At 62.9% G+C, this 114,014-nt stretch carries 101 protein-coding genes, 1 other RNA gene and 1 riboswitch (2 of these 103 only partly in view); of the genes, 36 read left to right on the forward strand and 66 right to left on the reverse strand.

The window, feature by feature from the left end:
- Both ACRTG1_RS11270 and ACRTG1_RS11275 read right to left on the reverse strand, forming a co-directional pair.
- Window positions 1-1,075: the 5' portion of a GGDEF domain-containing protein gene (locus tag ACRTG1_RS11270; RefSeq protein ID WP_283799670.1), read on the reverse strand. 104 nt of this gene lie to the left of the window's left edge; 1,075 of the gene's 1,179 nt are visible here — the first part of the coding sequence; it begins with the start codon at window positions 1,073-1,075; its stop codon lies beyond the left edge, outside the window.
- A 192-nt stretch (window positions 1,076-1,267) separates the two neighbouring features.
- Complete coding sequence (locus ACRTG1_RS11275; RefSeq protein WP_113155628.1) at window positions 1,268-1,447, reverse strand: hypothetical protein; 180 nt, start codon at window positions 1,445-1,447, stop codon at window positions 1,268-1,270.
- Window positions 1,448-1,672: 225 nt separating this feature from the next.
- Between ACRTG1_RS11275 and ACRTG1_RS11280 the strand changes: the two genes are divergently transcribed.
- Entirely contained in the window at window positions 1,673-3,502 is a 1,830-nt protein-coding gene (locus ACRTG1_RS11280) for an aminopeptidase P family protein (RefSeq protein WP_432516291.1), read from the forward strand.
- A 19-nt stretch (window positions 3,503-3,521) separates the two neighbouring features.
- Here ACRTG1_RS11280 and ACRTG1_RS11285 read toward each other — a convergent pair whose 3' ends face one another.
- From ACRTG1_RS11285 to mraZ, 22 genes are all read right to left on the reverse strand, one after another.
- Window positions 3,522-3,821 carry an AzlD family protein gene (locus ACRTG1_RS11285; protein WP_113155630.1) on the reverse strand — a complete coding sequence of 100 codons (300 nt, stop codon included), beginning with the start codon at window positions 3,819-3,821 and terminating at the stop codon, window positions 3,522-3,524.
- The gene (locus ACRTG1_RS11290; protein WP_206548131.1) at window positions 3,818-4,546 is read right to left on the reverse strand and encodes an AzlC family ABC transporter permease; all 729 of its coding nucleotides are present in this window, start codon (window positions 4,544-4,546) and stop codon (window positions 3,818-3,820) included. Before ACRTG1_RS11290 ends, ACRTG1_RS11285 begins: the two co-directional genes overlap by 4 nt.
- A gap of 1,223 nt (window positions 4,547-5,769) precedes the next feature.
- Entirely contained in the window at window positions 5,770-7,881 is a 2,112-nt protein-coding gene (gene ligA / locus ACRTG1_RS11295) for an NAD-dependent DNA ligase LigA (RefSeq protein WP_432516292.1), read from the reverse strand.
- A 129-nt stretch (window positions 7,882-8,010) separates the two neighbouring features.
- Window positions 8,011-9,684, reverse strand: coding sequence for a DNA repair protein RecN (gene recN / locus ACRTG1_RS11300; protein ID WP_206548133.1), 1,674 nt, complete (start codon window positions 9,682-9,684; stop codon window positions 8,011-8,013).
- 8 nt (window positions 9,685-9,692) lie between these two features.
- Window positions 9,693-10,535, reverse strand: a complete 843-nt coding sequence (locus ACRTG1_RS11305) for an outer membrane protein assembly factor BamD (RefSeq protein ID WP_222474089.1) — start codon at window positions 10,533-10,535, stop codon at window positions 9,693-9,695.
- 171 nt (window positions 10,536-10,706) lie between these two features.
- Window positions 10,707-11,645 carry a UDP-3-O-acyl-N-acetylglucosamine deacetylase gene (lpxC, locus tag ACRTG1_RS11310; RefSeq protein ID WP_113155635.1) on the reverse strand — a complete coding sequence of 313 codons (939 nt, stop codon included), beginning with the start codon at window positions 11,643-11,645 and terminating at the stop codon, window positions 10,707-10,709.
- Window positions 11,646-12,026: 381 nt separating this feature from the next.
- On the reverse strand, window positions 12,027-13,739 hold the full coding sequence (gene ftsZ, locus ACRTG1_RS11315; protein ID WP_206548134.1) for a cell division protein FtsZ: 1,713 nt from the start codon (window positions 13,737-13,739) through the stop codon (window positions 12,027-12,029).
- 69 nt (window positions 13,740-13,808) lie between these two features.
- Window positions 13,809-15,125, reverse strand: a complete 1,317-nt coding sequence (gene ftsA, locus ACRTG1_RS11320) for a cell division protein FtsA (RefSeq protein WP_113155637.1) — start codon at window positions 15,123-15,125, stop codon at window positions 13,809-13,811.
- On the reverse strand, window positions 15,122-16,000 hold the full coding sequence (locus tag ACRTG1_RS11325; RefSeq protein ID WP_113155638.1) for a cell division protein FtsQ/DivIB: 879 nt from the start codon (window positions 15,998-16,000) through the stop codon (window positions 15,122-15,124). Before ACRTG1_RS11325 ends, ftsA begins: the two co-directional genes overlap by 4 nt.
- A 29-nt stretch (window positions 16,001-16,029) precedes the next feature.
- Window positions 16,030-16,956, reverse strand: coding sequence for a D-alanine--D-alanine ligase (locus tag ACRTG1_RS11330; protein ID WP_113155639.1), 927 nt, complete (start codon window positions 16,954-16,956; stop codon window positions 16,030-16,032).
- Window positions 16,957-17,298: 342 nt separating this feature from the next.
- Window positions 17,299-18,261, reverse strand: coding sequence for a UDP-N-acetylmuramate dehydrogenase (gene murB / locus ACRTG1_RS11335; RefSeq protein ID WP_432516293.1), 963 nt, complete (start codon window positions 18,259-18,261; stop codon window positions 17,299-17,301).
- A complete protein-coding gene (gene murC / locus ACRTG1_RS11340; protein ID WP_113155641.1) occupies window positions 18,258-19,661 on the reverse strand; it encodes a UDP-N-acetylmuramate--L-alanine ligase in 1,404 nt (467 codons plus the stop codon). Before murC ends, murB begins: the two co-directional genes overlap by 4 nt.
- Entirely contained in the window at window positions 19,658-20,782 is a 1,125-nt protein-coding gene (gene murG / locus ACRTG1_RS11345; RefSeq protein WP_299934924.1) for an undecaprenyldiphospho-muramoylpentapeptide beta-N-acetylglucosaminyltransferase, read from the reverse strand. The genes murC and murG overlap by 4 nt, the downstream gene beginning before the upstream one ends.
- Before the next feature lies 1 nt (window position 20,783).
- Window positions 20,784-21,938, reverse strand: a complete 1,155-nt coding sequence (ftsW, locus tag ACRTG1_RS11350; RefSeq protein WP_113155643.1) for a putative lipid II flippase FtsW — start codon at window positions 21,936-21,938, stop codon at window positions 20,784-20,786.
- Between the two features lies 1 nt (window position 21,939).
- On the reverse strand, window positions 21,940-23,337 hold the full coding sequence (murD, locus tag ACRTG1_RS11355) for a UDP-N-acetylmuramoyl-L-alanine--D-glutamate ligase (protein WP_432516294.1): 1,398 nt from the start codon (window positions 23,335-23,337) through the stop codon (window positions 21,940-21,942).
- Between the two features lie 10 nt (window positions 23,338-23,347).
- Window positions 23,348-24,430 carry a phospho-N-acetylmuramoyl-pentapeptide-transferase gene (gene mraY / locus ACRTG1_RS11360; protein ID WP_113155645.1) on the reverse strand — a complete coding sequence of 361 codons (1,083 nt, stop codon included), beginning with the start codon at window positions 24,428-24,430 and terminating at the stop codon, window positions 23,348-23,350.
- Between the two features lie 3 nt (window positions 24,431-24,433).
- Window positions 24,434-25,858 carry a UDP-N-acetylmuramoylalanyl-D-glutamyl-2,6-diaminopimelate--D-alanyl-D-alanine ligase gene (locus tag ACRTG1_RS11365; RefSeq protein WP_432516295.1) on the reverse strand — a complete coding sequence of 475 codons (1,425 nt, stop codon included), beginning with the start codon at window positions 25,856-25,858 and terminating at the stop codon, window positions 24,434-24,436.
- A complete protein-coding gene (locus tag ACRTG1_RS11370; RefSeq protein ID WP_432516296.1) occupies window positions 25,855-27,309 on the reverse strand; it encodes a UDP-N-acetylmuramoyl-L-alanyl-D-glutamate--2,6-diaminopimelate ligase in 1,455 nt (484 codons plus the stop codon). The genes ACRTG1_RS11365 and ACRTG1_RS11370 overlap by 4 nt, the downstream gene beginning before the upstream one ends.
- A gap of 49 nt (window positions 27,310-27,358) precedes the next feature.
- A complete protein-coding gene (locus tag ACRTG1_RS11375; protein WP_206543894.1) occupies window positions 27,359-29,083 on the reverse strand; it encodes a peptidoglycan D,D-transpeptidase FtsI family protein in 1,725 nt (574 codons plus the stop codon).
- Window positions 29,080-29,448 (reverse strand): cell division protein FtsL, encoded by a 369-nt coding sequence (ftsL, locus tag ACRTG1_RS11380; protein WP_206554164.1) that lies wholly within the window; start codon window positions 29,446-29,448, stop codon window positions 29,080-29,082. The genes ACRTG1_RS11375 and ftsL overlap by 4 nt, the downstream gene beginning before the upstream one ends.
- A 6-nt stretch (window positions 29,449-29,454) precedes the next feature.
- Window positions 29,455-30,474 carry a 16S rRNA (cytosine(1402)-N(4))-methyltransferase RsmH gene (gene rsmH / locus ACRTG1_RS11385; protein ID WP_206543895.1) on the reverse strand — a complete coding sequence of 340 codons (1,020 nt, stop codon included), beginning with the start codon at window positions 30,472-30,474 and terminating at the stop codon, window positions 29,455-29,457.
- Window positions 30,471-30,938 carry a division/cell wall cluster transcriptional repressor MraZ gene (gene mraZ, locus ACRTG1_RS11390; RefSeq protein ID WP_113155651.1) on the reverse strand — a complete coding sequence of 156 codons (468 nt, stop codon included), beginning with the start codon at window positions 30,936-30,938 and terminating at the stop codon, window positions 30,471-30,473. The genes rsmH and mraZ overlap by 4 nt, the downstream gene beginning before the upstream one ends.
- A gap of 373 nt (window positions 30,939-31,311) precedes the next feature.
- Between mraZ and ACRTG1_RS11395 the strand changes: the two genes are divergently transcribed.
- Window positions 31,312-32,421 carry a cystathionine gamma-lyase gene (locus ACRTG1_RS11395; protein ID WP_432516297.1) on the forward strand — a complete coding sequence of 370 codons (1,110 nt, stop codon included), beginning with the start codon at window positions 31,312-31,314 and terminating at the stop codon, window positions 32,419-32,421.
- Between the two features lie 62 nt (window positions 32,422-32,483).
- Here the strand turns inward: ACRTG1_RS11395 and rnpB are convergent.
- From rnpB to ACRTG1_RS11440, 9 genes are all read right to left on the reverse strand, one after another.
- Window positions 32,484-32,884, reverse strand: an RNA gene (gene rnpB / locus ACRTG1_RS11400) — RNase P RNA component class A.
- 178 nt (window positions 32,885-33,062) lie between these two features.
- A complete protein-coding gene (locus ACRTG1_RS11405) occupies window positions 33,063-33,791 on the reverse strand; it encodes a lytic transglycosylase domain-containing protein (RefSeq protein WP_432516299.1) in 729 nt (242 codons plus the stop codon).
- Between the two features lie 211 nt (window positions 33,792-34,002).
- Window positions 34,003-34,746, reverse strand: a complete 744-nt coding sequence (locus ACRTG1_RS11410; protein WP_420506239.1) for an N-acetylmuramoyl-L-alanine amidase — start codon at window positions 34,744-34,746, stop codon at window positions 34,003-34,005.
- Between the two features lie 20 nt (window positions 34,747-34,766).
- The gene (locus ACRTG1_RS11415; RefSeq protein ID WP_113155655.1) at window positions 34,767-35,477 is read right to left on the reverse strand and encodes a J domain-containing protein; all 711 of its coding nucleotides are present in this window, start codon (window positions 35,475-35,477) and stop codon (window positions 34,767-34,769) included.
- A 154-nt stretch (window positions 35,478-35,631) separates the two neighbouring features.
- Window positions 35,632-35,820, reverse strand: a complete 189-nt coding sequence (locus ACRTG1_RS11420; RefSeq protein ID WP_113155656.1) for a hypothetical protein — start codon at window positions 35,818-35,820, stop codon at window positions 35,632-35,634.
- Window positions 35,821-35,991: 171 nt separating this feature from the next.
- On the reverse strand, window positions 35,992-36,513 hold the full coding sequence (locus tag ACRTG1_RS11425; RefSeq protein WP_222474093.1) for a winged helix DNA-binding protein: 522 nt from the start codon (window positions 36,511-36,513) through the stop codon (window positions 35,992-35,994).
- Window positions 36,514-36,515: 2 nt separating this feature from the next.
- Window positions 36,516-37,820: a TRAP transporter large permease gene (locus ACRTG1_RS11430; RefSeq protein WP_297560211.1), complete on the reverse strand. Its 1,305-nt coding sequence runs from the start codon at window positions 37,818-37,820 to the stop codon at window positions 36,516-36,518.
- Window positions 37,820-38,371 (reverse strand): TRAP transporter small permease, encoded by a 552-nt coding sequence (locus ACRTG1_RS11435; RefSeq protein ID WP_206543901.1) that lies wholly within the window; start codon window positions 38,369-38,371, stop codon window positions 37,820-37,822. The genes ACRTG1_RS11430 and ACRTG1_RS11435 overlap by 1 nt, the downstream gene beginning before the upstream one ends.
- Window positions 38,372-38,469: 98 nt before the next feature.
- Window positions 38,470-39,441, reverse strand: a complete 972-nt coding sequence (locus ACRTG1_RS11440; protein ID WP_113155660.1) for a TRAP transporter substrate-binding protein — start codon at window positions 39,439-39,441, stop codon at window positions 38,470-38,472.
- A 161-nt stretch (window positions 39,442-39,602) separates the two neighbouring features.
- Between ACRTG1_RS11440 and ACRTG1_RS11445 the strand changes: the two genes are divergently transcribed.
- From ACRTG1_RS11445 to ACRTG1_RS11455, 3 genes are all read left to right on the forward strand, one after another.
- Window positions 39,603-43,229, forward strand: a complete 3,627-nt coding sequence (locus ACRTG1_RS11445; RefSeq protein ID WP_432516301.1) for a hydantoinase B/oxoprolinase family protein — start codon at window positions 39,603-39,605, stop codon at window positions 43,227-43,229.
- A gap of 211 nt (window positions 43,230-43,440) precedes the next feature.
- Window positions 43,441-44,685: a DUF3419 family protein gene (locus ACRTG1_RS11450; protein ID WP_206543903.1), complete on the forward strand. Its 1,245-nt coding sequence runs from the start codon at window positions 43,441-43,443 to the stop codon at window positions 44,683-44,685.
- A 2-nt stretch (window positions 44,686-44,687) separates the two neighbouring features.
- A complete protein-coding gene (locus ACRTG1_RS11455) occupies window positions 44,688-45,356 on the forward strand; it encodes a class I SAM-dependent methyltransferase (protein WP_432516302.1) in 669 nt (222 codons plus the stop codon).
- A gap of 176 nt (window positions 45,357-45,532) precedes the next feature.
- Here the strand turns inward: ACRTG1_RS11455 and ACRTG1_RS11460 are convergent, their stop codons facing one another.
- On the reverse strand, window positions 45,533-46,930 hold the full coding sequence (locus tag ACRTG1_RS11460; protein WP_206994165.1) for a serine hydrolase domain-containing protein: 1,398 nt from the start codon (window positions 46,928-46,930) through the stop codon (window positions 45,533-45,535).
- A 129-nt stretch (window positions 46,931-47,059) separates the two neighbouring features.
- Here ACRTG1_RS11460 and ACRTG1_RS11465 point away from each other — a divergent pair, with 129 nt between their 5' ends.
- Window positions 47,060-47,863 carry a glycoside hydrolase family 25 protein gene (locus tag ACRTG1_RS11465; RefSeq protein ID WP_025029643.1) on the forward strand — a complete coding sequence of 268 codons (804 nt, stop codon included), beginning with the start codon at window positions 47,060-47,062 and terminating at the stop codon, window positions 47,861-47,863.
- 43 nt (window positions 47,864-47,906) lie between these two features.
- Window positions 47,907-49,085: a lytic murein transglycosylase gene (locus ACRTG1_RS11470; RefSeq protein WP_113155666.1), complete on the forward strand. Its 1,179-nt coding sequence runs from the start codon at window positions 47,907-47,909 to the stop codon at window positions 49,083-49,085.
- Here the strand turns inward: ACRTG1_RS11470 and ACRTG1_RS11475 are convergent.
- Both ACRTG1_RS11475 and ACRTG1_RS11480 read right to left on the reverse strand, forming a co-directional pair.
- Window positions 49,082-50,539, reverse strand: coding sequence for a cation:proton antiporter (locus tag ACRTG1_RS11475; protein WP_297563902.1), 1,458 nt, complete (start codon window positions 50,537-50,539; stop codon window positions 49,082-49,084). The genes ACRTG1_RS11470 and ACRTG1_RS11475 overlap by 4 nt on opposite strands.
- Before the next feature lie 30 nt (window positions 50,540-50,569).
- Window positions 50,570-51,790, reverse strand: coding sequence for an alanine racemase (locus ACRTG1_RS11480; protein ID WP_113155668.1), 1,221 nt, complete (start codon window positions 51,788-51,790; stop codon window positions 50,570-50,572).
- 200 nt (window positions 51,791-51,990) lie between these two features.
- Here ACRTG1_RS11480 and ACRTG1_RS11485 point away from each other — a divergent pair, with 200 nt between their 5' ends.
- The gene (locus ACRTG1_RS11485; protein WP_432516304.1) at window positions 51,991-52,914 is read left to right on the forward strand and encodes a DMT family transporter; all 924 of its coding nucleotides are present in this window, start codon (window positions 51,991-51,993) and stop codon (window positions 52,912-52,914) included.
- A gap of 398 nt (window positions 52,915-53,312) precedes the next feature.
- Here the strand turns inward: ACRTG1_RS11485 and metF are convergent, their stop codons facing one another.
- Together metF and ACRTG1_RS11495 are read right to left on the reverse strand one after the other, a co-directional pair.
- Complete coding sequence (gene metF, locus ACRTG1_RS11490) at window positions 53,313-54,233, reverse strand: methylenetetrahydrofolate reductase [NAD(P)H] (RefSeq protein WP_206543909.1); 921 nt, start codon at window positions 54,231-54,233, stop codon at window positions 53,313-53,315.
- Window positions 54,233-55,252: an ArsR/SmtB family transcription factor gene (locus ACRTG1_RS11495; RefSeq protein WP_206554171.1), complete on the reverse strand. Its 1,020-nt coding sequence runs from the start codon at window positions 55,250-55,252 to the stop codon at window positions 54,233-54,235. Before ACRTG1_RS11495 ends, metF begins: the two co-directional genes overlap by 1 nt.
- A 172-nt stretch (window positions 55,253-55,424) precedes the next feature.
- Between ACRTG1_RS11495 and ACRTG1_RS11500 the strand changes: the two genes are divergently transcribed.
- Window positions 55,425-55,760 carry a DUF2293 domain-containing protein gene (locus tag ACRTG1_RS11500; RefSeq protein ID WP_113155671.1) on the forward strand — a complete coding sequence of 112 codons (336 nt, stop codon included), beginning with the start codon at window positions 55,425-55,427 and terminating at the stop codon, window positions 55,758-55,760.
- A gap of 28 nt (window positions 55,761-55,788) precedes the next feature.
- On the opposite strand, the gene ACRTG1_RS11505 is transcribed toward ACRTG1_RS11500, so the two are convergent.
- On the reverse strand, window positions 55,789-56,910 hold the full coding sequence (locus tag ACRTG1_RS11505; RefSeq protein WP_432516335.1) for a beta-ketoacyl-ACP synthase III: 1,122 nt from the start codon (window positions 56,908-56,910) through the stop codon (window positions 55,789-55,791).
- A gap of 336 nt (window positions 56,911-57,246) precedes the next feature.
- Window positions 57,247-58,896, reverse strand: coding sequence for an energy-dependent translational throttle protein EttA (gene ettA / locus ACRTG1_RS11510; RefSeq protein ID WP_206543910.1), 1,650 nt, complete (start codon window positions 58,894-58,896; stop codon window positions 57,247-57,249).
- Between the two features lie 101 nt (window positions 58,897-58,997).
- Between ettA and ACRTG1_RS11515 the strand changes: the two genes are divergently transcribed.
- From ACRTG1_RS11515 to ACRTG1_RS11525, 3 genes are all read left to right on the forward strand, one after another.
- Complete coding sequence (locus ACRTG1_RS11515; RefSeq protein ID WP_432516305.1) at window positions 58,998-59,927, forward strand: alpha/beta fold hydrolase; 930 nt, start codon at window positions 58,998-59,000, stop codon at window positions 59,925-59,927.
- Window positions 59,928-60,017: 90 nt separating this feature from the next.
- Entirely contained in the window at window positions 60,018-61,193 is a 1,176-nt protein-coding gene (locus ACRTG1_RS11520) for a CaiB/BaiF CoA transferase family protein (RefSeq protein WP_297563912.1), read from the forward strand.
- Window positions 61,190-62,848, forward strand: coding sequence for a thiamine pyrophosphate-binding protein (locus ACRTG1_RS11525; RefSeq protein ID WP_432516306.1), 1,659 nt, complete (start codon window positions 61,190-61,192; stop codon window positions 62,846-62,848). The genes ACRTG1_RS11520 and ACRTG1_RS11525 overlap by 4 nt, the downstream gene beginning before the upstream one ends.
- 346 nt (window positions 62,849-63,194) lie before the next feature.
- Here the strand turns inward: ACRTG1_RS11525 and paaE are convergent, their stop codons facing one another.
- From paaE to paaA, 5 genes are all read right to left on the reverse strand, one after another.
- On the reverse strand, window positions 63,195-64,274 hold the full coding sequence (gene paaE, locus ACRTG1_RS11530; protein WP_317087719.1) for a 1,2-phenylacetyl-CoA epoxidase subunit PaaE: 1,080 nt from the start codon (window positions 64,272-64,274) through the stop codon (window positions 63,195-63,197).
- A gap of 22 nt (window positions 64,275-64,296) precedes the next feature.
- Entirely contained in the window at window positions 64,297-64,824 is a 528-nt protein-coding gene (gene paaD / locus ACRTG1_RS11535; RefSeq protein WP_206543914.1) for a 1,2-phenylacetyl-CoA epoxidase subunit PaaD, read from the reverse strand.
- Between the two features lie 98 nt (window positions 64,825-64,922).
- Window positions 64,923-65,708 carry a 1,2-phenylacetyl-CoA epoxidase subunit PaaC gene (gene paaC, locus ACRTG1_RS11540; RefSeq protein ID WP_432516307.1) on the reverse strand — a complete coding sequence of 262 codons (786 nt, stop codon included), beginning with the start codon at window positions 65,706-65,708 and terminating at the stop codon, window positions 64,923-64,925.
- A complete protein-coding gene (paaB, locus tag ACRTG1_RS11545) occupies window positions 65,708-65,995 on the reverse strand; it encodes a 1,2-phenylacetyl-CoA epoxidase subunit PaaB (protein ID WP_065814923.1) in 288 nt (95 codons plus the stop codon). Before paaB ends, paaC begins: the two co-directional genes overlap by 1 nt.
- A gap of 13 nt (window positions 65,996-66,008) precedes the next feature.
- A complete protein-coding gene (paaA, locus tag ACRTG1_RS11550) occupies window positions 66,009-67,004 on the reverse strand; it encodes a 1,2-phenylacetyl-CoA epoxidase subunit PaaA (RefSeq protein WP_113155679.1) in 996 nt (331 codons plus the stop codon).
- A 120-nt stretch (window positions 67,005-67,124) separates the two neighbouring features.
- On the opposite strand from paaA, the gene ACRTG1_RS11555 reads away from it, so the two are divergent.
- Complete coding sequence (locus tag ACRTG1_RS11555; RefSeq protein ID WP_206543916.1) at window positions 67,125-67,559, forward strand: PaaI family thioesterase; 435 nt, start codon at window positions 67,125-67,127, stop codon at window positions 67,557-67,559.
- A gap of 100 nt (window positions 67,560-67,659) precedes the next feature.
- Window positions 67,660-67,986, forward strand: coding sequence for a hypothetical protein (locus ACRTG1_RS11560; RefSeq protein ID WP_113155680.1), 327 nt, complete (start codon window positions 67,660-67,662; stop codon window positions 67,984-67,986).
- Between the two features lie 64 nt (window positions 67,987-68,050).
- Here ACRTG1_RS11560 and ACRTG1_RS11565 read toward each other — a convergent pair whose 3' ends face one another.
- The 4 genes from ACRTG1_RS11565 to ACRTG1_RS11580 form a co-directional block, all read right to left on the reverse strand.
- A complete protein-coding gene (locus tag ACRTG1_RS11565) occupies window positions 68,051-68,539 on the reverse strand; it encodes a CreA family protein (protein ID WP_206554176.1) in 489 nt (162 codons plus the stop codon).
- A gap of 101 nt (window positions 68,540-68,640) precedes the next feature.
- Entirely contained in the window at window positions 68,641-68,859 is a 219-nt protein-coding gene (locus tag ACRTG1_RS11570; protein WP_206994158.1) for a DUF6500 family protein, read from the reverse strand.
- Between the two features lie 126 nt (window positions 68,860-68,985).
- The gene (locus tag ACRTG1_RS11575) at window positions 68,986-69,747 is read right to left on the reverse strand and encodes a hypothetical protein (RefSeq protein WP_432516308.1); all 762 of its coding nucleotides are present in this window, start codon (window positions 69,745-69,747) and stop codon (window positions 68,986-68,988) included.
- A gap of 27 nt (window positions 69,748-69,774) precedes the next feature.
- Window positions 69,775-70,392, reverse strand: a complete 618-nt coding sequence (locus ACRTG1_RS11580) for a TetR family transcriptional regulator C-terminal domain-containing protein (RefSeq protein ID WP_283799628.1) — start codon at window positions 70,390-70,392, stop codon at window positions 69,775-69,777.
- Window positions 70,393-70,662: 270 nt separating this feature from the next.
- On the opposite strand from ACRTG1_RS11580, the gene ACRTG1_RS11585 reads away from it, so the two are divergent.
- The 8 genes from ACRTG1_RS11585 (at window position 70,663) to ACRTG1_RS11620 (ending at window position 78,863) form a co-directional block, all read left to right on the forward strand.
- Complete coding sequence (locus ACRTG1_RS11585; protein ID WP_113155683.1) at window positions 70,663-71,991, forward strand: aspartate aminotransferase family protein; 1,329 nt, start codon at window positions 70,663-70,665, stop codon at window positions 71,989-71,991.
- Window position 71,992: 1 nt separating this feature from the next.
- On the forward strand, window positions 71,993-72,286 hold the full coding sequence (locus tag ACRTG1_RS11590) for a cupin domain-containing protein (protein ID WP_090327048.1): 294 nt from the start codon (window positions 71,993-71,995) through the stop codon (window positions 72,284-72,286).
- Between the two features lie 13 nt (window positions 72,287-72,299).
- Entirely contained in the window at window positions 72,300-73,550 is a 1,251-nt protein-coding gene (locus tag ACRTG1_RS11595) for a Zn-dependent hydrolase (protein ID WP_113155684.1), read from the forward strand.
- A 51-nt stretch (window positions 73,551-73,601) separates the two neighbouring features.
- The gene (hydA, locus tag ACRTG1_RS11600) at window positions 73,602-75,053 is read left to right on the forward strand and encodes a dihydropyrimidinase (RefSeq protein ID WP_432516309.1); all 1,452 of its coding nucleotides are present in this window, start codon (window positions 73,602-73,604) and stop codon (window positions 75,051-75,053) included.
- Between the two features lie 15 nt (window positions 75,054-75,068).
- Window positions 75,069-75,893, forward strand: coding sequence for an ABC transporter ATP-binding protein (locus ACRTG1_RS11605; protein WP_113155686.1), 825 nt, complete (start codon window positions 75,069-75,071; stop codon window positions 75,891-75,893).
- Between the two features lie 159 nt (window positions 75,894-76,052).
- Window positions 76,053-76,979 carry an ABC transporter permease gene (locus tag ACRTG1_RS11610; protein WP_206548159.1) on the forward strand — a complete coding sequence of 309 codons (927 nt, stop codon included), beginning with the start codon at window positions 76,053-76,055 and terminating at the stop codon, window positions 76,977-76,979.
- Window positions 76,976-77,836 (forward strand): ABC transporter permease, encoded by an 861-nt coding sequence (locus ACRTG1_RS11615; protein ID WP_432516310.1) that lies wholly within the window; start codon window positions 76,976-76,978, stop codon window positions 77,834-77,836. The genes ACRTG1_RS11610 and ACRTG1_RS11615 overlap by 4 nt, the downstream gene beginning before the upstream one ends.
- Window positions 77,837-77,879: 43 nt before the next feature.
- The gene (locus ACRTG1_RS11620; protein WP_206543924.1) at window positions 77,880-78,863 is read left to right on the forward strand and encodes an ABC transporter substrate-binding protein; all 984 of its coding nucleotides are present in this window, start codon (window positions 77,880-77,882) and stop codon (window positions 78,861-78,863) included.
- 110 nt (window positions 78,864-78,973) lie between these two features.
- Here ACRTG1_RS11620 and ACRTG1_RS11625 read toward each other — a convergent pair whose 3' ends face one another.
- Window positions 78,974-79,879 (reverse strand): helix-turn-helix domain-containing protein, encoded by a 906-nt coding sequence (locus ACRTG1_RS11625; protein ID WP_206548160.1) that lies wholly within the window; start codon window positions 79,877-79,879, stop codon window positions 78,974-78,976.
- A gap of 111 nt (window positions 79,880-79,990) precedes the next feature.
- On the opposite strand from ACRTG1_RS11625, the gene pobA reads away from it, so the two are divergent.
- The 5 genes from pobA (at window position 79,991) to ACRTG1_RS11650 (ending at window position 84,145) form a co-directional block, all read left to right on the forward strand.
- On the forward strand, window positions 79,991-81,163 hold the full coding sequence (gene pobA / locus ACRTG1_RS11630) for a 4-hydroxybenzoate 3-monooxygenase (protein WP_432516311.1): 1,173 nt from the start codon (window positions 79,991-79,993) through the stop codon (window positions 81,161-81,163).
- A gap of 60 nt (window positions 81,164-81,223) precedes the next feature.
- Window positions 81,224-81,622 carry a 4-carboxymuconolactone decarboxylase gene (pcaC, locus tag ACRTG1_RS11635; RefSeq protein WP_113155690.1) on the forward strand — a complete coding sequence of 133 codons (399 nt, stop codon included), beginning with the start codon at window positions 81,224-81,226 and terminating at the stop codon, window positions 81,620-81,622.
- Window positions 81,619-82,359 (forward strand): protocatechuate 3,4-dioxygenase subunit beta, encoded by a 741-nt coding sequence (gene pcaH / locus ACRTG1_RS11640; protein ID WP_432516312.1) that lies wholly within the window; start codon window positions 81,619-81,621, stop codon window positions 82,357-82,359. The genes pcaC and pcaH overlap by 4 nt, the downstream gene beginning before the upstream one ends.
- Window positions 82,359-82,973, forward strand: a complete 615-nt coding sequence (gene pcaG / locus ACRTG1_RS11645; protein ID WP_432516313.1) for a protocatechuate 3,4-dioxygenase subunit alpha — start codon at window positions 82,359-82,361, stop codon at window positions 82,971-82,973. Before pcaH ends, pcaG begins: the two co-directional genes overlap by 1 nt.
- Window positions 82,974-83,080: 107 nt before the next feature.
- Window positions 83,081-84,145: a 3-carboxy-cis,cis-muconate cycloisomerase gene (locus ACRTG1_RS11650; RefSeq protein WP_432516314.1), complete on the forward strand. Its 1,065-nt coding sequence runs from the start codon at window positions 83,081-83,083 to the stop codon at window positions 84,143-84,145.
- A gap of 183 nt (window positions 84,146-84,328) precedes the next feature.
- Here the strand turns inward: ACRTG1_RS11650 and ACRTG1_RS11655 are convergent, their stop codons facing one another.
- The 3 genes from ACRTG1_RS11655 to ACRTG1_RS11665 form a co-directional block, all read right to left on the reverse strand.
- Window positions 84,329-84,931 (reverse strand): hypothetical protein, encoded by a 603-nt coding sequence (locus ACRTG1_RS11655; protein WP_432516315.1) that lies wholly within the window; start codon window positions 84,929-84,931, stop codon window positions 84,329-84,331.
- A gap of 192 nt (window positions 84,932-85,123) precedes the next feature.
- Window positions 85,124-87,154 carry a phenylacetic acid degradation bifunctional protein PaaZ gene (gene paaZ / locus ACRTG1_RS11660; RefSeq protein WP_432516316.1) on the reverse strand — a complete coding sequence of 677 codons (2,031 nt, stop codon included), beginning with the start codon at window positions 87,152-87,154 and terminating at the stop codon, window positions 85,124-85,126.
- Window positions 87,155-87,172: 18 nt separating this feature from the next.
- Window positions 87,173-88,411 (reverse strand): cytochrome P450, encoded by a 1,239-nt coding sequence (locus ACRTG1_RS11665; protein WP_432516317.1) that lies wholly within the window; start codon window positions 88,409-88,411, stop codon window positions 87,173-87,175.
- Window positions 88,412-88,526: 115 nt separating this feature from the next.
- Between ACRTG1_RS11665 and paaI the strand changes: the two genes are divergently transcribed.
- The 4 genes from paaI to ACRTG1_RS11685 all read left to right on the forward strand — a co-directional run bounded on the left by paaI (window position 88,527) and on the right by ACRTG1_RS11685 (window position 91,921).
- Window positions 88,527-88,964 carry a hydroxyphenylacetyl-CoA thioesterase PaaI gene (paaI, locus tag ACRTG1_RS11670; RefSeq protein ID WP_113155696.1) on the forward strand — a complete coding sequence of 146 codons (438 nt, stop codon included), beginning with the start codon at window positions 88,527-88,529 and terminating at the stop codon, window positions 88,962-88,964.
- A 27-nt stretch (window positions 88,965-88,991) separates the two neighbouring features.
- Complete coding sequence (gene paaK, locus ACRTG1_RS11675; RefSeq protein ID WP_432516318.1) at window positions 88,992-90,302, forward strand: phenylacetate--CoA ligase PaaK; 1,311 nt, start codon at window positions 88,992-88,994, stop codon at window positions 90,300-90,302.
- A 106-nt stretch (window positions 90,303-90,408) separates the two neighbouring features.
- Window positions 90,409-91,005: a TetR/AcrR family transcriptional regulator gene (locus ACRTG1_RS11680; protein ID WP_432516319.1), complete on the forward strand. Its 597-nt coding sequence runs from the start codon at window positions 90,409-90,411 to the stop codon at window positions 91,003-91,005.
- Window positions 91,006-91,045: 40 nt separating this feature from the next.
- Window positions 91,046-91,921, forward strand: a complete 876-nt coding sequence (locus ACRTG1_RS11685; protein ID WP_283799610.1) for a PaaX family transcriptional regulator — start codon at window positions 91,046-91,048, stop codon at window positions 91,919-91,921.
- Window positions 91,922-91,923: 2 nt separating this feature from the next.
- Here ACRTG1_RS11685 and ACRTG1_RS11690 read toward each other — a convergent pair whose 3' ends face one another.
- From ACRTG1_RS11690 to ACRTG1_RS11735, 10 genes are all read right to left on the reverse strand, one after another.
- The gene (locus ACRTG1_RS11690) at window positions 91,924-92,868 is read right to left on the reverse strand and encodes a DMT family transporter (protein ID WP_236042182.1); all 945 of its coding nucleotides are present in this window, start codon (window positions 92,866-92,868) and stop codon (window positions 91,924-91,926) included.
- Between the two features lie 101 nt (window positions 92,869-92,969).
- Window positions 92,970-93,437: a carboxymuconolactone decarboxylase family protein gene (locus tag ACRTG1_RS11695; protein ID WP_206543933.1), complete on the reverse strand. Its 468-nt coding sequence runs from the start codon at window positions 93,435-93,437 to the stop codon at window positions 92,970-92,972.
- A gap of 30 nt (window positions 93,438-93,467) precedes the next feature.
- Window positions 93,468-93,965, reverse strand: coding sequence for an RrF2 family transcriptional regulator (locus ACRTG1_RS11700; RefSeq protein ID WP_113155701.1), 498 nt, complete (start codon window positions 93,963-93,965; stop codon window positions 93,468-93,470).
- Window positions 93,966-94,095: 130 nt separating this feature from the next.
- Window positions 94,096-95,406 (reverse strand): NAD-dependent dihydropyrimidine dehydrogenase subunit PreA, encoded by a 1,311-nt coding sequence (gene preA, locus ACRTG1_RS11705; RefSeq protein WP_432516320.1) that lies wholly within the window; start codon window positions 95,404-95,406, stop codon window positions 94,096-94,098.
- Window positions 95,407-95,420: 14 nt separating this feature from the next.
- Window positions 95,421-96,773 (reverse strand): NAD(P)-dependent oxidoreductase, encoded by a 1,353-nt coding sequence (locus ACRTG1_RS11710; RefSeq protein WP_432516321.1) that lies wholly within the window; start codon window positions 96,771-96,773, stop codon window positions 95,421-95,423.
- 199 nt (window positions 96,774-96,972) lie between these two features.
- Complete coding sequence (locus tag ACRTG1_RS11715; protein WP_297563949.1) at window positions 96,973-97,935, reverse strand: peptidase inhibitor family I36 protein; 963 nt, start codon at window positions 97,933-97,935, stop codon at window positions 96,973-96,975.
- 156 nt (window positions 97,936-98,091) lie between these two features.
- Window positions 98,092-100,206 carry a dipeptide ABC transporter ATP-binding protein gene (locus ACRTG1_RS11720; protein WP_432516336.1) on the reverse strand — a complete coding sequence of 705 codons (2,115 nt, stop codon included), beginning with the start codon at window positions 100,204-100,206 and terminating at the stop codon, window positions 98,092-98,094.
- Between the two features lie 25 nt (window positions 100,207-100,231).
- Window positions 100,232-101,389: an ABC transporter permease gene (locus tag ACRTG1_RS11725; protein ID WP_113155705.1), complete on the reverse strand. Its 1,158-nt coding sequence runs from the start codon at window positions 101,387-101,389 to the stop codon at window positions 100,232-100,234.
- A gap of 12 nt (window positions 101,390-101,401) precedes the next feature.
- Window positions 101,402-102,439, reverse strand: a complete 1,038-nt coding sequence (locus ACRTG1_RS11730; protein WP_206543936.1) for an ABC transporter permease — start codon at window positions 102,437-102,439, stop codon at window positions 101,402-101,404.
- Window positions 102,440-102,520: 81 nt separating this feature from the next.
- A complete protein-coding gene (locus tag ACRTG1_RS11735; RefSeq protein ID WP_113155707.1) occupies window positions 102,521-104,173 on the reverse strand; it encodes an ABC transporter substrate-binding protein in 1,653 nt (550 codons plus the stop codon).
- 276 nt (window positions 104,174-104,449) lie between these two features.
- Window positions 104,450-104,661: riboswitch (cobalamin riboswitch) on the forward strand.
- A gap of 125 nt (window positions 104,662-104,786) precedes the next feature.
- On the opposite strand from ACRTG1_RS11735, the gene ACRTG1_RS11740 reads away from it, so the two are divergent.
- From ACRTG1_RS11740 to ACRTG1_RS11755, 4 genes are read left to right on the forward strand one after another with little or no spacing between them, the layout of a single operon-like run.
- Window positions 104,787-106,649 carry a TonB-dependent receptor plug domain-containing protein gene (locus tag ACRTG1_RS11740; RefSeq protein WP_432516322.1) on the forward strand — a complete coding sequence of 621 codons (1,863 nt, stop codon included), beginning with the start codon at window positions 104,787-104,789 and terminating at the stop codon, window positions 106,647-106,649.
- Window positions 106,649-107,518, forward strand: a complete 870-nt coding sequence (locus tag ACRTG1_RS11745) for an ABC transporter substrate-binding protein (protein WP_432516323.1) — start codon at window positions 106,649-106,651, stop codon at window positions 107,516-107,518. Before ACRTG1_RS11740 ends, ACRTG1_RS11745 begins: the two co-directional genes overlap by 1 nt.
- Window positions 107,515-108,495, forward strand: coding sequence for a FecCD family ABC transporter permease (locus tag ACRTG1_RS11750; protein ID WP_206543940.1), 981 nt, complete (start codon window positions 107,515-107,517; stop codon window positions 108,493-108,495). The genes ACRTG1_RS11745 and ACRTG1_RS11750 overlap by 4 nt, the downstream gene beginning before the upstream one ends.
- A complete protein-coding gene (locus tag ACRTG1_RS11755) occupies window positions 108,495-109,283 on the forward strand; it encodes an ABC transporter ATP-binding protein (protein ID WP_432516324.1) in 789 nt (262 codons plus the stop codon). The genes ACRTG1_RS11750 and ACRTG1_RS11755 overlap by 1 nt, the downstream gene beginning before the upstream one ends.
- On the opposite strand, the gene ACRTG1_RS11760 is transcribed toward ACRTG1_RS11755, so the two are convergent.
- Genes ACRTG1_RS11760 through ACRTG1_RS11770 form a run of 3 tightly spaced genes read right to left on the reverse strand, consistent with a single transcriptional unit; the run spans window position 109,280 to window position 111,859 of the window.
- Window positions 109,280-110,641 carry a S8 family serine peptidase gene (locus ACRTG1_RS11760; RefSeq protein ID WP_432516325.1) on the reverse strand — a complete coding sequence of 454 codons (1,362 nt, stop codon included), beginning with the start codon at window positions 110,639-110,641 and terminating at the stop codon, window positions 109,280-109,282. The genes ACRTG1_RS11755 and ACRTG1_RS11760 overlap by 4 nt on opposite strands.
- The gene (locus ACRTG1_RS11765; protein ID WP_432516326.1) at window positions 110,634-111,290 is read right to left on the reverse strand and encodes a hypothetical protein; all 657 of its coding nucleotides are present in this window, start codon (window positions 111,288-111,290) and stop codon (window positions 110,634-110,636) included. The genes ACRTG1_RS11760 and ACRTG1_RS11765 overlap by 8 nt, the downstream gene beginning before the upstream one ends.
- On the reverse strand, window positions 111,287-111,859 hold the full coding sequence (locus ACRTG1_RS11770) for a sigma-70 family RNA polymerase sigma factor (protein ID WP_206548176.1): 573 nt from the start codon (window positions 111,857-111,859) through the stop codon (window positions 111,287-111,289). Before ACRTG1_RS11770 ends, ACRTG1_RS11765 begins: the two co-directional genes overlap by 4 nt.
- Before the next feature lie 445 nt (window positions 111,860-112,304).
- Here ACRTG1_RS11770 and ACRTG1_RS11775 point away from each other — a divergent pair, with 445 nt between their 5' ends.
- Window positions 112,305-114,014 carry the 5' portion of a hypothetical protein gene (locus tag ACRTG1_RS11775; protein WP_432516327.1) on the forward strand. It continues 282 nt past the right edge of the window, so only the first 1,710 of its 1,992 coding nucleotides appear in the window; its start codon is at window positions 112,305-112,307; its stop codon lies off the right edge, out of view.

Raw genomic sequence — 114,014 nt, forward strand, 5'->3', positions numbered from 1 at the left:
GCGCTTCAAAAAGCCCCTCGCTTCCCACCGGACTCCACTCGGCAATGCCGATGCTGACCGACAGAGGAATGCGGCTCTTGCCGGCAATGAACGGTGTCGTGGAGATCTGCTTCACCAGCATATCGGCAATCTGCGCTGCATCACGCATATCCGTCGCCGGCAGTATGGCGCAGAACTCATCACCGCTCACACGGGCCAGAATGTCCTTGCGGTGCAGACCATTGCTCAGAATGCCGGCGATATGCACGAGGCAGGCATCCCCGGCATGATGGCCGAATGTGTCGTTGATCTGCTTGAAGGAATCGACGTCCAGCATCATCACCGAAACGCACTCCCCCTGCTCACGCCCCCTTCTCTCGACCCGCCGTGCGCGGTTGCGCAGCCCACGGCGGTTGGGCAAATCCGTCAGGTCATCGCGGCTGGCGAGATCAGCAAGTGCGGAGCTCAACCGGTCGATGGTCATCAGCAGGAAACCGAGATTGAGAACACTCGTTCCCAGAATGTTTGCCACCAGCAGCCATGGCGCAAACGCGTAGTACCCCGCATCGGACAGAGAACCGGAAATCCGGGCAAGATTGGACGCAATCTCCAGAACCTGACCGGAAAGCGCAATGCCGGCAGCAAAGGTCGCCACCGTAGCGCCGAGCCGGACGGGCCGTCTTGTCGCGAGCACGAGCAACAGCAGTGATGTCGGCAGCGCCTGAAGCAGCGCAAAAACGACATTCTGCACGGCCCGGTCAGGCCCCGCCATTTCCGCCAGAACCGCGCAGACGACCGCATAGGCGGCTAAAAGTCTCCAGCGCGCGCGGCCGTCATAGAACACAGCCACGCCCTGAAGGATCGTCGCGAAGCCGCATCCGATGAAGACCATGCCGGCCACTGTGGCAACACCGACCGCTCCATTCGCATCAACTGTGAGAAGAAGCCCGCCAATGCTGGTTCCGACCAGCGCTGCCAGCCAGTACCGCGCGGCAGCGATCTCCCGGTAAACGAAGGCAACGGAGGTCCAGACCACGATCAGCCCGAGGGAGTTCAGCAGAATGATGATGTAGAGGGTCTGGAAATCAAGTTGCATGGTTCAGGCCAACGATGGTCATGAAGCTTCGCGCCGGCAAACAATAAAACCCGGCAGACTTCCGTCTTCCTTACATGGAAGCGGAAAGAACACTTTTAATATGCCGGCGAAATTCTCAAGGATGCTTAACAAAAAACAAAAACCCCGAAAGCAGAGCTTCCGGGGTTTCGGTCAAACGCTGTTACCAGCGGATCAGAACATGTGCGACACGCTACGGCTGCGCTTCAGCTCTTCACGGTTGTAGCCGTGAGCACGCAGGGTCTCGTCGTCAAGCATCAGAAGCGCGCCGTTGACATAGCTCCGGACCTGCTTCTGACGAGCTTCGATCAGCGCGTCGAATGCGCCGCGGAAAAAGCCACGCTTATTGGCCATCTGAGTTCTCCTAAAAATCCTGCGAAGGATGTTCCCTCGCCCGTGGCCCTGTAGATAGGCCTGTCTTTCCGGCACAACCAGCGCAGTTTGCGCATGGCTACCATCTCATTTTGCATTGCACACTTGAAATTGTGCAGCGCAACATACCGCCTCGCGTGAAACCCGTTCCGCTTTCTTCGGCCATGCTGTAGGTTCGGGCCGATTTCGAAGAAGCGACAGGGTTCCATGTTTCAGTCTTTTGATGTCACCGCCGATCCCAGCCAGGGCATATCCCGCGTTGGACGGCTCCGCGAAGCGCTCCTGAAGGCCAATCTGGACGGCTACCTCATTCCCAGGGCGGACGAGCACCAGGGCGAGTATGTCGCCCCCTCCTCGGAGCGGCTTGCCTGGCTCACCGGCTTCACCGGCTCTGCCGGCGCTGCCCTTGTCATGAAGGACCGCGCCATTCTCTTTGTCGATGGCCGCTACACGCTTCAGGCAGCGGAACAGACCGATCCATCCACCTTCACCGTGGAAAGCCTGATCGACAATCCGCCAAAGGACTGGATCGGCCAGAACGCGCCGAAGGGCGCGCGCATCGGCTTCGATCCCTGGCTGCACACGATTGCCGAACTGCGCGCACTGCGAAAAGCGGCTGCGGCGCGCGGCGTCGAGATGGTGCCGGTCGATGACAATCTGGTGGACAGTATCTGGGATGATCGCCCCGCCCCGCCGCTTGGACCGGCGCGCATCCAGCCGAAGGAATACGCAGGCGAACTGGCGAGCGCCAAGCTCGAAAGGATGGCCGAGACCGTGCGCGAAGGCGGCGCGGACTGCACCGTTCTGACGGATCCGTCATCACTCGCCTGGGCGTTCAACATTCGCGGTCAGGACGTGCCGCACACCCCGCTCGCGCTCGGCTTCGCGCTGATCCCCGGCGAAGGGCGTCCGATCCTGTTCATCGACAAACGAAAGCTTGACCGGGAGACCGAAGCCTATCTGACGCAGCTTGCCGATCTGAAAGCGCCCTCCACGCTCGACGACGTGCTGGCCGAGCGCGCCGAGGGCGGCAACGCAATCGGCCTCGACCCGGTGCTGGTCGCCGAGCGGTTGCGGCAGGTTGCCGAACAGGCCGGCGGAAGCATTGTCGATCTGGGCGATCCCGCCCGCCTGCCCCGCGCCATCAAGAACGCGACGGAGCTTGAGGGCACGCGCGCGGCGCATCGCCGCGATGGCGTCGCCATGGTGCGTTTCCTGAGCTGGCTGGACCGGCAGAACCCCGGCACGGTCGACGAGATCAGCGCCGTGCGCAAGCTGGAAGAAAGCCGGGCGGATACCGGGCAGGACCTGCAGATGCCGCTGCGCGACATCTCGTTCGACACGATTTCCGGCGCCGGCCCCAATGGCGCGATCATCCATTATCGTGTGACCACGAAAACCAATCGCACGCTTGGCCAGAACGAGCTCTATCTGGTCGATTCCGGCGCGCAATATGAAGACGGCACCACCGACATTACCCGCACGGTGATTTCCGGCACGCCAAATGATGAAATGCGCGAGCGCTACACGCGGGTTCTCAAGGGGCTGATCGCGCTCACCACCGCGCGCTTTCCCAAAGGCACGCGCGGCATGGATCTCGATCCCTTCGCGCGTCACGCCCTCTGGCAGGCCGGGCTCGACTATGCCCATGGCACCGGCCACGGCGTCGGCTCCTATCTTGCCGTTCACGAAGGGCCGCAACGGGTCGCCAAAACCGGTACGCAGGCGCTGGAAGCCGGCATGATCCTCTCCAACGAGCCCGGCTATTACAAACCGGGCGGCTATGGCATTCGTCTGGAGAATTTGATCGTCGTCGAGCCTGCCACCGCAATCGAAGGCGGCGAGATCGACATGCACGGTTTCGAAACACTCACCCTGTGCCCGTTCGACCGCCGTTTGATCGACACCGCCCTGCTCTCAACGCAGGAGCGCGCCTGGCTCGATGCATATCATGCGCGGGTGCGGGACATGCTCTCGCCCCTGCTCGATGGAGAAGCGCTTGGCTGGCTGGAGAAAGTGACCGCCCCGCTCGATTGAGCGGGTTCGGTTCGGGCATCTAACCAAGCAGGTGGCGGAGCAGAATCAGCACCGCCGCCGATGACAGAAACATCGGCATCATGCCGCCCGTCACCAGCGAAACGGCGATGCCGGTCACAAGGGCCGCCGTTTCGGCCACGCCGCCATTCATCGCCGCCGGTGCGACCAGTGTGGTCAAAACCGCTGCGGGAACCGCATTGAGGCCCGCCTCCACACGCGGATGAATGCGCTCGAAGCGCGACAGCACCACATGGCCGCCAACGCGTGTCAGAAAGGTCAGGAGTGCGCCTGCCAGAATGATCCAGACTGTCGTGCTCATGACTTCTCCTTCCCTGCCCGCGTGCCCGGCGCCACGGCAGCGGCAAGCGCCACACCGGCGATGGCTCCGATCGAAACATGCCAGGGCGAGCCGACCGTGCGATACGCGATCACCGATACAACGGCGCTCATCAGCACCACCGGCAGCCAGAAAGACCGCTTGCGAAAACTCATGACGAGGCCGAGGAAATAGATCGGCAGAAGGAAGTCGATGCCCAGCGCCTGCGGATCGGGCACCAGATTTCCAAACAGCGCGCCAACCCAGCCTTCCGCCACCCAGCACAGATAGAGCGGCAGTGCGGAGCCCATATACCAGCCGAAGGTGATCTTGCCATGTGTCTCGCCACGGCGCTCGGCTTCCGCAAAGACCGGATCGGCCAGCAGGAAGAACCCCATCAGACGCTGCACCGGCCCCCAATGCGCAATGCGCCTGCCCGTGGTGGCCGAATAGAGCACATGCCGGAAATTGACGGCGAAGATGGACAGGACGATGAGCCATGGCGCGACCTTCTGGCCGAACAGGTCGATGCCGACCATCTGGCTCGCGCCCGCAAAGATCGTCGCGCTCATCAGCACGACTTCGAACGTGGTGAAACCGTTTTCGACGGCCAGCGCCCCGAACAGGAGGCCGAACGGCATCGCCGCGACGACCACAGGCACGCTGTCGCGCAACCCGTCCATAAATTCGCGCGGAGGCGCATCTTCTCTGGCAATTTCGACTGACATCAAACCCTCAAAAGCGCGACCCTAGGTCAGCAGTGCTGACCAGTCACGTGAATTCCTTTGAACCACGGACCAGTGAATACCGAAGCTGACCTGACGCATCGAGCTTCCAAGGGTTTAGAGCGTTGCTGGCGCTGCCCGGATGCCCGGGCATGGATCCTCGGGTCAAGCCCGAGGATGACGAGCGTGTTTTGACGCTTGCACGCAATCGCATTCAAACTGGACTGGACACTATCCCCCTTCGTCATCCTCGGGCTTGACCCGGGGATCCATGCCAGAACGCCACGACCGCATAATCACCCAGCCAAAGACTGCCAGCGGCACCGTGCGCCTCAAACAGTGCACCAGCGACGACGCGCTGTTTGAAGCGCATCGTTCTTTCAAGGGGGGAGAGCGAATGCTCAGGCATGGATCCTCGGGTCAAGCCCGAGGATGACGACGGGGGATGGTGCCCAGTCCATTTCGAATACGGTTGCGTACAAGCGTCAAAACACACTCGCCATCCTCGGGCCTGACCCGGGGATCCATGCCAGAACGCCACGACCGCATAATCACCCAGCCAAAGACGGCCAGCGGCACGGTGCGCTTCAAACAGTGCACCACCGACGGCGCGCTGTTTGAGGCACATCGTGCTTTCAGGAGGTTAGAGCGTTTCTGGAGCTGTCCGGATGCCCGGGCATGGATCCTCGGGTCAAGCCCGAGGATGACGACGGGGGATGGTGCCCAGTCCAGTTCGAATACGGTTGCGTACAAGCGTCATAACACACTCGTCATCCTCGGGCTTGACCCGGGGATCCATGCCAGAACGCCACGACCGCATCATCACCCAGCCAAAGAAGGCCAGCGGCACGGTGCGCCTCAAACAGTGCACCACCGACGGCGCGCTGTTTGAGGTGCATCCTGCTTTCAAGGGGGGAGAGCGTTTCTGGAGCTGTCCGGGATGCCCGGGCATGGATCCTCGGGTCAGGCCCGAGGATGACGACGGGGGATGGTGCCCAGTCCATTTCGAATACGGTTGCGTACAAGCGTCAAAACACACTCGTCATCCTCGGGCTTGACCCGGGGATCCATGCCAGAACGCCACGACCGCATAATCACCGAGCCAAAGACGGCCAGCCGCACGGTGCGCTTCAAACAGTGCACCAGCGACGGCGCGCTTTTTGAGGTGCATAGTGCTTTCAAGGGGTTAGAGCGTCCGTTGTGCATCCTAATAGACGCACGGCGCTCTAGCCTCCGACACGCTCGAACCACGCGTCTTCGTCGATCACCTCGATGTCGAACTCCGCCGCCTTCTTGAGCTTGGAGCCTGCGCCGGGGCCGGCCACCACCAGATCCGTCTTCTTGGAAACGGAGCCGGCAACCTTCGCGCCCAGCCGTTCGGCCATGGCCTTCGCCTCATCGCGCGACATGCGTTCCAGACTGCCGGTAAAGACGATGGTTTTACCGGCCACGGGCGAATCGGCTGCCGGGCGCTCGGCTTCCTTCACGGTCACTTCGCCTGCCAGACGCTCGACCAGTTCCCGGTTGTGCGCCTCGCCGAAATACTGCGCGATGGAAGCGATCACCGCATCGCCGATATCATCAAGCGCGTCCATTTCCTCACGCGCCTGCGCGTCGCCATTGGCCACCGCCAGCGCGGCGTCGTGGAACTCCTGCCAACTGCCATAGGCGCGCGCCAGGGTCTTGGCCGTCTGCTCGCCCACATGGCGAATGCCAAGCGCATAGACCATGCGCTCCAGCGTGATCGTGCGGCGCTGCTCGATGGCCTCGAACAGCTTGACGGCGGAGGTCGCACCCCAGCCTTCCTTGTCCTTCAGCTTCTTGAAGCTTTCGGCGTCGCGCGCAGCCAGCGTGAAGATGTCGCCCGGCGCTTTCACCGGCAGGTCGGGATCGTTGAAGAAGAATTCGATCTGCTTCTCGCCAAGCCCGTCAATGTCGAAGGCCCGGCGCGAAACGAAGTGCCGCAGATGCTCCACGCGCTGGAACGGGCAGGCAAATTCGCCCGAACAGCGGCGCACCACACCCTCAACGCCAGAGCCGATGCCCTCCCGCACCACCGGCGTCTTCAGATCGCAGGGGCAGACCGTGGGAAACGCGAAGGGCACGGCGTCTTTGGGACGCTTCTCCTCGATGAAGCCGAGGATCTGCGGGATCACATCGCCGGCGCGCTGAACCGTCACCGTGTCGCCGACCATCACGCCCAGCCGCTCGATCTCCTCGGCATTGTGGAGCGTCGCATTGGTCACCACCACACCGCCGACCGTGACCGGCTCCAGCCGCGCAACCGGTGTCAGCGCGCCCGTGCGCCCCACCTGAATGTCGATGCCATGCAGGATCGTCGTCGCCTTCTCGGCCGGGAATTTGTGGGCAATCGCCCAGCGCGGGCTGCGCGAGACGAAGCCGAGCCGCCGTTGCAGTTCAAGATCGTCCACCTTGTAGACCACGCCGTCGATGTCATAGGGCAGCATCGCGCGCTCTTCCTCGATCTTGCGATACTGCGCGATAAGCGCTTCGGCACTCTCGCAGCGCTTCATCAGATCGTTGACGCGGAACCCGTATTCCTCGAGCGCTTCCACCATGCCCGTCTGCGTGTCAGACGGCATTTCCGACACCTCGCCCCATGCATAGGCAAAGAATTTCAGCGGCCGGGCGGCGGTGACGGAGGAATCGAGCTGGCGCAGCGAACCGGCAGCCGTGTTGCGCGGGTTCACATAGGTCTGCTTGCCCGCCTCTTCCTGGCGCTTGTTCAGCGCGAAGAAGTCGGCATGGGTCATATAGACCTCGCCGCGCACCTCGATCACCTCGGGCGGATTGCCCGCAAGCACGCTCGGGATGTCAGCAACCGCACGCGCATTGGCCGTCACGTTCTCGCCCTCCTGCCCGTCGCCACGGGTGGCGGCGGAGATCAGGCGACCGTTTTCATAGCGCAGAGAAAGCGACAGGCCGTCGATCTTGGGTTCGGCGGTCATCACCACCGGCGCATCGGCGGCAAGCTTCAGATAGCGGCGGATGCGCGCCACGAAGTCGATCACGTCCTCGTCGGAAAAGGCATTGTCGAGCGACAGCATCGGCACTTTGTGCCGGACCTTCTCGAACTTCCCGGATACAGGCGCACCAACCCGCCGCGAAGGCGAATCGTCCCGCACCAGAGCCGGAAAATGCTGCTCGATGGCCAGGTTGCGCCGCCGCAGCGCGTCATAGTCGGCATCCGAAATCGCCGGAGCGTCTTCAGCGTGATAGAGCCGGTCATGCTTGGCGATCTCAAGGGCGAGCGCCTCGAGTTCTTCACTGGCTTGGGCTTCCGTCAGCGTGTCAACGGCGGGCTTGGCTTTGGGCATGACAATGGATCCGACTGTGTGAAACGGCGCGCAGTGTAAAACATTCGCGCCCGATAGGGGCAGCGGTCTTTTTAAGCGCCTGAAGCCTGCTGACAAGGGTCGCCGGCAAACCCCGAACAGAAGAATGGATCAGGAGGCGACTGCGTTGCCCTGAAGCAGTTTGTGCGCGGCTGCGCGCGCCTCGTCGGTCACCGTGGCGCCAGCCAGCATGCGGGCAATCTCTTCGCGCCGTGCGTCGGTGTTCATCACCGAAACGCCGGTCGCGACGCGGTCCGTATCGCCGCTCTTGGCGATCAGGTAATGCGTGCCCGCGCGCGCCGCCACCTGCGGCGCATGGGTCACTGAAAGCACCTGAATGCGGTCGGAAAGGCGCGCAAGGCGCTGACCGATGGCATCTGCCACCGCACCGCCCACGCCCGTGTCGATCTCATCGAAAACGAGCGTCGGCGCAGAACCGCGATCCGCCAGCACCACCTTGAGGGCCAGCAGGAAGCGCGAAAGCTCGCCGCCCGAAGCGACCTTCATCATCGGGCCTGCGCGGGTGCCCGGATTGGTCCGCACCCAGAACTCCACATGGTCGATGCCATCCTCGCCCCGGTCGTCGGCCTCGGTGGCAATCTCCACGATAAACTCGGCGCGCTCCAGCTTGAGGGCCGGCAATTCTTCCATGACGGCCTTGCTCAGCGTCAGAGCCGTCTCACGGCGTCGCTGAGAGAGTTCTTCCGCCGCGGCGCTGTAGATGCCGATCGCGGCCTTCGCCCGCTCCTCCAGCGCGCCAAGGCGCTCCTCACCGGCGTCGAGATCATCCAGATCGCCCACCATGCGGGCGCACAGCTCGGCCAGATCATCCACCTGGACATTGTGCTTGCGCGCAACGGCGCGCAGCGCAAAGAGGCGCTCTTCCGTGTCTTCCAGACGCTTCGGATCGAACTCGGTTGCGCGCATCGCCTCATCCACGCCGGACTGGGCGACATCAAGCGACAGAAGCGCTGAATCGAGCGGTTCGATGATGCCGTCAAGAAGGCCCGGCGCCTCTTCCGCCTTGCGCTGCAAGCGGCGCAGCAGGCTGGAGAGCTGTGACACGGGCGACGCATGGCCAGACAGCACTTCCTGCGCATCGGAGATGTCGGACGCGATCTTCTCCGCACGCATCATGTCCGCGCGTTCGCCGGCGAGCACCGCTTCCTCGTCCGGACGCGGATCGATCTTGGTCAACTCCTCCACCGAGGCGCGCAGAAAGTCGGCCTCGCGGGCTGCAGCCTCAACACGCGCACGGTGCCGCGCAAGCTCCTGCTCACACTGGCGCAGATCGCGCCATGCGGTGCGCACACGCTCAACGTCAGGCCCATGCCCGCCAAATGCGTCAAGCAGGTCGCGGTGCATCGCGGCATCGACAAGCGCGCGCTCGTCATGCTGGCCGTGGATCTCGACAAGCTGTCGCCCCACCTGCCGCATCAGCGCAACGCTGGATGGCTGGTCGTTGATGAAAACACGGGTGCGGCCATCGGCGCTCTGCACACGGCGCAGAATGACGTCGCCCTCATCGTCAATGGCGTTCTCGGCCAGCACGGCGCGCACGGGGTGTGCCGCCGGCAGATCGAACACGGCGATCACCTGCCCCTGATTTGCGCCATGGCGCACAAGTGAGGCGTCGCCACGGCCACCAAGAGCCAGTGAGAGTGAATCGAGCAGGATGGATTTTCCCGCACCGGTCTCACCGGTCAGAACCGAGAGCCCCGAGGAAAAATCCATGTCGAGGCGTTCAATCAGGACGATATCGCGGATCGACAGATGAGACAGCATGGTTAGGGTCAGCCGCCCAGAATTGCCGCTCCAGCCTTGGAAATCCAGGAACCGCTGTTTTCACGCGGCTCCAGCCCGCCAGACTGCAGCAATGCGTAGGAATCCTTGTACCACTGGCTGTCCGGGTAGTTGTGACCCAGAACGGCAGCAGCCGTCTGCGCTTCCGACACCAGGCCCATCGCGTAATAGGCTTCGGTCAGGCGCGCGAGCGCTTCCTCGACATGGCGTGTGTTGGGATAACTCTCCACCACACCACGGAAGCGGCGCACGGCGGCAACATATTCACGACGCTCGAGATAGTAGCGGCCGATCTGCATTTCCTTGCCGGCGAGCTGGTCGCGGGCAATGCGGATCTTGGCTTCGGCATCCGGCACATATTCCGAATCCGGCCAGCGCTGCACAACCTCTTCCATCGCTTCGACGGTGCGGCGCGCCTCGCGCTGGTCCTGCGTCACATCGCGGATCTGGCGGAAATAGCTCAGGCCAACGAGATACTGCGCATAGGCTGCATCTTCCGTGGTCGGATAGAGCGCCACATAGCGCTTGCCGCTGTTGATGGCCTCGTCATACTTGCCCTGCCGGTAGTTGGCGAAGGTGTTCATCACCATCGCCTTGCGGGCGTATTCCGAATAGGGGTGCTGACGGTCGATGGACTCGAACTTCGCGCTCGCCTCCTTCAGCCGTCCGGCATTCATGTTGGCCAGCGCCTGATTGTAGAGCACGTCAGCCGGATCGGTCTGCTCGACATAGGTCGACAGATCAAGGTCCTTCTCCGCATTACAGGCGGAAAGAAGAAGCGAAACGCCAAGCACGGAAGCTGTCGTGATGGCAGCTCTGCCTGTCCTGGTCATGCCGGCAACAAAAGTTGAACGCATTTCGCCTCTCGCAAACGGAAAATCGATATCGGAACGCAGTCATAGAGCAAATGACCGCCACGCGGCAACGCTATTGCCCGCCAATCGTACAATTTTGTGGCACGAGGAAGGAAGCGCAGGCCCTGAACTGGCGCATAAAGCGCAGAACTAAAGCGTCCAGGGCGCGTAAACGGGTGCGCTGACGGCAACCATTTCCGCACGACGTCCCTGCTCACGACGCGTCGTTTCGACGATCTCGTAGGCAGAATGGTCGGTCAGAAGGTGGCGCAGTGCAGCCGCATTGAGTCGGTGTCCGCCACGGTAGGAGCGGAAGCAACCAATGAAACGCGCACCGGCCAGAGCCAGATCACCCACGGCGTCGAGCATTTTGTGACGCACGAACTCGTCAGGGTAGCGCAGGCCTTCCATGTTGATGACCTTGTGGTCCTCACCGATGACGACCGAGTTCTCCAGCGAAGAACCCAGCGCATAGCCGGCAGCCCACAGCCGCTCAACATCCTTGATGAAACCGAAGGTACGGGCGCGCGCAACCTCTTTGCGGAAGTTCCCGGCATTCAGGTCCAGCGCAAGCGCCTGCCGGCCGATGGCCGGAGTGTCGAAATCGATATCGACCTCGAAACGCGTACCGTCATAGGGGCGGAACTCCGCCCAGGAACCACCATTGTCGACGCGAACCGGTTTGACGACGCGGATATAGCGGCGCTTGACGGCAAGCGTTGCAATGCCGGCCTGCTCGAACGCATCCATGAAACCGATGGCGCTGCCATCGAGAACCGGCACTTCGGTTCCGTCGATCTCGATCACGACATTGTCGATGCCGACAGCCAGAAGCGCTGCCATGAGATGCTCGACCGTGGCGACATATTCGCCGCGGGCATCGCCCAGCGCCGTGCAGAGATCCGTCTGGCAGACTTCAGAGGCGAGCGCGCGAATCACGCGACCGGTGCCGGCCTCGTCGATCCGCTGAAACACGATGCCCGTGTCAGGCTCAGCCGGAGAAAAGTGAATGGAAACGGGCTTACCGCTGTGAACGCCGATACCCGAGAGAGAACAGCGCGATTTGAGTGTCGTCTGATATTCGAGCAAAATGGTCCCCGTAAGCTCTCAAAGGCCTGCGCTCAGTCAAGCGCCAGCACGTCCATGGTTTTCAGGACAACACCCCCAAAATGCGTCCCACGCCCCGCCTTTAGTTGCGACGGAAGATAATGTCGCCAAATACAGACTCCAAATCACGCTTTCTTACTTCTTGTTACGGCATCACAAAAATCAGATTCAGCCATAACGACATGATTTGTTTAGGAATTTTTAACAAAAAGGGGGATGCGCCGCATCCCCCTCCCTGACATTTCGTTACAGGCGTTACCGCCGGAGCATCGGACCGAAAAGCGGAATCCGGTTTTCGGTTGATTCCGATGCTCTTCAAAAACCTGGCTCGTCCTTTGTGCATCCAATTGGATGCACGGCGATCTAGTTGGCCTGCCGGCGAAGGAAAGCGGGAATCTCCAGCTGATCCTCTTCCTGCACATTGCGCTGCTGCGTGGTCAGGCGGCCATGCTCGTCGAGACGGCCCTGACGCGGCGCATAGAGCTGACCGTCGCTTTCGGGTGCACGGCGCGCCTGCGGGGCTGCCTGACGCAGCTTCGGCTCGCGCGGCTGCTCCGAATAACCCTGCTCGGGGTCACGGCGCGAAAGACCATGCGTGAGGCGCTTGATCAGGCCCATCGGACCACGATCCTCATGCTCCTGCGCCTGGGCTTCCATCTCGGCCTTCACGACCGGCGGGAAATCCTCGACGCGCGGCATGCGCGGTGCGGCGGCCTGCGGCTGCGGCTGAACCTGTTCGGCGCGCGGCTGCATCGGAGCCGGCTGCGGCTGCTGCGGAGCCTGTGCGGCGACCGGAGCCGGTGCGGGCTGCTGCTGTACCGGCTTGGGAGCCGGCGCAGGCGCTGCGGCCTTCGGAGCCGGCTGAACCGGCTGTGCGCCACGGAAGAGCGAGCTCTGCGGCTGGAAACCACCATTGCTGACGGCAGGACGCGGCGTCGGCGCACGGGCGGCTACCGGAGCAGGTTCGGCGCGCTCGGCCTCACGGATTGCTTCGGCCACCGGATCGGCAACAACCTGCGGCTTGGCTTCAACGGCTGCCGGGCGCTGCATTTCCACCGTGCGCGGCTGAGCCGGACGCGAAGCGGATGCAGGTGCGGAAATCTCCGCTGCCGACTTGTCGATGCCGGTCGCGACGACCGAAACGCGGATGACGCCTTCCAGGTCTTCGTCGAAGGTCGCGCCGAGAATGATGTTCGCGTCCGGGTCCACTTCCTCGCGAATGCGGGTCGCAGCTTCGTCCACCTCGAACAGGGTCAGGTCGCGACCGCCGGTGATCGAGATCAGAAGGCCGCGTGCGCCCTTCATGGAGCTCTCGTCCAGCAGCGGGTTGGCGATTGCAGCCTCGGCGGCAGCCATTGCACGGCCCTCGCCGGATGCTTCGCCGGTGCCCATCATGGCCTTGCCCATCTCGCGCATCACCGAGCGAACGTCGGCGAAGTCGAGGTTGATCAGGCCTTCCTTGACCATCAGGTCGGTGATGCAGGCGACACCCGAGTAGAGCACCTGGTCGGCCATCGCAAAGGCGTCGGCGAAGGTGGTCTTGTCGTTGGCGATGCGGAAGAGGTTCTGGTTCGGGATGACGATCAGCGTGTCAACGCACTTCTGCAGCTCCTCGATGCCGGCTTCCGCCGTCTTCATGCGGCGCTGGCCTTCGAAGTGGAACGGCTTGGTGACGACGCCAACGGTCAGGATGCCCTTCTCGCGGGCGGCGCGGGCCACAACGGGCGCAGCACCGGTGCCGGTGCCGCCGCCCATGCCGGCGGTCACGAAGCACATGTGGGTGGAGGACAGGTGATCGACCAGTTCGTCGATGCATTCTTCGGCGGCGGCCTTACCAACTTCCGGCTGCGAACCGGCGCCAAGCCCCTCGGTCACGGCAGCGCCGAGCTGGATCAGGCGCTCGGCCTTGGACTGGGTCAGAGCCTGCGCATCGGTGTTTGCGACGACGAACTCGACGCCACGCAGGCCGGCATTGATCATGTTGTTGACGGCGTTGCCGCCCCCGCCCCCGACACCGAAAACGGTGATGCGTGGCTTCAGCTCGGTAATGTCCGGCTTCTGCAGATTGATAGTCATTGTCCTCGTCCTTTCCGCCTTTGCCGCCGCCTGGTCGCCGCCGCGGTCGTCAATTTGGGGCCGCCCCCGCTAGAAGTTGCTTCTCAGCCACTGGCTGACGCGCTGGAACCGGCCGCCAGTGCCAGTCGCGCGCGTGAATATGCCGCTCTTTCCGCTGCGGCCACGGTTTTCGAACTCCGCAACCTGCGGATAGATCAAGAGGCCCACCGAGGCGGAGAAAGCCGCCCCCTTGGCCGCTTCCGGAAGCCCCGCCACGCCGAGCGGACGCCCGAGCCTGACATTGCGCCCGAAAAGCCGGCGGGTTGCCTCAGGCAGACCGACAAGCTGGCTAGCGCCACCCGTCAGCACCACCCGGCGCCCCACCAGGCCGCCATATCCGGAGCGGTTCAGCTTGTCGCGAGCCATCTCCAGCGTTTCTTCGATGCGCGCGCGGATGATCCGGGTCATCACGGCGCGCGGCACCTGGATCGGCTGTTCGCTCGGATCCGCCCCCATCGGGTGGATCGAAACGATGTCCCGGTCGTCGCTCGAAGAGATGAGCGCCGAACCGTGCATGACCTTCAGCCGCTCCGCATCCTCAAGCCGCGCCGACAGGCCGCGCACCAGATCCATGGTCACGTGGTTGCCGCCAACCGGCAGCGCCTCGGCCCACACGAACTTGCCTTCGGCGAAGACGGAGATCGTCGTCGTGCCGCCGCCCATGTCGATGCAGGCCGCACCCATCTGCGCCTCGTCATCCACAAGTGCGGCCAGACCGCTTGCGTAGGGCGTCGCCACCATGCGCTCGACCGAAAGGTGCGAACGGTTGATGCAAAGCTCCAGATTGCGCAGCGGCGCTGCGTCCGCCGTCAGGATGTGCATGTCGACGCCGAGTTCCGCACCAACCATCCCGCGCGGATCGCGAATGCCGCGCTCGGCATCGAGGCTGAAGCCCGTCGCCAGCGAATGCACCACTTCACGCTCGGTCTCGAGCCCCTGCCGCGCACCGGCCGCGAGAACGCGGTTGATGTCGGACCGGGCAACCTCGTGACCGCCAAGATTGATCGACGCCGAGATCGTCTCGCTGCGCAGGCGTCCCGCCGACACGTTGACGATCAGCGAATCCACCGTCAGGCCCGCCATGCGCTCGGCCGCATCCACCGCAAGCCGGATCGATTCCTCGGCCCGGTCGAGATCGATGATGACGCCGGACTTCACGCCCTGCGACTGCTGATGACCGATGCCGATGACCTTCACACGATGCGTGCGATGGCGCAGCGCGCGGCCTTCCTCCGCCGGCATGAGCTTGGCGATGATGCAGCACACCTTGCTCGAACCAACATCGAGAACCGTGATGATGCCGGAGCGGCGCGCAGCGTTCTTCTTGGGATCTGATAACCAGCTCATATCTGCGCCCCACCTGCAATCCGCGCCTTGTAACGCTTGCGCATCGCTTCCTGGTGATCCTCGGCGGCATCCTCGGACAGACCGATGGCGATGCGGTCGCCAAGACGCATGTCCACCGAGGTGATGTCACGCGACAGAAGGCCCTTCTGGCGATCGAGCGAAGCCAGTGTCGCCAGCGTCAGAGCCTCGTCACGCTCGGGCAGTTTGATGGTCACGCCATTCTTCAGACGCAGATCCCAGCGCCGGTCGCCAATGCGGATATAGGCGCGCACTGCATCCGCAATCGCGGGATGACGCGCCACCTTGGCGATGAACTCCGGCCCGGCCTCACGCGCACCAACGCCGATCACCATCGGCAGCGCCGTGTAGCGCCCGCCATCGAACGGCGCGATCACCGAACCATCCTTCTCGATCAGGGAAAGCTCGTTGCCGTGCTGCCAGATCGCGAAAGGCTTCTTCTCGGTGATGTCGACTTCAAGCGTCGCCGGGTAAATCTTGCGGACAGCCACACCCTCGACCCATGGCAGGGCGGAAAGCCGCTCGCGCGCGCCCTCGGCGCTGAAACCGACCAGCGCCGTCCAGCCGTCGAGACCCACTTCCTGGATCACGTCGATCTCGGACGTCTCATCATTGCCGACCACATGTACCTGCGCAATCGCCAGACCGGTGCGCGCGGTCACGCTCTGCACCACCTGCGGCAGATGTCCACCGGCAAGCGTTCCGTAGATCGCGGTCGCGCCGAGAAGGGCAGCTGTTGCAATGCTCGCGCCAAAGCGCGGCGGCTCCACTTCGCCCGCATTGACGCGCTGCATGAAGCGGGCCGGCCGGCGCAGCCAGCGCGGCAGCACCACATCGCCGCCACGACGCCTTGCCATGTACCGGTCCTTCCCAGCCTTTGATGACGTCAGCGAGAACACGAAGCGTCCTCCACAATCCAACTCAACAATTCACCAAACCCAATTCCCGCCGCTGCGGCGATCTCGGGCACCAGAGAGGTTGGCGTCATGCCGGGCTGCGTGTTCACCTCCAACCAGACAAGCTCTCCATCAGCGGATTTGCGATCGTCAAAACGGAAGTCGGACCGGGACACGCCCCGGCAGCCAATAGCCTTGTGTGCCGTGAGGGCCAGTGTCTCTATTTTTTGGTAAATATTTGGTGAAATTTTTGCCGGGCATTCGTGTTTTGACCCACCCGGAACGTATTTCGAGTCGTAATCGTAGAAGGTGTGACCGACCGGAATGATCTCGGCAATGCCGAGCGCACGATCACCCATCACCGCACAGGTGAACTCGCGTCCGGCCACATAGCGCTCGACCATCACGCGCTCGCCATACTGCCAGTCCGTCGAGCTGATGATCTGCGGGGGCGTGCTCTGCCCCTCCTGCACGATCACCACACCAAAGCTGGACCCCTCATTGACGGGCTTCACCACATAGGGCGGCTCCATCGGGTGCTCATTGCCGATCTGGAAACGGTTGACCACCAGCGCGTCGGCGACCGGAATGCCCTCCGCCTTCGCCACGGTCTTGGCAAGCTGCTTGTCCATGGCAAGCGCGGACGCCAGCACGCCGGAATGCGTGTAGGGAATATCGAGATATTCGAGAATGCCCTGAATGGCCCCGTCCTCACCGAACGGACCATGCAAGGCATTGAAGGCGACATCAGGATTGAGATCAGACAGGACCCGCGCAACATCGCGCCCAACATCGACACGCGTGACAGCATAGCCCTCGACTTCGAGAGCGTCGGCGCAGGCAGTACCGGAAGAAAGACTAACCGGCCTCTCGGAGGAGAATCCCCCCATCAGGACGGCAACGTGCTTCCTCTTCATTTTCCGGCTACCCCCTTGTCCAAGCGCCCGGAATTTCGGGCAATATTCCGCATTGGCCGAGCAAGACCTCCTCAAATGGGAAAGCCCCCGACCCGAACGCCGCGACTCAAATCAGTGATTACTTATGGGCCAAAGAATCAGAGGTTTGATTCCAAGGCAAGGGCTTGAGATTCCCGAAGATTCAATTTTCTGAAAATTTTACATTTTGTGAACGCAAACACCCCCGGGACGCAACTTGACACATCCGGGAGGGGCAGAACTGCTGCGGCGCAACATAGACCGCGCGGGAGCAAATATCCCCGGCCGCATCTTCGTGCGACCGGTATTCATTCAGGAGCAAAACTAGAGCATCGGCCCCAGAAACGGGTCAATCTCGCGGCCTTCGCGGAATTCACCGATGCGCTTGATCTCCCATTCGAGACGAACGCCCGAATGCTCAAGAACCTTCGCGCGCACCGCCTCGCCCAGATATTCCAGGTCGTAGCCGCTCGCCGTTCCGGTGTTGATCATGAAATTGCAGTGCATGGGCGACATCTGCGCGCCGCCGATGGTCAGCCCGCGGCATCCGGCCTTGTCGACCTCTTTCCAGGCCGAGCTTTCAGGCGGGTTCTTGAAGGTGGAGCCACCCGTTTTCTCACGCACCGGCTGCACGGTCTCGCGGTGATGCTGAACCGCATCCATCTCGCGACGGATGACATCGGGATCTTCCCGGTAACCTTCCATCAGCGCGGAGGTGAAGATCAGGTCACGGGGCGCGTCCGAATGCCGGTAGGCATAGCCCATATCGGCATTGGAGAAGACATGCAGCTCGCCCTTCCGGTCAAGCGCGCGCACTTCGATCACCCGCTCTTTCGTCTCGACGCCATTGGCGCCCGCATTCATGCGCAGCGCACCGCCCAGACCACCGGGAATGCCGTGGTAGAAATGAAACCCGCCAATGCCTGCCTCAAGCGCCGCTGCGGCAAGCCGCTTGTCGGGAATGGCCGCGCCCGCGCGAATGCGCGTATCGGAAACCACTTCCGCCTGGCCAAACCCCTTGGCCGAAAGCCGCACCACGAAACCGCGAATGCCGCCCTCGCGCACCAGAAGGTTCGAGCCGATGCCCACCATGGTCACCGGAATGTCTTCCGGCACCGCTTTCAGAAATGCCGAGAGGTCTTCCTCATCGGCCGGCTGAAACAGAACATCAGCCGGACCGCCGGCGCGAAACCAGGTGATCTTGTCCATGCCGGCGTCGGGCGTCAGCCGCCCGCGCAGGCCCGACAGCCGGTCGCCGAGACGCTCCAGCAGTTCCGCTCCGCTCATCCCTTGGCCTCAAGCTCTTTGGGCAGCGCATAGGCCCACTGGGTGATGTTGCCGGCGCCCAGATAGACGATGAAGTCGCCTTCCTTCGCCCAGTCGCGCACAATCTGCTCGACCGCTTCCGGCCCTTCGATATACGCCACGTCGCGGTGGCCCGAAGCGCGGATGCGCGAAACGAGCGTGTCGGACGACACGCCTTCGATCGGGTCTTCGCCCGCCGAATAGACCGGCGCGACCAGCACCTTGTCCGCCTCGTTGAAGCAGGCGGCGAAATCGTCGAACAGGTCATGCAGGCGCGAATAGCGGTGCGGCTGCGCAATCGCCAGAATGCGCCCCTGACACGCCTCGCGCGCGGCCTTAAGCACGGCGCGGATCTCGACCGGGTGATGGCCGTAATCGTCAAACACACTGACGCCGTTCCACACGCCCGTAAGCGTGAAGCGGCGCTTCACGCCGCCAAAGCCCGCCAGACCTGCGCGGATCGCCTCATGGTCGATGCCAAGCTCATGCGCCACGGCAATGGCCGCCGTCGCGTTCGACACATTGTGCCGGCCGGGCATCGGAAGGCGCAGGCCCTCAAGCGTCTGCGTCTCGCCCGTCTTGCGGTCGCGGAATGTCACGTCAAACACGGAGACCGGACCGTCCATGTGATGATTGGAGAACCGCACATCGGCCTGCGGGTTCTCGCCATAGGTGATGACGCGGCGGTCCTCGATGCGGCCGACCAGCGCCTGCACCTCGGCATGGTCGATGCACATGGCGGCAAAACCGTAGAACGGCACATTCTCGACGAACTGGCGGAAGGCCGCGCGCAGCTTGTCGAAATCGCCGTAATGATCGAGATGCTCGGGATCGATATTGGTGATGACGGCAATGTCGGCGGGCAGCTTGAGGAAGGTGCCATCGCTCTCATCGGCCTCGACGACCATCCAGTCGCCCTCGCCCATGCGCGCATTGGTGCCATAGGCGTTGATGATGCCGCCATTGATGACCGTCGGGTCGAACCCGCCCGCATCGAAGAGTGCCGCCACCATCGAGGTGGTGGTCGTCTTGCCATGGGTGCCGCCAATGGCGACCGCCTGACCGAAGCGCATCAGCTCGGCCAGCATTTCTGCACGGCGAACGATGGGCAGATGCTTCTCACGCGCCGCAACGATCTCGGGATTGTCTTTCCTGATGGCCGTCGAAACGACGATGACTTCCGCCTCGCCCAGATTTTCTCCGGCGTGACCGATGAAAACCTCGATACCCTTCTCGCGCAGGCGCACCACATTGGGGTTCTCGGCCTGGTCAGATCCCTGCACCTTGTAGCCAAGCGTGTGCAGCGCCTCGGCGATGCCGCTCATGCCTATGCCGCCGATGCCGACGAAATGCACGGTTCCAATCGTCTGCGGCATTTTCATGCGCGGGTTCCTTCCTTCATTGTGTCTGCGGGTTGGCCGGAGGCAATAGCCTCCACGAGGTCGGCAAGCAACTCCGCTGCATTGGGTTTGCCCACGCTGCGCGCGGCAGCCGCCATCTCGGCCAGATGTTGAGGATCGTTCATGGCGCCGCCGATCAGCTCTGCAAGCCGCTCGGGCGAGAGCGTTGACTGGGCGTGAAGCTCCGCGCCACCGGCCCTTTCAAGCGCTGCCGCATTGGCCGCCTGATCATGATCGAGCGCATGCGGATAAGGCACCAGAAACGCCGGACGGCCAATGGCCGCGATTTCCGAAACGGTCGAAGCGCCAGAGCGTGAAATGACCAGATGGCTCTCGGCGATGCGGTGCGCCATGTCCTTGAAGAAGGTGGAGACCTCGGCTGGCACGCCAAGCTTCTCATAGGCCGCGCGCACCTCGCCCTCGTCTTCGGGACGCGCCTGCTGCGTCACGACGAGCCGCGCCCGCTGCTCAGGCTCAAGCAGCGCAATCGCTGCGGGGATCGCATCGGAAAAGAACTGCGCGCCCTGGCTGCCGCCAAAGACCAGAAGCCTGAAAGGCTCCTGCGCGCCTGCCGCACGATAAGGTTCTGCCGCAGCTTCGATGACCGCAGGGCGCACCGGGTTGCCCGTCGCCACGATCTTGTCGGCAAACGCACCCTCATCCGGCAGAAAGCCGCCGGCAATCGCCTGCACACGGCCAGCCAGCGCCTTGTTGGCGCGTCCCATCACCGCGTTCTGTTCATGAACCAGCGCCGGTATGCTGCGCCGTGTGGCGGCATAGAGCGGCGGAAGCGTCGGATAACCACCGAACCCCACCACGGCGGCAGGCTTGAACCGCTGCAGGATCACCGAAGCCTGCTTGACGCCGCGCCAGATGGTCCAGCCAGCCTTCAGAAGCGCAATCGGATTTTTGGAACCGAACGTGGCGCTCTCAACGATGTGCGTCTCGTCGGCGGGAAACGAACCCGCAAAACGCGCCGCACGCCGGTCGGTCGCCAGATGCACCGACCAGCCACGCTCATGCAGCGTGTGCGCCAGAGCTTCGGCCGGAAAAAGGTGACCGCCGGTCCCACCGGCGGCAAGAAGGATCGTACCCTTGGTCATGTTATCCTGCGACTGCCTCGCGTCCCGCCGGCTGCGCATAGGCGACCGGGCGGCGCTTTTCGGGCTTGCGGCGCGTGAGCGCCAGCACGAAGCCCATGGAAATGGCCATGGCGATCAGCGATGAACCGCCATAGGAGATGAAGGGCAGCGTCATGCCCTTGGCCGGCAGCATGCGGACATTCACGCCCATATTGATGATCGACTGGAAGCCGAACAGAATCACCAGCCCGCTCACCGCGTAGCGCGTAAAATCGTCTTCTTCGCGGCGCGCCTTTGAAAGACCGCGCAGCACAACGAAGGCGAAGATGCTCAAAATGATAAGAAGGATGATGATCCCGAACTCTTCGCCCGCCACGGCGAACACGAAGTCGGTGTGGCTGTCGGGAAGAATGCGCTTCACCGTGCCTTCGCCCGGCCCACGTCCAAACCAGCCACCGCGGGTGATCGCCTCGATGCTCATGTCCACCTGATAGGTGTCGCCCTCGCCGGTCAGAAAGCGGTCAATACGGTCGGCCACATGCGGGAAGATCGTGTAGGCGAGAAACGCGCCGCCCGCGCCCAGCGCGCCGAGCACGGCGATCCAGAGCCACGGCATGCCGGCGATGAAGAACATCGCGCCCCATGTGCCAAGCACCAGCATGGTCTGACCCAGATCGGGCTGCGCGACCAGAAGCGCGATGACGAGACCGAGCAGCAGCATCGCAAACAGATTGCCTGGAATTTCGGGCTGGCGCGCATGCTCATGGAAGAGCCAGGCGCAGATCACCACAAAGGCGGGTTTCAGATATTCCGAAGGCTGAATGGAGACGCCGAATATGTGGAGCCAGCGCCGCGAGCCCTTCACTTCCATACCGGCAAAGAGCGTCAGCACCATCAGCGCCAGAGCGCCCACCAGCATCACGAGCGCCAGTCGCCGCACCAGACGCGGGCTGAGGAACGAAACACCGATCATCACCACCACCGCAGGCAGCATGTAGACAATCTGGCGCGTCACGAAATGGAAGCTGGACAGACCGATGCGATCGGCAACGGCCGGGCTTGCCGCAAACGACAGAACGACGCCAAGCCCCATAAGAAGCAGGAACGCGCCAAGGAACCAACGGTCAATGGTCCACCACCAATTGGCAACCGGGCTTCGGTCGGTGCGGCTCACCATGTCACTTGCTCCCCATCATCTCGGCGCCGGCGAGCGAACGAACCGCCTCGCGGAAGGCATCGCCACGCACCTCAAAATTCCTGAACTGATCGAAACTCGCACAGGCTGGCGATAACAGGACTACAGCCTCCGGCGCGGGATCGCCCGCCGCATCGCGCGCCGCATGGTCGACGGCTTTGTCTATGGTACCCGAAATCTCGAACGCCGTCGCCTCTCCGATCGTAGCAGCAAAGGCTGGCGCGGCCTCGCCCACCAGATAGGCCTTGGCGACGCGCGGAAAGAGGCTTTTCAGCGTTTCAATCCCGCCATCCTTGGGCAGGCCGCCGGCAATCCAGTAGATGCGTTCAAAGCTTGAAAGCGCCCGCTCCGCCGCATCGGCGTTGGTCGCCTTGGAATCGTTGACGAACAGCACCCGCCCCTTGCGCGCGACCTGCTCCATGCGGTGGGCAAGCCCCGGAAAGCTGTTGAACCCTGCCTGTATCTCTTCGAGGCTGAGCCCGCATTCCAGACAGGCCGCCAGTGCGGCAAGCGCGTTCTGCGCATTGTGCGCGCCGCGCAGCGAGCCGATGCCTTCAAGCGTGGCGAGCTGTTCGGCAACGCCGTTCACCGCCCGCATGAGGGCGAGCCCGTCGAGGTGGAACCCGTCATCAAGCCGGGACGTTGATGAAATGCGCTCGACCCTGCGCCCTGCCTCAGCAAGCCGGTCGGCGATGCGGCGGCAATCGGGATCGTCGACACCGACAATCGCCAGCCCGCTTTTCGCCACCAACCGCTCCTTGATCGCGGCATAATTCTCAAACGAGCCGTGCCGGTCGAGATGATCGGGCGACAGGTTCAGGAGAATGCCGACCGAGGGGTCGAGCGTGGGTGCGAGGTCGATCTGGTAGGAGGAGCACTCCACGACGTAATGCCGTTCGGGCTGCGGCGCATCGAGCGTCATGACCGCCCGGCCGATATTGCCGCCCATCTGCGTGTCGCGCCCCGCGTCGGCGAGAATATGCGCGATCAGCGCCGTGGTAGTCGATTTGCCATTGGTGCCGGTGATCGCCACCAGCGGGGCGTCGGGCGCATGGGCCTGCCGCTCGCGGGCGAACAGCTCCACATCGCCGATGATCTCCACGCCCGCCGCCTGCGCCAGCTCCACGCTCCAGTGCGGGCGCGGATGGGTCAGCGGCACGCCGGGCGACAGGACGAACGCATCCTGCGCGCTCCAGTCGATGCCGCGCAGATCGCCCGTGGGCACGCCCTCGCCGGCAGCCCGCGCCACGCTTTCGGGATTGTCGTCGAACGCGGTCACCACCGCGCCACCGGCAACCAGCGCGCGCGCCGTCGCGATGCCCGAGCCGCCAAGCCCGAACAGAGCAACATTCCTGCCCTTGAAGACGGAGGCCGGGATCATCGCACCCGCCCTAGCGCAGCTTGAGGGTGGACAGGCCCACCAGCGCCAGAAGCACCGCAATGATCCAGAAACGGATCACCACCTGGCTTTCGGTCCAGCCGAGCTTTTCGAAGTGATGGTGTATCGGGGCCATCAGGAACACCCGTTTGCCGGTCATCTTGAAGACCGCCACCTGAATGATCACCGAAAGGATTTCCACCACGAACAGTCCGCCGATGATGGCGAGCACGATCTCGTGCTTGGTGGCCACGGCAACCGAGCCGATCAGGCCGCCAAGCGCCAGCGATCCCGTGTCGCCCATGAAGATTGCCGCCGGCGGCGCGTTGAACCACAGGAAGCCGAGCCCCGCACCGATCACCGCGCCAAGGATCACCGCCAGCTCACCCGTGCCGGGCACGAAGTGGATCTGCAGATAGTTGGCGAAGATGGCGTTACCGGAGAGATAGGCGATCACGCCGAACGACGCCGCCGCCACCATGACCGGCACCGTGGCAAGCCCGTCGAGACCATCGGTCAGGTTCACGGCATTGCCCGCACCCACGATCACGAAGGCCGCGAAAGGCACGAAAAAGATGCCCAGATTGAGCAGGAAATCCTTGAAGAAGGGGAAGGTCAGAGACGAGGAGAACGGCGCCTGCCCCGCATTCATGATGACCCAGGCCGCAATGCCCGCAATCACGAATTCGGCCGTCAGGCGCGCCTTGCCCGAAAAGCCCAGATGCGACTGTTTCGTCACCTTGAGATAATCGTCATAGAAGCCGATGGCGCCGAAGCCCAGCGTAACCATCAGCACCACCCAGACATAAACGCTGGAGAGGTTCGCCCAGAGCGCACAGGAGCCCAGAATGCCCGACAGGATCATGAGCCCGCCCATGGTCGGCGTGCCGGCCTTCTTGAAATGGGTCTGCGGCCCGTCGGCGCGGATCGGCTGTCCTTTGCCCTGACGCACACGCAGCGATGCGATGATCATCGGCCCGAACAGGAAAACGATCAGCGCCGAGGTGATCAGCGCACCGCCGGTGCGGAAGGTGATGTAACGAAATACGTTGAGAACCGAAACTTCATCGGCCAGGTCAACGAGCATCATGAGCATGGATCAGTCCCCCGTCGCCGCGCCCGGATAGGTTTTTAGGATGGCGTCGACCAGTTTGTTGAAGCCGATGCTTTTTGAAGATTTGATCATGACGGCGTCGCCGGGCTTCACAGCCGCAAGCACAAGCGTGCGCAGATCGTCCGTTGCTTCGCGGTGTTCCACCGGCAGCCCATCGGGCAGTGCCGCGGCCAGCGCTTTCATTTCCCTGCCGGCGAGGAAAACGAGCTCCGTGCCCGCATCCGTCACCATGCCGGCGAGCCCGGCATGCAGCTTTTCTGCATGTTCGCCAAGCTCCGCCATATCGCCCAGAACGGCGATGCGCCGTCCACCGGCTTCCGGCTCGGCGCGCTTCAACAGGTCGAAGGCAGCCGCCATGGAGGCCGGATTGGCGTTGAAGCTCTCATCGATCAGCGTGAACGCGCCGCCATCGAGCATCAGCCGATGGCGTGCGCCGCGCCCGGCCTCGGCGTCGAAGGAGCCAAGCGCCATCGCAGCCTTCTGCAGGTCGGCCTGCGCCAGATGGACCGCACCCAGCGTCGCCAGCGCATTCTGCACCATGTGCCGCCCCGGCGCGCCCAGCCGCACCTCGGTCGCCTCGCCATCGATCTCGATGGCAAAGGTTGAGGATTGCGGACCGCACTCCACATGGGTCAGCCGGATATCGGCCTTTTCGTGCGCGCCGAAGCCGGCAATGGTCTTCACGCCGGCCTCTTCGGCCAGACGCGCAAGCGTGTCCCAGTGCGCATCGTCGCGGTTGATCAGCGCCGCGCCGCCCTTCACCAGCCCCTCGAAGATCTCGCCCTTGGCGTGGGCGATTTCCTCAACGCTCTTGAAGAAGCCCAGATGCGCGGCAGCCACCAGCGTCACCACGGCGATGTGCGGACGCACCATCTTCACCAGCGGGCGGATTTCGTCGGGATGGTTCATGCCGATCTCGAAGATCGCGTAATCGCAATCGGCCGGCATGCGGGCGAGCGTCAGCGGCACGCCCCAGTGATTGTTGAACGAGCGGTCGGCCGCATGCACGCTGCCGCAGGCGGAAAACGCCTGACGCATCATGTTCTTGGTGGAGGTCTTGCCGACCGAGCCGGTCACCGCCACGATTTTCGCGCGGCTGCGCAGTCGCGCCGCGCGCCCCAGATCTTCCAGCGCGCCCAGAACGTCCGGCACCACCACCATCGGCACGGCCAGCCGCCCGAGCGCCGGCAGCTTCGCCTCGGCGACGATCAGCACCGAAGCGCCCGCCGCCATGGCAGCGGTGGCGAAGCTGTGCCCGTCAAAACGCTCGCCCTCAATGGCGAAGAACGCGTCGCCCGGGTTGAGCGTCCGCGTATCGATGGAAATACCGGTGATGGGGCCTGATGCCTGGCCCAGCGGTCTTCCGCCCGTCGCCTGCACCAGCGCCTCGAAGGTCCACAACGTGCTCATCCGGCGCGCTCCGCGAGTGCCGTGCGCACTTCCTCATGATCGGAGAAATGGTGTTTGCGGCCCGCAATCTCCTGACCCGTTTCATGGCCCTTGCCGGCCACGATCAGCGTGTCGCCTTCCTCAAGCATGGCGACGGCGGCGCGGATCGCTTCACGGCGATCGCCGATCTCACGCGCGCCCGACGCCGCTTCCATGACGGCGGCGCGGATCATCGCCGGATCTTCCGAGCGCGGATTGTCGTCGGTCACGATGGCCACATCGGCGAGCCGCGCGGCGATCTCACCCATGATCGGGCGCTTGCCCGTATCGCGGTCGCCGCCGCAGCCGAACACCACGATCACGCGACCGGTGGTGAAGGGCCGCACCGACTGGAGCACATTCTCAAGACCGTCCGGCTTGTGGGCGTAGTCCACATAGACCTGCGCGCCATTGCCGGCCGTTCCGACCAGCTCCAGCCGTCCCGAAGCGCCCTTCAGCGTCTCAAGTGCGGCAAAGGCCGTTTCCGCCGCAGTGCCGGTGCTGATGGCAAGGCCTGCCGCAACCAGCGCATTGGCCACCTGGAAGTCGCCCGCAAGCGGCAGGTCCACCTCGTAGATCACGCCGTCGACATCGACTTCGGCGCGCTGGCGATGCCGCTCATGCTCAACCCGCTTCAGGGTCAGGAAACCGCCCTTGCGGCCCACGGTGCGCACATCGAGGCCTGCCGCCTTCGCCGCCTTCTCGGTCGGCTCCGACCACGGATCGTCAGCGAAGATCACCGCCGGCGCACCCTTGGGCAGCAGCGCATCGAAGAGCCGCATCTTGGCGCGGTGATACTCCTCGATCGTCGGATGGTAATCCATGTGGTCGCGGCCAAGATTGGTGAAACCGCCGGCAGCGAGCCGCACGCCATCGAGGCGGCGCTGGTCGAGCCCGTGGCTGGAAGCTTCCATGGAGGCATGGGTCACGCCCGCCCCCGCGAGCTCGTCCAGAAGACGGTGCAGCGCAATCGGGTCGGGCGTCGTCAGCTCGCCATATTCATCGCGCCCCGGCGCAACCACCCCGGTGGTGCCGATGCTGGCAGCGGGCAGTCCCGCATGTTCCCAGATCTGCCGCGTGAAAGAGGCAACGGAGGTCTTGCCGCTGGTGCCGGTCACGGCAACCATGGTTTCGGGCTGGCGCGGAAACACACGCGCAGCGCAGAGCGCCAGCGCACGGCGCGGATCGTCGGTCTCGATGACGGGAATGCCCGGATCGGACGCAAGCGCGCCCGGTCGTGCAATGATGGCCGCAGCCCCCTTGCGCGCAGCGTCGTGCGCGAAGGACGCGCCGTCCGCCTTTACGCCGGCAAGCGCGAAAAACAGGTCACCGGCTTCAACCGTGCGAGAATCCGACGAAACGCCTGAAATCGGTCGATCCGCCGGCAAGAGCCCCTGACTGGAAAGAATGTCTGCAAATTCACTGAATTTCATGGGCCCCGGCGCTTTCAATTACCACGTTTCCCCTCGGCGCATGGCCGACTCACTGCTGTGAGACCAGCAAAGCATTACTTTCTTGACCGAATTCGGGCTTCACGCCAAGAAGCGGCGCAGAGCGGCGAATGATGTTACGCACCATCGGTGCGGCATTCATGCCCGCTGTTGCACTGATGCCATCCCGCTCCGGCTTCGGCTCATCGACGAAGACGAGAACCACATAGTCCGGATCATCAGCCGGGAAACCGGCGATGTAGGCGTTGAAGCGCACATTGTTTGAGTAGCGGCCATTCACGACCTTTTCTGCCGTTCCGGTCTTGCCACCCACATAATAGCCTTCCACCTCGGCGCGGCGGCCTGAGCCCTTTTCCGTGTTGAGACGGAAGAGGTAGCGCATTTCGGCGCTGGTCTTCGGCGAGATCACCTGTTCGGCGATTTCGTTGGCCTCGGCCTCGGTGCGCGGCAGGAAGGTCGGCGGGAAAAGCTTGCCGCCATTCAGCATCGCTGCCGCTGCCACCGCCGTCTGAAGCGGCGTGGTCGCCATGCCGTGACCGTAGGAGATCGTGATCGAGTTGATCTTCTTCCAGGTCTTCGGCTCGGTCGGGAGAGCAACCTCCGGCAGTTCCGTGGGCAGGCGTCCCAGAAGGCCGATCTTCTGCAGGAAGGCGCGGTGTCCGTCGATGCCAACAACGTCGGCCATCTTGGCCGTGCCGATGTTGGACGAGTAGATGAAGATCTCCGGAACGCTCAGCACACGGCGCTTGCCGTGGAAGTCGGTGATGGTAAAGCCGCCGATACGGATCGGCCGTGTGGCGTCAAAACTGTCATTGATGCTGACCAGGCCGGAATCGAGCGCCATGGCGGCGGTGAAGAGCTTGAAGGTCGACCCCATCTCGAACACGCCTGCCGACATGCGGTTCAGGCGATCCTTGTCGAGCGCGTTGACCGGGTTGTTGGGATCGTAATCGGGCACCGAGCCCATGCCCACCACTTCGCCCGTGCGCGCATTGAGCACCACCGCACCGGCGGCAATCGCCTTGTAGCGGTCGAGCGCCTGCACCAGCTCGTCGCGAATGATGTGCTGGACGCGCAGATCAAGAGAAAGCCTGACCGGCTCCAGATGCCCCTCGACCGCGAGGCCCGTCGCCTGTAGGTCGGCAAGCCCCTGATCGTCGACGAATTTCTCGATGCCGGCGATGCCCTTGTTGTCGATGTTGACGAGACCGACAATGTGCGAGGCCGTCGGGCCGCCCGGATAGAAGCGGCGCTTCTCGGTGCGGAAACCAAGGCCCGGAATGCCGAGCGCCAGAATGTCGGCCTGCTGACGCGGTGAAAGCTGGCGGCGCAGCCACACAAAACCGGCATCGCTGTCGAGCCGGCGATAGGTCTGCTGATAGTTCAGATCGGGCAGAACCGTGGAGAGCTTCTCGATGGCCTCGTCGATGTCGACGATGCGGCGCGGCTCGGCAAAGAGCGATGCCGTCTTGATGTCGGTTGCCAGAACCTCGCCATTGCGGTCCACGAGATCAGGCCGCGACGCGGTCACGCGGGCAGCGGGAAGGCTCGCTTCGGGCTCTTCCTGCATGGCCAGATGCACGAGACGGCCGCCAAGCGCGGCGTAGATGCCGAAGATCACGGCCATGGCCATGACGACGCGGTTCTGCGCCCGGCCGCCACGCGCCTTGCCTGCGCCATCCATGACAATGGTTGCAGCCCCGCGGCGCACCGCAGAGGTATCCGTGTCGTGGGTGTATTCGCTTGCCCCAGTCATGGCCGCACCGCCCCGGTTGTCGTCTGGTCAGGACCGCCATCGGCACCCGCCATGTCGGTGACGATCCCCTCAATGGTCAATGGCCGCTCCGGCAGATCGGAGAACTCGGCGATGCGCGGCGCTTCCACCGGCTCAAGCCCCAGCTCTTCCTTGTAGGTTTCCGTCAGCCGCTGCAGGCGCGCAGGCTGCGTCAGCAGGCTCCAGTCCGCCTTCAGAATGTCGATGGAGTCCTTCTCCAGCTCGGCCTGCCGCTCAATCGTGCGCAGCTCCTTGTAGCTGGCCTCGGCGTCGTGCTTGGTCTTGTAGGTAAAGGCGGCGGCAGCCATCATCACCGTTATCAGAACAATATCGCTTGTGCGAAACATCTGAGCCTACCTTTCACCAGCACGCGTCGGCCGCGGGAACCGCGAAAGACCGACAATGTCGAAATCCACATCGCCCGCCGGCGCATCGGTGCGCACGGCCAGACGCAGACGCGCCGAGCGCGCCCTCGGGTTGACGTCCGTCTCTTCCTTCGACGGCGAAACGGATTTCGCCGGTTTCTGGAAAAGGGGCGCCGCCTCGTGAACCTGCGGCAGATGGCGCGAACCGCCGGAACCGCCGGCCCGTTCAGCCATGAAGCGCTTCACGATCCGGTCTTCGAGCGAATGGAACGTGACCACGACCAGCCGCCCGCCGGGCTTCAGAGCACGCTCGGCTGCAAAGAGCGCGCGCGCCAGTTCGCCCAGCTCGTCATTGACGTAGATGCGCAGGCCCTGGAACACGCGGGTCGCCGGGTGGATCTTTTCCTGCGGACGCCGGCCCACGATTTTCTCGACCGCATTGGCAAGGTCGAGCGTCGTCTCGAAAGGCTTTTCGGCCCGAAGCCGCTCAAGCCCGCGCGCGATGCGCCCGGCCTGCCGCTCTTCGCCCAGAATGCCGAAGATGCGGGCAAGATCCCCCGCCTTCATCGTGTTGACCACGTCGGCTGCGCTCAGCCCGGTGCGCTCCATGCGCATGTCGAGCGGGCCTTCCTTCTGGAAGGAAAAGCCGCGCACCGCCTCGTCGATCTGCATGGAGGAAACGCCGATGTCGAGAACGACGCCGTCAACCGGCGCGTCAACCACCTCGTCGAGGCGGGAGAAGCGGTTCTCCACCAGACGCAGGCGTCCATCCCATTTGTCGACCAGCGCCTGCCCTGCGGCAATCGCCGTCGGGTCGCGGTCAATGGCCGTAACCGAACCGCCGGCTTCCAGAAGCGCGGTGGTGTAGCCGCCGGCGCCGAATGTGCCGTCGATGAAGGAATGACCTTCGAGCGGATGCAGGGCTTCAAGAACTTCACGCAAAAGAACCGGAATGTGGCGGGCCGGTCCGCCACCGGCCGGGCTTTCGCCGCCGGGGCCCGCCATCATTCCGACTGTCCGGCAGTCCGGCCGGATGCAGCCGCTTGCCGAAGTTTGAGGAGCCGTTCGCGCACTGCCTGCCCATGGGCCTTCAGCCGCTCCGGCTCCCAGATCTGAAAGAACAGTCCACGCCCCACGAAGGCCACTTCCTTCGTAATGCCCGTGTGCTCGCGAATAAAATCGGTCACCGTGATGCGCCCATCTTGATCGAATTTGAGGAAGGCGCCGTCGCCATGCACGAAAAAGGACATGTCGTCCGCCGTCTGCAGGAACGGATCCTCCTGCGCAATGCGCTCCTCGTAGCGGTCGAGCAGGTCGAGACCGCCCACATCCATCGCCGGGATGTCGAGCGCACGCAGTGCATAGAGTTCCGTGAAACCACGCTTTTGTACAACGGAGCGAAAGTGCGCCGGCACCGAGACCCGACCCTTGGAGTCGATCTTGTTTACTGCATTCGACAGAAACCGGTCCATGACGCTTAACGGCCAATTGGCCTATGCCCCTTTGCATCTCTTCTGCCGCTGTCAAAAGCGGCTCTCCGAATGTGTGCCCGCCCCTCTGCAAGGGTGAATCCCATACGCCACGTCGCCCTGAAAAAGAGGCCGACATGGGTGGAACCCGTACTCCAACTGCAACGAAACGCTGATTTGATTTATGGGGTACCATGGGCCGATATGGGCGTCAACGGGATTAACCTTCACTTATGCCTCGATGACAGGCGATTTCGGCATGCATCGGGCCATGGTCATTTATCGTGCATTAAGGCTAACAAAAGGTTAGGAAAGGCTTCGGGCCGGCCGGTCCGCACCTGCCCCAAAGTCACCCATGACGCCTGCGAGGAGCCCCATGTCCGACAGCCAGAACGCCCGCGCTGCAAGCCTTTCGCACCTCCATTCGGCACGGCTCGCAAAGGGCGATCCGCTCTCCACGCCCATCGTCATGAGCTCGGTGTTTCATCTTCCCGGCGATCCCGCAGGCTTTAGGCAATATGGCCGTTTCGACAATCCCACCTGGGAAGCGGTCGAAGCCGCCCTCGCCCATCTGGAAGATGCCGAGACCGTGAGCTTCCCATCGGGCATGGCTGCAATTTCGTCCGTCTTTCTGGCGCTGCTTTCGGCTGGCGACCGGGTGCTTCTGCCCGCGGACGGCTACTACACACCGCGCGTTCTTCTAGAGAAACACCTCTCCCGGCTTGGCATTCTTTACGACACGCGCCCCACGGCCTCCTTCCTTGAAGGCGGGTTTGAAGGCTACCGCATGGTTCTCATTGAAACGCCGTCCAATCCGGGGCTCGATGTGTGCGACATCGCGGCCGTCGCGAAGGCTGCCCATGAACATGGCGCCATCGTCGTTGCCGACAACACGACCATGACGCCTTTCGGCCAGCGCCCGCTGGATCTGGGCGCGGACATCGTTCTTGCCGCCGACACCAAGGCGGTCAACGGGCACTCGGATGTGCTGTTCGGCCATGTGGCAAGCCGCGACAGCACGCTGATCGGCGCGGTGCGCGACTGGCGCAAGCTTTCCGGCAACATTCCCGGCCCGTTCGAGGCCTGGCTGGTGCTGCGCGGGATCGAGACGCTTGAACTGCGTTTTGACCGGATGTGCTCGTCGGCCGAAACCATCGCCACCCGCCTTGCCGATCATCCAGCCATCAAGGCATTGCGCTATCCCGGCCTTGCAGACGATCCGTCCCATGCGCTCAGCCGCACGCAGATGCTGCGTTTCGGCTCGCTGATCGGGCTAACTCTGGAAACGGAAGAAAAGGCGGAAGCCTTCATCAACACCTGCCCGCTGCTCGAAGCCACGACCTCGTTCGGCGGCGTTCACTCTTCGGCTGAACGGCGCGCAAGATGGGGTGACGATGTGGCGGAAGGCTTTGTGCGCCTGTCGATTGGATGCGAGCCGACCGAGGCACTGTGGGCATCCATCGAAACGGCGCTGAACGGCCTGTAAATTTTCCAAAAGCATCCGGAATTTTCCCAAACGGGACAGAATTCCGGAAAATGAAAGACGAAAATGCCAGCCGGTCTATAAGCCGGATTTTGTATGGCCGCACCGCCCGAAAGCGATGCAACGTGACGACCATTCCTCTGGGACCGATGTTGCCATCGGCCTCTAGCAACCTACCCGAACGGTCAAGCCGGAAAAAGCCCTGAGGGTTGCCCCTCGCGCCGTTCCTATTCGGTCTTGCTCCCGGTGGGGTTTACCTTGCCGCCTCCGTTACCGTCGACGCGGTGGGCTCTTACCCCACCCTTTCACCCTTACCCTGCCCGAAGGCGGGGCGGTCTGCTTTCTGTGGCACTGTCCCTGGGGTCGCCCCCGCCGGATGTTATCCGGCACCGTTTTTCCGTGGAGCCCGGACTTTCCTCGCGAACAGCCTTTCGGCCCCGGTCCGCGCGGCCGTCCGACCGGCTGGCAATGCGTATAAAGGGTTTCATGCGGCAAAACGCAACTCAAAACAGCCGCGTTCGCGCAGGAAAGCGCCTTCGTCCCGAACTTAAATCGCCGCGCGCCCTTCCGGACGCGCGGCGATCCAAATTTCACCTGAAGCAGCGGAGAAACCGAAAGCCGGTTTCCGCTTCCCAGCCCGAGAATTAATGCCCCAGGATCTGCTTCACCTTGGAGCAGTAGCGCGAGGAGATCGGGTTCATGCGCTTTGCGCCGTGACCGGCATTGTATTTGAGGATCGTGCCGCAGGTGGAACCACCGCCGAGCTTGTGCGCCTTGGCGAGATATTTCATGCCGTATTTGATGTTGGTCTCGGGGTTGTAGAGGCCCTTGGAGGAACCGCTGTAACCCATCATGCGCGCGGTTGCCGGCTTGATCTGCATCAGGCCGATTTCACCTGCCGCACCGCGGGCATTGGCGCGGTAGTTGCTTTCAACGCGCACAACGGCGTTGGCGAGCGAGACCGGCACACCGTAGGCAGCCGCGTATTTGGAAATGATGGTGTGGTAGGAACCACCCGAACCGCTCTTGCGGACCGACGTCTTGACGGTGGTCTTCTTCCGGGACTTGGAAGCCTTCGCCGTTTTCGTGGACTTGCGGGACTTCGCCTGCAGGGCCTTCTTGACGGTCTTCTTGTCGGCCTTGATGGAACCGGTGGTCGTCATGTCCACGTCAGTCGCACTGGAACCTTTTCCGCCGCGAATGATTGCCTGAAGGAGCGTGGTCGGCTCCTTGCCCGTATCAACCTTCTTCTCTGCAGCCTTCTTTGCAGAATGCGTGGCAATGACCTGGCTGTAGCGGGGCTCGTCAGCGTGAGACAAAGACGTTGCGGCGCAGACAGCAAGCGCTGCCGCGAATAAGGTAGTGATTCTCATTTCGACCCGTAATTCTGTGCCGCTGCATCAGGGCGCGGCAGGTTTTGTTTTCCACGAGGCCGGGACGTGGTCCCTCGGCCTCAACACGGGTCGCTGTTTTGCAGGGGAAGGAGAAACAAAAAAGGCGCTTCAATTCAAATAATATGAACTGATGAAATTTTGCGCCAGTCTTGGGAGTGAGTGATCGTCAGGGAGAAGAATCAATCACAGGTTAATCATACATTAGTTTTTGCAAAATTGCGCATGTCCAGACATCGGCAATCCCATTTATCTCTAACGGTCTGAAATGCCTTTGAAATTCCCTTACGGCAACCTCCGTGTCACGGTCAAAAATGCCTGTTTGGGCGATTCCATACCCATAACCGGAGAGTAATCTCTGGAGAGCCTGCACCGCCGGCCCCGCGTCTCCAGCGCCCAGGGAATGGCCGCCCGAAATGGGCGGAACTGCGACAAAAGTGCCAAGACCGCCCTTTGCGAGACGCTCCCAGGGGAAGTTTTCGCCGGGGTCAACCTTGCGGCCGGGCGCAATATCGGAGTGTCCGAGGACCCGTTTTGGCCCGATTTTGTGACGCCGGCAGATATCTTTGCCCAGTTTCAGGACGGCTTCGATCTGGATATCGGGGAAATCAGGCAGCCCCTGCGGGTGTCCCGCATTGGCGATTTCGATGCCGATGGAGCAGGAATTGATGTCTTCGCAGCCCTGCCAGGAGCTGCGCCCGGCATGCCAGGCGCGGTCTGCCTCGCGCACCATCTGCACGATCCGGCCATCCTCGTGAACGAGATAATGGCTGGAGACCTCGCTTTCGGGCGCGCACAGCCAGTCCTGTGCGCCCTGGCCCGTTTCCATGCCGGTGTAATGCAGGATGAGCATGTCGGGCAGAAGCCCGCCACGCCGCTCTCCGAAATTCGGAGACGGACACACTTCGGCGCCTGCGAAATCAGGCTCGAACATCATGGCGGAACAGTCCTCCGCGCTCACGCGCGAACCTGCGCTTTCTCGATGCTCTCATAGGCGGCATTGATGGAAGCGAGCCGCGTGTTGGCGATAGCGAGGAATTCTTCGGGAACGCCACGTGCGATCATGCGATCAGGATGGTTTTCGGCAACCAGCCTGCGGTAGCGGCGCTTGATCTCGTCAAACGGGGCATCCTGCTCGACGCCAAGAACCATGTAGGGATTGCCCTCGCCCTGAAGCGCATGGCGCGAGAGGATCTGCTCGAAATGGTCTTCGCGGATATCGAAGATCTCGGCAACGCGCTGAAGGAAGTCACGCTCGCGCTCATGGATCACACCATCGGCCTTGGCGATGTGGAACAGCGCATCAAGGATATCCTCAAGCATGGCGCAATTGGTGTCACCGGAGCCGCAGAGACCGGACATCTGACGGGCATAGGCCTCGAAGCCGGCCACATCCTGCTGCGCCAGACCATAAAGACGCGAAACATTGGCCTGCTCATTGCGCGGAACGGAGAAAATCTCGTGAAACGCCTGCACCTCGTCGGGCGTCACGACGCCATCGGCCTTGGCCATCTTTGCAGACAGGGCAATGATGGCGACGGAGAAGGCGACGCGCCGGCGCAACTGCGGATCGCCTTCGAAAACGGTGCGAATGGCCTCGACCATCGCCGAAAGCGCGCTGCCGGGTGCGCGCGTAATAAAGTCTGTAATGCGATCCCAAAAAGTCATGCGGTTTTGTAACCGCAATTGCTGACGATTTCGAGACGCAGATTGGCGCATGAAGAAACCGGACAAGCCGCACGGCTCACCCGGTCTCATTCATGAGCGTCAATGCCCGCCGGCATCAGCTCGATACCAGACGGTGCAATCACCTTACTGGACCTTACTGGCTGGTCGTGCCCTGATCCTGCATCGTGTCAGGCGCTTCCGGCGCAGCAGCGGGCGCATCCATCGGGGTCGTATCCTGCTGCTCGGGCTCGATGCTCTGGGTGGTCGTGTTGTCGCCTTCACTGCAGGCGGCAAGTCCGAGAAGGGCCAGCCCCGAAACGGTTGCAGCTAGAAACTTTTTCATATCCACTCTCCATACAAAGCACATCTTCCGGGCACGTCGCCGCGCGCCCACAGCGAGGAAATGCGCCAGACCGCATGGAGTTTCGTAACGTTGAGTGACGGGCCGTAATGATGCGGGATCGCGGACGCGCCATGCGCCCTGCCCGCAGGCTTACGGGCCAGGGTCAGGCCCCTAAAGGCTGGTGGCGCTGCGCGCGGCCTGATCATATTGCCCGGACAGGGCGTGCATTACCGCGGCAATGCCGGAAAGCGCTTCCTCGTCGAGTTTGAGGCGCTTGGTGCTCGAAACGAGCAGCGCTTCACGAACCTCGTGATAGCGCTCGCAGGCGGCAGCCCCTTCCGCAGTCGCCTTCACCGTCTTCTCCTTGCCCCTGCGCCCGGTCTTGACCAGACCGAGCGCGGCCAGCTTCTTGATGGCGTAGGACGCGACGTGAACGTCTTCGATGTTGAACATCATGCACAGTTCCGAAAGCGTCTTCTCCCGGTTCCTGTGATTGACGGCGTGCAGGATCTGCACGGCGGTGGGCTGCAGACCCGGCACACCCGCCGCCGCCATGCAGCGCACCATCCAGCGCTCGAAGGAATGGCTCATCACGGTCATCGCAAACTCGATCTCCGACAGCGCCGGCATGGCGCCAGCGGCCAGATGGGCTGCGGAGACGACCGGTCCGACTTTCCGTTCGGCGTTCGACATCATTACCTCGCGAGCATGGTTTGCGGCAGCCATAGCGCCAGTTGCGGGAACAGGACGACCAACGCAACGGCGACGATCATCATGAGGAAGAACGGCAGGGTCATGCCGGCGACCTTGAGAATGTTGTGACCGGTGAGCCCCTGAATGACGAACAGGTTGAAGCCGACCGGCGGCGTGATCTGACTCATCTCGACCACGAGCACGAGATAGATGCCGAACCAGATGATGTCGAGCCCCGCAGCCTCGACCATGGGCAGAATGACCGATGCGGTGAGCACGACGATGGAAATGCCGTCGAGAAAACAGCCCAGCACGACGAAGAAAAGGGTCAGCACAGCCAGAAGCGCATAGGGCGAGTAGCCCTGCTCGGCGATGAACTGCGCCAGCGCACGGGGAATGCCCGTATAGCCCATGGCCACGGTCAGAACGGACGCACCGGCAAGGATAAGCACGATCATGCAGGAAGTGCGCGAGGCGTTGCGCAGCGCAGCGAAAAAGGCCGAGCGACTTAACGTGCCGGTGAACCATGACAGAGCCAGTGAGAGGACCACACCGACAACGGCGGCCTCGGTGGGCGAAGCAAAGCCGCCATAGATTGAACCGATGACACCGATGATGAGCGCCAGGATCGGGAACAGGCGGCGCGTCTGCCAGATGCGCTGAAGATAGGGGATGCGCGGATCGGCCTCGGGCATGCGCTTGTGATTGATCATCGACCAAACGGCCGTGTAGCCCATGAAGAGCGCCGCCAGCATGATGCCGGGAATGACGCCGGCGATGAAAAGACGGGCGATGGACTGCTCGGTGGCCGCACCGTAGACGATCAGAATGATCGATGGCGGGATGAGCAGGCCGAGCGTGCCGGAACCGGCAAGCGAGCCGATGGCCATGCGCTCGTCATAGCCACGCTTTCTGAGTTCGGGCAGAGACATGCGGCCGATGGTGGCCGTGGTGGCGGCAGACGAGCCGGACACGGCGGCAAAGATGGCGCAGCCCAGAATGTTGACGTGCAGGAGCCGGCCCGGCAGACGCCGCATCCACGGCGCAAGACCCGCGAACATGTCTTCGGCCAGCCGCGTGCGGAACAGGATCTCCCCCATCCAGATGAACATGGGAAGAGCAGCCAGATCCCACGAATTGATGGAACCCCACACGGTGGTGGCCATCACCGCGCCGGGCGGCACCGGAACCATGAGATAGATGGCCGTAAGGCCGGCCACCATGAGCGCCAGAGCGACCCAGAGGCCGGCGGCAAGCAGGACGAGCATCAGCCCGCCGAGCGTGAGGGAAATGGTCAGAAGGTCCATCACACTTCCTCCGCTGCGCCGTCTTCGGTGGCGAGATAGGATGGAGACCGGCCCGTGAGCGCGGCGAACAGGTCATCCAGCAGCGCAACGGCGAAGATGCCGATCCCGAGCGCCATGACCGCCTGCGGTATCCAGAGCGGGATGGCAATGATGCCGTAAGACAATTCGTTGAAGCGGTGACTGTCGAGGGCGAGCTTCGCTGCATAATAGAAGAAGAAGCCGGCCAGCGCCGCGCCGACCAGAAGCACGAACACCTCGGCCACCCGGCGCATGCCCTCGGGCATGGCGGCAAGACCCAGCGTCACACGGATCTGCGCACCGCCGCGCAGGGAGCCGGCAAGCGCCATGAAAGACGCGCCGACCAGCAGGAAGCCCGCGATCTCGGCCAGCGACGGCACGAGAAACCCGTAAGGAGGCAGGCCGAAAAGCCCAAGCAGGGTGTCCACCACGCGCCCCATGACCTGGGCGAACACCAGAACTGCAATCGCGCAGAGGGCAGCCATAGCCAGCCACTCGGCCGCGCCATAAAGCCCGTTCAGTATTTTTCTCATTGTCGTCGTCTCCGCTCGACGGTCTCATTCTGGTCGCACATGGCGACCGGTCTGCGGGCGGCCGGACATCCAGCCGCCCGCAGGGTCAGTCAAAGCGGTCAGTTCCTGTAGGCGTCGAGGACGGCCTTGCCTTCGTCGCCAGCCTTTTCGGCCCATTCGGCGGACATTTCCGCACCGATGGCGGCAAGCCCTTCCTTGAGCCCGGCGCTGGGCGCAGTGACGGTGATGCCATTGTCCTTGAGGATTTGGGTCTTGTCTTCCGTCTCCTTGACGGAGGCTTCCCAGCCGCGCGTCTCGGCGGTGGCCGCTGCCTCAAGCACCGCTGCCTGCTGATCTTCCGGCAGCGCATCGAACGCGGCCTTGTTGACGAAGACCATGTTGCGCGGGAGCCAGGCCTGCGCGTCGGAATAATGGGAGAGGAAGTCCCAGACCTTGGAGTTTGCGCCGGTGGAGGGCGACGTGACCATGGCCTCGACGCGGCCAGTGGCGAAGGCGGTCGGCAGGTCCGGCACCTCTACCTGGGTCGGCAGCGAGCCGGCGAGCTGCGCCAGACGCTCGGTGGCGGCATTGTAGGCGCGCATCTTCAGACCCTTGAGGTCGTCGACCGAAGAGATTTCCTTCTGGGTGTAGATGCCCTGCGGCGGCCACGGCACGGAGAAGAGAAGCTGAAGCCCCTGCTCCTGAAGCTTTGCGGCAAGCTGGTCCTTCGACGCGCCATAGAGCTTCTTCGCGTCATCATAGCTGGTCGCCAGGAAGGGGATCGAATCCACTTCATAGATCGGGTCTTCATTGGAAAGACGCGATCCCAGAACCTCGCCGATCTGGGCAAGGCCCTGACGCACGGCGTTCTTGATGTCGGGATGCTTGAACAGCGAGCCGTTGGAATGAACGGTGATCTCCAGACCGCCATCGGTGGCGGTTTTCACATCCTCAGCGAACTGGGCGATGTTCTGCGTGTGGAAATTGGTGTCGCCATAGGGCACCGGCATGTCCCACTTGGTCTGCGCGGAGGCAGAGGTGGCAAAGCCTAGAGCGGCTGCGGCCACAGCGAATTTCACGGAATGATGCATCGTCAATCTCCCATTTGTATGAGGCAACGGAGGCGTTCCCTCACCTTCTTTCGTTGCAATGGAAGGAGCGTCGCACACTCAGATAATATGTCAATAAATTATTGACGTTTTATCCGAGACATGTTTCTCCTTTTGCCAAGGATAATGCGAAGGAACCGACGATGACAGCTGGCAAATGGGATTTTTGGATCGACCGCGGCGGCACGTTTACCGATGTGATCGGCCGCGATCCGGATGGCGGGCTTTTCGCCCGCAAGCTGCTTTCTGAAAATCCGGAAGCCTATGCCGACGCCGGTATTCAGGGCATTCGCGATCACCTCGGCGTCAAGGCCGGCGAAGCCATGCCTTCGCATCTGATCGGCGACGTGAAGATGGGCACGACCGTGGCGACCAATGCGCTTCTGGAGCGCAAGGGCGACCGCGTGGCGCTGGTCATCACCAGGGGTTTCCGCGACGCACTCAAGATCGCCTACCAGGCGCGGCCCGACATCTTCGCCAAGGAAATCATCCTGCCCGAACAGCTCTATGAGCGCGTGATCGAGGTGCCGGAGCGCCGCCGTGTCGACGGCACGGTGGAAACGGAACTCGACCTCGACGCCGTGAAGGGCGAGATCGAGGCAGCCAAGGCCGATGGCATCGATGCGGTCGCCATCGTCTTCATGCATGCTTGGAAATATCCAGAGCATGAGAAAGCGGCGGCAAGTCTTTGCCGCGATTCCGGTTTTTCGCAGGTTTCGGTCAGCCACGAGACCTCGCCGCTGATCAAGCTGGTGGGTCGTGGCGACACCACGGTGGTGGACGCCTATCTGTCGCCGATCCTGTCGCGCTATGTGAGCCGCGTGGCGGCGGAACTGGGCGTCAACGAGAACGGCGAAGGCCCGGGCCTCAAATTCATGATGTCGTCGGGCGGCCTGACGGCGGCCGACAAGTTCCAGGGCAAGGACGCGATCCTTTCCGGCCCTGCCGGCGGCGTGGTCGGCATGGTGGAGACGGCGCGGCTTGCCGGCTTCGACAAGGTGATCGGCTTCGACATGGGCGGCACCTCGACGGATGTGGCCCATTATGACGGCGAATATGAACGCGCCTTCGACACGGAAGTGGCGGGCGTACGCATTCGCGCGCCGATGATGCGCATTCACACCGTGGCCGCCGGCGGCGGTTCGATCCTGCATTATGAAGACAACCGCCTGAAGGCGGGTCCGGATTCGGCCGGCGCAAACCCCGGCCCCGCATGCTATCGCCGTGGCGGGCCGCTGGCCGTGACCGATGCGAATGTGATGCTGGGCAAGCTGCAGCCGGATTTCTTCCCGGCCATTTTCGGCCCCGAGCAGAACGAGCCGCTCGATGTGGACGCCGTGCGCGCCCGCTTCACCGAACTGGCTGAGCAGATCGGCGACGGACGTCCGGCGGAAGCCGTGGCGGAAGGCTTCATCACCATTGCGGTCGAAAACATGGCCAATGCGGTGAAGAAGATCTCCGTGCAGCGCGGCTATGACGTGACCGGCTATCTGCTGAACTGTTTTGGCGGCGCGGGCGGCCAGCATGCCTGCCTCGTGGCCGACGCGCTGGGCATGGAAGCTGTGCTGATCCATCCGATGTCGGGCCTGCTCTCGGCCTATGGCATCGGGCTTGCGACCGTGTTCGCCTCGCGCCAGCAGGCGCTTTTGAAGCCCTTTGCGGAAAGCTCTCTGGACGCCATCGACGCACTTTCGGCATCACTGCGCGAAGAGGTGCGCGCGGAGCTGGCCGATCAGGGCATCACCGGCGACAAGGTGATGTGGGCAACCAAGCTGGAAATCCGTTACGAGGGCACCGACACGACGCTGCCCATCGCCTTCGACGGCACGCTTGAGACCGCCAGGGCCGCCTTCGAGGCGGCGCACAGGGCGCAGTTCGGCTTCGTCTATGACGACAAGCCGATGGTGGTGGAAGCCGTCAGCGTCGAGGGACTGGACGCGGGCGACGGCCGTCCGGTGGAGCAGGAGCAGGCGACCAGCGACGCCACGCCCGCCCCCGGCGAAACGCGCGCGATCTTCTGCGACGGCGCATGGCACGATGCCGGCATCTACCGCCGCGAGACGCTGTCGCGCGGCGCCAGGGTCAACGGCCCTGCCCTCATCATCGAGGCCAACCAGACGGTTGTCGTGGAGCCCGGCTGGCAGGCCGAGATCACCGCGCTCGACCACATTCTGATGCGCCGCGTGGAAAAGAAGGCCCGCATGGCCGCTCTCGGCACCAAAGCCGATCCGGTGATGCTGGAGGTCTTCAACAACCTGTTCATGTCGATCGCCGAACAGATGGGCGTGACGCTGCAGAACACCGCCTATTCGGTGAACATCAAGGAGCGGCTCGACTTCTCCTGCGCGGTGTTCGACCAGAATGGCGCGCTGGTGGCCAATGCCCCGCACATGCCGGTGCATCTGGGCTCCATGGACCGTTCGGTGGAAACCGTCATCCGGCTGAACAAGGGCAACATCCGCCCCGGCGACGTGTTCGCGCTGAACGCGCCTTACAATGGCGGCACGCATCTGCCCGACATCACGGTGGTCACGCCCGTGTTTGACGATCACGGCGAGAACATTCTGTTCTACACCGCCTCGCGCGGCCACCATGCCGATGTCGGCGGCACAGCACCCGGCTCCATGACGCCGCTGGCGACCACGGTGGACGAGGAAGGCGTTCTGTTCGACAATTTCCGCCTCGTCGAAGGCGGCAAGTTCCGCGAAGAGGAGCTGCACACGCTTCTCACCGACCACGCCTATCCGGCGCGCAACCCGCACCAGAACATCGCCGATCTGAAGGCGCAGATCGCCGCCAACGAAAAGGGCGTGGCGGAACTGCGCAAGATGATCGACCAGTTCGGTCTGGACGTGGTGCAGGCCTATATGGGCCATGTGCAGGACAATGCGGCGGAAGCCGTGCGCCGCGTGCTCGAACGCCTGCCGGATGCGTCGGAATATGAATATCCGACCGACACGGGCCAGGTGATCAAGGTGAAGATCACCGTCGACCGCGAGAAGCGCGAGGCGACCGTCGACTTCACCGGCACGTCGAATGTTCAGAAGAACAATTTCAACGCGCCTGAACCGGTGACCCGCGCGGCGGTGCTCTATGCCTTCCGCGTGATGGTGGAAGGACAGATCCCGATGAATGCGGGCTGCCTCAGGCCGATCAACATCGTGATCCCGGAAGACTGCATGCTGCGCCCCTCCTATCCGGCAGCGGTCGTGGCCGGCAATGTGGAGACGTCCCAGCACGTCACCAATGCGCTGTTCGGCGCGATGAAGGCCATCGCCAACAGCCAGGGCACGATGAACAATCTGACCTTCGGCAATGAAGAGTATCAGTATTACGAGACCATCTGCTCCGGCTCACCGGCCGGTCGCATGAATGACGGTCGCGGCTTCGATGGCGCGTCGGGCGTTCATGTCCACATGACCAATTCGCGCCTGACGGACCCGGAAATCCTCGAACTGCGCTTCCCGGTTCTGCTTGAGGACTTCCATATCCGCGAAGGCTCGGGCGGCAAGGGCAAGTGGAATGCGGGCGACGGCACGCGCCGCACCATCCGCTTCCTGAAGACCATGGAATGCGCCATTCTCTCCTCCCACCGCACCCAGCCGCCACGCGGCGTGGAAGGCGGCGGCGATGGCGAAATGGGCAAGACCGAGGTGCGCCGCAAGGACGGTCATGTCGAAACGCTCAAGGGCTGTGACCAGACGGTGATCGAGGCTGGCGAAGCGGTGATCGTGACAACGCCCACCGCCGGCGGTTTCGGCAAGGCGTAAAGCACTCAGGATTGCGGGCGGGGGAGCGTGCTTCTCCGCCCGCATTGTCACTGGAGCCCCGGTCCGGGGCCAGGCGCTGCCGAACGGGCGGCGCTCGGGGCTAAACCTGCACCCCGCCTTTAACAGCCCCGTCACACTCGGTCATTCAGGTTTCACGCGCGCGTCATGGAAGCGCAGTAGCCCCTCAAGACAAGATTGAGGGGAGAGACCCATGACAGATCTTTCAGCCGGCACCGGCCTTTCCACCCGCCGCCATCTCGGCAAGGCGGTCTATCAGAACAGGGCCACCACGCGCGCAGGCCTTTCCGAACGCCTCTTCGCCCTTCTTTTTTCGGGCCTCGTCTATCCGCAGATCTGGGAAGACCCGGACGTGGACATCGCGGCGATGGAACTCGATGAAAGCCACCGCATCGTCACCATCGCGTCGGGCGGCTGTAACGTGCTGGCCTATCTCACCCGCCAGCCGGCGAAGATCGACGCCGTGGACCTGAACGCCGCGCATGTGGCGCTCAACCGGCTGAAGCTCACCGCCTTCAAGGCGCTGCCCGCCCATGGCGACCTGCTGCGCTTCTTCGGCGCAACCAACCAGCGCAGCAACAGCGAGGCCTATCGCCGCTTCATCGCGCCAGCGCTCGACGCCCAGTCGCGCCGGCACTGGGAAAGCCGCGGGCCGCTCGGCCGCAAGCGCATCGACGCCTTCACACGCAATTTCTACCGCAAGGGCCTGCTCGGCTTCTTTATCGCCACCGGCCACACGGTCGCAAAGTTCTATGGCGTGAACCCGGCGGACATCATGAAATCGCGCTCGCTTCGCGATCAGCGCATCTTCTTCGATGAGCAGTTGCGCCCGCTGTTCGACCGCGGGCTCGTGCGCTGGGCGACCTCGCGCAAGGCATCGCTTTTTGGCCTCGGCATTCCGCCGGCGCAGTATGACTCGCTGATCACGGCGGGTGACGGCACCATGGCGGATGTTCTGTCGAGCCGGCTTGAGAAGCTCGCCTGCCATTTTCCGCTCAAGGAAAACTATTTCGCCTGGCAGGCCTTCGCCCGCCATTATCCCGCACAGGGCGAAGCCACCCTGCCCGCCTATCTGGAGCGCAGGAACTTCGACACGATCCGCGCTGCGGCAGACAATGTGACGGTGCATCACGCGAACCTGATGGATGTGCTGGGCAACAAGCCCGCGCAGAGCGTGGACCGCTATGTGCTGCTCGACGCGCAGGACTGGATGAACGACGATCAGCTCAACGCACTGTGGAGCGAGATCACCCGCACGGCAGCGCCCGGCGCGCGCGTCATCTTCCGCACTGCCGCAGCGCCGAGCCTGCTGCCGGGCCGCGTGAACGACCACATTCTGAACCAGTGGCGCTATGAGAAGCTCCGCTCGCGCGAACTCTCGGCCAATGACCGCTCGGCGATCTATGGCGGGTTCCACCTCTATGTGAAAGCGGCCTGAGAATGGCCATGCCGCAGACCGCCGGCCACGCCAGTCTGATGGACGGCATCTATCGCCGCCAGCGCCATATCTACGACCTGACGCGCAAATATTATCTGCTTGGGCGTGACGGGCTGATCGGCGGGCTGAACGTGCCGGAAGGCGGCGCGGTGCTGGAACTGGGCTGCGGAACGGGGCGCAATCTGGCGCTCGTTTCGGATCATTATCCGAAAGCGCGTCTTTTCGGCCTCGATATTTCGCAGGAGATGCTTGCCACCGCAAGAAGGCGCATGGAGCGTGAGGGGATCGACGCCCGACTGGCCAAAGCCGATGCATCGTCTTTCGATGCCGAGGCGCTGTTCGGGCAGGCCCGGTTCGACCGGGTTTTCATTTCCTATTCGCTGTCGATGATCCCGCCATGGCGCGAGACCATTGCAGCAGGCCTCGACTGCGTTGCGCCGGGCGGGTCGCTGCACATCGTGGATTTCGGCCGGCAGGAACGGCTGCCCGGCTGGTTTCGCGCAGGATTGCGCCGCTGGCTTGCGGCCTTCCACGTGACACCGCGTGATTCACTGCGTGAAGCGCTGGAATCGGAATGCGAGAAACGGGGCGCAAGCCTGCGTTTCGACTCGTCTTTTCGGGGTTATGCCGTGCAGGCGATTGTGGAACTGCCTGACACCCCGTTGCAGTGATGTGGTGCGTGGTTCGACAAGCTCACCATGAGGGATGGGATTGGCTGCACAACTGGTGAGCAAGGGTGTGGAACCCGGTCTTCACCGCGAAGCCCACCTCCCTCATGGTGAGCTTGTCGAACCACGCACAATGCTGCCACCGCAAAACCGAACAGCGCCGAGATTGGCGCCTGCCCCTACTCCATCTCCCCCGGTATTTTCGCCAGAGCCTCGATCAGCGCCTGTGGCTTGTAGCCGAGGCGTGAGGGTGTGAGGCCCATGCGCACCACCACCATGCGCAGCGAGGGAATGACCGTGATGGTCTGGCCATCATGGCCGAGCATCCAGAATGCATCGGGCGGCAGGTTGAAGCCTTCGTCTTCCGGCACGCCGCGCGGCGTGTTGGCGCGGGGACCGTGCAGCCAGGTCTGCCGGCCATACTCGCCTCCCGAAGCTTCCGTGGGGGTGCGCATCCACCGCACCCAGCCTTCCGGCAGAATGCGTTCGCCCTTCCACACGCCATCCTGCAGGAGAAGCTGGCCGAACTTCGCCCAGTCGCGTGCTGACGCATAGAGGTTGGAAGAACCGGCATAGGTGCCGCGCGGGTCCGTCTCGAAGACGGCGCTGTCCATGCCCAGCGGACCGAACAGGGCCTCATAGGGCCACGCCAGCGCATCCTGTGGCGCATTGAACGTGTCCTGCCAGACACGCGACAGGAGAACGCTCGTGCCGCTCGAATAGTTGAAGACCCCGCCGACGGGACCTGCAAGCTTCTGGTCGGCCGCGAAGGCCGGCATGTCGGAGGCGAGATAGAGCATGCGCGTCACATCGCTCACATCGCCGTAATCCTCGTTGAAGTAGAGACCGCTCTCCATGGCGAGAAGATCGGCAACGGTGATCTTCGATCGTTCGTCACCCGCCCATTCGGGGAACAGATTGCTGTCCTCGACGGAAAGGCGGCCAGCCTTGACGCGGGTGCCGATGAGCGCGGCGGTGACGGTCTTGGTCATGGACCAGCCGATCAGGGGCTGCGTGTAATGAGCGACATCCTCGCCAAAACGCTCGCCGATGATGCGGCCATCCTGCACGACGACCACGGCGCGCATGCCGGGGCCGGTGAGCGCCGGATCATCGAGGAGTTCGGCCACGAGCTCATGGCCCTCGACGTCGATGCGCGGGCCATCCGGCCACAGATCCGTTCCCCGAGACGCAGGCTCCGGCCTGTCGAAACGGGCGCCCAGCGCCGCCTTCACATCGCCATCGGGCACAGCGGCGCAGCCGGTCGCACCACGATAGACGGCAAGCCCGTCGCCAAAGACACCGAAGAGGCCGGTGTGAACCGTGGCGTCAGACGGCTCGACCCGCACGCTCATGAGCTTCAAAAGCGGATGGCCCGGGGCCTGAACGTCGCGCTCGAGCACGGTCTGCGGGTCGCGCCCGGCTATGAACACATTGGAGCAGATAATCTTGGCGGCGTAATTGGAGCCGACACGAATGAGCGCGGGCGGCGAGACGTAAAGCCAGAGAGCGGCACCGGCGATTGCAACGGCAAGGAGACCGAGGAGCCATTTGAAGAGCCTGAGAGCAGTTCGCATTCCGTCGTCTTCTCCGTCTTCCCTTGCGGCCAGCCCTTTCATCCTGTGGTGACGGGGCCGGCAACTTCGCCTATTTCTGTCGGCGACGCCCCTATTTGCTGATTCGCACCCTGAGGAGCCCCGCTCATCATGCGTCGATTGATGATCGCCAGTCTATCCGCTTTGCTCGTCGGCTGCTCGACCGTCGACTATGATTTTTCCGATGTTGCGCCCAAGGCGCAACCCTCGACAATGCGCAGCAGCGGCGGCCTGCGCTTTGCCGACACCGACCCGCATGAATGGGAGGGTGGCGCACCCTGGCACTATGCGGTGCACGGAACGGATGTCGCCAAATATCAGGCCGACATCGACTGGAAGAAGGTTGCCCGCAACGACATTTCCTTTGCCTTCATCAAGGCGACGGAGGGTGGCGACATTGTCGACGATTATTTTGCGCGCAACTGGCGCGCGGCGAAGGCGGCCGGCGTTCCGCGCGGGGCCTACCATTTCTACTACCATTGCCGCCCGGCCATCGAGCAGGCGCGGTGGTTCATCCGCAATGTGCCGCGCGACGCTTCGGCCCTGCCGCCCGTTCTGGACATGGAGTGGACGCCCTTCTCTCCCACCTGCACCATCCGCCCGCCGGCGGAGAAGGTGCGTTCGGAGATGCGCATCTTCCTGAACGCGGTGGAACGCCATTATGGCAAGCGGCCAATCATCTATACCTCGATCGACTTCTTCGATGACAATGATCTGAGCAGCTTCAAGGGCTATCCCTTCTGGTTACGCTCGGTGGCCGGTCATCCGGATGACAAATATTCCGATCATCCTTGGGTCTTCTGGCAATATACGGGCACCGGCGTGATCCCGGGCATCGAGGGGAAGGCCGACATCAACGTGTTCAACGGCAATTCCAGAGCCTGGAAGAACTGGCTCCGGGCCAATGCCAGCTGATCGCGCCAGACGCCTTCAGCCCGTGTTATCAAGGAGAGTTCATATGCGCAGAAAATCCATCGCGCTTGGGGCGCTGTTCGCCTTTGGCTTTGCCGGCAGCGCCGTGGCGCAGCAATGTGGCGGCGATTTCAACGCCTGGCGGGAAGGCGTGCGGCAGGAGGCTGCAGCCGACGGCATCGGCGAGCGCGGCCTTTCGGCGCTGAACGGCGCCGGCATCGAGCAGAAGGTTCTGCAACGCGACCGCGCGCAGGGCGTGTTCAACCAGACCTTTGCCGAATTCGCCGGCCGCATGATCAATGATTACCGGCTGAAGAACGGCGCGGCCAATCTGAAGAAATACGCCAACACCTTCGCGCGCGCCCAGAACGAGTTTGGCGTCCCCGGCCCGGTGATCGCATCTTTCTGGGCGCTGGAAACGGATTTCGGCGCGGTGCAGGGCGACTTCTCGACGCTCAACGCGCTCGCCACGCTGGCGCATGACTGCCGCCGGCCGGAAATCTTCCGCCCGCAGCTGATCGCGCTTCTGCACCTGATCGATCAGGGCTGGGTGCCGGCCAATGTGACCGGCGCGTGGGCCGGCGAGATTGGCCAGATGCAGATGCTGCCGTCCGACTATTACACCAAGGGTGTCGATGGCGACGGCGACGGCAAGGTGGATTTGAAAGGCAGTTCGCCCGACGCCATTCTGACGGCGGCGAAGAACCTCCAGTCGCTTGGCTGGAAGCCTGGCCAGCCCTGGATGGAAGAAGTGCGCGTGCCCGATCAGATGGCCTGGGAGAAGACCGGCCGCGTGACCAAGCTGCCGCGCTCGGAATGGGCGGCGATGGGCGTGACCTATCGCGATGGCAGCCCCCTTCCGGCCGATGGCATGGCGACGGCTGTGGTTCTGCCGATGGGCCACAAGGGACCGGCCTTCCTCGTCTACGACAATTACGACATCTATCTGGAATGGAACCAGTCTCTCATCTATACGCTGACGGCGGCGCATCTGGCGGCGCGCCTTGCCGGCGCACCGCGCTTTGACGTGCGCTCGCCCGAGCAGGGCCTTGCGCCTGAGACGATGAAGCAGTTGCAGACCAAGCTTGCCGCGCGCGGCCATGACGTGGGCAAGATCGACGGCATTCTGGGCGCCGGCACCCGCGAAGCGGTGCGTCAGGAACAGCTGCGCCTTGGCCTGCCCGCCGATGGCTGGCCGACGCCGACGCTGTTCTCCAACCTCTAGGCGTTTTCTTTAGACGCCCCGGCAGCCGGTTCTTCATCGGGTTGCCGGGGTTTTTCTTCCGCCGCCTCAGATGCGACCGCCGCCTCGGCGGCTTCCTCTTCCGCCTTCTCTTCTTTCTTCCGGGCGGCTTTCGCGGCTTTTTCAAGCGCGCGGCGGGCGCGCCATTTGCGCAGGGTCAGACGGCCGGCGCGATAGCGGGCGCGCACCCACCAGAGCCCCTCACCCACATTCCCGATCTCTTCGGCATAGGCTTCCGACAGCGCTTCGCGATAGGAAGAAAAGCCCTTGGCCGCCACATAGTCGATGCGGCGCATGACCGACATCCACGCCGGCGAGAAGAGAAGCGAGATGGCCGTGACGGCGATGGCAAGGCGATAGCTGTCCTGCCCGAGCGCGCCCGCCGACAGGCCGGCAGCCGCCAGCACGAAGGAGAACTCGCCGATCTGCGCCATGGAGAGGCCGCCGATCAGCGCCGTGTTGCGGTCGTGCCCGGTGGCGCGCAGCAGGAAGACGTTGAGCAGCGTCTTGGCGGCGATGACCAGAAGGGCGGCCCCCAGCACCATCCAGAGATTGTTCCAGATATAGGTCAGGTCGAACAGAAGGCCTATGGACAGGAAGAAGATCACCACGAGGATGCTCTGGATCGGCTCGATGACCGGGATGATGCGGGCGCGCAGGTTTGAGTTGCCCACCAGAATGCCGGCCACGAACGCGCCATAGGCGGGCGAGAGACCGAGAAAGCCGGAGAGAGCGGCCGCGCCGAAACAGACGCCCAGCGCGCCAAGCGCCAGGATCTCGACATTGTCGGCAATGGCGGCCGCGAAGGGCACGCGCAGCTTGCCGCGTCGCCCGAGCCACCACAGGAGCCAGCCGAGAAACCCGACCGCCAGCGCCACCTTGGCGGCGATGGCGAGAAGGCTCGTGTCGGCCCCGCCAAGGGCCGAGACGATGATGAGCATCGGCACCACGGCAATGTCCTGCGCGATCAGAACGGCGATGGCGATGCGGCCCGCGTCGCGGCGAAGCTCGTCCATGTCGCTGAGCATCTTCATGGCGACGACCGTGCTCGACAGGCCGATGATGAAGCCGAAGATGATGCCCTCGGAAAGCCCCGTTCCGCCCATCCATGCGATGGACAGACCGATGGCCAGCGCCACGGCCAATTGCCCGACCGCCACAAGGACAGCAGGTTTGAGGCTCATGATGAAGGCTCTCAGCGAAAGCTCCATGCCGATGAAGAAAAGCAGCATGAGCACGCCCATCTCGGCAAGCGCGGTCACGCTGTCGGAATTGCCGATGAGACCGAAGCCGGTCGGCCCCATGACGACACCGGCCAGAATGAAACCGACAAGCGGAGGCTGTTTCAGGCGCATCAGGCCGAGCCCGAGCGCAATGGCCACCAGAAGGACGAAGGCGATCTCCGTCAGTGGAAAGGCGTGTGCTTCCGCTTCCAAGTTCCGGTTCCCTTTTCCGTGTGCGCCCGATCAATCCGCCATGGTTTCGAGGCTGGCGAAACCTTCCGGTGCGGAACCCGCATCGAAAGGCGTTTTCACCTCGACGAACGTGTCGGGATAAAACCCGTTGAACCGGGTTCTTAGCGACATGGAATAGGCGCCAATATGGCCGATCTCGATCCAGTCGCCGGTATCCACCGTTTCCGGCAGCCAGAACGGACGGGACAGGATGTCGACGGAATCACAGGTCGCCCCGCAGACCTTGAACGGCACCACCTTTTCAGGATCGCCATTGCGGTTGCGGATCGCGGGATCGGGAATGAAGCGGGCCGGCAGGGTGATTTTTCCGGTCCAGGAATCGGAGAGCGAGGCCCAGATGCCGTCATTGATGTAAAGCCGGCGGCCCTTGCGCAGGAGAACGCGCACGATCAGCGAAAAGGCGCGCGCAACGATGACGCGACCGGGCTCCGCAACGAGCGGCATTTCATCAAAGCCCCACTCCACAATATCGGCCCGCAACCGCGCCATGATTTCATCAAGGCTCGGCATTTCGGGCTTCTTGCGGTTCGGGTCGTGGCCATATTCCGCCGGGAAACCACCGCCAACGTCGAGTGCGGCGAGTGGCACGCCCGCCCTGCCCCGCACCCAGTCTGCCGAGGCAAGCGCGCGCTCATAGGTATCCGGGTCCTGGATCTGTGAACCGACATGGAAGCACAGGCCAAGCCTGTAGCCATGGCGATGCAGACGCCGCAGAAGCTCAACCGCCTGAGCGGGACCGGCCCCGAATTTCTTCGACAGTTCGTAGGCCGCGTGCCCCTTGGTCTGGATGCGCACGAAGACGGTGAGCGTGCCCGGATCGATATCGAGGGCGCGGACCACGCGGATCAGTTTGGAGACCTCATCCTCGTGATCGACCGCGATGACGCGAATGCCGTATTCCTCCAGCGCAAGGCGAATATCGGACTGCGCCTTGACCGGGTGCATGTAGAGCATCTCGGCCCGCGGCGCGACGGAACGGACGGCGGCAAACTCGGCGGGTGAGGCCACATCGAACGCATCGACGCCGGCTTCCGCCAGCGTCTTCAAAACCAGTTTCTCGCCATTCGTCTTGACCGCATAGGCCGTCTTGCCGGGGAACTGCCCCATGAAATCACGTGCATCGGCTTTCAGAACATCGGGCCGGAAGCAGTAGATCGGCTCATCCGGACGAAGCTTCATGGCGGCGTCTCGGGCGGTCTCAAAAAACTGCATTGGCGGCTCCGGGTTCGGTTGAACGCTTAGGGCGGACCGGAAGGGTAGAGGATTTGCCGTTCAAGTAAACGCTCCTCCAAAGGGTTTTTCCGGCACAGGAAACGGGAAGGCATGTTTCGGGTGGGCGGCGCACGCCTCTCCGATTTAATGCACCAGACAGGCATTCGATCCCGAATGTTACCAAGACGAAAGACAATGCGATGACCGCACAATCGCCAGCCGGAACCGCCACGCCGCATATGTCGCTTGAAAACTGGGCGCTTCTCATCGTTCTCGGCGCGGTCTGGGGCGGCTCCTATTTCTTCGCGCGGATCGCGGTCGGCGAGATGCCGCCGCTCATGCTGGTCATGTTTCGCGTATCGATCGCAGCCCTGATCCTGCAGGCCTATCTCGCCCTGCGCGGCCCTTCTTTCCGCACGGCGCTACCGCTTGCGGGCAGTTTCTGCGTGATGGCGCTCCTGAACAATGTGATCCCGTTTTCGCTGATCTTCATGGGCCAGACGGAGGTTGGCGCGGGGCTTGCCTCGGTGCTCAATGCAACGACGCCCTTCTGGACGGCCATCCTCGCACACATGCTGACAGCGGATGAAAAACTGTCGGTCACGAAGATCACGGGCATAGCACTCGGCATCGCCGGCACGGCGGTGATGATCGGCCCCGGCCTTTTTGCCGGGCTGGGCGGGCCGATCTGGGCCAAGTTCGCGATGATCGGCGGTGCGGTCTCCTACGGCTTCGCCTTCATCTATGCGCGCCGCTTCCGCAACGTGCCTTCGCCCATCGTCGCCGCCGGGCAGCTAAGCGCTTCGAGCGTGATCATGATCCCGCTGGTTCTGGCACTTTACGGCACGGGCAACCTGTTTGCGTTCTCGGGCAATGTCTGGGCCGCCGTGATCGGGCTTGCCGCCCTTTCGACGGCCTTCGCCTATCTGATCTATTTCCGTGTCCTGGCAAGCGCGGGCGCGACCAACGCTTCGCTTGTCACCTTCCTCAATCCGGTGAGCGCGATCCTGCTTGGAACCGTGTTTCTGGGGGAAAGGCTGGCGCGTTTCGAGATGGCCGGAATGGCGCTGATCGCGGCGGGCCTGATCGTGATCGACGGGCGGCTGATCGCGCGCATCCGTTAACACAAAGTGAATCAAACCGATTGCCCGATGATTTCAAAAGGGCGCGCGCGACAGTGGTCAGATTTTCCAGATTCCTACCGCAGCGCAGCATAAAATCCGCTTGCCGCAGACCCGCCCATCCCTAGAATCCGGGAAGCATAAGCAGAGGAGGCTTTGCCATGGGACTGACACGGCCTGTTAATGCACTGATGATTTGTGCGGCATTCGTCTTTATCGGCGCTCTCGTGATGGGCGTGTTGCCGTAAAGCCATAACCGGAACAGCCACCCAGCCCCTCCCCGCATCCATGCGGATGCAAAAGGGTTGATCCAGGGTTTCGATGCTCTGGAAGGCAGCTATCCGGATTTTGTTGATAGACATAAAAAAGGGCCGGTTCGCCGGCCCTTTCTCACAAGCGGTTTATGCTGCCGCCGGCTGCTCGGCGCCAAGGTCCGCCTTCGGGCGGATGCCGATCATGTGGCTGACGGCGTAGACAAGATCCGCACGGTTCATCGTGTAGAAATGGAAATCGTCAATGCCGCGCTCGATAAGGTCCAGAACCTGCTCGGCGGCCACCGCCGAAGCCACAAGAGCGTGGATCTGCGGTTCGTTTTCCAGCCCCGCGAAACGCTCGGCCAGCCAGCCGGGAACACTTGCGCCGCAGCGGCCCGCAAAGTTGGCCACCTGCGTGAAATTGTGCACCGGCAGAATGCCCGGAACGATGGGGATGTAGATGCCGGCGCGGCGCGCGCGCTCGACGTAACGCTCATAGAGATCGTTGTCGAAGAAGAACTGGGTGATGGCGCGTGTCGCCCCATTGTCGACCTTGCGCTTGAGCATGTCGATGTCGGTTGCGAAATCCGGGCTTTCGGGATGCTTTTCCGGATAGGCGGACACCGAGATATCGAGATCGCCCTGCAGCTTCATCGCGCCCGTGAGCTCTGCGCCATTGGCGTAGCCATTGGGATGGGGGCGATAGGCAGCGCCGACACCCGCACTCGGATCGCCGCGCAGCGCCACGAAGCGCTTTACGCCCATTTCGACGAACTCGGCCACCACCTGATCGACTTCCTCGCGCGAAGCATCAACACAGGTCATGTGAGCTGCCGGCGTGAGCGTCGTCTCTTCAAGGATGCGGCGGACCGTGCGGGCCGTGCGCTCGCGCGTGGAGCCGCCCGCGCCATAGGTGACGGAGACGAAGGACGGCGCCAGAGGCTCAAGCCGCTTCACCGTTTCCCACAGGCGGTCCTCCATCGCATCCGTCTTCGGGGGGAAGAACTCGAACGACACACGGAGCTTGCCAGCCGTGTCCGGCTGACGGGAAAAACGCTGTTGCGGCATCAAGCCGTCTCCTTCTGAGCAATCGACGGCGCCATGCCGTCGGCAATCTGCATGCGCCGGTCGCGGGCCAGCCAAAGCTTGACCGTGAGGCCCTTTCCGGCCTCGCCACGCGGCGCAAATTCCAGTGTTTCGACCAGATCGAGTTCGGCCTCTTCGAGCCATTCTGCAATCTGGCTGTCGGCCAGTCCGAGCCGCATATGGGCATGTTCCTCGCGCAGGAACTCGTGCTCATGCGGCGCGAAATCGACGATCACCAGCCGCCCGCCGGGCCTCAAAAGCCGGGCGGCCTCGCGGATGGCGTTTCCTGGCCTGTCGATATAGTGCAACACCTGATGGATGGTCACCAGATCATGCGCATCACGCTCAAGCTGCGGGGCGGAGATATCGCCAAGGCGCACCTGCGCATTGGCGATGCCCGCCCGGTCGAGATTGGCGCGGGCCACCGCAAGCATCTCGCGCGACAGATCAATGCCGACCCCGCGCTGGTAGAGCGGCGCGAACAGCTCCAGCATGCGGCCGGTGCCCGTACCAAGATCCACCATGGACTGGAACGGCCGGTCGCCGATGAGCTTTCGGAGCTCTTCTTCCACGGCCTTGTCGGGCACGTGAAGCGAGCGGATCTCATCCCAGCTTGCCGCGTTCTGCGAAAAATACTCCGCCGCCCTCTCCTCGCGCCGGCGCTTGATCGCACCAAGCCGCTCCAGATCACGCTCAATGACCGGGTCGGCCTGATCGAGCCGCACCACGACGCCATCGACGAATTCACGCGCGGCGTCGGCATCCGACAGGCGGAAATAGGCCCAGGAACCCTCCTGGTAACGGACGATGAGATGGGCTTCGAGCAGGAGCTTGAGATGACGGGAAACGCGCGGCTGCGACTGGCCGAGAATCTCGGTCAGATCGGTCACGGTCAGATCGCCCTGCGACAGAAGCGCAAGGATACGCAGGCGACTGGTTTCAGCCGCCGCCTTCAACGTATCGACCATCTGGTCGAGATGAATTGCCGGACGCATCAGCATGCGCTTCTCCTGATACATATAAAGATATGTTTATATCGTTTCGACTTGCTTGGCAAGGCGGCGCAGTTCACACTGCACAGCCTGCGGCAAGGCGGGGCAAAGCTTGCGGCAAGGCGGGGCACAGCGCGCGGCAATGCGGGCCGCGCACGGGAAGAAGAGAGTTTTCAGGGACATGAAGCGGGCATCAACCGGGCGGCGCAAAGCGGTCGACAAGGCGCTGACGCTGCTGATTCCCTGGGCGCCGATGGCGGATGCCGAGGCGATCCGCGACAAGGCAGACGACCGCAAGCTGCGCACGCTGCCTCCGGCCATCGCCGTTTGGCTGGCAACGGTGACGCATGTGCGCCATGAGCACACGGATTACGACGCGATGCTGGAAGACGGTTATGACCGGGATGCGGCGCGGCACTTCGTGGTGGACGACATCAACACCGTTCTGACGCGCTGGCGCGCCACACGCCTGCTCGATCCGGCGGAAGAAGACGGCATGGAAGCCCGGCAGGACTGAACCTGCCGGCGGGCAGCCATGCCCTGCATCACATCATGCGCAGGAGCGCGCCGCCAATGGAGTAGCCGGCGCCAAAGGCGCATAGCAGCCCATGCTCGCCGGGTTTCATGTCCCGGTGCTTTTCTTCAAGCGCGATGATTGCGCCAGCGGCTGCCGTGTTGCCCAGACGGTCGAGCACGGTGGGCGCACGGTCCTGCCCCACCTCGCCGCCAAAGGCGAGCTTGAGGATCATGGCGTTCATGCGCGCATTGGCCTGATGCAGCCAGAAGCGACGCATCGTCTCCGGCGTGTGACCGTGCTCCGCCAGAAAGTCGACAATGAACTTGTGACCGGCAATGGTCACATCCTTGAAGACCTTGTTTCCGTTCTGCTTGATGAGATTGCCTTCCATGGCGAGATAGGACGGATCGTCCTGCGCCAGGCGGCTCATGAAGCCGAAATTGGTGCGGATGTTGTTTGAGAACTGGGTCCAGCTGCGCGTGTCGACGATTTCGAAACGGCCGGGACGCTCCTCGCTCGCGCCCAGCGCCTCGATGAGAACGGCCACGGAGGCGTCACCGAAGATGAAGTGGGTCTGCCGGTCGCGGAAGTTCAGGTGCGCGGTGATGAGCTCCGGCGTGACGACGAGCACACGGCGGTGCGCGCCGGAGCGCACGAGATTGGTCGCCACATGGAGGCCGGCGAGCGCCGAGGAGCAGCCAAGCCCCATGTCGAAGCCAGCGCCGCTGGTGCCGAGCGCCTTCTGGATCTCGATGGCGATGGCCGGATAGGGCCGCTGATGATGGGCGGACGCACAGATAACAAGATCGACATCGCGCGCCTCGACGCCGGCATGGGCAAGCGCCTTTCGTGCTGCAGCCACGCCGAACTCGGCCATGACGGAAAGTTCGTCATCTGCGCGGGCGGGAATGTTGGGCGCCATGCGGGCTGGATCGAGAATGCCGTCACGCTCATAGACATGGCGGCGCTGGATGCCGGACGCATGCTCGATGAAGCCGGCATCGGATTTCGCCAGCAGCGGCAGGCCGGCGGCCTCGCGCTTCGGGTTTTCCGTGTCGACCCAGGCGTTGAAGCTCTCGACCAATTCTTCATTGGAGATGGACGCTTCAGGGATTTCGACGCCAATTCCGCCGACGCAGACGCGCGTCATGGCGTTGGAATGGTGCGGTGCGAAGTCTGAAGCCTCTTGCTCGCTGGTGCGCAGCATGATCCGTGCCTGTGTTTGCCTTCTGGAGCATCGGACTGGAAACCGGGCTCGGTCATTCCGACGTTCCATAAATGGTTTTGATCGCCCTTTTAGCGTCCGAATGGATACATGGCGATCTATGGCCGATTTACGACGTGACGCCACGGTGTCAAGGAAACACTGCCCCAGGCGTTCACGATGCAATAATGAACGAAACACTCAAACAGAGTGTGAACGCAAAAAGAGAAGGGGCCGAAGCCCCTTCCCGAATGCTCATTCTACAGACACGTTTCGGTCTGTCTACCGCGTCAGGCGCTTGTAGGTCACCCGCCTGGGGTTGACGCTGTCGGGGCCGAGACGGCGGATCTTGTCCTGCTCGTAATCCTCGAAGTTGCCCTCGAACCACTCCACATGGCTGTCGCCCTCAAAGGCGAGGATGTGCGTGGCCAGACGGTCGAGGAACATGCGGTCATGCGAGATGATAACGGCGCAGCCGGCGAAGTTTTCCAGCGCGTCTTCGAGTGCGGCCAGCGTCTCGGTGTCGAGGTCGTTGGTCGGTTCGTCGAGCAGCAGGACGTTGCCGCCTTCCTTGAGCAGCTTGGCCATGTGAACGCGGTTGCGCTGACCGCCGGACAGCGAGCCGACCTTCTGCTGCTGGTCGCCGCCCTTGAAGTTGAAGGACGAGCAATAGGCGCGGCTGTTCACTTCGTGAGCGCCAAGCTTGATGATGTCGTTGCCGCCGGAAATCTCTTCCCAGACCGTCTTGTCGGGGTCGAGCGAGTCGCGGCTCTGGTCGACATAGCCGAGCTTGACGGTCTCGCCGACACGGATCTCGCCACCATCGGGCTTTTCCTGGCCGGTGATCATGCGGAACAGCGTGGTCTTACCCGCGCCGTTGGCGCCGATCACGCCGACAATGCCGCCGGGCGGCAGCTTGAAGTCGAGACCGTCGATCAGGAGGCGGTCGCCATAGCCCTTGGAGAGGCCTTCGGCCTCGATGACCACATTGCCGAGGCGTTCGCCGGCCGGAATGATGATCTGCGCATCGCCGGGACGCCGGTCGGCGGCAGACTGCACCAGCTCGTCATAGGCGCGGATACGGGCCTTCGACTTGGCCTGACGGGCCTTGGGGCTGGCTGCCATCCACTCGCGCTCGCGCGACAGCGCCTTCTCACGGGCGGCCTCTTCGCGGCCTTCCTGCGCCATGCGCTTGGCCTTGGCTTCCAGATAGGCGGTGTAATTGCCTTCATAGGGAATGCCACGACCACGGTCGAGCTCGAGAATCCAGCCGGTGACATTGTCGAGGAAGTAGCGATCGTGGGTGATGATCATCACGGCGCCGGGATATTCGCGCAGGTGCTTTTCAAGCCACGCTGTGGTTTCTGCGTCCAGATGGTTGGTCGGTTCGTCGAGCAGCAGCAGGTCGGGCTGGCGCAGGAGAAGCTGGCACAGCGCCACGCGGCGCTTTTCACCACCCGACAGATGGTCGATGGATGCATCGGCCGGCGGGCAGCGCAGCGCTTCCATGGCCATTTCGACCTGGCTTTCCAGATCCCAGAGGTTCTGGCTGTCGATCTGATCCTGAAGCTGGGAAGCCTCCTCCGCCGTCTCGTCGGAGTAGTCCATCATCAGCTCGTTGTAGCGGTCGAGGATCGCCTTCTTGGCGGCGACGCCCTCCATCACATTGCCCATCACGTCGAGGGCCGGATCAAGCTGCGGCTCCTGCGGCAGATATCCGCAGGTCGCGCCTTCGGCGAGCCATGCTTCGCCGGTGAACTCCTTGTCGAGACCGGCCATGATCCTGAGCACGGTCGACTTACCCGCGCCGTTGGGGCCGAGAATGCCGATCTTGGCGTCCGGGTAAAAGGACAGATGAACGTTCTCAAGAACCTTCTTGGAGCCGTAGGCCTTGTTGAGGCCGGACATGTGGTAGATGAATTGGCGTGCCATGTGGCTCGTCGCGCTCCGTCTCACTCGAATTGGGGGGAACCTGTTGAGCAGCGTATGTAGGCCAAACGAAGCGGCGGGGCAATCCGCAGCACGGAGGGAAGATGGGCTTCGATATCGAAACACGGCTTGCAACGCCGACCGGTGCTGATCTGCATCTGTTCAAACGCTCGGCGAGCGGCGAGGCGCGCGCTGCCGTGCAGATAAACCATGGCGTTGCGGAGCATGCCGCGCGCTATGCGGCCTTCGCCGATTTCCTGTCGCAGCGTGGCTTTCACGTCTATGCACACGACCATCGCGGCCATGGCGAAACAAAAGCGCCGGGCGCCCCGCTTGGCCATTTCGGACCAGGCGTCGGGATGGACACGCTGCTCACGGACGTCAACGCGGTGCATGATCATATCGCCCGGGAACATCCCGGTCTGCCGGTGGTCATCTTCGGGCATTCGATGGGCGGCATGATCGCCCTCAATTTCGCACTTCGCCATGGCGACCGGCTGGCGGGTGCTGCGGTGTGGAACGCACCGCTGACCACTGCGCTGGAAGCTTTCGCCGGCCGGTCGGTTCTGGCGTGGGAGCGCTTCCGCCTCGGATCGGATGTGCCTTCATGGCTTCTGCCGAAATTCACCTTTGCGCTCTGGGCGAGCGCCTTCCCGGAGCGGCGCACCGGGTCCGACTGGCTGTCGCGGGACGCTGCCGAGGTCGACGCCTATATCGCCGATCCGCTGTCCGGCTGGGATCCGTCGGTCGGCATCTGGACGGTGCTGTTCGAACTGGGTCGGGGCCCCGCCGACCCGGCGACGCTTGCGGCAGCGCGCAAGACCCTGCCCTATCAACTGGTCGGCGGTTCGGAAGATCCTTCGACACGCGGCGGCAAGATCACACGGAAGCTTGAAACGCATCTGCGCAAACACGGCTTTTCGAATCTCGAAACAAGGATTTACGAGGGTTTCCGGCACGAATCCCTCAGGGAGATCGGGCGCGAGCAGGCCATGGAGGACTTTGCGGCCTGGGCCGAAAAAATCATCAATTAATGCCAAAATAATGCGGTGAGCGCATCTAGAAGGCGACCGGGCCGTTTGCTACCTCAAAAGCATATCAGTTTTGGAGGGCTGCGGGCGATCATGAACAACCCACCCCTGAAGGGCGTTCGCGTCATCGAATTGGCGCGCATTCTGGCCGGTCCCTGGGCGGGCCAGGTTCTGGCCGATCTGGGCGCCGATGTCATCAAGGTCGAAAACCCCAATGGCGGCGACGACACCCGCAAATGGGGACCGCCCTTCGTGGAAGGTGCGGACGGCGAGAACCTTTCGGCCGCCTATTACCATTCGTGCAACCGGGGCAAGCGCTCCATCGCGCTCGACTTCTCGAAGCCGGAAGAGGCGGAGAAGCTGAAAAAGCTGATCGCCACCGCTGACGTTCTGATCGAGAATTTCAAGCTGGGCGGGCTCAAAAAATACGGGCTCGATTATGAGAGCCTGAAGGCCATCAACCCGCGCCTCGTCTATTGCTCCATCACCGGCTTTGGCCAGACCGGCCCCTATGCGCCGCGCGCGGGCTACGACTTCATCATTCAGGGCATGTCGGGGCTGATGTCCATCACCGGCGCACCGGGCGGCGAGCCGCAGAAGGTGGGCGTGGCGGTGAGCGACATCTTCACCGGGCTCTACTCGGTGATCGCCATTCAGGCCGCACTTCGCCACGCGGAGGCGACCGGCCAGGGCCAGCACATCGACATGGCGCTGCTCGACAGCCAGGTGGCCGTGCTTGCCAACCAGAACATGAATTATCTGATCTCCGGCAACAGCCCGGTGCAGATGGGCAACGCCCACATGAACATCGCGCCCTATGAGGTGCTGCCGGTGAAGGACGGGCACATCATCCTCGCCGTGGGCAATGACGGCCAGTTCCAGCGCTTCTGCAAGATCGTCGGCCTTGACGATCTCCCGGCAGACGAACGCTTTGCAACCAACCCGGCGCGCGTGGCCAACCGCACGGCGCTGCGCGAGCGCATCGTCGCCACGCTGGCGGGCTGGGAAAAGGCGGAACTTCTGGGCAAGTTCGACGCCAATGCGGTGCCGGCGAGCCCGATCAACACGATTGAGGAAATGTTCGATGATCCGCAGGTGAAGGCGCGCGGCATGCAGCTTTCGCTCGATGACGGACACGGGACGGCGCTGCCTTCGGTGCGTGCGCCCATCGCCCTTTCACAAACCCCGCTTTCCTATGAACGGCCAAGCCCCCGGCTTGGCGAACACACGGCAGAGATCCTGCGCGAAATCGGAGACGACAGCGAATGAAGACCGGTGGCCAGCTTATCGTCGACAGCCTTGAAGCCAATGGCGTCGACCGCATTTTCAGCGTGCCGGGCGAAAGCTACCTGGCGGTGCTCGACGCGCTTCACGATTCAAAGATCCGCAACATTGTCTGCCGCCAGGAAGGCGGCGCGGCGATGATGGCGGACTGCCACGGACGGCTGACCGGCCAGCCCGGCATCTGCTTCGTCACACGCGGCCCCGGCGCGACCAACGCATCGCCCGGCGTCCACATCGCCATGCAGGATTCCACGCCGATGATCCTGTTCATCGGACAGGTGGCGAGCCATGCCCGCGAACGCGAGGCGTTTCAGGAAGTGGATTACCGCGCCTTTTTCGGCCCCATCGCCAAATGGGCGACCGAGATCGACGATGCGGCGCGGATTCCCGAAATCCTGACGCGCGCCTTTTCGGTCGCGACCTCCGGCCGCCCCGGCCCGGTGGTGATTTCGCTTCCCGAGGACATGCTGACAAGCCTGGTGGATGCGCCCGCAGCACGGGCCGCCACGCCGGTCGAAACGCGCCCGGGCGCAGCCGAGATGGAAGAGCTTGCCGCTCTCCTGAAGGACGCCAAACAGCCCTTCGTCATTCTTGGCGGCTCGCGCTGGAACGAGAAGGCCGTGGCCGATTTCCAGAAGGCGGCGGAAGCATGGTCGCTGCCCGTTGGCTGCTCGTTCCGCCGGCAGATGCTGTTCGATCACCTGCACCCCTCCTATGCCGGCGATGTGGGCATCGGCCCCAATCCGAAGCTCGCGGCCGCAGTCAAGGATGCCGATCTGGTGCTGCTCGTCGGCGGCCGGTTCAGCGAGATGCCGTCCTCAGACTACACGCTCATGAAGAGCCCCTATCCCGACCAGAAGCTGGTGCATGTGCACGCCGACGCCAATGAGCTTGGCCGCGTCTATCGCCCTACGCTTGCCATCAACGCATCATCGGCGGCCTTCGCCGAGGCGTTTGCCGGGCTCGCACCGGGTGACGCGCCCCGTGACATGCCATGGGCAGAAGAGACCGAGCGCCTGCATCAGGCCTATCTCGACTGGTCGACTCCGCCAAAGACCGGCCCCGGCGCGGTGCAGATGGGTCCGATCATGGAGTATCTGGAAAGCGTTCTGCCGGACGATGCGATCTTCACCAATGGCGCAGGCAATTACGCCACCTGGGTGCACCGCTTCCACCGTTTCCGCCGTTTCGCCACGCAGGGCGCGCCGACCTCCGGCTCGATGGGCTATGGCACACCGGCAGCCGTGGCCGCCAAGGCGCTTTTCCCCGAGCGCCCCGTGCTGGCATTTGCCGGCGATGGCTGCTTCATGATGAACGGTCAGGAATTCGCCACCGCCGTGCAGGAGAACCTGCCGATCATCGTGGTGGTGGTGAACAACGGCATTTTCGGCACGATCCGCATGCATCAGGAGCGCGAATATCCCGGCCGCGTTTCCGGCACCTCGATCAACAACCCCGATTTCGCAGCGCTTGCCCGCGCCTATGGCGGACATGGCGAAACGGTGGAGAAGACGGAAGCGTTTGCCGAAGCATTCCAGCGCGCACAGGCCAGCGGCAAACCGGCGCTGATCGAAATCCGGCTCGACCCGGAAGCCATCACGCCCGCCAAAACGCTGACGGATATCCGCGAAAAGCGCTGAGGATCATTTGTGCTGCGGGCGTGAGCCTGCGGCACTGTCAGCGCGTGCCTTCTCCCCCGCCCTTCGACAAGCTCAGGATGAGGGAGAAGGCAGATTGACCGTGCTATCTTTGATCAGGCGAGATTACGTTTGAAAGCCCACTGATAGGGTGGGTTCCGACTTGCCAAGTCCTCCCCTCCAACACAGCCCTCATCCTGAGCTTGTCGAAGGGCGGGGGCGACATGAAGGGGGCAGTGGCAAACGAGAAGAGCAGGCGCTTGCCCCTCATCCCCCTGCCGGGACCTTCTCCCCGCTTGCGGGGAGAAGAAACGCGTCATTGACGGTTGTCAGAAATGAAACGCGCTGATCAGGCGGCGTCGAAATCGAGGACCAGTTTCTTCGCCGTGGGGCGGGTCTGGCAGGCGAGTGTGAAGCCGGCTTCCACTTCCCAGGGTTCGAGCGAGAAGTTCACGGCCATCTCCGATTGTCCCTCCACAACGCGGCAGCGGCAGGTGCAGCACATGCCGCCTGCGCAGGAGTAAGGCAGCTCGATGCCGGCCTTGTGGGCGGCGTCGAGCACGGTGCCATCGGCATCCTGCATGGAGAAGCTGCGGCGCACGCCATCGACAACGACCTCAATGGCAACACCATCCTGAACCGCTTCGCGTGCGGCCTTCGACGCCCTGCGGGGCGCGGGCGCTTCGCCGGAGGGCGTGAAGCGCTCGAAGCGGATGCGGTCACGCTCGACGCCCATGGTCTCAAGTGCGCCGGAAACCGCGTCGATCATCTCGCCGGGGCCGCACAGGAACACGCCATCCATGGCGGCGGGCTCGATGAGACCGCCGGAGGCGAGCTCGCCAACGCGCCCGGCATCAATGCGGCCATTCAGGAGCTCCACATCCTGCGTTTCGCGCGACAGGAGATGGATCAGCGTGAACCGGCCCATATGGCGGTCCTTGAGATCGTTCAGCTCCTCAAGGAACATGATCGTCTCGGTGGAGCGGTTGCCATAGACCAGCGTGATGGTGCTCTCGGGCTCGTGGGCGAGAACCGTGCGGGCGATGGAGAGCATTGGCGTGATGCCGGAGCCGGCGGCGAACAGCAGGTAATCGTGGCGCTCACCCTTCAGCGCGGTGAAGCGGCCCTGCGGCGGCATCACGCGGATCGTGTCGCCAACCGACAGGACATCGTTGACGAAGGTGGAGAAGCGGCCATCGGCCACCTTCTTCACGCCGACGCGGAGATACGGATCGCCGGGCGCGGAGCAGATGGAGTAGGACCGGCGCGCCTCCGTGCCGTCGATATCGGTGGCGAGCGTCAGATACTGGCCGGGCGTGAAGGCAAAGGCCTCGGCCTGATCGGCCGGGATCTCAAAGGCGATCGCCACGGCTTCGGGGGTCTGGCGCTCGATGGAGGCCACTTTCAGATCGTGAAAACGCGGGGCCATGGTCACCTCGGTCTGGGTTCAGTCAGATACATTTGAAATAGTCGAAAGGCTCGTGGCAGGTCTGGCAGCGGTAAAGCGCCTTGCAGGCCGTGGAACCGAACTCGGAAATGCGCGCGGTCTCGAGCGAGCCGCAGCGCGGGCACGCCACCTCCGTCTCGCCGAAAAGGGAGCGGATGGAATTGGACGCATTCGCCGGTGGCGCAATACCATAGGCGCGCAGCTTTTCACGCCCCTCCGCCGTGATCCAGTCCGTCGTCCATGCGGGCGAAATGACCCGCTCGATGCGCGGTTCGAAGCCAGCCTCGCGCAGCGCCGTCTCCACCGCGAGCTCGATGGCAAGCACCGCCGGGCAGCCCGTATAGGTGGGCGTGACGCGGGCAACGGCGACGTCGCCCTCCATCTCCACACCGCGCAGGATGCCGAGATCGGCAATGGTGACGGCGGGGATTTCCGGATCGACCACGGAAGCGGCGGCGCGATAGGCGCGCTCTTCCTTCTCCCCGCCTGCGGGGAGAAGGTGGCCCGAAGGGTCGGATGAGGGGCTTTGCACAGCATCCGAGAGGCAGGCTCGCCCCTCATCCCCCTGCCGGGACCTTCTCCCCGCAGGCGGGGAGAAGGAGGCTGTCACGACCTTATCCGACCTCGCACTCACCAGATCATCCCCGGATAGGTGCGCTGCATGTATTGCAGCTCCGCGAGCAGGAAGCCCAGTGCCTCGCCATGGCGACCCTGACGGCCACCGGTCTGGCCATAGGGCGTTTCCACCCATTCAAGGCCAGCTTCGGCAAAGACCGGGCCGACAATGGCGTCGAAGGCAGGCCGCAGGGTGGACGGGTCGGGCGCGATCCCGGCCCCGGCCACGGTGCGGGTGACATCGTCGCTCTCGAACAGCTCGTCCACATAGGGCGCGAGCGCCTCGACCGCCGCCTTCATGCGGCGGGTGCTTTCTTCCGTGCCATCGCCAAGGCGCACCACCCATTCGCCGGCATGGCGGATGTGATAGGCGACTTCCTTCTCGGCCTTGGCGGCGATGCCGGCCAGACGCTCGTCGGTCGACGTCATCATGGCCTGCCAGAGCGGCTGCATGAAGGCTGCGAAATAGAACTGGCGCAGCATGGTGTGTGCGAAATCGCCATTCTGGCGCTCGGCCATCAGGCAGTTCACATATTCACGCTCGCGGCGCACATAGGCGATCTGGTCCTCGTCGCGGCCCTTGCCCTCGACCTCGCCGGCATACTGGTAGAGCGCGCGCGCCTGGCCGATGAGATCGAGCGCCATGTTGGGCATGGCGAGATCCTCTTCCAGCATGGGCGCGTGGCCGCACCACTCCGAAAGCCGGTGGCCGAGGACCAGATGATCGTCGGCGAGCCGCAGCAGGAACGCCGTCAGCGTTTCGCCAGAGATGGAAGAAGCGATGGAAGAAGCGGCGGCCATCACATATGCCCCACTTCTTCCGGAATTTCGTAAAAGGTCGGGTGACGGTAGACCTTCGACATTGCCGGCTCGAAGTTCTCGTCCTTGTTTTCCGGGTCCGACGCGGTGATCGCAGACGACGGCACGACCCAGATGGAGGTGCCCTCGCCGCGGCGCGTGTAGACATCGCGCGCGGCCTGAAGCGCCATCACCTCATCGGCGGCGTGCACCGAGCCGCAATGCTTGTGGGCCAGCCCGTTGCGCGGGCGGATGAAGACTTCCCAAAGGGGGATCTGGTTCTTGCTCATAGCGTCTCTCCGCTCACTCTGCCGCCATTTTCGCCGCTTCGCGGCGGGCATTTCGTTTTTCCGCATGCGCAAGGGCCGCCTCGCGCACCCACGCGCCATCGTCCCAGGCCTTCTGACGGGCGGCGATGCGGTCGCGGTTCATGGGGCCATGCCCCTTCACCACGCGCCAGAACTCATCCCAGTCGATGGCGCCGAAATCGTAGCCGCCCTTCTCCTCGTTCCATTTCAGGTCCGGATCGGGGAAGGTCAGGCCGATGAACTCGCCCTGCGGCACCGTTGCATCGACGAATTTCTGCCTGAGCTCGTCATTGGTGAAGCGCTTGATCTTCCACTTCATGGACTGGTCGCTGTGCTGGCTGTCGCCATCATGCGGACCGAACATCATGAGCGAGGGCCACCACCAGCGGTTCAGCGCATCCTGCGCCATTTCCTTCTGCTCGGGCGTGCCGCGCGCCAGCGTCATCATGATCTCGTAGCCCTGACGCTGGTGAAAACTCTCTTCCTTGCACACGCGGATCATGGCGCGCGCATAGGGGCCGTAGGAACAGCGGCAGAGCGGTATCTGGTTCATGATGGCCGCGCCATCCACAAGCCAGCCAATCGCGCCGATGTCGGCCCAGGTCTGCGTCGGATAGTTGAAGATGGAGGAATACTTCGCCTTGCCGGACAGAAGCTCCTCGGTCATCTCCTCGCGCGAAACGCCCAGCGTCTCGGCAGCGGAATAGAGATAAAGCCCGTGGCCCCCCTCATCCTGCACCTTGGCGAGCAGGGCCGCCTTGCGGCGCAGCGACGGGGCGCGCGTGATCCAGTTGCCCTCCGGCAGCATGCCGACAATCTCGGAATGCGCGTGCTGGCCGATCTGGCGGACGAGCGTCTTGCGGTAGCCCTCCGGCATCGGGTCGTTGGGCTCGATTTTCTCTTCGGCGTCGATGCGCGCCTGAAACGCGGCGAGGAAAGCCTCGTCTTCGTTCGTATCGGTCTTAGCGCCGATAAGCCCTTGGCTATACATCGCTTGTCCTCCATGCTTGCGGCGGCTCAGGGCGGGGGAACATGCCCTCACAGAAAACGTGTAACAAAAAAGCTTGAAACTTGCAATATTTTGTAACGCTTTTTGGCGACGGGAGGAATGATGAGCGAAACGGCGATCGAAAAGAACGCGCTGACGGCCGCGCGCGACACGCTTGCAACGGTTTTCGCACCGTGGATTGCAGCGCTTGAGATCGAGGCGCTCGCAGCGGACGAAACGGGCGTGGACTTCCGCCTGCCGGAAAACCGGGACCTTGCGCATGCGGGCGGCGTGATCTGCGGGCAGGCAACGGCTTCCGCCGCCGACACCTGCGCGGTGGCAGCGCTTTCCGCCGCCAATGGCCGCTTCCGCACCTGCACGACGGTGGACATGACGACGCATTTCATTCGCCCGCTGAAACCCGGCCCCGTGGCGATCCGCGTCGAGGTGCTGTCGAATGGACGGCGCATGGCCTATGTGCGGGTGGAGATGCGCGCCGAAGGCGACGCACGCCTCGCCTTCACGGCAACCGGCGCCTACGCTTATCTTGACGGCTAAACTTCCAAGGCTCTGCGTTTTATTTCGAGTGACAGATCAATCGGAATTAAAGTAGCCTGATCCGGCAATTCTCGCTGCAATTACGCTGTGGAGGAAAGTCATGATCAGGTCACTTGAAGATTTCGACGAGTTCTGCGGGGACGACCAGAAGCTCGACACATCGCACCTTTCGATCCTGAGCAATGAGGAAATCTCGTTTTTCAGGCATTGCCTGGACTTCGACGAGAACGGCTTCGTCTCGAAAATCTACTTTGGAGATCTGGCGAAAGCCGGCCTCAACGATTTCCAGATCGCAGACGTGGCGGCCCTTTTCGGCATTGACGAAAAGCGCTTCAAGCGCACCTACCACGCCTTTGGCGATGGACAGGGAAACTGCATTCACAGGGCTTACTGGTGGTGCCCTTACGACAGGCCACGCGCGGTCTGAGGATGCGAAAACAAGGCGAAAGCGGGCGAAACGCGTTGCGCCCGCTTCGCACCAGCAGAGAAGACTATTCCCCCTCTTTCCAGACCGCATCCTGCCCGTAGAGCGGCACGGTGGAGATCGCCATCTTGGCCGAACCGTCCTGCACCTGGCGGGCGTGGGACAGATAGATCAGCGTGTCGTTGGCCTCATCATAGATGCGCTTGACGACGACCGACTTCCAGATGAGCGACTGGCGCTGCTTGAACACTTCTTCGCCACCGTCATCCATCTCGATATCGCCGATAACGATGGGACCGGTCTGGCGGCAGGAGATGGAGGAGTTGGACGGGTCCTCGAACCAGTTGCCCTTCTGCAAACGGTCGATCACGCCGCGATCGAAATAAGTGACGTGACAGGTCACGCCCTCCACTTTCGGGTCATTGACGGCTTCGATGATGATGTCGTTGCCGAGCCAGTCGACACCGATTTCGCCCACCTGCTCGGCGGATGCGGGAGCTGCGATGAAAACGGACGCGATGAATGACGCGGCAAGGGTCGGGAGGGAAAAACGCATGGCCTGTCTCGAACGGTTCAAACTCGGATGCCCCCAATATGGGGACTGACCGGCGCAAATGGAATGCACCGGCCAGACGAACCGCTTTGAAAGACAGCTGGTTATTTGCCGGACTGGATCATGTCCCGGATCTTCACCGCCTTTTCGAAATGATCGAGCGCATGCGTCCTGATCCACCATTCGGCTGCTTCCATGAGAAGCTCAGGGTCGTCATTTTTGTTGGCGAAGAAGGCATAGAAAGAGAGCCCGACGCCCTCACCCTTCTTCGCGATTTTCTCTTCGCAGATCGCGATGGCTTTCGCCCTGAGTGCAGGCCGCATGTGAGTGCTCCGGTTGAGTTGGGACCGGGCGTTTAACAGCTGTGCGGCGCAGAGGCAACGCGCCTGATCGTATCCGAACAAGGCTGGCTGAAACCAACCAGCCAGCCTCTTCGGGGAAGGCTCGGATCAGCTGAGTTCGACACCGCTGTTGCGGGCGATCTGCGCCATCAGGGCTCCTGCGATCACCGCATGGGTTTCGTTTTCCGTACCGTAGTGGGACTTCTGCTTTCCCCAAGCAGAGATATGCGGATGGTAGTCGTAGCTGGACACACCAAGCGCACAGATTGAAGCTTCCGCCTCACGACCAAAGACCACCACATGGACGGGTTTGACCGCTTCCATCTCCTTCTTGAAGACCTCGTCTTCAAGCGCCCGGGTCTTGGCGGTTTTGAGGCTGTTCTTCGGATGGATGTAGATTTTCGAGGCATCGGTGAGATAGACGCCATGACCGGAACGACAGATCGCTTCGACTGACGGCCAGAGCTTGCCGTTGTGAGCAGCTTTTGGTGCCTCCGGGTTACTGAAACCCCAAGGGGTTGCCAGAGTGAACTGTCGCTTGCCCTTGCCTTCAAGCGGTTTTCTCAAAGGATCCTGCGCGATCAGCGCAAAAAAGCGCCCATTCCAATTATCCGGCGTAAAGGTGATCGGCATATCGTAGCCAGCGCAGATGTCGTCAGCCTTTCCCTGCTCAAATTTGGCAACATCAGCGGGAATGTTCGGCCAGGAAACGGGTTTCGCCCCACTATACTGCTCTCGAAAATCAGCTCCTGCCCCAAGAAGAAAATCAATGTCGAACAAATCGCCCTGAGAGGATTTAACAACATCCTCCCAAATACCCGCTTTGCAAAAATTCAAGTCCAAATCCCCCTTGGCAAAAAAACGATGCAAAATCTGCTATCGCAATCTTGCCGTTACTTACTCCAAAAACAACCCCTCAAGAAACCGCGCGGCATCCTCGAAACGACCCTCGCCGCCGCGCTTTTCGCCCAGAACGGCGCGTACCTGGACGTCGAAATCGGCGTAGTGCTGGGTGGTCGCCCAGATGGCGAAGATGAAGTGGTAGGGGTCGCTCTTCTTTAGCTTTCCCTCGCGCATCCATGCGGCGATGACCGCCGCCTTCTCGTCCACCAGTTCCCTGAGTTCGCCCTCAAGCAGCGGGAGGATGCGCGGCGCGCCCTGCAGGATCTCATTGGCGAAAAGCCGGCTCTCACGCGGAAAGTCGCGCGACATCTCCATCTTGCGGCGGATGTAGGAGCGGATTTCCGACTGTGGGTCGCCCGCCGCATCCATGGCGCGCAGGGGGGCGAGCCAGGTCTCCATGAGACGCTGAATCAGGGTCGTAAAAATCTCCTCCTTGTTCTTGAAATAATAGAGGAGATTGGGCTTCGACATGCCCGCCTCATCGGCGATCTGATCGATGGTCGAACCGCGGAAACCGTGCCTGGAAAAAACCTCAAGCGCGGCCTCTCCGATCAGCTCGCGTTTCTCGCGCTGGATGCGGGTGCGTTTGGGGCGGGGAGCGGGCTCGTCCATCAGGCTGCCGCTCCATGGGCTGCGGGGTCGGTTGCGCGCGTGTGACGGGGGCCATCAAGGCCGTGTAAACGGCGCTTCTGGTCCAGCCGATTAGTCCACTGTGGAATGCGCCGGCGCAAGGACATTTCCCCTACTATACTCTTGACCGCCCACATGGCGGTGTTAACGTTTGTCCAAACGGTCAAAAATTTCGTAGCATAACTATGTGCGAACTACCAAGCATTGACCGGGATAAGCCGAGCGCAACAAACAATCAGGGGAAGCTTGGTCATGCTCGACAGGCAAAACAAGAGGCCGAACGACCTATCCGCATTCTGGATGCCGTTCACTGCGAACCGGCAGTTCAAGGAAACGCCACGGATGCTGGTCGCAGCCAAGGACATGCACTTCACGGCCGAGGACGGCCGCAAGATCATGGATGGCACGGCGGGGCTGTGGTGCGTGAACGCCGGGCACTGCCGGCCGAAAATCACCGAGGCCATCCAGAAACAGGCCGCAGAGCTGGACTATGCGCCCGCCTTCCAGATGGGCCATCCCATCGCGTTTGAATTCGCCAACCGGCTGGCCGCGATGGCCCCGGAGGGCATGGACCATGTGTTCTTCACCAATTCGGGCTCGGAAAGCGTCGACACGGCGCTGAAGATCGCGCTTGCCTATCACCGGGTGAAGGGCGACGGCTCGCGCTTCCGCCTGATCGGCCGCGAGCGCGGCTATCATGGCGTGAATTTCGGCGGCATCTCGGTGGGCGGCATCGTGTCCAACCGCAAGATGTTCGGCACGCTTTTGACGGGCGTCGACCACATGCCGCACACGCATCTGCCCGGCGAAAACGCGTTCACGCGCGGCGAGCCGGAGCATGGCGGCGACCTGGCCGACGAGCTGGAGCGCATCGTTGCGCTGCATGACGCATCGACGGTGGCAGCGGTGATCGTCGAGCCGGTGGCCGGTTCGACGGGTGTTCTGATCCCGCCGAAGGGCTATCTGAAGCGCCTGCGCGACATCTGCGACAAGCACGGCATCCTCTTGATCTTCGATGAGGTCATCACCGGTTTCGGCCGCCTCGGCGCGCCGTTTGCTGCGGATTATTTCGGCGTGGTGCCGGACATCATGACCACCGCCAAGGGCGTGACCAACGGCGTCATCCCGATGGGCGCGGTGTTCGTGAAGAAGGAAATCCACGACGCCTTCATGAACGGGCCGGAGCACCTGATCGAGTTCTTCCACGGCTACACCTATTCGGGCAATCCGATTGCCTGTGCGGCGGGTCTGGCGACGCTCGACACCTATCAGGAAGAGGGGCTGCTCACGCGCGCCTCGGAGCTTGCCGACCACTGGGCCGATGCGCTGCATTCGCTCAAGGGCGAGCCGCATGTGATCGACATTCGCAATATCGGCCTTGTCGGCGCGGTGGAGTTGGAGAGCATTCCCGGCGAACCGACCAAACGCGCCTTCTCGGCCTTCCTCAAGGCCTATGAGCGCGGGTTCCTGATCCGCACGACGGGCGACATCATCGCGCTTTCGCCGCCGCTGATCATCTCCCGCGGCCAGATCGATGAGCTGATCGACAATCTGCGCGACGTTTTGAGGATGATTGACTGATATGGCGACGGAACGCGAAAAGGCCACCCATGAGGTGCTGATCGAAGACGAGCGCGTGCGCGTGACCCGCTGGGATTTCGCGCCGGGGGCGGAGACCGGCTGGCACCGCCATGGCATGGACTATGTCATCACCACGCTCACGCCCTGCGCTTTCCATCTGGAAATGCCGGGCGGCGAAACCGTGCACAACAACCTTGAAGCAGGCGTTTCCTACCGCCGCGACGAGGGCGTGGAGCACAATGTCATCAATGGCGGCGACAAACCGATGTCGTTCGTCGAAGTCGAATTGAAGTAAGGGAATACGCAACATGGCCGCACCGGGCGAGAACTTAAAGATCAACGCCGACCGCCTCTGGGATTCACTCATGGAGATGGCGAAGATCGGGCCCGGTGTGGCCGGCGGCAACAACCGCCAGACACTGACGGACGAAGACGGCGAAGGCCGCAGGCTCTTTCAGAAATGGTGCGAGGAAGCCGGGCTCGAAATGGGCGTGGACGAAATGGGCACCATGTTCGCAACGCGCGCAGGCACCGACCCGGACGCCCTGCCCGTCTATGTGGGCTCGCATCTCGACACCCAGCCGACGGGCGGCAAGTATGACGGTGTACTCGGCGTTCTGGGCGGGCTCGAAGTCATCCGCTCGATGAACGATCTGGGCATCAAGACCAAGCATCCCGTCGTGGTGACCAACTGGACCAATGAGGAAGGCACGCGCTTCGCTCCGGCCATGCTGGCGTCGGGCGTGTTTGCCGGCGTGCATGAGCGCGACTGGGCCTATGACCGCACGGATGCGGAAGGCAAGCGCTTCGGCGACGAGCTGGAGCGCATCGGCTGGAAGGGCGACGAGCCCGTTGGCCAGCGCAAGATGAAGGCCTTCTTCGAACTGCACATCGAGCAGGGTCCGATCCTTGAAGACGAATTCGTCGATATCGGCGTCGTCACCCATGGGCAGGGCCTGTGGTGGCTGCAGGTGACGCTGACCGGCAAGGAGAGCCACACCGGCTCGACGCCGATGCCCAAGCGCCGCAATGCCGGGCTCGGCATGGCGCGGGTGACGGAGCTGGTGCACGAAGTGGCGATGGACTACCAGCCGAACGCCGTGGGCGCCATCGGCCATGTGGAGGTCTACCCCAATTCCCGCAACGTCATTCCGGGCAAGACGGTGTTCACCGTAGACATCCGCTCGCCCGACGAGAAGACGCTGAACAGGATGCGCGCGAAGATCGAGGCGGGCATCGAAACCATCTGCGACGCGCTCGACATCAAGTTCGAGATCGAGCCGGTCGGCCATTTCGCCCCGGTCACCTTCGACGAGGGCTGCGTGAAGGCGATCCGTGACGCCGCCGAACGGCTTGGCTATTCGCATCGCGACATCGTTTCGGGCGCTGGTCACGACGCCTGCTGGATCAACCGCGTGGCGCCGACCGCCATGGTGATGTGCCCCTGCGTCGACGGGCTTTCGCACAATGAGGCGGAAGAGATCACGAAGGAGTGGGCGCAGGGCGGCGCGGATGTCCTGTTCCATGCCGTGGTGGAAACGGCGGAGATCGTCGAATGATCTGACGATCCTGCATATCCGCCGAGGACAACACAATAAGAGGGGAAACTCATGTCCAAGGTCATCAGAAACGGAACCATCGTCACGGCCGACCGGACGTGGAAGGCCGATATTCTCGTGCAGCATGACAAGATCGTGGCGATCGGCCACGATCTACATGGCGATCACGAGATCGACGCCACCGGCTGCTATGTGATGCCGGGCGGAATCGACCCGCACACCCATCTCGAAATGCCCTTCATGGGCACCTATTCAAGCGACGATTTCGAAAGCGGAACACGCGCCGCCGTTTCCGGCGGCACCACCATGGTGGTGGATTTCTGCCTGCCCTCGCCCGGCCAGTCTCTGCTGGAAGCCATCCAGATGTGGGATAACAAGTCGACCCGGGCGACCTGCGACTATTCCTTCCACATGGCGATCACCTGGTGGGGCGAGCAGGTTTTCAACGAGATGCCGCAGGTGGTGGAAAAGGGCATCACCTCCTTCAAGCACTTCATGGCCTACAAGGGCGCGCTGATGGTGGACGATGACGAGATGTATTCGTCGTTCCAGCGCTGCGCCGAGATTGGCGCGCTGCCGCTCGTTCACGCCGAGAATGGCGATGTGGTCGCGCAGCTTCAGGCAAAGCTGATGGAGGAAGGCAATAACGGGCCGGAGGCGCACGCCTATTCGCGCCCGCCCGAAGTGGAGGGCGAGGCCACAAACCGCGCCATCATGATCGCCGACATGGCGGGCACGCCGCTTTATGTGGTGCACACGTCCTGTGAACAGAGCCATGAGGCGATCCGCCGGGCGCGGCAGAAGGGCATGCGCGTTTACGGCGAACCGCTGATCCAGCATCTGGTGCTGGACGAAAGCGAATATGCCAATGACGACTGGGACCATGCGGCGCGGCGCGTGATGAGCCCGCCCTTCCGCAACAAGCAGCATCAGGATTCGCTGTGGGCGGGGTTGCAGGCAGGCTCGTTACAGGTGGTGGCAACCGACCATTGCGCCTTCTCCACCGAGCAGAAGCGCTATGGCGTTGGCGATTTCACAAAGATCCCGAACGGCACGGGTGGACTGGAAGACCGCATGCCGGTGCTCTGGACACGCGGGGTCAACACCGGGCGGCTGACCATGAACGAGTTCGTCGCCGTAACCTCCACCAACATTGCGAAAATCCTCAACATGTATCCGCAGAAGGGCGCGATCGTTGAAGGCGCGGATGCGGACATCGTGATCTGGGACCCGGAAGCCACGAAGACGATTTCGGCAAAGAGCCAGCAATCGGCCATCGATTACAATGTGTTCGAGGGCATCGAGGTGAAGGGCCTGCCGAAAACCGTTCTGTCGCGCGGCGAGATCGTGGTCGAGGATGGCGTGGTCAAAGCGAAGCCGGGCCACGGAAAATTCGTGGCGCGCGAACCGCATATGGCGGTGAACAGGGCGCTGTCGCAATGGAAGGAAGTGACCGCGCCACGCAGGGTGGAGCGGACGGGCATTCCGGCAAGCGGCGTTTAAGGGGGTACGGATCCAGTGAACGCCAACCCAGCCATTCGCCAGGAAGCGTCCTCCCCTCAAACCAGCCAGCCCGTCGTGGAAGCCAAAGGGCTTGGCCTCACCTTCGAGACCAATGACGGGCCGGTGCGCGCGCTCGCCGATGTGGACCTGACCATCAACAAGGGCGAGTTCGTCTCCTTCATCGGCCCATCGGGCTGTGGCAAGACCACGTTTCTGCGCGTGATCGCCGATTTGGAGCAGCCGACCGCCGGCGAGATCCTCGTCAACGGGATGACGCCGGAAGAGGCCCGCCGCAAGCGGGCCTATGGCTACGTGTTTCAGGCGGCGGGGCTCTTTCCCTGGCGCACCATCGAGCAGAATGTCGCCCTGCCGCTGGAAATCATGGGCTATTCGCGGGCGGAGCAGAAGGAGCGCGTGCACCGCACGCTCGATCTGGTGAACCTTGCGGGCTTTGAGAAGAAGTTCCCATGGCAGCTCTCCGGCGGCATGCAGCAACGCGCCTCGATTGCGCGGGCGCTGGCGTTTGACGCCGACCTTCTTCTTATGGACGAGCCGTTCGGCGCGCTCGACGAGATCGTGCGCGACCATCTGAACGAGCAGCTTCTCGAACTGTGGGCGCGCACCGGCAAGACAATCGGCTTCGTGACACACTCGATACCGGAGGCGGTTTATCTGTCGACGCGCATCGTCGTCATGTCGCCACGGCCCGGCCGCGTGACGGATGTGATCGTTTCGCCCCTGCCAAGGGAGCGGCCGCTCGACATCCGCGAAACACCGGAGTTTCTGGAGATCGCACACCGGGTGCGCGATGGGCTGAGAGCGGGGCATGGCGATGACTAGGGAAATGTCCACCGCCAGCGCTGCCCCTCATCCGCCTGCCGGCACCTTCTCCCCGCGCACGGGGAGAAGGACGAAGCGACACCGTCTACGCCCCCTTCTCCCCGCCTGCGGGGAGAAGGTGAGGATGAGGGGCGAGCGCCCCGCCCCAAAGGTGACGCCATGACGGCGGCGGCGGGAACGGCGCCGGCGGGCGCGACAACGCCCTTCTTTCGCCGTGCGGTGGAGGGCAAGACGCTGCCGATCCTGATCGTGCTCGGCGTCATCGTTCTGATCTGGTACGCCTTCACCGTCTATCTGAACGCGCCATGGCAGATCGACGCCTATGAGCGCGCGGGGACGGAATGGACAGCCGCCGATCTCGTGCGCGATACGATGGCGCAGGAGCGGCCCGTTTTGCCCTCGCCGCATCAGGTGGTGGCGGAAATCTGGAAAACCACGGTCGGCACGCGGCTCACATCCAAGCGCAACCTGTTCTATCACGCCTGGATCACCCTCTCCTCCACCCTGCTCGGCTTCGTGATCGGCACCGCGCTCGGCGTGCTGCTGGCCGTGGGCATCGTGCACAACAGGGCGATGGACAAATCGGTCATGCCCTGGGTGATCGCCAGCCAGACGATCCCGATCCTGGCGGTCGCGCCAATGATCATCGTGGTGCTGAACGCCATCGGCCTCTCGGGCCTTCTGCCCAAGGCGCTGATTTCCACCTATCTGTCCTTCTTTCCCGTGGTGGTGGGCATGGTGAAGGGCTTCCGCAGCCCCGAAGCCTTCCAGCTCGACCTGATGCGGACCTACAATGCCAGCGGCGCACAGACCTTCTGGAAACTGCGCTGGCCAGCCGCCCTTCCCTATCTCTTCACCTCCATGAAGGTGGCGGTGGCGATCAGCCTTGTGGGGGCGATTGTCGGCGAACTGCCGACGGGTGCTGTTTCGGGCCTCGGCGCGCGGCTTCTGGCCGGCTCCTATTACGGGCAGACGGTGCAGATCTGGTCTGCCCTCTTCATGGCGGCCGCACTCGCCGCCATTCTGGTGGGCGTGGTGGGCATCGGCCAGCGCATGGTGATGGCGCGGATGGGAGAAAAGCCATGAACTGGGCGCTGACGGGAGCCTTTCTTTTCTGGGCAGGGGCCTGGGCGCTCAATGAGTGGCTTGCGCGGCTCAACCCGCGCTCGGCATCGGCCAAACGCGCGCTCGGCATTCTGATCCCGGCCATTTTCGGCATCACGCTTCTGGTGGTCTGGGAAGGGCTGGTGCGCGGCTTCAACATCTCGCCCGTGCTTCTCACACCGCCAAGCGCCATCTGGGCGCGGCTGGTCTCCTCCGTTCCCACCCTGTGGGCGGACTTTCAGCAGACCTTCCTGAAAGCGGTGCTGATCGGCTACGCCATTGGCTGCGGCGCGGGCTTCCTGACGGCCATCGCCATCGACCGCTCGCCCTTCCTGCAGCGCGGCCTGATGCCGCTGGGCAATTTCGTCTCCGCGCTGCCGATCATCGGCGTTGCGCCGATCATGGTCATGTGGTTCGGCTTCGACTGGCCCTCCAAGGCCGCCGTCGTGATCATCATGACCTTCTTTCCCATGCTGGTGAACACGGTGCAGGGGCTGACCGCCTCTACCGCCATCGACCGCGACCTGATGCGCACCTATGCATCATCCTACTGGCAGACGCTCTTCAAGCTGCGCCTGCCAGCGGCCGCCCCCTTCATCTTCAACGCGCTGAAAATCAATTCCACGCTGGCGCTGATAGGGGCCATCGTCGCCGAATTCTTCGGCACCCCCATTGTGGGCATGGGGTTCCGCATCTCCACCGAGGTGGGGCGCATGAACATCGACATGGTGTGGGCCGAGATTGCCGTTGCCGCACTCGCCGGTTCGCTCTTCTATGGTGCGGTCGCGCTTCTGGAGCGCGTTGTCACCTTCTGGCATCCATCCATCAGGAGTGGATAATCACGGCCGTGAGGAGAACGGCCCAATCAAAGAGGGAAGCGAAATGAAACACGCAGTCACAGGCATATTTTCCGGCGCGCTGATGCTCGCCGCTTCGCAAGCTCTTGCAGCCGACGACGTGACCCTGCAGCTCAAATGGGTAACGCAGGCGCAGTTCGCAGGCTACTACGTCGCCAAGGATCAGGGTTTCTACGAGGAAGAAGACCTCAACGTCGAGATCAAGCCCGGCGGTCCGGACATTGCGCCCGTTCAGGTGCTGGCCGGCGGTGGCGCGGACGTGATGGTGGACTGGCTCCCGTCAGCACTGGCCGCACGCGAAAAAGGCGTGCCGGTGGTCAACATCGCCCAGCCTTTCGCGCGCTCTGGCCTCACCATGGTCTGCCGCAAGGAGACCGGCATCGAAAAGCCGGAAGACTTCAAGGGCAAGACGCTCGGCACCTGGTTCTTCGGCAATGAATATCCGCTCTATAGCTGGCTGTCGAAGCTCGACCTGCCGCGCGACGGTTCCGAAAACGGCGTGACCATCCAGAAAATCGGCTTCAATGTCGACCCGCTTTTGCAGAAGCAGGCCGACTGCATCACCGCCATGACCTACAATGAATACTGGCAGGTGATCGACGCCGGGCTCAGCGAAGACGACATCGTTGTGTTCAACTACACGGACGAGGGCGTGGCCACGCTCGAAGACGGGCTCTATGTGCTGGAAGACAAGCTTCAGGACCCTGAATTCGTGGACAAGATGGCGCGCTTCGTGAAAGCGTCCATGAAGGGCTGGATGTGGGCCAAGGACAACCCGGATGAGGCGGCGCTCATCGTGCTCGACAATGATGCGACCGGTGCGCAGACCGAAAAGCACCAGAAGCGCATGACGCGCGAGATTGCCAAGCTTCTGGGCGACAGCCCGACGCTGGATGAAGCTGCTTACCAGCAGACCGTCGACACGCTGCTGCAGGGCGGTTCCGATCCGGTGATCACCAAGGAGCCGGAAGGCGCATTCACGCACGACATTTCCAACAAGGCGATGTGATGGCTGGCCGGGCTCGACGCCCGGCTGACAACACAACCCATGCTTTTCCAGGGAAGAGGCGAAAAGGAAGGGGCCAAACGGCCCCTTTTCTTTGTTCTGACCGGAGCCTTTCAGGCGGCCATGCGCCGACGTTCCGCCTCGCGATACGCGCCGGGCGTAGCGCCTGTCTGCCGCCGGAAGAAGCGATTGAAATAGGCCGGGTCCTGAAAACCCAGCGAATAGGCGATGGCCTGCACCGGGGTTGGCGTGAACACCAGATCACGCCGCGCCACATCGAGCAGGCGGCGGGCGATGAGCTGCGAAACGCTGACGCCGGCCTCCTGTCTTGCGATGCGGTTCAACTGCGCAACGGATACGCCCACGCGTCCGGCGTAGAAACCAACCGGGCGATGCTCGCGAAAATGCGCGGCGATCAGCGTATCGAGCGCCTCCATGCGTGCATTGTCCCGCGTCGACATGGCTTTCTTCGGCAAGCCGGCCCGTGCGCCAAGACGCGCCAGCCAGACCAGAACCTCCGTCAAAAGCGCATCGAGAATGAGATCGCGGCCAATGTCCCTCCGCCCGTTTTCGGCGTGAATGCGCCGCAGGAGACGCCCCACCTGCGCACCGCCCTCCCCGGTGGAAGCATCAGGCTCGCCCAGCGGAACGATGCGGGTGGAAGCGAAGAAATCGGCAAGGGTCCGGTCGGCGGCGATGGGCAGGGAAAGCCGGTCTGCCAGAACCGTGGTCACCAGCCCTTCGGACTGGCCGAGAAAGCGGAAGCCATGTGCAGCGCCGGGCGGAATGAAAAGCGCGCAAGGGGCGGTAAAATGACAATCGGCCTGTCCTTCGGCCATCATGATGCCCTCGCCCTCCGTCACCCAGAATATCTGGAAAAGCGCGGAATGGCGGTGCACCGAAATTTCCCAATTGTGCAGTGAACTGCGAACGGAGAGCGTTTCGCAATGCAGCCAGAAATCAGGAGATTCGCCTGTTTTTTCTTGGTAAAGTCTGTAATTCGGTATCGATCTCTGCACCGGCCCCCTCCCTCACGATGCGCGAATAGTGCAATCGTTTGCCGGAAATGTCCATTGCCGCGCCCGGCGGAAACAACCACTCTTCGCGATGCAATTGGGAGGATTGCCATCGTGCGGACTCAGGTCGCCATCATCGGCTCCGGCCCGGCCGGGTTATTATTGGGGCAGCTCTTATCGCGCGCCGGGATCGACAATGTGATTCTGGAGCGCGCATCCAGAGCGCATGTGCTTTCGCGCATCCGCGCAGGCGTTCTGGAGGAAGGCACCGCCGCCATGCTGGACGAAGCCGGCGTCGGCGCACGCATGCGGGCCGAAGGCCTGCCGCATGACGGTTTCGATCTGGCCTTCGACAATCGCCGCCACCGGGTCGACCTTCACACGCTGACCGGCGGCAAACGGGTTCTCGTCTACGGGCAGACCGAAGTCACTCATGATCTGATGGACGGGCGCGACGTCATCGGCGCGCAGACGGTCTACGAAGCGCGAGACGTGCAGCCGCACGGTTTCGATACCGACACCCCTTCCGTGACTTATGAGAAAGACGGCCAGACGCACCGCATCGCCTGTGATTTCATCGCCGGCTGCGACGGGTTTCACGGCATTGCGCGGCAGTCGATCCCGCATGAGGCGCTGGAGACGTTTGAGCGCATCTATCCGTTTGGCTGGCTTGGCATCATCGCCGACGTGCCGCCGGTGGGCGACGAACTGATCTACGCCAATCATCCGCGCGGCTTTGCCTTATGCTCCATGCGCTCCACCACGCGCAGCCGCTACTATGTGCAGGTGGCCGCCGATGAGCGCGTCGAGGAATGGACGGATGCGCGCTTCTGGGACGAGATCCGCCGCCGCCTGCCGGACGCCACAGCCGAGGCCATAACCACCGGCGCCTCCATCGAGAAATCCATCGCGCCGTTACGCTCCTTTGTCGCCGAGCCCATGCGCTTTGGCCGATTATTCCTCGCCGGCGACGCGGCGCATATCGTGCCGCCAACCGGCGCAAAGGGCCTGAATCTCGCTGCGAGCGACGTGCGCTATCTCTTTGATGCGCTTCGAGAATACTACATCGAAAAATCCACGGCCGGCCTCGACGCCTATTCGCAGAAGGCGCTGGCCCGCGTGTGGAAAGCGGAGCGGTTTTCCTGGTGGATGACCAGCACGCTTCACCGCTTCCCCGATCAGGGCACATTCGGCCAGCGCATCCAGCATGCGGAGCTCGACTATCTGTTCCAGTCGCGCGCAGCACTTACCATGCTCGCCGAAAACTATGTCGGCCTGCCCTTCTGATCCCCTGCCATTAGAATACCCGACCCTGTGGTCGGGCCCCAGACTACCAAGGAGAATAGCATGTCCAGCAAGGAAGAAAGCGCCCGACACAAGGAGGGCATGAAGACGCGTCGCGCGGTGCTGGGCGATGCCTGGGTGGACAATGCGCAAGCCCGCAAGACCGCCTTCGACGAGCCTTTTCAGGAACTCATCACGGAAGCCGCCTGGGGACACGTCTGGTCGAGGCCCGAATGGACAAAGCGTGAGCGCTCGATGGTGACCATCGCGCTTCTGGCAGCGCTCGGACAGGACGAGGAACTGGCCATGCATGTGCGCGCCACCGCAAATACGGGTGCGAGCGCGGAGGATCTGCGCGAGGCCATGCTGCACGTGGCCATCTATGCCGGCGTGCCTGCGGCAAACCATGCAATCAAGATCGTCAAGCAGACGCTTGCGGCGATGGAGGAAGACAAGGCATGAAGAACCAGAGACCGGAAACCGGCGGCTTCTTCCAGCGCGACCGGGCCTGGCAACCGCCAGCGCTGACACCGCTTTACAAGACATCCGTCGTGCGCTCGCCGCAGAAAGCGCCGATCGCCTTTCCGCACACGCCGTCTGAGATCACCGGACCGACATTCGGGCACGGCATTCTGGGCGCGCTCGACAACGACCTGACGCTGAACCATGCGCGCTCCGGCGAAAGCGCGATTGGACCGCGCATCATCGTCTATGGCCGGGTTGTGGACGAGAATGCGCGCCCCGTCCCCAATGTTCTGGTCGAGTTCTGGCAGGCCAATGCAGGCGGCCGCTACCGGCACAAGAAGGACGGCTACCTCGCCCCGCTGGACCCCAATTTCGGCGGCTGCGGGCGGACCATCACCGACGAAGACGGCAGTTATTCCTTCCGCACGATCATGCCAGGAGCCTATCCCTGGCCGAACGGCATCAATGACTGGCGGCCGGCGCATATCCACTTCTCCGTGTTCGGACACGGTTTCGTTCAGCGCCTGATCACGCAGATGTATTTCGAGGGCGATCCGATGATCTGGAAATGCCCGATTGTCGGCACCATTCCCGACCGCAGGGCCATTGAGGGGCTGATCGCGGCGCTCGACATGGAGGCGACCGTGCCGATGGATGCGCGCGCCTACAAGTTCGACATCGTTCTGCGTGGCCGCCGCTCGACCCTTTTTGAAAACCGCATGGAGGGCACTTGATGGCCCAGGATCTCAATCGCCTGAAGGAAAGCGCGTCGCAGACCGCCGGCCCTTACGTCCATATCGGCCTGACGCCGAATTTCTGCGGCATTGAAGGCATCTTCCCTGACGATCTCGGCGCATCGCTCGTCAGCGACCAGACGAAGGGCGAGCGCATCAGCGTGGTGATCCGCGTGCTTGACGGCACAGGCTCGGTTCTGAAGGACGCGCTGGTGGAAACCTGGCAGGCCGACGCCGAGGGGCTTTACAACTCCCCTTCCGAGACGCGCGGCGCGGCGGACCCTGCCTTCAGCGGCTGGGGGCGGTTTCCCTCCGACATGGAAAGCGGCGAAATCCGCTTCGAGACGATCAAGCCCGGACCGGTTCCCTTCCCCGGTGGACGCATGATGGCGCCGCACATCAATCTCTGGATCGTGGCGCGCGGCATCAATCTGGGGCTGGCGACGCGCCTGTATTTCGGTGACGAAGAGGCAGCAAACGCCGAGGACCCGGTGCTCGCGCGGATCGAACATCGAAACCGCGTGCCGACGCTGATCGCCAGCCGCGACGGCGACATCTACACGTTCGACATCCATCTCCAGGGGGAGATGGAAACGGTGTTCTTCGACATCTGAACGACACCCCGCTTTCTTTTTTGCCGCATCAACCTGCCGCCGGGCCAATCGCCCGGCGGCAGATGTGTTATTGAGCTACTCAGAACGCCAACCGGGACATTTGCCGCATGACCATCTCCGTGTTCGATCATCCCATCCTTTCAGGCCTGCTTGGCGACGAGGAGCTCGCGCATCTCTTTTCCGCGCGGGCGGAACTCGACGCGATGCTGAAATTCGAGGCCGCGCTTGCCGAAGCCGAAGCCGATGAGGGCGTCATTCCGCGCCCGGCGGCGGAGGCGATCACCGCGACGCTTGCGCGCTTCAGCCCGGATGTGGCCGGTCTGAAGGCCGGCGTGGCGCAGGACGGGGTGGTTGTGCCGGCGCTGGTCAGGGAATTACGCGCAGCCCTTCCCGAAGACGTCAGGGCGCATCTCCATTTTGGCGCGACCAGCCAGGACGTGATCGATACGGGATTTGCGCTGCGGGCGCGCGATGCGATGGCGATTCTTGCGCGGCGGCTTGCCGGGCTGATCGACGCGCTGGCGGCTTTGGAGACGCGGGACGGACAGACCAAAGTGATGGCGCATACGCGCATGCAGGCCGCCATTTCCGTTTCCGCCAGCCGGAAAATCCGGTCATGGCGTGAACCGCTCATCCGCGATGTGCGACGGCTGGAGACGGTTCAGGGCGACATCGCGGTGCTGCATTTCGGTGGCGCAGCCGGCACGCTCGACAAGCTCGGCCACAAGGGCGAGGCCGTTGCCGGGCGGCTGGCGGCACGGCTTGGCCTTGCGCAGCCCGACCATGCCCGCCACAGCGAGCGCGACGGGATCGCCGCTTTTGCCTCCCTTCTCTCGCTGATCAGCGGAAGCCTCGGCAAGATGGGGCAGGACATTGTGCTTGCCGCGCAGAGCGAAATTGGCGAGATCGAACTGGCGGCGGGCGGCGGATCTTCCGCCATGCCGCACAAGAAGAACCCGGTCGCCGCCGAAGCGCTGGTGACGCTCGCGCGCTTCAACGCCACGCTGGTGGGTGGCGTGCATCAGGCGCTGGTGCACGAAAACGAACGCTCCGGCGCGGCGTGGACGCTGGAATGGATGCTTCTGCCGCAGATGGTTGTCGCAACGGGTGCAGCGCTGCTCAAGGCAGCGGAACTGGTGGACGGGCTGGCGTTCAAGGCCAGGAGCGCCTAGCGGGGCGCTATGTATCCGGCGTCCGTCGGCGCTCGCCCCTCACCCTTACCCTCTCCCCGCCAGCGGGGCAATTGGAATTGCTGAGGAATAAGTAAAGGTGTGCAACAACCTCTCCAGGGGTAATTTCGCGGCGTCTTATTTCTTATGGTGCATGGAAGCTATCGGATCGGGTATACTTCGGCTCTAGTCCGCTTCTCCGAGATCGTCTAAGATCTTCCGGCCCTTGGCGGCTAGGGTCTGTGCGCTGAACTCAAAACAATGTAAATTAGTCGTGGAATTAAAGCTGTGCCGCTCCCACCCCTTCTCTCCTAAAAGGCCCAGATTATCCAATTGCGCTCCAGCCTGCGCTATGCGAGATGAAAACTGACGCTTCAGCTTCGCCATTGCCTCCTCTCTGTGTCGGCTTTCTTCATCCCTAGAGAGAAGCCAGTCTTGATGGTCATTGCCAGTTCGAAACTCGTAGCTCCGACCGGCCCCAGACAATTCGCTGAAGATATCTTCGGACAGTCGAATCCATGCCCGCGCCATACGGAGTTTTTGCTCCTTTCGTGGCGGCATGGAAAGCCAGCGACGAACCAGAGGGCGAATATCCATCCAAAAAATATAAAGAATCAGAAGCGCGGTGAATGCGGCTAGAACGGTGAAGCGGTCAGTCGTTTCGACCACCCTTGCAATCCAAGGGTAGGCTTCGCTTAAACCGAAAATATCTGCAGGCATGTATATGATGCCGACAAATGCCCCAGCGGATAATACCGCGTCCCAAATCCGTCTTAACTTGCTGATCATTCGCTAGATGATGCCCGCAAAATCCCCAGTTGTGGAGTCTCCATATCAGCAACCCCACAAGTTAGACTTGGTGCCGTTGCTACGTAAGGGCGCGCAGGCGGGGAGAAGGTCCCGGCAGGGGGATGAGGGGCGCTGCGCCAGTTCTCCAGAATGCCGGAGGACATGGCAAAGGACGCCCCAAACCGCACCATGCTACATGGCGTTCATCGTCAGGAGTTCGTAGGCGGCAACCTGCTCACCTTCCTGATTGTAGACGCCGACATCCCAGCGCACTTCGCCATATTCGTCCTTGCGGCGCGTCTTCTGCTTGACCGTAAGGCGCACTTTCAGCGTGTCGCCGGGGGAAACCGGCTTCATGAAGCGCAGATTGTCGAGGCCGTAATTGGCGAGCACCGGGCCGGGTGCAGCCTCAACGAACATGCCTGCCGCGAAGGACAGAATGAGATAGCCATGGGCGACGCGGCCGGGGAAGAACGGATTGGCGGCGGCCGCCTCCTCGTCCATATGCGCGTAGAACGTATCACCGGTGAACTCGGCGAAATGCTCGATGTCCGCCAGCGTCACCTCGCGCGGACCGGCCCAGAGTGTGCGGCCGGGCTCCAGTTCGCCAAAGGTCAGGCGGAAGGGATGCGGCTCTTTCTCTTCGGTCGAAGCGCCAGCCACATAACGGTTGGTGATGCCAGCGATCAGATCGGGGCTCGCCTGGATCGCGGTGCGCTGCATGTAGTGCATCACGCCGCGGACACCGCCCAGCTCCTCGCCGCCGCCGGCGCGGCCCGGACCGCCATGCACCATGTGCGGCAGCGGCGAACCGTGCCCGGTTGCCTCCTTGCCGGTGTCGCGGTTGGCGAAATAGAGCCGGCCATGGAAAGCGCCCGCTTCCAGAACCGCCTGCCGGGCCACCGCCGGATCATGCGTGAAGACCGAGGCGACAAGCGAGCCCTCGCCGCGATTGGCGAGTTTCAGCGCATGGCCGAGATCCCGGTACGGCATGATGGTGGACACGGGGCCGAACGCCTCGACCGAATGCAGCTTCTGAGCGCCATCGGGATCGTCGCAGGAGAACAGCATGGGCGGCACGAATGCGCCCGCTCCGGCATCGGCATCGGTGACCGAGAACGCATCCGGATCCCCGAAGACACAGCGGGCCTCGGTGGCGAGAATGCCGGCCTTCTCAAGAACGTCGTCGCGCTGGGCGAGGCTTGCGAGCGCGCCCATCCGCACGCCTTCGCTGCGCGGATTGCCGACCACGGTCTTCTCAAGCCGGGCGATGAGCGCGTCGGTGACCGCATCGCGGTGTGCGTCGGGCACGAAAATACGGCGCACAGCGGTGCATTTCTGGCCGGCCTTGGCCGTCATCTCGCGGTGCACTTCCTTGATGAAAGCGTCGAATTCAGGCGTTCCGGGGGCTGCATCCGGCCCAAGCACCGAGGCGTTGAGCGAATCCTGTTCGGCCACGAAGCGCACGGAATTGCCGATGATCTTCGGGTTGGCGCGCAGCATGGATGCGGTGGAGGCGGAGCCCGTGAAGGACACCACGTCCTGACCGGTCAGGCGGTCAAGCAGGTCTCCGGTGGAACCCGCAATGAACTGAACCGCGCCTTCCGGGAACAGGCCGGATTCCACGATCATGCGGAAGCAGGCTTCAGCGAGCCACGCGGTGGCGGAGGCCGGTTTGACGATGGCCGGAACGCCGGCGATCAGCGTCGGTGCAAGCTTTTCCAACATGCCCCAAACAGGGAAGTTGAAGGCGTTGATGTGGACGGCCACGCCCTGAAGCGGGGTCGCCACGTGCTGGCCAACGAAGTTTCCGGAGCGGGAAAGCTGCTCGAGCGCGCCATCCACATAGACCCTGTCATCGGGCAGCTCACGCCGGGCCTTGGACGAATAGACGAACAGCGTGCCGATGCCGCCATCAATGTCGATCATCGAGTCAGGCTTGGTCGCACCGGTCTCGTAGGAAAGCTCGTAGAGCGCTTCGCGGCGGTCGTTCAGATACTGCGCCAGCGCCTTGATGGCGAAGGCGCGGTCGTGGAACGTCATCGCGCGCAGCGCCGGCCCGCCCACCTGGCGGGCATGATTGGCCATGCCGGCGAAATCCAGCTTCTGCGAACCGAGTTCGGCAACCACATCGCCGGTGACCGCACTCCGCAGGGGTTTGAGATCGCCCGAGGGCGCAACCCACGCCCCTGCCGCATAGCTTTCAAGCCGCATCACGCTCATGGAAAACTCCTTTATTGATCAGCGCACCCGCGCCGGCAGCCGGGAGAAGCCGCGAAAGCGCACACGTCCGGTGCGTTCCGGCTCGCCCGTCATCCGGTAGTCGGGGAAACGTTTGAGAAAATGCGAAATGCCGATGCGCCCTTCCATGCGCGCAAGCGAGAAGCCCGCGCACAGATGAGGCCCACCGGCAAAGGCCAGATGCTTGTTGGACCTGCGCCCCACATCAAGCCGGTCCGGATCGGCAAACTGGCGCGGATCGCGGTTGGCAGCACCAATGCACAGATGGATCGGCGTGCCCGGCTCCACGGTTTCGCCATGGAACTCCACCGGCTCCACCGCCATGCGGTTGCCGAGCTGGTTGGGGCTCTGGAAACGCAAGAACTCATCGACCGCCGTTGCGATCAGGTCCGGGTCGGCTTCAAGCCGCGCCTTCTCTTCAGGCCAGTGCAACAGCTCATAAAGGGCGTTGCCGATGAGGTTCGTGGTGGTCTCGTGACCGGCATTGAGGATGAAGATGCAATTCTGCAGAAGCTCCACCTCGGAGAGTTCTTCGCCCTCATTGCCATTGATGAGACGGGTCAGGACGTCGGTCGCCGGATCACCGGGATTGCGCCGGCGATCATCGGCAATCTCCTTCAGGAACGCCTTGAAATCGGTGACGGAGGTGTTGCCCCATTTGAGCTGCTCGTCGGTGAGAACCGGTTCGAGCGCACCTAGAATGGCAAGCGACCAGTCGCGCAGCGGCTCGCGCGCCTCGTGGGGAATATCGAACAGATTGCCGATCACCTCAATGGGGATCGCGGCGGCGAAATCCTCGATGAGATCGACCTCGCCCTTCTCTTCCATACGGTCGAGCAGGCCATCGACCAGCGCGATCAGACCCGGCTCAAGCGCTGCCAGCGCACGCGGCGTGAGCGCGCCCATCATGATCTTGCGCACCCGTGTGTGGAGCGGCGGATCGTTGAAGACGAGGCTCGTCGTGTGATGCTCGTAAAGCGGCGTGTCGCCGAACTTCGGCAGGAACTCGGCCTTCTTGTCGGAGGAAAAGGTTTTCGTGTCGCGATAGACGCGGTCGAGATCCTCATAGCGCGACAGCATGACCGAGCCGTCGGCGAAACGCTTCAGGGGCGCGTGCTCCAGAAGTGCGTGATAGACCGGAAACGGATCGTCCACGAAGCCCGCGGGCAGCGCCGTCAATTCAAAGTCCTCCGCCAGTTTCTCGCCATTGGTTGCAGCGTTGTCTGCCGTTTTTGTCATGCTCTCCTCCCGGAAGCGGCCCCACCGCCTCCTCTCAACAGTATTATTGACCGACCGGTCGGTTTATGCAAGTCTGCTTTCACCGACGCCGTTGGGAGGAGCCTAGATGTCACAAATGCAACTGTCTCCACAGGAGATCGCAGAGCGCAGCGCAGCAGCCATGTGGGCGCGCGACGACGCCTCGCAATGGCTGGGATGCAGCCTTGATGCGGTGGCGCCGGGCAGCGCCACCCTGTCGATGACGGTGGAAACGCACCACACGAACGGGCACGACATCTGCCACGGCGGCTACATCTTCACACTGGCGGATTCCGCCTTCGCCTTTGCGTGCAACTCCTACAACCAGATCGTTGTCGCGCAGCACAATTCCATCACCTTCGTTGCGCCCGGCGCGCTCGGCGACCGGCTTACGGCGGTGGCGCGCGAGGTGGCGCGGTTCGGGCGCTCGGGCATCTATGATGTTCGCGTGGAGAACCAGAACGGCAAAGTCATCGCGGAGTTTCGCGGCAATTCCCGCGTCATTGGCGGCAAGCATTTCGAGGAAGACGCCTGACGGCATCCTCATCTTCGGGAGATAATGATGAAAGACCTGACCCCCAAAAAGGAAGACCTGGACCCGATCGAAATCGCCTCGCGCGATGAAATCCAGGCCCTGCAGCTTGTGCGCCTCAAATGGTCGCTCAGGCACGCCTATGAAAACGTACCGCATTACAAGAAGAGGTTCGACGCCGCCGGTGTTCATCCCGACGATCTGAAGCAGCTTTCCGACCTGTCGAAATTCCCCTTCACGGTGAAGACGGACCTGCGCGACAATTATCCGTTCGGCATGTTCGCCGTGCCGCGCGAGAAGGTGGCGCGCATTCACGCCTCATCCGGCACGACCGGCAAGCCGACCGTTGTGGGCTACACCGCAAAGGACATCGACACCTGGGCCGAGGTGATGGCGCGCTCGATCCGCGCATCCGGCACGCGGGCGGGCGACATCGTTCACGTGGCCTATGGCTATGGGCTCTTCACGGGCGGTCTGGGTGCGCATTACGGCGCGGAGCGGCTGGGCGCGACGGTGGTGCCGGCATCGGGCGGCATGACCACGCGCCAAGTGACGCTGATCGAGGATTTTCGGGCCGACACGATCATGGTCACGCCCTCCTACATGCTGTCGATCCTCGATGAATACCGCGCGCGCGGCCTCGACCCGCGCAAGAGCCCGCTCAAGGTGGGCATTTTCGGTGCGGAGCCATGGACCAACGCCATGCGCGCCGAGATCGAAGACGCATTCGACATGCATGCGGTCGACATTTACGGCCTGTCGGAAGTGATGGGACCGGGTGTTGCCAATGAGTGCGTGGAGACCAAGGACGGGCTACATATCTGGGAAGACCATTTCTATCCCGAGATCATCGACCCGGAGACCGGCGACGTGCTGCCGGACGGCGAAAAGGGCGAGCTGGTTTTCACCTCGCTCACCAAGGAAGCCTTCCCCATCGTGCGCTACCGCACGCGCGACCTGACGCGGCTTCTGCCGGGCACGGCGCGCTCCATGCGCCGCATGGAGAAGATCACCGGCCGCTCGGACGACATGATGATCCTGCGCGGGGTCAATGTGTTTCCCACCCAGATCGAGGAGCAGATCCTCACCGTCAACGGGCTCGCGCCGCATTTCCAGATCGAGCTGACGCAGGAAGGCCGCATGGATGCGATGACCATTCATGTGGAGATGGAAGCGCTGGAAGCGGGCGAAGAAGTGCGGCTTGCGGCCTGCCGCCAGCTCGGCGAACGCATCAAGGATGTGGTCGGCGTGACGGTGCGCGTCAACGCGACCGACCCCGGCGGCGTGGCCCGCAGCCAGGGCAAGGCCGTGCGCATCATCGACAAGCGCGACAAACAGTGAGAGTACCGACGCTCATTTCAACAGTGACTCGCCCCTTCCCGCCCGTGAACGACGCGAGGGGCGACACAGACGCACAAACGCACAAACGCCCCCGGGATATGCATTGATGGCCCGCACCCGAGCCAAGGATTATGACGACAAGCGCGACGCCATGCTGCATGGCGCAGCGCGCATCTTCGCGCGTGACGGCTATGACCGCGCCTCGATGAACCAGCTTGCAACGGAACTCGGCGTTTCGAAGGCGCTGCTCTATCACTACTACACCTCCAAGGAAGCGCTGCTTTTCGACATCATCGAAACGCATTTGCAGGAACTGGTGGAAGCCGTAGAAGAGGCTGACCAGCCCCATGAAGCTCCGCAGGAGCGGCTGGCAGGGCTGGTGACGGCGCTGCTCGACGCCTATCGCGATGCGGACAATGAGCACCGTGTGCAGCTTTCCGGCCTTCAGCTTCTGCCCGACGCACAGCAGGAAGAGCTGAAAGCACTGGAGCGCCGGCTGGTCGCGCTGTTTGCCGAAGCGGTGCGGCAGGTGAACCCGGAAGTCTTCGACAACCGGCCGCTTCTGAAACCGGTGACGATGAGCCTGTTCGGCATGCTCAACTGGTTTTACATGTGGTTCCGCGAGGATCGCGGCATCTCCCGGCAGGACTATGCGAAGCTTGCCACGCATCTTCTGGTGAGTGGCGTGAAGGGGCTCGACTGACAATCTTGCCCGCCTCCCCGTCCCGTGGCATGTGGATGGCATGGATGCGCCGACCGAAACTGCAGAAACCGCCCTTTCCGATCTGATCGACCGCCTGCACGGGCGTGGCCGCCTCAGGGTCTGGTCACTGGTGATCACCCTGTTCGGCGACGCCATCGTGCCGCGTGGCGGCGAAGCGCCGCTGGCCGCACTTCAAACCGTGATGGCGCGGCTGGGCATCGAGGCCGGTGCGCTGCGCACCGCCATGTCGCGGCTTGCCGGCGATGGCTGGGTGGTGCGCGAACGGCGCGGCCGCAACTCCTTCTTCTCGCTGGACCGGCATGGCCAGCACGCCTTCGACCTGGCGACACGGCGCATCTATGCAGCGGGCGCGCCCGACTGGGATGGCTCGTGGACGGTGGCGATCGCGCCGCCCAACGGCAATGGCGAACATGACGAGGCGCTAAAGGAGCGCGGTTTTCTGAAGATCGCGGAAGGCGTTCACCTGCTGCCGCGAACCAGAATGCCGAACGGTGACGCCGTGCTCGCGGACATGCTGGTGATCCACGGTTCAAGCGCCGAACATCCCGAAATGCTGCGCAGCCTCTGGCCTTCAGACGAGATCGCCGCCGCCTATGCGGAACTGATTGCCGATTACACGCCGCTGGCCGATCAGCTTGCCGGCACGCATATGCCCGCGCCCATCGACGCGATGGCGGCGCGAACCCTGCTCATTCATGACTGGCGACGCATCGTGCTGCGCGACCCCGGCCTGCCGACCGCGCTCCTGCCACAGGACTGGCCGGGCGAGACGGCACGCAGGCTGGTGCGCGACATCTATCGCAGACTGAGCGCACCGAGCGAAGCGTGGCTCGATGAAACCGGCCTGCCGGCGCTGGTTGATCCAAAAGGGTTCGGACGGCGCTTCGGCGACTGAACTCAGCCTTCAGGCGACAGCGCCAGAATGACCAGGCCGAGAATGGTCACCACGGCGCCAACCATCACCGAAAGGCTCGCCCAGCCATGGCCGAGCAGGCCTTCGAACACGATGATCAGCGTCGGCGTGAGGTAGTTATAGGCGAGCACCTTGGAGGCGGGCAGCCGCAGGGCGGCGAACTGGAGCAGGAAGAACGTGCCGGCCGTGGTGAAGATCGCCAGATAGAAGATCGCCAGCCAGGTAATCGACGGCAGGGCGAACCAGTCGGTCGCGGCGATCTCGCCCACGCCGTAAAGCGCAATCAGCACGCCTGTGGCCAGCAGCGTCCAGAAGGTGAAGGCGAAGACCGGCTCGCCGCGATTGTAGAGCCGGACAAGCGAGGCATAGGCCGCATGCCCGATGACGCCGACAAAAAAGATCAGCTCCCCCTCGCCCATGTCGAAGCGGCGCATGGCTTCGAAATTGCCGTCGAAAATGACCCAGACCGAGCCGAGACCGGCCAGAACGAGGCTCGGAATGACGAGCCCGCGCGGCACCTGCCGCAGGAAGAGATAACCGAAAAAGGCGCTGAGGAGCGGCATCAGCGTGAAGACCGCGCCGGTCGAGACCGGGCTGGTCATGCCGAGCGCCACGAACATGGTGACGAAATAGAACGCCATCAGGCCGCCCAGAACCAGAAAGCGCCACGGGGCTTTCGGGAAGGGAAGCGGCTGGCGCAGCACAAAGCGCACCACCAGCCCCATGAAGACAATGCCGATCAGGAAACGGGCGGCATTGAGCGCCACCGGGCCGATATGCTGCGCGGCCATCGACCCCAGCGAGAAGGAGCCGGCGACCAGTGTTGCAAAGGCCAGCATGGCCAAATGGCCAAGCCGCTTTTGCACCCCCGTCGCGCTGGTGCGATACGCCTCGCGCCGCGCGGCCTTCGTCTCTACGGTGTCGGTCAATGCATCCCCCGAAAACGCCTTTCAGCCTAAAGGAACGGCCCGGAAATCCAAACCGGTTTCCGGGCTGTTCGGCAAAATAGCGCTGACTGGCTTAAAGGGGTTCAGGCGGCAGCAGACGCATCATCCGCGATCACGGGATGGACCGAGCGGAACGGGATCGCGATGCGGTTCCACACATTGATGAGACCGACCAGCACGGTAAGCTGCACCAGCTCCTGCTCGGAGAAATGCTCCAGCATCTCATTGTAGAGCGCATCCTCGACCGGGCCGTCGGAGATGTGCGTCAGACGCTCGGTCCAGGCAAGGGCTGCGCGCTCACGCCCGGTATAGAGCGGGGATTCACGCCATGCCGATACGAGATGCACACGCTGCTCGCTCTCACCATCGCGCCGCGCTTCGCGGGTGTGCATGTCGACACAATAGGAGCAGCCATTGATCTGCGATGCGCGCAGGTTCACCAGATGGATCAGCCCTTGATCGAGGCCGCTTTCGTTCACCGCCTTCTTGAGATTGAAGATCGCGCCAAGCAGTTTCGGCTCGGTCTTCACGTAGTTCAGGCGTTCTTGCATGATCAGTCCTTTCCATTTCAGAAGATGGCGTCAGCCCTGCGGACGCTGGTTTCGCGCAACGAAGGCGCAGCTGAAGGCGAGCGCGCGCGGATCGGCCTCCCCCAGATAGTCGGAGATCACGTCACTCAGCCGCGTCTTGCGCAGCTCGGCGCGATAGGCCTGCTCGGCGCGCAGCATGGCGGCGTTGATGTTGCAGGGCGCGGCATAGACCTCGGGTTCCAGCGCACCCGGCCCGCGCTGGCGGATCTCCGCACAGCGAAAGGCCGGCTGCGGTCCCTCGATGGCAAGCACCACGTCCAGCAGGGTGATCGCATCCGCCGACCGCGCCAGACGATAGCCGCCATGGGGCCCGGAAACCGATTCCAGAATGCGGGCGGCCGTCAGCGTTTTCAAATGTTTGAGCAGATAACTTGGCGAGAGGCCGTGATATTCGGCAAGCGCGCTGGCCGGCATGGTGCGCCCCTCTTCCAGCTGCGCAAGAAGCGTGGCGCAATGGATCGCCGCCTCAACGCCTTCACTCAGTTTCATGTCGACCTCCCTATTGCGGATAACATATATCCTGGATAATAATTATCCGCAATAGGAATAGACGTTGCTTCTGCCACTTCCTGACACACGCTCAAAGAAAAACGGCGGCGGATAACCGCCGCCGTCAGACCTATTCCGCAGCCACTTTGGAAGGGTTGTTCGGATGCGTCGTCCAGTTGGCGTAGACCGGCTCGACCTTCTCGCCCGTGCGCTTGTCGAGCGCCCCGGCGGCCAGCGGCACCATGTCGATGCAGCCCTCCACCGGACAGACATTGACGCACAGATTGCAGCCGACGCACTCCTCTTCGATCACCTCGAAATGACGCTTGCCGTCGACCATGGCCGTGATTGCCTGATGAGACGTGTCCTCGCAGGCGATGTGGCAGCGACCGCATTTGATGCACTGGTCCTGATCAATGCGCGCCTTGGTGACATAGTTGAGGTTCAGATACTGCCAGTCGGTAACATTGGGCGCCGCGCGGCCGATCACGTCATCGAGCGTGGCGTGCCCCTTGGCGTCCATCCAGTTTTCAAGCCCCTCGATCATCTCCTCGACGATCTTGAAGCCGTAGGTCATGGCGGCGGTGCAGACCTGAACCGTACCGGACCCCAGCGCCAGAAACTCGGCGGCATCGCGCCATGTGGTGATGCCACCAATGCCGGAGATGGGCAGGCCAGCGGTCTGCGGATCGCGGGCGATCTCGGCCACCATGTTGAGCGCGATGGGCTTCACCGCCGGGCCGCAATAGCCGCCATGGGAGCCCTTGCCGTCAATGGTGGGTTCGGGCGCGAAATTGTCGAGATTGACCGAGGTGATGGAATTGATCGTGTTGATGAGCGACACCGCATCCGTTCCGCCGGCATGGGCCGCGCGGGCGGGCTGGCGCACATCGGTGATGTTGGGCGTGAGCTTGGTGATGACGGGCATGCGCGTGTTCTGCTTGCACCAGCGCACCACCATCTCGACATATTCGGGCACCTGGCCAACGGCTGCGCCCATGCCGCGCTCGCTCATACCGTGCGGACAGCCGAAATTGAGCTCGATGCCATCGGCTTCCGTCTCTTCCACGAGCGGAAGGATGGCTTTCCATGCCTGCTCCTCACACGGCACCATGAGCGAAACGATGAGCGCCCGGTCCGGCCAGCTCTTCTTCACCTGCTTGATTTCGCGCAGGTTCAGATAAAGGTCGCGGTCGGTGATGAGCTCGATGTTGTTGAGGCCGAGAAGCCGGCGGTCTGCACCCCAGATCGCGCCGTAGCGGGGTCCGTTGACATTGACGACCGGAGGTCCCTCCTCGCCCAGTGTCTTCCAGACGACGCCGCCCCAGCCCGCCTTGAAGGCGCGCTCGACATTGTAGGCCTTGTCTGTGGGTGGTGCGGAAGCAAGCCAGAAGGGATTGGGAGACTTGATGCCGACGAAATTGCTGCGAATGTCTGCCATGGGTTTTCCGCTCCTCAGCCGGCCAATGCGCGATGAATGCTCTCGGCTGCGTCGCGCCCCTGCGCGACCGCCGATACGGTGAGATCGTCGCCGCCGGCGATGCAATCGCCACCGGCCCAGACGTTCGGCATGGAGGTGCGCCCTTCCGCATCGGTCTTGATGCGACGCCCTTCAAGCTCAACCGACGCGGTGCTGCCGTTGAGAACGCCTGCCTCAAAGGACTGGCCAATGGCCTTGAAGACCTGATCGGCGCGCAGCGTCAGCGTTTCGCCGGTGCCTGAAAGCCTGCCGGCCTTCAGCGCCGTGTATTCAAGCTCAATGCCGCTCACCCGGCCATTGTCGGCGATGATGCGCGTTGGCTGGAGCCAGTGCCTTATGGTGACGCCTTTGGACGCCGCCAGATCCTGCTCGAACGCCGAAGCGTTCATGTGTTCCTGGCCGCGCCGGTAGCAGATCGTGACCTCCTCCGCGCCCAGAAGCCGCGCCTGTACGGCTGCGTCGATGGCCGTCATGCCGCCGCCGATGACGACGACACGCCGACCGACCGGCAGGCTGGCGAGATCCCTCGCCTGACGCAGATGGGCAATGTAGTCGACCGCGCTCTCGACGCCGTCAGCCGCTTCGCCTTCCGCACCGAGCGCATTGACGCCGGCAAGCCCCATGCCAAGAAAGACGGCGTCGTGATCACGCGTTAAATCGCCAAGCGAAAAATCACGCCCCAGCGCCTTTCCTTCCTCAAGACGGATGCCGCCAATGGCCATCAGGTAATCGACCTCGGCCTGGGCGAAGCCATTGGGCGTCTTGTAGGCGGCGATGCCGAACTCGTTGAGCCCGCCGGGCTTGGGCCGCGCCTCAAGGATCGTCACGTCATGACCATGCATGGCCAGACGGTGCGCACAGGCAAGGCCTGCGGGCCCTGCCCCGACAATGGCAACGCTCTTGCCGGTTGGAGCAGCGCGTTCATAGAACTGCGCGTCAGCCTCCATGGCCGCGTCCGTGGCATAGCGCTGGAGCCTGCCGATCTGGACCGGCTTGCCCTCTGCCTCCTCACGCACGCAGGCCTCCTCGCAGAGGGTCTCTGTGGGACAGACGCGGGCGCACATGCCGCCCAGAATGTTCTGGTCGAAGATCGTTCTGGCCGAACCCAACGGATTGTCCGTCGCGATCTGCCGGATGAACATGGGTATGTCGATCGATGTCGGACACGCCGTGGTGCACGGCGCATCGAAGCAGAAGTAGCACCTGTCCGCCTCGACGGCCGCCTCATGGCGGTCGAGCGGTGGATGCAGGTCGGCGAAGTTCTTTTCGTATTCCTCACCGGAAAGGCGGCCGGCGGCGATGCCGTCCGCGTAGAGACCATCAGCCATTCCGTATTCCCCTTTTATTATTGGGGAAAGGCTAGCGCAGTTTCTTTTTTTTATCAATCGGTCAAATTTTTGGCCCCGCCGCATCCTCTTGAATTAAAACATGAATTTCTTATTCATATTTACAAGCCGCGGATATCAAACAAAAAACGCCGCCCGGCAAGGGCGGCGTTTGCGATGCGGACGGCCCTGCAATGGCCGATCAGAAGACCTCGATGGAACTGATGTCGTCGTTGTAAATGTCGCGCAGTCGGCGGGTGTCGCGACGGATGGTTTCACACCAGCCGCCAAAATTGCGCCGCTCGCAGACACGCGCCTCGGCACCGCCCTCAAGCGTCACCGAGGAGATGCGGTTGTTCCATTCGCGCGGCAGGCGCGCCGTGCCGTCACCGGCATCGAAACAGATGCTCGCGCCCCGGAAATCGACACGCTCGTAGAAACAGGCGCGGCGGACCCGGTCGTAGCTGCCCTCGTCGCCCGGCCGGCGGCGATAGACCCGGAAGGACGAAACCGTGTCGCCCCGGCGCAGAGAAGGCACATCACGGGTGAGGAGATCGCAGCGACCGGCATAGTCGATCCTTGAGCAAATCTCGACGGAGGTGCGCTCGCCAACGCGGATCGAGGCCACGCGGCCATCCCAATTGCGATCCATCACGCGCGCATCGTCGCCAATGCCGGCGCAGAGACGGCGGCCCTGAAAGTTCGGACGGTCGTAAAAGCATACATTGCGCGGGGTCGGCCGGCGGTCGCCGTCGAAACGGTCATCATTGTCGAAGGCGGTGTCGTCACGGCGGCGATCATCCAGCTCGCGCATGACGAAATCAAACAGTTTGAGCCCGAGCGTCGATCCGATATCGGAGATCGGGCGATCCCTGTAAGCCGGCCTTGTGTCGCGCAGATAGCGCGCGGAAACCCAGCCCGTGCGCCCCGCATAACCCACTTCGCACCATTCGTAACGATCAGTACAGCGCAGCGTCACCACGCGCGCGCCATTCGGAATGGTCAGAACCACGCGATAGCGCGTGCCGGGGCCTTCGCGCATGTTGAGATCGGTCGTGACCACTGCCTGAACATTCTGCTGCGCGCGCGCCGGAACCGACAGCACGGCCGCCAGGCCAAGAGCGGCGAACGCCATGAGAAGGAAGCGGAAGAACCCCGAGGGCATGCGAATCTCCTGTTGCAATCCGGTTAGTCGGCGCAAAGTGATGGAAAATCAGCCGCATATCCAGAAGTCATTGAACAAAACGATGATGTTGACGACAGGCGCAGACAGGGCGCGCGGCGCAAACGCCACGGCCCGCCCTCCGGCCGGGCGCGCCGATCAATCCGATGGCGCGTCGAAGCTGATGACCGGCTCCATGCCCGCAAGCGTTGCATCATCCAGCCAGCACAGGCTGAAATGGCCATTGCCCAGATCCTTCAGCGGCGGCACCTCGCGCTCGCACTTCCCGCCCGGAACCTGATCCTTGTAGCGGCAGCGCGTCTGGAACGGGCAGCCCGAGGGCGGGTTCATGGCTGAGGGTATGTCCCCTTCCAGAACGATGTGCTTCTTGCGCACCGAGGTATCGGCGATGGGGATCGCGGAAAGAAGCGCCTCCGTATAGGGGTGGTAGGGCGGCGCGAATATCTGGTCGGTCGTGCCCTGCTCGACAATGTGGCCGAGATACATGACCACCACCCGGTCGGCGAGATAGCGCACGACCGAGAGATCGTGGCTGATGAACAGCATGGTCGTCTTGTTCTTGCGCTGGATATCCATCAGCAGCTCGGTCACCGCCGCCTGCACCGAAACATCGAGCGCGGAGACCGGCTCGTCTGCCACAACAACCTTTGCATTTCCGGCAAAGGCCCGGGCGACGCCTATGCGCTGCTTCTGACCGCCCGAAAGCTGGCGTGGCATGCGCTCGGCGAAGGCGCGCGGCAGCTTGACCAGGTCGAGCAGCTCCAGCATGCGCTGCTTTCGGTCGGCCAGCGTCTTCCCGATGTTGAATTTTTCCAGCGTGCGGATGATCTGCGAGCCGACGGAATGGCTCGGATTGAGCGTGTCGAACGGGTTCTGGAACACCATCTGGATGCTGGCGACCGTGCCGGTGGAGCGGTCTTCGACCGGCGTCGCCTGGATCGGTTCATTGCCGAGCATCACCCTGCCATCGGTCGCCGTTTCAAGCCCCAGAAGCACCTTGGCGAGCGTCGACTTTCCGCAGCCGGATTCGCCAACGATGGCCACCGTCTCGGACTCGCGCGCCTCGAAGCTGATCTGCTCGTTGGCCTTCACCGTCTTGGTGTCGCCACCGCCGAAAATGCTGTTTGCGGCAACGTGATAGTACTTTTTGAGATTCTCGATCCGCAGCATGGGAGCGCCGGGCGCGACGGGCTCCTGCTCCACAAGCGCCCCCTCCGGCAGTGCCTTCCAGTCGATATCGTCGAAACGCACGCAGCGCGAACGGTGCTGCTCATGCCCCTCGATCGCGCGCATGGGAATATCGCCGGCATCGCACAGGCCCGCCTTGAAGTGCTGGCAGCGTGGGCCGAAATTACAGCCATCAGGACGCTCATGCGGCAGCGGCAACTGGCCGGGGATGGCGATCAGCGGCCGGGCGTTCTTGTCTGCGCCGGGCAACGGGATCGAGCGGAACAGGCCCTGTGTATAGGGGTGCCTCATGCGGTCGAAGACATCCTCGACGCGGCCCGTTTCCACCGCCTCGCCGGAATACATGACGGTGACGCGGTCGCAGGTTTCCAGGATCAGGCCCAGATTGTGCGACACGAAGATCATCGACGTGCCGTATTTCTTGCCGAGCCCCTTCACCAGTTCCACGATGCCCGCCTCGACCGTGACATCGAGCGCGGTGGTCGGCTCATCCAGAAGAAGCAGTGCCGGCTTTGACAGAAGCGCCATGGCGATGACGATGCGCTGTTGCTGGCCGCCTGAAAGCTGGTGCGGGAACGAGCGCATGATGCGCTCCGGGTCCGGCAGGCGAACGGCCTCCACCATCTCCAGGGCGCGGTTCCAGGCTTCATCCTTCGACACACGGTCATGGATGATTGGCACTTCCATGAGCTGTTTGCCGATCTTCATGGCCGGGTTCAGGCTCGCCATCGGCTCCTGATAGATCATGGCGATCTCGTTGCCGCGGATCTGGCGCAACTCCTCCTCGCTCATCCCGGCCATGTCCCGCCCCTTGAAGCGGATGCGGCCGCCGACGATCTGCCCCACATTGGAGAGATCGCGCATGATGCCGAGCGCCACGGTGGACTTGCCGCAGCCGGATTCGCCGACAATGCCCATGGCCTCGCCCGGCATGACCCTGCAGGAAAAATCCATCACCGCCGGTATCTCACCGGCCCGCGTGAAGAAGGAGATGGACAGGTTCTCGATCTCGAGGATCGGTTCGTCAGCATTCACGCTGCGCGTCGTGCTGATGGCTTCGTTCATGGCGTCGCTTTCAGTGTTCATCCACTCAATCCTTCAGCGATTGCTCACGCAGCGCATCGGCGAGCAGGTTCAGCCCCAGAACGAAGGACATGAGGGCGAAAACGGGCGGAAGCGCAGGATGCACATAGGCGCGCAGAAGGCGGCTCGATTCCTTGATGCCGGTGCCCCAGTCGGGACTTTCGGGCGCAAGACCGAGGCCGAAATAGCCAAGCGTGCCGAGCAGAATGGTTGTGTAGCCGATGCGCAGGCACACATCGACAATGAGCGGCCCGCGCGCATTGGGCAGCACTTCCCAGAGCATGATGTACCAGGGCGTTTCACCCCGCGTCTGGGCGGCGGCCACATAGTCCCGCGTCTTGATGTCCATGACGAGGCCCCGCACGATGCGGAAAACGCCGGGCGATGAAGCAAACACCACCGCAACGAAGATGTTGAGCTGGTTGGAGCTGATCGAGATGATGCCGAGCGGATCGGCGTCGAAGACGAGGCCGACATAGATCCAGCCGCCGATCAGAAGCGTCAGCGCGAGCTGGATGGCCAGCAATTGCGGGCGGCTGCGATAGCGCGTCCAGAACAACGTCACGAAAAAGATGATCGGGAATATGAAGAAGGTGCCCGCCATCCATTGCGGGATCGGTGTTTCGCGGATGCCCGGCGTGACCAGCAGATAGAAGAGCAGGATGACCGGGAAGGCCAGCACCAGATTGGCGAGGAACGACAGGAGACTGTCGATGCGCCCGCCATAATAGCCGGCGGGCAGACCAAGCGTGGTGCCCACCATCAGCGCAAACAGCGTGGCCGCCGGGGCGATGATCAGCACGATCTGGCTGCCATAGACCATGCGTGAAAAGACGTCACGCGCGAGCCTGTCGCCACCGAAGAGGAAAGCCTGTCCCGTCTCCGGCTCGATGGCGCCGGGCAGCACGTTCTTCATGATCGGGAACTGCGCCAGCGGGTCGAAGGGGGCGACCGTGCCGGCGAAGATTGCGGTGAACAGCCAGAAGCAGCAGATCATGACGCCGGTAATGCCAACGCCCGTGTCGAAAAGCTGGCCGTAGAGGCCGAGCCGGCTGCGAAAGCGCAGGCTTAAAACCAGAATGATCGCCAGCGCCACCCAGACCGGCCAGAAGCGCGCCAGAACGCCAAGAATGATGCCGAAAGTTCCAAGATAATCCACTTGCATCGCGCGTCCTCCCTACTGCACGCGGATGCGCGGATTGAGATAGGCATAGCCGACATCGGAAATGAGCTGCGTCGACAAAACCACGAAAACCGAGACCAGAGAGCAGCCGAGCAACAGGTCGATGTCGTTGTTGCTCGCCGCCTCCACCAGCGTGAAGCCAAACCCCTGATAACGGAACATCACCTCGACGATGACAACGCCGGTCAAAAGCCAGGGGAACTGGAGCATGATGACCGTGAACGGTGCGATCAGCGCATTGCGCAGCGCGTGTTTGAGCACGACGGTGCGGAAGCCGAGCCCCTTGAGGCGCGCCGTGCGGATGTATTGCTGCGTCATCACCTCGACCATCGAGGCCCGCGTCATGCGCGCGATATAGCCGATGCCGTAGATCGCCATGGTCATGACCGGCAGGGTGAAATTGTAGAACGAAATGCCCTGCCGCGTGGCAGTGGCGGCGGAGCCGTTGAGCCAGCCGAGCCAGGAAGCGAAGATGACGGCGAAGATCACGCCCGACACATATTCGGGCGTCGCCGTGGTGGCGATGGAGGCGACCGAAAGGGTGCGGTCAGTGCGGCTGCCCTCCCGCATTCCGGCCAGAACGCCGATCAGAAGCGCCACGGGCACCATCACCACCATCACCCAGAACATGAGGATGCCGGTGGCGCCCAGTGCCGGAAAGAGTTTTTCGGCCACCGGCACCTTGAACTTGGTGGAGCAGCCGAAATCACCCTGCAGAATGCCGCCGTAATAGGGTTCGGCGGGTTCGTCGCAATAGGAAAACCGTGGCGTGGCGACGCCCGTTTCGGGGTCGATGTTGGGCTGTTTCTGGACGACGCCGAGCCATTGGCCATAGCGCACAAAGAAATTCTGCCGGTAGCCGTTCTTCTCAAGCCAGCTTTCAAGCTCTTCAGCCGAGGAGCGCATGTCGAGCTGGCTGATCGCTAGCTTCTTGAGATTGGGCTCCAGATTGACCAGAAAGAACACGACAAGGGTCAGGCACAGCATCGTCAATGCCATGACGCCCATACGTCTCAGAATAAATCCAAGCACGGTTTCCCCTTCCCCCGTTTACGGAGGTTGTTGTTGGTTGCCTGCGCAAATGGGGGCCCGTGCGGCCCCCTGTTCCGGGTCTCAGCCCTCGTCGAGCCAGACCTTTTCCAGGTCGATCTCGAAGGTCTGGTGCATGCCGTGGTTCATCACGGTCTCCACGGAGTGATTGTAGAGTTTGCGCCAATAGGGCTGGATGATGATGCCGGAGCCCTGAAGGATCTCTTCGATCTGCTTCATCACCTCGCGGCGGCTGTCGGGGTCCGGAATGGCCAGCGCCTGTTCGATCAGCTTGTCGAGTTCGGGATTGGAATAGGCGGACTCGTTCCACGCCTCGCCGGTGCGATAAGCGAGCGCGACCACCTGAATGCCGAGCGGACGCATGTTCCAGTTGGTCATGGACAGCGGGTATTTCGTCCAGTCGTTCCAGAAGGTCGAACCCGGCAGAACGGTGCGCTTGACCTTGAAACCCGCCTCGCGAAGCTGTGCGGCAATGGCGTCGCCGGTATTCTTGTGCCAGTCCTCGTCGACCGAGATCAGCTCGTGCTCATGCTCCATCTGGCCGGCCTCTTCCATCAGCGCCTTGGCCGCGTCCACATTGCGCTCGATCTTGGGCAGTTCCGCATATTCGGGATGGATCGGGCAAACATGGTGGTTCTCGGCCACCTCACCGGCATTGTCGTAGCCAAGCGCCAGAACTGTGGCGTTGTCCACGGCCATCTGCAGCGCGCGGCGCACCCGCTCATCGTCATACGGCTTGTTGTTGACATTGGTGCGGGCCACAATCGTCGTTGCCGTGGTGACCTCGGACTTGACCAGGCCAATGGCGTCGAGAATGTCCACGAAATCGGCGGTGGTCTCGTAATTGGTGTGGATCTCGCCGGATTCAAAGGCGCTTACCATGGCCGATGGATCGGTGCCGTAATCGATGAACTCGATGCCATCGAGATAGGCCTCGCCGCCCCACCACTTGCCGTCTTCGCGCTTCTTCAGTTCGACGCGGTTGCCCACTTCGTATGAAACGAGTTCGAAGGGACCGGTGCCGATGGGATTGGCGATGAAATCACGGCCCGTCTCATCAAAGCTCGGATGCACGATCAGGCCCGGATAGTCGGCCATGCCGGGAATGATGGAAATGTCAGGGGCTGACAGGTTGAGCTTCACCGTCATGTCGTCGACCTTCTCGATCGCGCCTTCGCGCGCCTTCTTGGTCTCCGGATCGATGAGTGCAGCCATGCGGGCGGGCATGGAGTTGCCCTCCACCGTCTGATCGCACCAGCGGTTGAAGTTGTAGATCACATCGTCTGCGGTAAAGGCGTCGCCATTGTTCCAGGTCACGCCCGGACGCACGTGGAGAATGTACTCGGTGGCGTCTTCGTTGACCTCCCAGCTCTCCAGAAGCCGGCCCTCAAAGGTGAAGTCGCGCGTGTATTTCACCAGCGGTTCAAGCGTCTGGCGCATGGCGTTTGCGATCTCGGACCAGTCGGCCGTGCGCGGGTCTTTCGGATCCTTGATGAACATGGCCACACGCAGCGTGCCGCCCATCTTGGGCTCCTGAGCGAGCGCATGTGTGGGCGCGGCAAGGCCGAGCATGCCGTAGGCGGCGGCTGTCGATGCGCCGAGTGCGCTTGCGAGCGCCAGGAACTCACGTCTGTCCATTTTTCCGACGCGCGCTTCGTTCGCCATTTCGGCGACGCGGGCTGGCACTTTCTCGCCATTGCTCTTGAAAAACGTCATCGACGCACTCCCATTTCTTGCCGTTATCAGTTTGTGTTCAGCATTTCCCATCGCGCCAGCGATGTCAAAAAACGACCGGGGCCAATGGTAAGTTTTGCAGGTTTTTCGACCGTTGAAATGACGAGTTTGCGACAAATGAGCCGCAAAACTGACAAATAGAGCCGATTTCGCAACAATTTCCGAAACCTGTACTGACAATACCCGCCACCTGCACCGTTATGGGTGGAACAGCCGTCCCACAGGCCGCAATTGACGCTGCCGGAGCCAGTTGGTAAGCGAATTTTGTTCGCTTGAGGTGCTCCGGCAGGCACTCGCATGCCGGGGAAAAGGGAACACGGAACGGCCCTGCATGATCAGGCCGCAGCCGTGGCTGCTCCCGCAACTGTGAGCGCCGAGGCTCCTCCTATGCCACTGGGTGCAATGCCCCGGGAAGGCGAGGAAGCCGATGAAGCGCGAGCCAGGAAACCTGCCTTGAGCCGTCACCGACCGGATGCGGGACGCTTCCGGGGCTGTGGATCTCGCAGTGGTGACGAAATGTCATCGCTGGCGGGGGACAGATTCAGACAGCCATCGCTCTCCAGCAAAAGAAGCAGCATTCTCATGGAGAGCACGCATGCCATCCAGACGTTATCGCACCCGGCTCCTGCTCAGCGCTTCGGCGTTGCTGACGGGCCTTTCAGCCACCATGGCGGGCGCAGAAGACTATGTGCTTGAAAAACTGGTCATCACGCCCAACCGCACACCGGCAGAGGCATCCACCGTGGGGTCGACGGTGAACGTGGTGGGTCGTGAAGAGATCGAGGAACAGTCCCTGCCGCTGGCCGTCGAGTATCTCGACCTGCTGCCGGGTGTGAGCCTCTCATCGCCGGGTGGCGTTGGCGCAGAGGGCAGCCTTTCGATCCGCGGCGCGCCGCGCCGCTATGTGAAGACGCTCTATAACGGCATCGACATTTCCGATCCGACCAGCCCGCAGGTGCAGACGTCCTACCAGTATCTTCTGTCGGGCGGCCTGCAGAGCATCGAAGTGCTGAAGGGATCGCAGAGCACGCTTTACGGCTCCGATGCGATTGCCGGCGTGATCAGCCTGTCGACGCTGGGCGACATCGAACCGGGCATCGCCCATATCATTCAGGGCGAAGGCGGCTCGCACGGCACGGTCGGCGGCTCCTACGGTTTCAGGGCGGCGAACGAACAGTCGAAACTCTCCATCAACGCAACCGGCTACCGCACCGACGGCATTTCGGCTGCGGCTACGGGCACGGAGCGCGATGGCTATGAGAACGTCACCTTCGACGTGAATGCCGAGCATGCATTTTCCGACGTGTTCTCCGTATTCGGCTCGGCGCTCTACATCGACGCGGAAGCCGAGTTCGACAATCAGGGCTTCGGCACCATTCTGCCGAGCGACAATCTGACGGCGACCAACCACAGCAAACAGCTGGCCGGCCGCGCCGGCTTCAATCTCGACCTGATGGACGGCCGCTTCCGCAACACGGTTTCCGTGCAGGCCTTCGACCTGGAACGCTCCATCACCGGCACCGCGTTCGACGGCTCTTATGACGGTCGCCGCTACAAGGCCGATTATCTGGGCGCATTCGACGTCAATGAATGGCTGACGGTTCAGGGTGGCGCGGATTACGAACGTCAGAGCGCAGTCTTTCCCGCCGGCATGTTCAACCCCCAGATCGATTCCGATTTCTGGATCGCAGGCGTCTGGGGCGAGGCCATTGCCACGCCGGTTGAAAACCTGACGCTGACAGCCGGCCTCAGGCAGGACGAGCACAGCGAATTCGGCGGGCACACCACATACCGGGCAACCGCCTCCTATCTCATCGATGCGACCGGAACGCGTCTGCACGGCTCGGTGGGAACCGGCTTCCGTGCACCCAGCCTCAACGAGCTTTTCGGTCCGTTCGGGGCAAACCCCAATCTGCGGCCTGAAACCAGCTTCGGTTTCGACATTGGCGTGGAGCAGCGTTTCTGGAACGACAGGGCAATCGCCGACATCACCTATTTCCAGCTCGAGATCGACGATCTGATCGGTTACACGACCCAGTATGACCAGATCACCGGCACGTCGCGCATGCGCGGTGTCGAGGCCTCGCTCAGCTATGCCGCGACCGACTGGTTCGACCTCACCGGAGCCTACACCTACACGCATTCGGTGGATCAGAACGATGCACGGCTGCCGCGTGTGCCGCGCCACGAGATCGGGCTGGTCGCCAACGTTCGGCCTGCCGAGAAATGGACCATTTCGGCCTCGGCCAAGGCGGCCATCGACACGGTGGACACGGGCAATTTCAAGCTGGACGATTACCTGCTGGTCAACGCCAAGGTGGCCTACAAGCCGACCGAGGACACCGAGCTCTATGTGCGCGCGGAGAACCTGCTCGATCAGGATTATCAGACGGTGCGCGGCTACAACACGCCCGGCTTCTCGGTGTTCGCCGGGTTCCAGGCAAAGTTCGCGCCCTGATGCATGAGCGCCGGAAACGCCTCTCCCGCCTTTCCGGCCTGACATTTCTGGCCGGCGCGCTTCTCATCGCGCCGGTTTCAGCTGCGCCCGAGCGGGTCATGTCGCTCAATCTGTGCACCGATCAGCTGGCCATGACGCTTGCCGAACCGGAACAGCTGATCTCCGTTTCCTTCCTTGCCCGCGAGCCGGACCTTTCCATGCTGCATGAGAAGGCACAGGATTTTCCCGTCAATCGCGGTCTTGCCGAAGAGGTGTTTCTGGAAAAGCCGGACCTCGTGGTGACCGGCACCTACTCGCTGCACAACACGACCGCGCTTCTGAAACGGCTCGGCTTCAGGATCGAGGAGTTTTCCTTCGTGCAGACGCTCGACACCATTCCGGGCGAAATCCGCCGTATGGGCGCGCTTCTCGGTCAGGAAGCGCGGGCCGAGAAGCTGGCCGAGGATTTTTCGCAGGAGCTTGATGCCATCGCAAAAAGCCAGTGCGACATGCGCCCCACCATGATCGCCTATGATCAGAACGGGGTCGCGCTTGGCAGCGGAACGCTGGCCGATTCCGTTATGCAGGCGGCGGGCTTTGCCAATCTCGCGGCTGATCTCGGACTGGTGGGCGTTGCGCCCTTCCCGCTCGAACAGGTCATCGCCGCCCGGCCTGACGTCATCGTCACCAGCGCGTCAGAGGGCGCGCCCACCCTTGGCGAACATGTGCCGCGCCATCCGGCAATTGCCGCGCTGCCCGACACGCGCATCGGCGCATTCGTGCCTGCCGGCGCATGGTCCTGCGGGTCGCCCGCCGTGATTGAAGCCGTGCGCGCGCTGGCAAGCCTGCGCGCCGAAATCGCGCCCTGCCCGCAGGACGCCACGCAATGAAGCTCTCCATTTCGCTCGCAATGCTCGCCCTTGCGCTCTTCATCCTGTCGCTGCTGGTCGGGCCGGCTGCGCTTGGGATCGGAGACAGCATTGCAGGGCTTTTCGCCGGCGGCGGTGAAGCAGCCGCCATCATCATGCGCGAAATCCGCCTTCCGCGCGCCCTGCTCGGCCTTGCCATCGGCTTTTCACTCGGCCTTTCAGGCGCGGTTCTGCAAGGATTTTTGCGCAACCCGCTCGCCGAACCCGGCGTGATCGGCGTTTCGTCCATGGCCGCACTCGGCGCGGTCGCCGTGTTCTATTCGGGGCTTGCGGGAAGCTCGCTCTACGCGCTGCCCGCCGGGGCGCTGATCGGTGCGCTTGCCGCCGTGCTCATCCTGCTTGCCATTGCAGCGCGTCAGGGCTCCACGCTCACACTCATTCTGGCCGGCGTCGCGCTATCGAGCCTTGCCGGCGCGCTGACCTCTCTGGTGCTCAACCTCTCGCCCAATCCGTTCGCCGCCTATGAAATCATCTTCTGGCTGCTGGGCTCGCTCAAGGACCGCTCCATGGAGCATGTGCTGCTTGCCCTGCCGCTGATGGCGGCCGGCTGGCTGCTGATTGCGCTTTCGGCGCGCGCCATCGATGCGCTGTCGCTCGGCGAAGAGGCTGCCGGCAATCTCGGCATTCATATGGGCCGCGCGCGTTTCCTGATCGTTGCCGGTGTGGCGCTTTCGGTGGGAGCGGCGACGGCGGTGGCCGGCACCATCGGCTTCATCGGCCTCGTGGTGCCGCATCTGATCCGACCGCTCACAAACCGCATGCCAAGCAGCCTCTTGCTTCCGGCAGGCCTCGGCGGCGCGGCGCTGCTTCTGGCTGCCGACATTGCCGCCCGGCTCGTTTTGCCGGCGGGCGAACTGAATGTCGGCGTTCTGACGGCGCTGATCGGCGCGCCCTTCTTCCTGTGGCTCGTGATCCGCGCCCGCCGGGAGATGCTGTGATGAGGCTGCAGGCGGACAATATCAGCGTCAAGCTTGGTGGCAGGCGGGTGCTTGACGGCGTCGGCTTCGACATCGAACCGGGTCAGGTGATCGGGCTGCTCGGTCCCAATGGCGCAGGCAAGTCCACATTGATGCGTGCGCTGACCGGGCAATTGCCGGCTGAAGGCGCGATGCGGCTCGGCGCGCACGATCTTACCTCCATCAGCCCGGCCGCGCGCGCGCGCCTTATCGCCTATCTGCCGCAACAGCGCATCATTGGCTGGCGTCTCACCGTGCGCGATCTGGTGGCGCTGGGCCGCCTGCCCTGGCGCACCTTCGGTCGTCGCCCGGATGCCGGTGATGAAGCGGCCATCGCCCGCGCGATGGAGATGGCCGATGTGACCCCGCTCGCCGACCGGATCGCCACCGAGCTTTCAGGCGGCGAGCAGGCGCGTGTGCTGATGGCGCGCGCCATGGCGCAGCAGACCCCGCTGCTGATCGCTGACGAACCGGCCTCCGGCCTCGACCCGGCACATCAGATCACCCTCATGCAGTCGCTGAAGCGGCTTGCAGAGAATGAAGGGCGCACGGTTCTGGTATCGCTCCACGATCTGACGCTGGCAGCGCGCTGGTGCGACCGGGTCATGCTCTTAAACAAGGGCAGGCTGGCAGCCTTCGGCACACCGGAAACGGTGCTTTCGGAAGCGCATCTGGCGGAGATCTATGGCGTGAAGGCCCATCGCGCACGCGACGAAGATGGCCTCATCATCGCCCCCGTCGGCCTCACAAAAAGTCAGAATAGAGACTAATTGCCGGTACGCTCCGCCATGGCCGCCTTGGCATTCAGAAGACCATCGCCGAACTCTTCATCCCGGCCCGGCGCGCCCAGATCCACCGCAGTCGTGCGCAGAAGTTCCGCCAGCGCTTCGGGCGCGGCGTCCTCACCGGCATGCATGAGATTGGCAATCGCACCGGAAACGATCGCGGCGGCGAAAGACGTGCCCGTCACCACATCCATACCACCGGGGATGGGCGCGACAACGTTTACGCCCGGTGCGGAGAGGTCGATGTAGCGGCCGCGATTGGCCTGGCCCATCAGCCGGTCGTGAACGTCGGTGGCGGTCACGGCGATCACATCCTCATAGGCTGCCGGATAACCGAAAGGCGCGCCCGGTCCGTTGTTGCCGGCCGCAGCCACCAGAACGACGCCACGCGCCATCGCATTGTTGCAGGCAGCGGAAAAGAGCGGGTTTTCCGGCCCGACAAAGCTCATATTCACGATCTGCGCGCCCTCTTCCACCGCCCAGTCGAGTGCGGCGAGCAGCACATTCGTGCTGGACACGCCGCTCTCGAAAGCGCGCGCATGAAGCAGGCGTACGCCCGGCGCGATGCCGCGAAAGGTCTCGCCGCCGGCGATCAGGCCGGAGATGGATGTGCCGTGATCCCGGTCAGCCACCTCCATGTCGGGCAGCGCATCGAACGTGCCCGCGACACGCCCCTTCAAAGCCGGGTGGTTCCCGTCAAGTGCGGTGTCGATGACCGCCACGCTCACATTCTCGCCGCTTGCAGCACCGGCATCGAGCGCGATGCGTTCAAAGGCGTAGTTCACCACGCCCGCCGCCTGCTGAAGCTGGAAAACATGGTTGGGCACACGATCCGCCAGCCGGCCATCGCCGGCAAGCTGGGCAAGAACGAAGCCCACCGGGCGGCCATCGGGAATGCCAAGCCGCGCAACGGTGCGGCCCAGAAGCGTGGACGCACGGGCGGAACGCAGTTCAAGCCCGAACTGCGCGGCAACGGCGGCCGCCACGCCTTCATCGCCATCCAGCGTGACAAGCACTTCGTCGGGCACGAAAGCCCCGGATATGGCGCGCTGCGGCGCGACCGGCAGGGAAAAGGCTCCTGCCCCGGCGGGTGTGGGAAGGGTCGGCGTGGGTTCGCCACCGGGTGTGGCGGGCTGTGCAGGCGCATCGCGGCCCGCTCCAGGCCCGAAAAGCTCGGCCAGCATCTGCGGCAGATAGACCACGTGACGCCCGGCGGGCTGTGTCTCGACGCGCGTCCCGTCCGGTGCAGCCTGCGGGTCGGGCGTGGTCTGGGCGAATACGGGACAGCCAGCGAAGGCGGTGAGCAGGATGCCGGTCAGAATGCGCGTGAGAGGCCTATTCATCGGCAGGTCTGCGCCCCGTCACAACGGTTTCCACCACGCTTGCCTCCGCCAGCGCGGCAGCGATCCCGTCATATTGGGCAGCCGTTTCTGCGGGCACAAGCACACGGTAGAGCCCGCCCGGCAGCGGTCCGGCAGCGATCTCGACACCGCTTTCATCGAGCAGCGCCGACACGTCCGCCATGGACGCATCGGCCCTGAAGGTCACGAAAACGAAGGGGGCCGCTTCACGATCTGCACCAGCGACGGAGAGTTGCTCGTTCTGGGACAGGTTGAGCCAGACGGTCTGACCGACGAGAATGGCGAGCGCCAGCCCGGCGGCCACCCAGGCGGCCTGCACGGGAAGCGAGGGGAGGAAGCGGGCAAACCGCTCGCGCAGCGTAAGCCCTGCCGCCCGGTCAGGCCCGGCCTCTTCGGCCAGCGCCGCCGAGAAGCGCGCCAGCGCATCGGCCGGCGGATGGATTGCCTCATTGTCTGCAAGGGTTGCCGAATACTCGCCTTCGGCTTCCGCAAGAGAGGCGAGCGCCTCGGGATCGGAGGCGAGCCATTCTTCCACCTCACGCAGCTCAGCTCCCGAGAGCGTGCCATTCAGGAAGAACGGCAGCAGCGCTTCCAGCCGGTCGCGCCGGTTCGATTGTGCGTTCTCGCTCATGGCCAGCCTCGATCATATCCTGACGCCTGCAGCGCTTCTCCAAGCTTCTTGCGGGCGTAAAACATTCTGGTTTTTACCGTTGCGACGGGCACCGAGAGGATCTCGCCGATCTCGGTCACCGACTTGCCGTGATAATAGGCAAGATCGACCACAGTGCGGTGCTCTTCGGACAATTCATTGACGAAGCCGCGCAGCGCCGTCGCCTTGTCGTCCTTCATTGTTGCGACCTCCGGCGTGTCCGCGCCGTCCGGCACGGCCTCGGCCTGCCCTTCTTCCAGAGCGCTTTCCCGGCGCTTGCGCAACATGGAAAGCGCCTTGAAGCGGGCAATGCCCAGAAGCCAGGTGGTGACCTGCGAGCGCGCCTCGAAGCGGGGCGCCTGACGCCACACCTCCAGAAACACTTCATTCGCGATTTCGTCCGCCATGGTTTCCGATCCCGTCTGGCGCATCACGAAGCGGTAGACCCGCGTGTGATGACGCATGAACAAGAGCCTCAGCGCCGCCTTGTCGCCGCGCGCCGTTCTGGCCACGAGTTCGGCGTCGGACGTCTGGCCCATTGCACCGCTCATGACCGGCTCTTCGAGAGTGTGTGTCGCGACGGGACGTTCCGGTTCATCGCTTTTCCCCCAACTCCCGAAAAAACTAATCCATTTGCCAGGCTGTGGGAACAGGCCCATCGTTCAACCCCGGCGCAGCACAAGCCATTCCACCCACTGGTGCCCCCGGCGTGAACCTTTTCACCGCCGCGACCGACACAGGCTTCAGGGTACGCATGGTGCGCGCCCGGAAAGGAGTGTTGTGATGACACGGCATATCAACTGCAAACGGTTGTTGAAGCCGCCGCGGCGCATGGCCGGGGCGGCTTTATTGACCTTGGGTAAGCCGAGGCGTAGTCTTGATCCAGACGGGGTAGAAAAGAACCTCGCTTCGGGGGAACACACCGGAATCAAGGGGATCGGGCGCACCAGGGACGCCCGGCCGGGCACCTCCCGAAACGGTATCGGGAGGCACGTTATGCGGCAGGACCACCGGTTCCCGGCACGAGGTGACGGGCGCGCAATTTTGCGACCCGCTTTTTTCATCAGACATCTTCGCGCAGGCACGGCAGCCATCACGCTCGCCATCATGGCGGGATTTGCGCTGCACGCACCTGCACACGCACAGGACGGCGCGATCATCCAGCCGGGCTTCATGGCCATGACGGGATTTCCCGGCACGGTCATTCCCGGTTTCGAAGAGGGGCTTCTGCCGGGTGTGGACCCGGTGGACGAAACCTTCATCGACACCGCTCGCGCCTCGCTGCGCATCTTCGACATGACCTGGCTCAGCGGCCCGCCGACCGGACAGGTGGTCTTTACGCCACCGCCCTTCGAGACACCGGCCTCCGAAATCGGTCAGGTGTTCGGCCTTGCCTATGATGATGGCAGGCGCGAAGAGACCACGGCCATCGTGCCCAATCTCTATGCCGCAGCCACATCCATGCACGGCCTCCAGATCGTTACGGAGGACGAGGATGAGGACGGGCGGCCCGAGCGGCAGCGCCGCGGCAAGGCCGGCGCCCGTTTCATGGACGGCCAGTTCGGTGAGAAGAATGGCGGCGGTCCCGGTTCGATCTGGAAGATCGACGGGATAACCGGCGCGGTCACACTGTTTGCCGATATCGACACCAATAGTGGTCCGGGCATCGGCAACATCGCCTTTGACCGCTCGCACCGCCAGTTCTTCGCCTCTGATCTCGACAGTGGCCTCATTCACCGCATCGATATCGACGGCAATCTGATCGACACATTCGATCACGGCGTTGACGGGCGACCGGCGCGCGGGCTCGATCCCGTGGCCGACGATGGCGCGGTGATGGACATTCAGGGCGCAGCCTTCGACACGGAAGAGCCGAAGAGCTGGGGCTACACGCAGGAAGAGCGCCGCATTTATGGCCTCGCCATGCATGGCGGACGCCTCTACTACGCGGTCGGCGAAGAGGCGGAAATCTGGTCGGTGGGCATTGCCCGTGACGGCGCATTTGCCGGCGATCCGCGCTGGGAGCTGACGGTGGAAGCCGAGGAAGAACTCCCGGTCACCGACATCGCCTTCGACACGCGCGGTTTCATGTATCTCGCCCAGCGCGGCGAGGTTGAAAACCGCTACGACTATTCCAGCTTTGCCGACAGCGGCGAGGCATCGGTGCTGCGCTACTGGCGCGAAAGCCCCGATGACCCGGAAACCGATAGCATCTGGGTACCGACGCCCCAGGAATATGCGGTCGGGTTTCCCGAACCCTATCGTCAAACGGCCGGCGGCATCGACCTGCAATACGGGTACGATGCCGAAGGCTTCTTCAACCGCAATGCATGCGCAAGCACGCTGGTGAAGACCGGCGACAGGCTGCGCGACAACCCTGCCCTTGAAGAACAGCTCATCGAAGGCGGGCCTCTTGCCGTTCACGGGGCGCAGCTCACGCGAAGCACCCTTGTGCGGCCGAAGAACGAACCGCCCTTCGGCTCCTGGTTTGCCGATTACGATGGTTTTTTCGAAGACCCCGAGGTGAAGGGCCATGTGGGCGACGTGGAGGTCTGGCGTCCCTGTGAGGGCCGCGCCGGCTACTACGAACCAATCCCCTATCCGGGTGAAATTCCCGTTCCCGGCTGGCCACCCGGCTTCCCGCCCCCCAACGATCTCCCGCCCTGTATCGAGCTGGAGACGGCAGCGTATTTCTGTACGCCGGCA

The sequence above is a fragment of the Nitratireductor sp. PBL-C9 genome, from assembly GCF_050877045.1.
Taxonomy (GTDB): Bacteria; Pseudomonadota; Alphaproteobacteria; order Rhizobiales; family Rhizobiaceae; genus Nitratireductor; species Nitratireductor aquimarinus.

Excerpts from the sequence above, each read along its gene's own strand:
- paaA (WP_113155679.1), bottom strand. The coding sequence starts at position 67,004 with ATGTATAGCCAAGGGCTTATCGGCGCTAAGACCGATACGAACGAAGAC.
- ACRTG1_RS11465 (WP_025029643.1), top strand. The coding sequence starts at position 47,060 with ATGCGTCGATTGATGATCGCCAGTCTATCCGCTTTGCTCGTCGGCTGC.
- ACRTG1_RS11620 (WP_206543924.1), top strand. The coding sequence starts at position 77,880 with ATGAAACACGCAGTCACAGGCATATTTTCCGGCGCGCTGATGCTCGCC.
- ACRTG1_RS11440 (WP_113155660.1), bottom strand. The coding sequence starts at position 39,441 with ATGCATCATTCCGTGAAATTCGCTGTGGCCGCAGCCGCTCTAGGCTTT.
- ACRTG1_RS11455 (WP_432516302.1), top strand. The coding sequence starts at position 44,688 with ATGGCCATGCCGCAGACCGCCGGCCACGCCAGTCTGATGGACGGCATC.
- murB (WP_432516293.1), bottom strand. The coding sequence starts at position 18,261 with ATGAGCGGAGCGGAACTGCTGGAGCGTCTCGGCGACCGGCTGTCGGGC.
- ACRTG1_RS11525 (WP_432516306.1), top strand. The coding sequence starts at position 61,190 with ATGAAGACCGGTGGCCAGCTTATCGTCGACAGCCTTGAAGCCAATGGC.
- ACRTG1_RS11505 (WP_432516335.1), bottom strand. The coding sequence starts at position 56,910 with ATGACGCGCGTCTGCGTCGGCGGAATTGGCGTCGAAATCCCTGAAGCG.
- ACRTG1_RS11370 (WP_432516296.1), bottom strand. The coding sequence starts at position 27,309 with ATGAAATTCAGTGAATTTGCAGACATTCTTTCCAGTCAGGGGCTCTTG.
- ettA (WP_206543910.1), bottom strand. The coding sequence starts at position 58,896 with ATGGCACGCCAATTCATCTACCACATGTCCGGCCTCAACAAGGCCTAC.
- ACRTG1_RS11365 (WP_432516295.1), bottom strand. The coding sequence starts at position 25,858 with ATGAGCACGTTGTGGACCTTCGAGGCGCTGGTGCAGGCGACGGGCGGA.
- ACRTG1_RS11585 (WP_113155683.1), top strand. The coding sequence starts at position 70,663 with ATGCTCGACAGGCAAAACAAGAGGCCGAACGACCTATCCGCATTCTGG.
- ACRTG1_RS11285 (WP_113155630.1), bottom strand. The coding sequence starts at position 3,821 with ATGAGCACGACAGTCTGGATCATTCTGGCAGGCGCACTCCTGACCTTT.
- ACRTG1_RS11590 (WP_090327048.1), top strand. The coding sequence starts at position 71,993 with ATGGCGACGGAACGCGAAAAGGCCACCCATGAGGTGCTGATCGAAGAC.
- ACRTG1_RS11445 (WP_432516301.1), top strand. The coding sequence starts at position 39,603 with ATGACAGCTGGCAAATGGGATTTTTGGATCGACCGCGGCGGCACGTTT.
- ACRTG1_RS11755 (WP_432516324.1), top strand. The coding sequence starts at position 108,495 with ATGAGGCTGCAGGCGGACAATATCAGCGTCAAGCTTGGTGGCAGGCGG.
- ACRTG1_RS11415 (WP_113155655.1), bottom strand. The coding sequence starts at position 35,477 with ATGACTTTTTGGGATCGCATTACAGACTTTATTACGCGCGCACCCGGC.
- ACRTG1_RS11395 (WP_432516297.1), top strand. The coding sequence starts at position 31,312 with ATGTCCGACAGCCAGAACGCCCGCGCTGCAAGCCTTTCGCACCTCCAT.
- ACRTG1_RS11650 (WP_432516314.1), top strand. The coding sequence starts at position 83,081 with ATGACCATCTCCGTGTTCGATCATCCCATCCTTTCAGGCCTGCTTGGC.
- ACRTG1_RS11425 (WP_222474093.1), bottom strand. The coding sequence starts at position 36,513 with ATGTCGAACGCCGAACGGAAAGTCGGACCGGTCGTCTCCGCAGCCCAT.
- ACRTG1_RS11515 (WP_432516305.1), top strand. The coding sequence starts at position 58,998 with ATGGGCTTCGATATCGAAACACGGCTTGCAACGCCGACCGGTGCTGAT.
- ACRTG1_RS11470 (WP_113155666.1), top strand. The coding sequence starts at position 47,907 with ATGCGCAGAAAATCCATCGCGCTTGGGGCGCTGTTCGCCTTTGGCTTT.
- ACRTG1_RS11695 (WP_206543933.1), bottom strand. The coding sequence starts at position 93,437 with ATGCAAGAACGCCTGAACTACGTGAAGACCGAGCCGAAACTGCTTGGC.
- ACRTG1_RS11685 (WP_283799610.1), top strand. The coding sequence starts at position 91,046 with ATGGATGCGCCGACCGAAACTGCAGAAACCGCCCTTTCCGATCTGATC.
- murD (WP_432516294.1), bottom strand. The coding sequence starts at position 23,337 with ATGATCCCGGCCTCCGTCTTCAAGGGCAGGAATGTTGCTCTGTTCGGG.
- ACRTG1_RS11580 (WP_283799628.1), bottom strand. The coding sequence starts at position 70,392 with ATGGACGAGCCCGCTCCCCGCCCCAAACGCACCCGCATCCAGCGCGAG.
- ACRTG1_RS11655 (WP_432516315.1), bottom strand. The coding sequence starts at position 84,931 with ATGATCAGCAAGTTAAGACGGATTTGGGACGCGGTATTATCCGCTGGG.
- ACRTG1_RS11290 (WP_206548131.1), bottom strand. The coding sequence starts at position 4,546 with ATGTCAGTCGAAATTGCCAGAGAAGATGCGCCTCCGCGCGAATTTATG.
- hydA (WP_432516309.1), top strand. The coding sequence starts at position 73,602 with ATGTCCAAGGTCATCAGAAACGGAACCATCGTCACGGCCGACCGGACG.
- ACRTG1_RS11435 (WP_206543901.1), bottom strand. The coding sequence starts at position 38,371 with ATGAGAAAAATACTGAACGGGCTTTATGGCGCGGCCGAGTGGCTGGCT.
- ACRTG1_RS11740 (WP_432516322.1), top strand. The coding sequence starts at position 104,787 with ATGCCATCCAGACGTTATCGCACCCGGCTCCTGCTCAGCGCTTCGGCG.
- pcaH (WP_432516312.1), top strand. The coding sequence starts at position 81,619 with ATGAAGAACCAGAGACCGGAAACCGGCGGCTTCTTCCAGCGCGACCGG.
- ACRTG1_RS11560 (WP_113155680.1), top strand. The coding sequence starts at position 67,660 with ATGATCAGGTCACTTGAAGATTTCGACGAGTTCTGCGGGGACGACCAG.
- paaE (WP_317087719.1), bottom strand. The coding sequence starts at position 64,274 with ATGGCCCCGCGTTTTCACGATCTGAAAGTGGCCTCCATCGAGCGCCAG.
- paaC (WP_432516307.1), bottom strand. The coding sequence starts at position 65,708 with ATGGCCGCCGCTTCTTCCATCGCTTCTTCCATCTCTGGCGAAACGCTG.
- ACRTG1_RS11595 (WP_113155684.1), top strand. The coding sequence starts at position 72,300 with ATGGCCGCACCGGGCGAGAACTTAAAGATCAACGCCGACCGCCTCTGG.
- murG (WP_299934924.1), bottom strand. The coding sequence starts at position 20,782 with ATGACCAAGGGTACGATCCTTCTTGCCGCCGGTGGGACCGGCGGTCAC.
- mraZ (WP_113155651.1), bottom strand. The coding sequence starts at position 30,938 with ATGGACCGGTTTCTGTCGAATGCAGTAAACAAGATCGACTCCAAGGGT.
- ACRTG1_RS11665 (WP_432516317.1), bottom strand. The coding sequence starts at position 88,411 with ATGACAAAAACGGCAGACAACGCTGCAACCAATGGCGAGAAACTGGCG.
- ACRTG1_RS11405 (WP_432516299.1), bottom strand. The coding sequence starts at position 33,791 with ATGAGAATCACTACCTTATTCGCGGCAGCGCTTGCTGTCTGCGCCGCA.
- ACRTG1_RS11710 (WP_432516321.1), bottom strand. The coding sequence starts at position 96,773 with ATGGCTGATGGTCTCTACGCGGACGGCATCGCCGCCGGCCGCCTTTCC.
- rsmH (WP_206543895.1), bottom strand. The coding sequence starts at position 30,474 with ATGATGGCGGGCCCCGGCGGCGAAAGCCCGGCCGGTGGCGGACCGGCC.
- ACRTG1_RS11760 (WP_432516325.1), bottom strand. The coding sequence starts at position 110,641 with ATGAATAGGCCTCTCACGCGCATTCTGACCGGCATCCTGCTCACCGCC.
- ACRTG1_RS11610 (WP_206548159.1), top strand. The coding sequence starts at position 76,053 with ATGACGGCGGCGGCGGGAACGGCGCCGGCGGGCGCGACAACGCCCTTC.
- paaZ (WP_432516316.1), bottom strand. The coding sequence starts at position 87,154 with ATGAGCGTGATGCGGCTTGAAAGCTATGCGGCAGGGGCGTGGGTTGCG.
- ACRTG1_RS11745 (WP_432516323.1), top strand. The coding sequence starts at position 106,649 with ATGCATGAGCGCCGGAAACGCCTCTCCCGCCTTTCCGGCCTGACATTT.
- ftsZ (WP_206548134.1), bottom strand. The coding sequence starts at position 13,739 with ATGACTATCAATCTGCAGAAGCCGGACATTACCGAGCTGAAGCCACGC.
- ACRTG1_RS11430 (WP_297560211.1), bottom strand. The coding sequence starts at position 37,820 with ATGGACCTTCTGACCATTTCCCTCACGCTCGGCGGGCTGATGCTCGTC.
- ACRTG1_RS11565 (WP_206554176.1), bottom strand. The coding sequence starts at position 68,539 with ATGCGTTTTTCCCTCCCGACCCTTGCCGCGTCATTCATCGCGTCCGTT.
- ACRTG1_RS11375 (WP_206543894.1), bottom strand. The coding sequence starts at position 29,083 with ATGACTGGGGCAAGCGAATACACCCACGACACGGATACCTCTGCGGTG.
- ACRTG1_RS11720 (WP_432516336.1), bottom strand. The coding sequence starts at position 100,206 with ATGAACGAAGCCATCAGCACGACGCGCAGCGTGAATGCTGACGAACCG.
- ACRTG1_RS11460 (WP_206994165.1), bottom strand. The coding sequence starts at position 46,930 with ATGCGAACTGCTCTCAGGCTCTTCAAATGGCTCCTCGGTCTCCTTGCC.
- ACRTG1_RS11280 (WP_432516291.1), top strand. The coding sequence starts at position 1,673 with ATGTTTCAGTCTTTTGATGTCACCGCCGATCCCAGCCAGGGCATATCC.
- ACRTG1_RS11700 (WP_113155701.1), bottom strand. The coding sequence starts at position 93,965 with ATGAAACTGAGTGAAGGCGTTGAGGCGGCGATCCATTGCGCCACGCTT.
- ACRTG1_RS11275 (WP_113155628.1), bottom strand. The coding sequence starts at position 1,447 with ATGGCCAATAAGCGTGGCTTTTTCCGCGGCGCATTCGACGCGCTGATC.
- ftsW (WP_113155643.1), bottom strand. The coding sequence starts at position 21,938 with ATGGTGAGCCGCACCGACCGAAGCCCGGTTGCCAATTGGTGGTGGACC.
- ACRTG1_RS11715 (WP_297563949.1), bottom strand. The coding sequence starts at position 97,935 with ATGCCCTCGGGGTTCTTCCGCTTCCTTCTCATGGCGTTCGCCGCTCTT.
- ACRTG1_RS11450 (WP_206543903.1), top strand. The coding sequence starts at position 43,441 with ATGACAGATCTTTCAGCCGGCACCGGCCTTTCCACCCGCCGCCATCTC.
- ACRTG1_RS11570 (WP_206994158.1), bottom strand. The coding sequence starts at position 68,859 with ATGCGGCCTGCACTCAGGGCGAAAGCCATCGCGATCTGCGAAGAGAAA.
- ACRTG1_RS11680 (WP_432516319.1), top strand. The coding sequence starts at position 90,409 with ATGGCCCGCACCCGAGCCAAGGATTATGACGACAAGCGCGACGCCATG.
- ACRTG1_RS11330 (WP_113155639.1), bottom strand. The coding sequence starts at position 16,956 with ATGAAGAGGAAGCACGTTGCCGTCCTGATGGGGGGATTCTCCTCCGAG.
- ftsL (WP_206554164.1), bottom strand. The coding sequence starts at position 29,448 with ATGTTTCGCACAAGCGATATTGTTCTGATAACGGTGATGATGGCTGCC.
- metF (WP_206543909.1), bottom strand. The coding sequence starts at position 54,233 with ATGCCGCAACAGCGTTTTTCCCGTCAGCCGGACACGGCTGGCAAGCTC.
- ACRTG1_RS11325 (WP_113155638.1), bottom strand. The coding sequence starts at position 16,000 with ATGGCAAGGCGTCGTGGCGGCGATGTGGTGCTGCCGCGCTGGCTGCGC.
- ACRTG1_RS11520 (WP_297563912.1), top strand. The coding sequence starts at position 60,018 with ATGAACAACCCACCCCTGAAGGGCGTTCGCGTCATCGAATTGGCGCGC.
- preA (WP_432516320.1), bottom strand. The coding sequence starts at position 95,406 with ATGGCAGACATTCGCAGCAATTTCGTCGGCATCAAGTCTCCCAATCCC.
- ACRTG1_RS11750 (WP_206543940.1), top strand. The coding sequence starts at position 107,515 with ATGAAGCTCTCCATTTCGCTCGCAATGCTCGCCCTTGCGCTCTTCATC.
- ACRTG1_RS11410 (WP_420506239.1), bottom strand. The coding sequence starts at position 34,746 with ATGATGTTCGAGCCTGATTTCGCAGGCGCCGAAGTGTGTCCGTCTCCG.
- ACRTG1_RS11770 (WP_206548176.1), bottom strand. The coding sequence starts at position 111,859 with ATGAGCGGTGCAATGGGCCAGACGTCCGACGCCGAACTCGTGGCCAGA.
- ACRTG1_RS11480 (WP_113155668.1), bottom strand. The coding sequence starts at position 51,790 with ATGCAGTTTTTTGAGACCGCCCGAGACGCCGCCATGAAGCTTCGTCCG.
- paaB (WP_065814923.1), bottom strand. The coding sequence starts at position 65,995 with ATGAGCAAGAACCAGATCCCCCTTTGGGAAGTCTTCATCCGCCCGCGC.
- mraY (WP_113155645.1), bottom strand. The coding sequence starts at position 24,430 with ATGCTCATGATGCTCGTTGACCTGGCCGATGAAGTTTCGGTTCTCAAC.
- murC (WP_113155641.1), bottom strand. The coding sequence starts at position 19,661 with ATGAAAATGCCGCAGACGATTGGAACCGTGCATTTCGTCGGCATCGGC.
- pcaG (WP_432516313.1), top strand. The coding sequence starts at position 82,359 with ATGGCCCAGGATCTCAATCGCCTGAAGGAAAGCGCGTCGCAGACCGCC.
- ACRTG1_RS11735 (WP_113155707.1), bottom strand. The coding sequence starts at position 104,173 with ATGACGTTTTTCAAGAGCAATGGCGAGAAAGTGCCAGCCCGCGTCGCC.
- ACRTG1_RS11555 (WP_206543916.1), top strand. The coding sequence starts at position 67,125 with ATGAGCGAAACGGCGATCGAAAAGAACGCGCTGACGGCCGCGCGCGAC.
- ACRTG1_RS11725 (WP_113155705.1), bottom strand. The coding sequence starts at position 101,389 with ATGCAAGTGGATTATCTTGGAACTTTCGGCATCATTCTTGGCGTTCTG.
- ftsA (WP_113155637.1), bottom strand. The coding sequence starts at position 15,125 with ATGAGCTGGTTATCAGATCCCAAGAAGAACGCTGCGCGCCGCTCCGGC.
- ACRTG1_RS11420 (WP_113155656.1), bottom strand. The coding sequence starts at position 35,820 with ATGAAAAAGTTTCTAGCTGCAACCGTTTCGGGGCTGGCCCTTCTCGGA.
- ACRTG1_RS11495 (WP_206554171.1), bottom strand. The coding sequence starts at position 55,252 with ATGCTGATGCGTCCGGCAATTCATCTCGACCAGATGGTCGATACGTTG.
- paaK (WP_432516318.1), top strand. The coding sequence starts at position 88,992 with ATGAAAGACCTGACCCCCAAAAAGGAAGACCTGGACCCGATCGAAATC.
- ACRTG1_RS11485 (WP_432516304.1), top strand. The coding sequence starts at position 51,991 with ATGACCGCACAATCGCCAGCCGGAACCGCCACGCCGCATATGTCGCTT.
- ACRTG1_RS11765 (WP_432516326.1), bottom strand. The coding sequence starts at position 111,290 with ATGAGCGAGAACGCACAATCGAACCGGCGCGACCGGCTGGAAGCGCTG.
- ligA (WP_432516292.1), bottom strand. The coding sequence starts at position 7,881 with ATGCCCAAAGCCAAGCCCGCCGTTGACACGCTGACGGAAGCCCAAGCC.
- paaI (WP_113155696.1), top strand. The coding sequence starts at position 88,527 with ATGCAACTGTCTCCACAGGAGATCGCAGAGCGCAGCGCAGCAGCCATG.
- recN (WP_206548133.1), bottom strand. The coding sequence starts at position 9,684 with ATGCTGTCTCATCTGTCGATCCGCGATATCGTCCTGATTGAACGCCTC.
- ACRTG1_RS11500 (WP_113155671.1), top strand. The coding sequence starts at position 55,425 with ATGAAGCGGGCATCAACCGGGCGGCGCAAAGCGGTCGACAAGGCGCTG.
- ACRTG1_RS11615 (WP_432516310.1), top strand. The coding sequence starts at position 76,976 with ATGAACTGGGCGCTGACGGGAGCCTTTCTTTTCTGGGCAGGGGCCTGG.
- ACRTG1_RS11305 (WP_222474089.1), bottom strand. The coding sequence starts at position 10,535 with ATGACCAGGACAGGCAGAGCTGCCATCACGACAGCTTCCGTGCTTGGC.
- pcaC (WP_113155690.1), top strand. The coding sequence starts at position 81,224 with ATGTCCAGCAAGGAAGAAAGCGCCCGACACAAGGAGGGCATGAAGACG.